Below are 113027 nucleotides of genomic sequence, written 5' to 3'. Positions count from 1 at the left end.
TTTGCAGGCCGATCCGGGGCTCTATGCCGCAGGTATCTCGGGTGCGCCGGTGACGCGCTGGGGCCTCTACGACACGCATTATACCGAGCGTTTCATGGGCGATCCCAACGTGGTGCCCGAAGCCTACGAAGCCGCGAGCGCGATCCCCGACGCCAGGAAGATCACCGATCCGCTGCTGCTGATCCACGGCATGGCCGACGACAACGTGGTGTTCGAGAATTCGTCCGAGCTGATCTCGGTCCTGCAGGAAGGCAACGTGCCGTTCGAGATGATGCTCTACCCCGGCTACACGCACCGCGTTTCCGGCGAAAACATCAGCCCGCACCTGTGGAACACGATCTTCCGCTTCCTCGAAAGCCATGAGGTAACGCCGCCGGAGTAAGACCCGCATGAACGGGAGGGCATCGGCCGACGCGCAGCTCGGGCTAGCCGCCGTATGGGCGATTGCGGTCGGTGGGATGGTCGGCGGCGGGATTTTCTCTACCCTTGGCGTCGTCATCTCTAGCGCCGGGCACTGGGCCGCGCTCAGCTTCGTGCTTGGCGGGTTGGTCGCCTATGCCACCGGCCACAGCCTTGCCGCGCTGACGGTGGAGAAGGACGAGGCCGGCGGCATCTACACCTTCTTGCGCGATCTCGGGTTCACCGGCCTCGCCCGCGGGTCGGCGTGGGTTTTGCTGGCTGGTTATGTGCTGACCTGCGCGGTCTATGCCTATACCTTCGGCGCATATCTGGGGCAGGCGATTGGCGGGCCATCGTGGCTTCCGCCGGCGATGGCATCTGCGGTGATCCTGGCGATGACCGGCATCAACCTGCGCGGTGCAGGGCAGGCGGCGGGGGTGGAAATCGCCATCGTGGTGGTGAAGCTCGCCATCCTCGCCGCGCTTGCCGCATTCGGTCTTGCGCAGTTCGAGGCGGAGAAGCTCTCCATCGCCCAGCAACCCGGCCTGATCGGTATTGTGATCGGCGCGGCGTCGGTGTTTATGGCTTACGAGGGGTTCGAACTGCTCGCCTACGACTACGACGAGATGAAGGACCGCAAGCGGGTGATGCGGCGGATCATGCCGCTCGCCATCGGCAGCGCGGCGCTAATCTATGTCCTCGTTGCGTTGGCGGTGCCGATGCTGACGGGCACGCAGGCGGTGATCGAGGATGGCGAGGTCGCGCTGTCGCGGGCCGGGCAGGCGGCGCTCGGCACGCCCGGTCTGATCGCGGTGACCATAGCGGCGGCGCTTTCCACCGCCAGCGCGATCAACGCAACGCTATTCAGTTCGGCGCGGCTGGCGCGCGAGGTGGCACAGGATGGTGGCTTGCCCGGCGCGCTGGGGCGCGAGAACTCGGAAGGGTCGCCGTCCTGGGCGGTGCTGCTACTGGCGGCAGGCGCGCTGGCGCTGGCGGTGATGGGCGGGCTGGACGGGCTGGTGAGCGGGGCCAGCGTCGTCTTTCTGCTCGTCTTCGGTACGCTCAACGCGCTCGCGGTGAAGGAGAATGTCGGCAAGCGGTGGATCACGCTGCCGGGCGCGGTGCTCGCCCTCGGGGCGTTGGCGGTGCTGGTGCTGCACATGCTCGAGGTGATTTGAGCCCACAATCGCTTGCGACGTGCGCCGCTCGGCCCCATGTGGCAGTGCAGCACGCACAGGAGTGATTGATGGGTTACAAGGTCGCCGTAGTCGGCGCGACAGGCAATGTCGGACGCGAGATGATGCAGGTGCTGGCGGAGCGCGAGTTTCCGATCGACGAGATCGTGGCGCTGGCCAGCTCGCGCAGCCATGGCACAGAGATCGAGTTCGGCGACACCGGCAAGATGCTCAAGTGCAAGAACCTCGAGCATTTCGACTTCACCGGGTGGGACATCGCGCTATTTTCCGCAGGCGGCTCCATCGCCAAGGAATATGCGCCCAAGGCGGCGGCGGCGGGCTGCGTGGTGATCGACAATTCCTCGCACTTCCGGATGGACCCCGACGTGCCGCTGATCGTGCCCGAGGTGAACCCCGACGCGATCGACGGCTATACTGCGAAGAACATCATCGCGAACCCCAATTGTTCGACCGCGCAGCTGGTCGTTGCACTCAAGCCCTTGCACGATGCCGCGGGGATCAAGCGGGTGGTCGTCTCGACCTATCAGTCGGTTTCCGGCGCGGGCAAGGAAGGCATGGACGAGCTGTTCCAGCAGAGCCGCGCGATCTTCGTCGGCGATCCTGTCGAGCCAGCCAAGTTCACCAAGCAGATCGCCTTCAACGTGATCCCGCATATCGATGTCTTCCTCGACGATGGATCGACCAAGGAAGAATGGAAGATGGTGGTCGAGACCAAGAAGATTCTCGACCCCAAGGTAAAGCTGACCGCCACCTGCGTGCGGGTGCCGGTGTTCGTCGGCCATGCCGAGGCCGTCACCATCGAATTCGAGCGCGAGCTAAGTGCGCAAGCAGCCCAGGACATCCTGCGCGAGGCGCCGGGCCTGATGCTGGTCGATAAGCGCGAGGACGAAGGTTACATCACCCCGGTGGAATGCGTGGGCGACGGCGCGACCTATATCAGCCGCGTGCGCGAAGATGCGACGGTCGAGAACGGCCTCAATCTGTGGTGCGTCTCCGACAACCTGCGCAAGGGTGCCGCGCTCAACGCGGTGCAGATCGCCGAACTGCTGGGCCGCCGCCACCTCAAGAAGGGCTAGGCAATGCTCGGCCCGGATCCCGAGCAGCAGCGCCGCATGGCCAGCGAGATGGACGCCTCGCTCGAACAGATCGAGCGTGAAACGTCCGCCTTCATGAAGCGGTTGGTTGTGCGCTGGGCGATCCGCTGGGCAGTCGCATTCGCGATCATCTTTGCGCTGACCCGCATGGTCGACTGGCTCGACTGGCTGTGGTGGATCGCGGTGCCGATCGCGGTGCTCACGCTGGGGGTGCCGTTGCTGTTCCGCCGCTTCCTGATGAAGCGACTGGCGGGGATGCGCGGGCAGATGGGCGGCATGAGCGGTATGGGCGGCGGCGAGACCATCGATGGATCGTGGCGCGATGCCGAACGTCCGGGGCAGGATCGTTCGCCATCCACCGCCGACGTGGTCATCATCGACCAGCGTGATCCGGAGGAGGATGGAAGCGGCGGTGGGCGCTTGTGAAGCGCGCGAGCCTCTGACACTGTTCGTCCCCAAGCAATGTGTCGGCTTGGGCTTCGGTTTGGGAGAGTGAGATGAAGGCTCGGTTCGGTTTCGCATTGGTTGGTCTGGCGGCCTTCGCCCTTGCGGCTTGTGGCGACGGCGTGGAAGAACCGCAGCCGAGCGAGCCGCCGACCGCCGAGGAGATCGCGGCGCAAACTCCCAACGCACCCGAAAACCGCCCTGTCACACTGCGCGCGGACGGCCTGCTGATCGCCGCACCCGAAGCGGGCGGATCGGCCGTCGAGCTGAGTTTCGGCGCACCCCAGGATGCGGTGGTCGAGCAGCTGACGATGGTCTTCGGCGGGCCGCAATTCGCGACCAACGAGGAATGCGGTGCCGGCCCCATCACCTTTGCCACCTTCGGCGATTTCGCCGCGCTGTTTCAGGATGAGAGCTTCGCCGGCTGGTCGGTCACCGGGCCGAGCGAGCGGGCCGATTTCACCGGTCCCGACGGCGTCACCATCGGCATGGCGGGCACCGACCTGCGCAAGCTGGCAACTTACGATGCCTTCGAAGACAGCACGCTGGGCGAGGAATTCATGCTCGGCGATGGCGAAATGGCTGTGTCCGGATTGGTCGAGGACAACCAGGTCGCCACCCTGTGGGGCGGCGTCTCCTGCAATTTCCGTTGATAGTTTCATGACGACCGAACATTTCCGTTCCTTCGACGGCACGAAACTGGCCATCCATCGCATGGGGGAAGGGCGGCCGTTCGTCCTGCTGCACGGCCTGTTTTCGAGCGCGGACATGAACTGGATCAGGTTCGGTCATGCCGCGCGGATTGCCGAGCAGGGCTTTGAAGTGTGCATGCTCGATTTCCGTGTCCACGGGCAGAGCGAGGCGCCGCGCGCTCCCGATGCCTACCCGTCCGGCGTGCTGGTCAAGGACGTCGCCGCACTGATCGAGCATCTCGGCCTGACCGACTACGATCTGGGTGGGTTTTCGCTTGGCGCGCGCACCGCGATCCATGGCGTCGCCTCGGGCACGCTGAAACCGCAGCGACTGATCCTTGGCGGAATGGGGATCGACGGGCTTTCGCAATGGGAGAAGCGCGCAGCGTTCTTCACCCGCGTGATCGACGAATTCGACGCCATCCCGAAAGGCGATCCGGCCTATTTCTCGATGCAGTTTCTCAAGTCGCAGAAGGTCGATCGCATTGCTGCACGGCTGTTGTTGGGCAGCATGGAAGATCTCGACCCGGCCCAGCTCGCCAGTATTACCTGCCCCACGCTGGTGGTGTGCGGCGATGAGGACCGCGACAACGGCTCCGCGCAGGAGCTGGCCGAAGGCCTGCCCGACGCGACCTATGTCGAGGTCCCCGGCACGCACATGAGCAGCGTGACGAAGCCCGCTCTGAGCGAGGCGATGGCCGATTGGCTGGGCCGTACCGTCGCCTGACTCGCGCGCTTGCTATTACCCCGCGTGGAGTTAGTTTCGCGGCCAATCGCAAACCCTACGACAGGATGCCGCTCATGAAGCTTTTCTCCGTCTCGCTCGCCGCGATCGCTGCGGCGACGCTCGCCACTCCGGCGCTGGCCGATCATCACGGCGGCAGTGAAACCGAAGCGGCGATGGCCGAATACCCGATGACGCCGCAGGGCGCGGCGGACTGGGTCGCGATGGTCGAGCAGACGCTGTTCGATTATTCGGTCGAGGCATCGCGCGTCTACTGGGTCAACGCGACCTATATCACGCCCGATACCGATGCGCTGGCAGCCAAGGTCGGCGCGCAAGGCACCGAGATGAGCGTGAATTATGCGCTCGACGCGGCGAAGTACGCGCAGGTCGACGGGCTCGACCCGGAAGTCGCCCGCAAGCTCGATATCCTGCGCAACGGAATCGTGTTGCCCGCGCCGACCGCCGATGGTGCGGCGACCGAACTGAACGAGATCGCGACCAGCCTCAACAGCCAGTACGGCAAGGGCAAGGGCATGCTCAACGGAGAGGAAATCAACGGCTCGGATATCGAGGCGGAGATGGGCAACCTCGAACGCACCCCCGCCGAGCTCGCAGAGATGTGGGCAAGCTGGCACACCAATGTCGGCGCGCCGATGAAGGACGATTATGCCCGCATGGTCGAGATCGCCAATGCCGGCGCCAAAGAGCTGGGCTTCGACAATGTCGGCACCATGTGGCGCTCGGGATACGACATGCCGCCGGAGGAATTTTCGGACGAGCTGGAGCGGATGTGGCAAGAAGTCGCGCCGCTCTACCAGTCGCTTCACACCTATGTCCGCGCCAAGCTGAACGAGAAGTACGGCGATGCCATCCAGCCCCCGACCGGGCCGATCCGCGCGGACCTGCTGGGCAATATGTGGGCGCAGGAATGGGGCAATATCTACCCGCTGGTCGCGCCCGAGGGTTCCGGCGATCTCGGCTACGACATCGGCGACCTGCTGACAGCGCAGGGCAAGGACCCGATGGACATGGTGAAAATCGGCGAGGGCTTCTATTCCTCGCTCGGCTTCGAGCCGCTGCCCGAAACCTTCTGGGAGCGTAGCCAGTTCACCAAGCCCGCCGACCGCGAAGTCGTCTGCCACGCGTCGGCCTGGGACGTCGACAACAAGGACGATATCCGCATCAAGATGTGCATCAAGGTGAATGCGGACGACTTCGTCACCATCCATCACGAGCTTGGCCACAACTATTACCAGCGCGCCTATAACGAACAACCCTATCTCTACCTCAACGGCGCGAATGATGGCTTCCACGAAGCGATCGGCGATTTCATCGCACTGTCGATCACCCCCGAGTATCTCGTCCAGATCGGCTTGCTCGATCGCGCGGACGTGCCGAGCGCGGACAAGGACATCGGTTTGCTGCTGCGTCAGGCGATGGACAAGGTCGCGTTCCTGCCGTTCGGCCTGCTGGTCGACAAATGGCGCTGGGGGGTCTTCGATGGCTCGATCACTCCGGCGGATTACAACACCGCATGGCATGATCTGAAGCGCGAATATCAGGGTATCACCCCGCCGGTGGATCGCCCCGATGACGCCTTCGATCCGGGCGCAAAATATCACATTCCGGGCAACACGCCCTACACGCGCTATTTCCTCGCGCGGATCCTCCAGTTCCAGTTCTACAAGGCGGCGTGCGATCAGGCGGGCTGGGAAGGCCCGCTGCATCGCTGCTCGTTCTACGGTAACGAAGAAGTCGGCAAGAACCTCGACGCGATGCTCGAAATGGGTGCCAGCAAGCCGTGGCCCGACGCGCTGGAAGCCTTCACCGGCAGCCGCGAGATGAGCGGCGAGGCGCTGGTCGAGTATTTCGCACCGCTCAAGGCATGGCTCGACGAGCAGAACGAGGGCAAGCCGAGCGGATGGTGATCGGAAATTCTGCCTGGCATCGAGCGGTTTCCAGCCTGTGATCACCGTCGGATGGCGTGAACTGGTCAATTTGCCTGATCTGGGCCTGAAAGGCGTGCCCGCGAAGATCGACAGCGGCGCGCGTACCTCTTCGCTGCACGGCATCGTGCTCGACGAGTTCAAGCGCGACGGCGAAAAGTTCGTCCGTTTCGAGGTGTTCTTTCCCGGCACCAAGGTGATGCAGGTGTGCGAGGCGGTGCATGTCGATGTGCGCGGGATCACCAGCTCGAATGGGGAGACGCAGCTGCGCTATGTCATCAAGACCCCGCTGCAGATCGGCGAGTTGAGCTTCCGGGCAGAGATCAGCCTTGCCGATCGTAGCGACATGAAGTTCCCGATGCTGATAGGAAGGAGCGCGCTCAGGCGACGCTTCCTCGTCGACTCGGGCAATTCCTGGCTCCAGTCCTCCGGTCGAGAACCGGTGAAAGGCCATAAACCATGAGTACCCCCATGAAGATCGCCATGCTGGCGCGTAATCCGAACCTCTATTCGCACAAGCGTCTGAAGGAAGCGGCAGAGGCGCGCGGCCACTCGCTCGATATTCTCAACACTACCCGGTGTACCGTGCATATCGCGAGCCACCGGCCCGAGGTCTATTATGACGGAGAACCGTGCATCGGCTATGATGCGGTCATCCCGCGCATCGGGGCTTCGGTCACCAATTACGGCCTCGCCATCCTGCGCCAGTTCGAAATGCGCGGCTGCTGGCCGCTGAACGAAAGCGTCGCCATCGGGCGCAGCCGGGACAAGCTGCGTTCGATGCAGATCTTTGCCAAGCACGGCCTCGGCCTGCCGCTGACCGCCTATGCCAACGACCCCAAGAAGGCGGAGGAAATCATCCGCGCGGTCAAGGGCCCGCCGGTGGTCATCAAGCTGCTGGAAGGCACGCAGGGCATCGGCGTGGTGCTGGCGGACTCGATGTCGAGCGCGAAGTCGGTGATCGAAGCGTTTCGCGGCGCCAACGTGAACATCCTGGTGCAGGAGTTCATCAAGGAAGCGGGCGGCACCGATATCCGCGCGCTGGTGGTCGGCGGCAAGGTGGTCGCGGCGATGAAGCGCACCGGCGCGCCGGACGATTTCCGGTCCAACCTGCATCGCGGCGGCAGCGCCCAGCTGATCAAGATCACCCCCGAGGAACGCAGCACTGCCGTGCGCGCGGCCAAGCGCATGGGGCTGAACGTGTGCGGGGTCGACATGCTGCGGTCCAATCACGGGCCGGTCATCATGGAGGTGAACTCCTCTCCCGGCCTCGAAGGAATCGAGGCCGCGACGGGCAAGGACATCGCGGGCCAGATCATCGAATTTATCGAAAAGAGCGCCAAGATCGGGGCGACGAAGACGAAGGGCGCGGGTTGAACGCCGCAGCTGCAAGGGGGAATCCAATGCGTAAATCGGCACCCACAGGCCTGCTGTTGGTTGGCTTGGCTTCCCCGGCGATGGCGCAGACGCCGCCATCGATGGTCGGCGCCCACGATCCGGCATCGATCGTCGCGGCGCTGAAGATGGGCGGTTACAAGGCCGAACTGGATACGGACGGTTCCGGCGATCCCATGATCAGCACCGAGTTCGCGCAGATGCCCTCCTACATCCATTTCTATGGCTGCAATGCCGAACATGTCGAGTGCACCTCGCTCATGTTCGCGACCGGATTCGACCGGGAGACGCAATGGGATGCGGCATCCGCGATCGAGGTGAGCAAGAATCTGCGCTTCGCGGCGATCTGGCTCGACGACGAGGGCGATCCGTTTATCTCGTGGGACGTGGTCACCGGACGCGAAGGTGTCCCGGTGGGCACCTTCTCCACCGCCGTCCGGATGTATGTCGATACGGTCGATAGCGTGGCCGACATCGCCTTTGCACAGCAACGCGGGGAATAGGGCGTGCGTCGACAGCGACGCGTTGGATGATGCGGGCGGGTTGGCCATTCTATCCCGGCGCGCGTGACGACCGGGGCCCCGGTCGGGCAGTGAGAGTCTTCTGTGCCCGATGGATCGCAGCGGGTTCGGCGCTTGTGCTGGCATCTCCCGTCAGCGCGACCTGGACGATCGTTGCGGTCGATCCGGAAACCCAGGAAGTGGGCAGCGCCGGTGCATCATGCACGGCCTTCGTCGCGGGTGTAGCGCGGTTGGTGCCAGGGCACGGGGCCGTTGTCGCGCAGGCGAGAAGCAACATGGAGGCGAAGGAAAAAGCGGCCGATATGATGGCCCTCGACCGGCCCATATCCGCGATCCTCGCGACCATCACCGATCCCGCGTTCGACACCATGGCGCAAGACCAGCAATACGGGCTCGCCGTGTTGCGCGATGAGGGAGAGGTGCCCGGTGCGGCTGCTTTCACCGGCAGCGAAACCCACGCGTCACGCGGGCAGATCGTAGGTCGGCGGTTTGCCGTGCAGGGCAACATTCTCGCCAATGATCGGGTCGTGCAGGCCAGCTACGATGCCTATCTGCACGCCGAAGCGGGGGGCTTGCCCTTGGCCGAACGGCTTATGCGCGCGCTCGAAGCAGGTGCCCACGCGGGCGGCGATCGACGATGCGGGCCGGAAAAGACGGCGCAGTCGGCGTATCTTGGCGTGGGTGTACCGTCCGACACGTTGCGTGAGCTGAGCCTCAAGCTCATTGTCGGTACAAACCGGGAGCGACGAGAACCCGGTGGTCGAGCTCCGCAGGCGCTACCAGGAAAGCTTGGAACTACGCTGACAGGACGGCTCAGGTCAGCTGCGCGAAGGCCATCAGCAGCCCGATGCCTGCGATCACGCTGGTGAAGATGCCGAGCGCGCGCGAGCGGATCCAGCCTGCCACTCCGATCGAGCCCAGCATCGCGGCGATGCCGAACATGAAGCTGATCGCAATGGTCACCTGGAGGCTCGCCAGCGGGGTTTCCCTGATCGTCGTCGGCGCGTTCGGATGCAGCGCGAAGCTGATCGAGACGGCGGAGGTCAGGCAGATGATGAACGCCACCGCCGCGAAGGCCGAGGCGCCGATGGCGATCCGCGCAAAGATGCCCGGCTTGGCCAGCGTCAGCAGCGTGACGAAAATGGTCGCCGAAAATCCGCCGAGGAACGAACACACGCCGATCATCATGTCGGCGAGCGCGAGCTGGTAGGCGGGATCGAGCTGGACCATCGTCTTTTCCGTCAGGCGCGACCTACCTGAAGGCAGGTTCGTTGAACGCGCGCAGCTTGCGTGAATGCAGGCGCTGGCCTTCCTTCCGCAGGTGGCGGCAGGCGGCGATGCCGATCTGCAGGTGCGCGGCGATCGCCTCTTCGTAGAACGTGTTCGCCTGCTTGGGCAGCTTGATCTCGCCATGCAGCGGCTTGTCGCTGACGCATAGCAGCGTGCCATAAGGCACCCGGAAGCGGTAGCCCTGGGCGGCGATGGTCGCGCTCTCCATGTCGATCCCGACCGCGCGGCTGAGCGAGAAGCGCTTGGCCGACAGGGCATAGCGCAATTCCCAGTTGCGGTCGTCGGTCGTCACCACCGTGCCGGTGCGCAGCCGCTGCTTGAGATCGCTGCCATGCCTGCCCGAGACTTCCTCGGCAGCGGCGGCGAGCGCCTGCTGCACTTCGGCAATCGCAGGCAGAGGGATCTCGGGCGGCAGCACCGGGTCGAGCACGTGGTCGTCGCGCAGGTAGGCATGGGCGAGCACGTAGTCGCCGATCTTCTGGCTGGCGCGCAGGCCGCCGCAATGGCCGATCATCAGCCACGCCTCGGGCCGCAGCACCGCAAGGTGATCGCAGATCGTTTTCGCATTGCTCGGCCCGACGCCGATATTGACCAGGGTTATCCCGCCGCCGTCCTTCCCGATCAGGTGGTATGCGGGCATCTGATGCCGTCGCCACGACGCGTCGGAGAGCTGATCCTTCGCATTCTCCGTCGGCTCGGTCAGGAAGAGCCCGCCCGGCCCTGCAAGCGCGCTGCACTCGTCCTCACCCAGCCGCTGGCCCGCCCAGTCCACGAATTCGTCGACATAGCGGTGGTAGTTGGTGAACAGGACGAAGCGCTGGAAATGCTCCGGGTCGGTGCCGGTATAATGCGCCAGCCGCGCGAGACTGAAGTCGGTGCGCAGACCGTCGAACAGCGAGAGCGGGATCATTGCATCCTCGTCCTCCAGTTCGATCCCGTCCGCCAGTTCGTCCCCGATATCGGCAAGATCGGTATGGGGGAAATGACGCGCGATTTCCTGCGGGCTCGTGCCCGAGAGCTTGGCCGTCGCCTCCCCGTCCAGCACGTAGGGGAAGGGGATTTCCTGGTCCGACGGCTGCACGTCGAGGTGGATCGCATAATCGCTCTCGATCAGCTCCAGCTGCGCGCGCAGGTAATCGCGGAATAGCGCGGGGCGCGTCACGGTGGTGGCATAGGTGCCAGCGCGGGCGAGGCGGCCGAAGGCGCGGCTGCGCGCGTCCTGCGGCTCGCTGCCGTCGTAATGCAGCAACAGGCGCGGATAGGTGTAGCGGCCCTCGCGTGCGCTGGCGGTGGGCAGGGCGCCGGTCTTGGCGAAGGCCACGATATCATCGCGCAGCGCGGTGATGGCGGTGTCGTATTGCGCTTCGAGCGCGTCGAGGGCTTGGTCGATGGTCAGCATGGCCGCGCGTCCTAGCGGCGTCGCATGATACCGCCAAGTGGCGATCGCGCTGAAGGGCATTCAGCGGCCGAACGAAAAAGGGCCGCTGCGCGTCGGGTGACGGCAGCGGCCCTTTGTTCCGGTATAAGCTGTTAGAGGCTTATTCGCTCTTGGGTTCGACCTCGTCCGAGCTCGTTTCCGGCTCGGTCGCTTCGATCAGCGACTCGGTGGTCGTCTGGTCTTCCGGGGTCGACACACCATCTTCCATCAGCTCGGCAGGGATTTCACCGGGTTCGAGCGTGGGGTCGATCTGGTTCTCGGCAGCCGCTTCTTCGATCTGCTTCTGGTCGTCTTCGAACATCTGGGCGAGGACGTCGACGCCCTGGCTCTGCAGTTCGGCTTCATCGTCCGAACGCGCGACGTTGGCCTTGACCGTCACGTGCACCTCGGGGTGCAGTGCCACGGTCACATCGTGCATGCCGATCACCTTGATCGGGCTGCCCATGATGACCTGCTTCTTGTCGACTTCGTGACCCTGGGCTTCGAGGCCCGCCACGATGTCACGCACGTTGACCGAACCGTACAGCTGGCCGGCGTTCGACGAGGCGCGGATCAGGACGATCTCTGCCCCTGCGATCTTCTCGCCAGCCTTCTCGGCTTCGCCACGACGTTCCGCGTTTTCCTTTTCGAGGCGTTCGCGGTTGGCTTCGAAGACCTTCTTGTTGGCAGAGTTGGCGCGCAGCGCCTTCTTCTGCGGCAGCAGGAAGTTGCGTGCGTAACCGTCTTTCACGGTCACAACGTCGCCGATGCTGCCCAGATTGCCGATACGTTCGAGGAGGATAATATCCATGGTGTCTCGCTCCTCTTACTTCACGACGTAGGGAAGAAGGCCGATGTGGCGCGCGCGCTTGATCGCCTTGGCGAGTTCACGCTGCTTCTTCGCGCTGACGGCGGTGATGCGGCTGGGCACGATCTTGCCACGTTCGGACATGAAGCCCTGCAGCAGACGCACATCCTTGTAGTCGATGACCGGAGCATTCTTGCCCGAAAACGGGCAGGTCTTGCGGCGGCGGAAAAACGGGCGGGCCATTAGTCGTCTCCCCGATCGGAGCGCTCGCGGCGCTTTTTGTTGTCGCGTTCGTTCTTGCGCATCATCGCGGACGGGCCTTCTTCCAGCTCGTCGACGCGGATCGTCATGTACCGAATGACGTCTTCGTTGATGCGGGTCTGCCGCTCCAGCTCGGCAACCATGCTGCCGGGGCCTTCGATGTTCAGCAGCACGAAGTGCGCCTTGCGGTTGCGGTCGATCTTGTAGGCGAGATTCTTGAGGCCCCAGGTCTCCGTCTTGGTGACCTTGCCTTCGTTCTTCTCGATGATCTCGGTGGCTTGCGCGGCCAGAGCGTCGACTTGCGACTGGCTCAAATCCTGGCGCGCAAGGAAAATGTGCTCGTAAAGAGCCATCCCTTGTCCTTTCACGTTGCTGCCGATCGCTGGCTTATCCCACGCGGATCGCGGGGCCCCTCCGGCTTTCTTGGTTTCCCCACTGCCAGCCGTCGCCGACAGCAGGGAAGCGGGCCACATAGCGGGATTGGCGGGTAATGCAAGGCTTCGCTTGCGAGCAATGCGGTGCCAAAGACGGTTCTGCCGCGTTGGCGTGGCATACGCACAAAGTGAAAAGGAATTGCAATGCCCGGTGGCCTCGCCGCTCTATTGGACGACGTATCGATTATCGCGCGCGCAGCGGCGGCTTCGGTCGACGATGTGGCGGCGGCTGCTGGCCGGGCGGGCACCAAGACCGCAGGCGTGGTGATCGACGATGCGGCCGTCACGCCCAGCTACGTCACCGGTTTCTCCCCGGCGCGCGAGCTGCCGATCATCTGGAAGATTGCGCTTGGCAGCATCAAGAACAAGCTGCTGATCCTGTTGCCCGGGGCCTTGCTGCTGAGCGAGTTCCTGCCTCAGGCGATCGTCTTCATCCTGATGCTGGGCGGCTGCTACCTTTCCTACGAAGGCGCGGAAAAGATCATCGAGAAGCTGACCGGCGCGAAGCACGGCGAGACGATCGAGGAGCCGATCAAGGACGAGAAGGCATTCGAGAAGAAGCGGGTCGATGGCGCTATCCGCACCGATCTGATCCTTTCGGCGGAGATCATGGCCATCACGCTGAACGAGGTGGCGGCGGAGACTCTCGTGACCCGGACATTCGTGCTGGCGCTGGTCGGCCTGGCGGTGACGGTCGGTATTTACGGCGCGGTGGCGCTGATCGTGAAGCTGGACGATATCGGCCTGCACCTGATGGAAAAGCCCGGCGATTTTGCGAAAAAGGTCGGCAAGCTGATGCTCAACGCGATGCCACATATCCTCACCATCCTGTCGGTCGTGGGAACGGCGGCGATGCTGTGGGTCGGTGGCGGGATCATCCTGCACGGCACGCACGAGCTGGGCTTCCACACGCTCTATGATGCGTCGCACGGGCTGGAGAATGCCGTGGAAAGCACGACCGGCGCGCTCGGCGGCATTCTTGGCTGGGTGACCTACGCAGCGGCCTCCGCGCTACTCGGGCTGGTGCTGGGCGCGGTGATCTTCCTCGTGCTGCACAAGGTCTTCGGCATGGGGCACGACGAAGAAGGTGGTGAGGGCGCGCACTAGGCGTCCGGCCCGGCCACCTTCGTCAGATCGGTCCCGCAGCGGCTGCACGTCTTGTTGGGCCACGGCAGCATAATGGCACCGCGAAAGAACAGGTTGCTGCGGCAGTTCGGGCAGTTGAAGCCGAGGATGCCGATATTGGCCATGAACAGGCCGAAGATGACGATCGCGAAGGCAATGCTCGAATGGCCGATCCATGCATCGACCGCAATGATGAACACCACGCCGATAGCAACTCCGACGAGCATCTTGAGCGCGTGGCGGCGGGCGGCTCGGTAGGCGGTCATGTAAGCTGCTCGTCGGTGAGATCGCGTCGACACTTCCAACACTCTGAGCGCGGCCACGGCCAGAAGAACCCGTACGCCCTGAAAACGCTGTAGCCGCAGTTCGGGCATACGTAGCTGTAGGTCCAAAGACCTAGACCGATCCATACGAGCGCGAACAATCCCCCAGCCCATTCGAAAGGAAGGAACCGGGTCGTGATGAGCATCCAAGGAATAAAGCAAACGAAAGCGAGAATGATGCGTTTCGCGTGTCTCTCGGCATTTTCGTAAACGCTCACCCCAGCCGCTCCTGCTCATATCTCGCAAACCTGCTTCAGGTATCGGCGCGAGTGCTCATGAAGGCAAGCTGGCTGCCTGTTCCCGCTAGCCATCCTGCGCCGCAGCCGCCCGGTCGAGCACGTCGAGCTGGGCCTTGTAGGTCGGGCAGTCGTAGTGCTGCTGGCCACTCATCCCCAGCGTCGTCCCGCCAAAATCCACCATGAAAGTATCGTCGCTCAGCCGTGCCTGCACCTTGTCGAGCACCCGGCAGCTCAGCCCGCCATAATAGGTCTGCGTGCGCGGGCTATCGATGACCGCCTGGTAGGCCGTCGTGTAGTGCGCGTGGGCTTGCTTGAAACGCTCGGGCAGGTCGACGAAGCCCTCTGCGGTGCAGGCATCCCAGTCGACCACACCGTCGATCGGCGGCCTGCCATAGGCGCACATCACCGATTTGATGGCGTCGGGGTCGGTGCCCGCAGCAAACAGCGCGTCGATATCCTGCTGGGAGAGTGCCGCTGCAATTGTGCGATGCGCGTACTCGCTGATCTCCAGCGAATAGGGCGTGAATGCGGAGCGGATCAGCGCATTCGACTCTTCGGCAGTGAAGTTTGCGTGGGCAGCTTCTTCGGTAAAGCCTTGGCCATCGGGCGAAATGACCATATCGGTGATGGTCTGCTGAGAGAGTTGTTCGAGCATGCGGGCCAGCGAAGAATCGGACACCGCGCGTTCGAAATGCTGGGTCTTTTGCCAGTTCTCCAGCGGCTCCTCGGCATTGCAGGCGGTCGTGGCGAGCAACAGTACCCCCGTCGCAGCCAGCGTTATCGCATGTCTCATCGTTTGCATCCCCCCAATTGCGGGGAGCCTAATGCGCCCCGCAGCACCCTGTCGATGAGGGCTGCGATGACAAATGCTGTCAGGTTTGCGCAGCTAACCGAGCCGGTCGAGCAGATCCTTTGCAAACACGCTCAGCGTATCGTCGCGCGCGCCCATCACGGCGATGCGGTCGCCGGGTTTCGCGTTCGCTACCAGCCAGTCGCCGCAGCCTTCGCGGGTGTTGATGCACATGGCTTTCCCGCCATTCTTGGCGATCAGGTCGACGATCCGCTCGCTACCTTCGGAGCGGTCGACCGTGCCGCCGAAATAGACCGGGTCGCACAGCAGGGTGACGTCTTCGGGACCGAGTTCGCGGGCGAAGGTCTCGGCCAGTTCGGCGCCCATCTGTTTGAGCGGGCCGTATCCGTGCGGCTGGAAGAACGCGAGCACGCGGCCCGGGTGGGACTTTAGCGTGCGCAGCGTGGCCGCCGCTTTCTCCGGGTTATGGCCGAAATCGTCGATCACCGTAACGCCCGAGGGGGAGGTGCCGACGATATCGAACCGCCGCGCCAGCCCCTTGAACTCGGCCAGCGCCGCGACCGCATCTGCCACCGGCACGCCCGCCGCATTCGCGCCCGCAATCGCGGCGAGCGCGTTCGAGAGATTGTGCCGCCCCGGCAGATTGAGCGTCAGCGCGTGCTGGCTATCGTCGCGCTTGTCGTGGACCATCGCCGCCTGCCGCGTCGGCCCCTCGGCCAGCGAACCCTCGACGATGCCGAGCGCGGCACAACCATTGGTCACGCCGAAGGTCAGCGGCGCATTGGCGTGGGCGACGAGGCGGAAGGCTTCCTCGTCGTCGGCATTCACCACGCCGCGCTCCGACGCTTCGAGGAAATCTCCGAACAGCTGACGCAGCTCGTCCATGCTCTTGTGATCGAGCGATACGTTCAGAAGGATGCCGACCGCAGGCTTGTACTGCGCGATGGAGCCATCGCTCTCGTCGACTTCGGAGACATACAGGTCCGCATCGCCGACCACCGCGCTGGCGAAGGGGCGGTCATCCGACACGAAGTTCTTCATCACCGCGCCGTTCATGATCGTCGGCTGCTTGCCCGCGTGGTGCAAAATCCAGCCGAGCATTCCGGTGACGGTCGATTTGCCGCTGGTCCCGGCCACCGCCACGCCGGTTTCGGCGGCGTTGAACAAAGCGGCGTTAAGGTCCGCGCGGGTCAGGCGAGGCAGGCCAAGCTCCTTGGCGCGCACGACTTCGGGCACGGTGTCCTCCACCGCGGCGCTGGCCACCAGCACCTGGCTTTCCGAGGTGATCCCGCTGCCGTCCTGCGGGAAGAGTTGAAAACCCTGGGCCTCCAGCGCGGCGAATTTCTCGGGAGTGCGGCCCTGGTCGAAACTTCGGTCCGACCCGGCCACTTCCGCGCCGCGCCCTTTGAGGATCGCCGCGAGCGGCTGCATTCCCGATCCGCCGATGCCGCAGAAGAACCAGGGGCGGGCTGTGAGGTCGGACGTGGGGTCGGGGAGGTCGGTCATCCGGCCTGCCTATTGTCATTGTACCAACTCGTCACCCCCGCGCAGGCGGGGGTCCCGCTTTTTCCCAGTCACCTTCGCTGAAGAGAGCGGGATCCCCGCCTGCGCGGGGATGACGGGGGTGCATTTGGCGGATACAACCGCGCAATGACACGCATCGCCATCTGCGCGCCCGCGACTGCAATCACGCCCGCTCATGCCGAGGCGATAGAGCGGCTCGTCACTGACGAATTCCCCGAGCACAGCGTCTATGTGCATCCCCAGTGCTTCGAAAGCTGGGGGCATTTCGCGGGCGACGATCTCACCCGCCTCACCGCGTTGGTCGAATGCGCCAATGACCCGAAATATGATGCGGTGTGGTTCGCCAAGGGGGGCTATGGCTCCAACCGGATCGCGCAGGCGGCGGTCGCGCGGATGAACGATGCGGCGCGCGAAAAGACCTATGTCGGCTTCTCCGACATGGGCTACATGCTCGCCGCGCTTTACCGTAACGGGATCGGACAGCCGGTCCATGGCCCCATGCCGGTCAGTGCGCGCAGCGAGCGCGGGCGTGAAGGCGTGCGCCGGGTGCTGCGCTGGCTCTCCGGCGATGGCAGCGGGCTGGAGCCGCATCTAGATGGCAAGACGCCGACGGTCGCGTTCAACCTCATCACGCTCGCCATGCTGGTCGATACGCCGCTGCTGCCCGATCTTTCGGGCCATGTCGTGATGGTCGAGGAGGTGAGCGAGCATCTCTATGCCGTCGACCGGCTGTTCTTCAGCCTTTCCAACACGTTGCCGCGCGTCGCGGGCCTGCGGCTAGGCGCGGTGACCAACGTGCCGGAGAACGACCGCGAATTCGGCCAGAGTGCGGAGGAAATCGCGCAATACTGGTGCGCGCGGGCGGGCATCCCCTACCTCGGCCGGGCCGAAATCGGGCACACGGTCAGCAACCGCATCGTCCCCTTCGGCCTTGCCAGCCCGGCGCGCGGTTCCTAGTCCCCGGCCCGACAAGGAGATTTTATGAGAGCTTTTATTTTCCCGGGGCAAGGGAGCCAGAAGGTCGGCATGGGTGCCGATCTTGCCGACGCCAGCGCCGCCGCGCGCGAAGCCTTTCAGGAGGTCGACGACGCGCTGAACCAGAAGCTGTCGACGATGATGCGCGAGGGGCCGGACTCCGAACTCACGCTCACCTCCAACGCCCAGCCCGCGATCATGGCCAATGCCATCGCCACGCTGCGGGTGCTGGAAACAGACTTCGGCGTGAAGCTGAAGGATGTAGGCAGCTGCGTCGCGGGCCATTCGCTGGGTGAGTACACCGCGCTGTGTGCGGTCAACGCCTACTCGCTGGCCGACACCGCCCGGCTGCTGCGCCTGCGCGGCATCGCGATGCAGGATGCCGTGCCGATCGGTGTGGGCGCGATGGCCGCGCTGCTGGGATCGGATATCGAGACCGCGCAGAAGGTCGCCGACGAGGCCGCCAACGGCCAGGTGTGCGAGATCGCGAACGACAATGATCCCTCGCAGGTCGTGCTCTCCGGCCATGCCGAAGCGATCGAGCGCGTGCTGAACATGGCCAAGGACCATGGCGTGAAGCGCGCGGTGCGGATCCAGGTGTCGGCGCCCTTCCACTGTTCGCTGATGAAGCCCGCCGCGCAGCGGATGGGCATTGCGCTGAAGGACAATGGCCCCTCGGCGATGGACCTGCCGCTTTATGCCAATGTCACGGCAGCCAAGGTCTCCGACTCGGCGGAGGAGCGCGACCTGCTGGTCGACCAGATCACCGGCCGCGTGCGCTGGCGCGAAAGCGTGCTCGCGATGCGCGCCGACGGGATCGAGCACTTCGTGGAACTGGGCGGCAAGGTGCTCGGCCCGATGGTGAGCCGGACGGACAAGGAAGCCAAGGTCGCCAGCTGCATCACCATGGAAGACCTCGAAGCGCTGGCGAAGGAGCTTTAGCGCACAGCGAACCCTCGCATTCCCGCTTGCCACGGGCCGCGGGAGGTGAGAGCCTTCCGGTCAGGGATGGAGGGCGAGCATGGGGCGGTTCGGCAATCTGGCTTCGGCGGCTTTCGCAGCGGCTTTCCTGTCCGCGTGTGCGACGCTTCCGGCGCCTCCTGACGACAGGTCGAGCGTCGCGATGTTCGAGAGCGATGCGCAGATCGACGCCTATACGCGCGCCCAAAAGCGCGAGGCCGAACGGGAGCGCAAGCGCCGCGAGCAATCCGGTTACGAAGACATGATCGTCGTCACGGGCTCGCGGATGGAAGCGGTCCCCATCACCAACGTCCAGGAACAGGGCGTCGACGAGGGCGGGATCGTCAAGGCCACGACCGACCACATCCTCGTCCTGCGCAAGGGGCGCTTGCACACGATCCGCCACGGCGGCGGTGCGCTGGAGGAAATCGATTCGATCGCGGTCTATCCGCCGGGCGACGACGACCCGGACGACACCTGGTACGACGAGATGCTGCTGTTCGGCGATGTCGTGGTCGTGATCGGCTATTCCTACGGCGAAAGCGGAACGGAAATCTCGCGCTTCTCGCTCTCGGAGGACGGCAGGCTCGCCTATCGCGATACGCATTACCTGCGCTCGGACGATTACTATTCCTCGCGCAATTACGCTTCGCGGCTCGTCGACGGGCACCTGCTGACCTACACGCCGACCGACTTCGGCACCGACTGGCGCGAGGAATTGCCGTATCTGGAGCGCAGGCAGGCGGACGGATCGCGCGTCCGGGTTGCCGGGCCAAGACCGCAGATCGGGATCGGCGACATCGCGCTGGCCAATCCCGATCCACGCTACGACATCCTGCACGCGATCACCTCCTGCGATCTTGCGCGCGAGGAGATGGCATGCACGACCCGCGCCGTCGTCGGCTCGTATTCGCGCAATTCCTATTTCAGCGCCGATGCCGCCTATGTCTGGACCGGAGGAGAATCGTGGAGCTACGCGGCGCGAGCTGCGGGCAAGGTCGATCACGCCGATACGCTCTACCGCATCCCCATGCGCGACAGCGAGCCGATGACCGCCGTTGCCGCGCGTGGCTCCCCGATAGACCAGTTCTCCTTCCTCGAAGACGCAGAGACCGGGAACCTGTTGGTGCTGCTGCGCGACGACGATCTGGGGGAGGGGATGTGGCAACCCGAGTTCAGCGATGGCGCGACATTTCTGGTCTCCATCCCGCTCGACGATTTCGGGGACGGTTCGGTCGAGGTGCCGCCGGGGGCATACCGCGCCTTGCCGACGCCCGAGGGGTGGCGCACGCAGAATCGCTATGTCGGGCGCTTCCTGCTCTATGGCGGCGGCTTTTACGGCGAGGAGGACGAGACGCCCGAGCTGTTCGTGGTGCCGCTCGACCGGCGCTGGGCGGAGCGGATTGCGCTGCCGCACAGGGTTTCGCGGATCGACCGGCTGGGCGAGGATGGCGTGGTAATCGGCCCCGGGCCGGACGATGCGCTCGGCTTTTCGACCATCGCGCTCGATGCGGAACGCCGTACCGCGACCGTGACAGACAGCTTCGCGCTCCCCTCTGCCGACGAGGGCGAGAACCGCAGCCATGCGTTCTTCTTCCGTCCGGATGCCGGGGATCCCGAAGGCTCCGATGGTGTCATGGCCTTGCCCGTCGCGCGCGAGCTGGACGGACTGGATCTCGAATTCCTCGGCTCCTCGTCCGAGATGTTCTTCCTGCGTCGGAATGCCGGCAAGCTCGCCCCGGCGGGAAGCCTTGCCGCCGTGCCGGACGAGCGCGTGATTTCCGCCGCGCAGGCGATGGAAGACGTGGAGGATTGCGAAGCCTTATGCATCGACTGGTATGGCAACGCGCGCCCGATCTTCATCGGCGATCGCATCTTCGCGCTGATGGGTTACGAGATCGTCGAGGGCCGGATGGTCGACGGAGAGATCGAGGAAGTCCGCCGGGTGGATTTCATGCCGCGCTAGCGCTTTTTGGCGCCGACCATTGACCATCGCTGCGCGGATCGCGAAGGCGTGATGGATATTGCACAGTTTGCGGAGAAGACCCCTTGTTCTCACTCGAAGGAAAAACCGCGCTCGTCACCGGCGCCAGCGGCGGGATCGGCTCGGCCATTGCGAAGGCGCTCGCCGCGCAGGGCGCCCGGTTGGCGCTCTCTGGCTCGAACGGCGACAAGCTGCGCGCCTTCCGCGACCAGCTCAACGACGAATACGCGCACGACAGCGGCGCGCATGTCGAGATCACCTGCGACCTTTCGAACGCCGAGAGCGTCGAGGAACTGGTGCCCGCCACGATCGACACGCTGGGCCAGCTCGACATCCTCGTGAACAATGCCGGCATCACGCGCGACAACCTTGCGATGCGGATGAAGGACGAGGAATGGGATCAGGTGATCCGCATCAATCTGGAAGCCGCCTTCCGCCTGATGCGCGCCGCCGCGCGCCCGATGATGAAGGCGCGTTCCGGGCGGATCATCTCGATCACCAGCGTCGTGGGCACCACCGGCAATCCGGGCCAGATAAACTACACCGCAGCCAAGGCGGGCCTGACCGGCATGTCCAAGAGCCTCGCTCAGGAACTCGCCAGCCGCGGCATCACGGTGAACTGCGTCGCGCCCGGTTTCATCCGGACCGCGATGACCGACGCGCTGGACGACAAGCAGAAGGCCGCCATCGAAGGCCGCATCCCGGCAGGCCGGATGGGCGAGGGCGACGAGATCGGTGCGGCGGTCGCCTATCTCGCCAGCGACGAGGCGGCGTACGTTACCGGGCAGACGCTCCACGTAAACGGCGGCATGGCGATGCTGAGCTAGGATTGCATCGGGGAAGGGCTAGCCACTGGAGGCTCAACGCCTTATCCCCGGGTTTTCCGGCAGACTCGCGCTTGATCCTTGCCCACGCGGGCAGGCGCGATAAGGAAACCGGATAAGATTCTCGCGCTGGGCGGACCCGAAGGGGGAGTTTCCGCTGCTATCGATGCGCAATTGAGACGAGAGAAGGACCGATGAAGGCCACCATCGAACGCGCGACGCTGCTCCGCTCCCTGTCCCACGTGCAGTCGGTCGTGGAGCGGCGCAACACCATCCCGATCCTCAGCAACGTGCTGATCGACGCCGACGAAGGCGGCGGCGTCAAGGTCATGGCGACCGACCTCGACCTGCAGGTGGTCGAAACCATGACCGCGGCGAGCGTCGAAAGCGGCGGGGCGATCACCGTTTCCGCGCACCTGCTGTTCGATATTGCCCGCAAGCTGCCCGACGGCAGCCAGGTGAGCCTCGAGACCGCCGATAACCGTATGGTTGTGAAGGCGGGTCGGAGCCGTTTCCAGTTGCCCACGCTGCCGCGCGACGACTTCCCGGTGATCGTCGAGGGTGAGCTTCCAACCAGTTTCGAGCTGCCTGCGCGCGAGTTGGCCGAACTGATCGACCGTACGCGGTTCGCCATCAGCACCGAAGAGACGCGCTATTACCTGAACGGCATCTTCCTGCACGTGTCCGACGAGCAGCGCCCGGTCCTGAAAGCCGCGGCGACCGACGGCCACCGGCTGGCGCGCTATACGATCGATCGGCCGGAAGGTGCGGCAGGCATGCCCGACGTCATCGTGCCGCGCAAAGCCGTGGCCGAACTGCGCAAGCTGCTCGAAGAGGCGCTCGATTCGAACGTCCAGATCGATCTTTCGGCCAGCAAGATCCGGTTCGCGCTTGGCGGCGAGGGCGGTGTGGTGCTGACCAGCAAGCTAATCGACGGCACCTTCCCCGATTACAGCCGCGTGATCCCGACGGGCAACGACAAGCTGCTCCGCCTCGATCCCAAGAGCTTTTACGAAGGCGTCGACCGCGTGGCGACCATCGCCACCGAGAAGACCCGCGCGGTCAAGATGGGCCTCGAGGCGGACAAGGTGACGCTGTCGGTCACCAGCCCCGACAACGGCACCGCCGCAGAAGAGATTGCGGCCGAGTACAAGTCCGACGGGTTCGAGATCGGCTTCAACGCCAATTACCTGAAGGACATTCTCAGCCAGATCGACAGCGATATGGTCGAACTGCACCTCGCCGATGCAGGCGCGCCTACGCTGATCCGCAAGGACGAAAACAGCCCGGCGCTGTATGTCCTGATGCCGATGCGGGTGTAGGGCAGCACGCAACGCAGCCAACCTGTCCGCGAGTGGGCGTCCGAGGTTGTCAGCCCAGAAACTCGCGGAGCATCCGCAGCGAATCCTTCGGGTGAGTCATCAGGAACAGATGGCCCGCACCTTCGAAGACTTCGAGGCGCGCGTCCGGGATCATACACGCGAGCAGCTGCCCGTTGGATAGCGGCACGATCGGGTCGCTTTCGCCCATCATCACCAGCACCGGCTTGTCCATGAAGGGCAGGGCGGGCAGGCTCGTCCAGCCGGCCAGCGCCATCAGCTGATAGAAATAGCCCGTGCTGCTGGGCGCGCTGATGTTACCGATCGAATTGCGCGCCAGCTTGCGTTCGTCGGCATTGTCCAGCGCGGTCAGATATTCGCGCATCAGCATCTCGTTGATCGCCGAAAAAGGATCGGCCATCTGCGCCAGCATCATGGGATCGCCCGGGATCATCATCATGCCGGGCGAAGTCGCCGCCAGCACCACCCGGCGCACATGCCCGGCATGCTGGAGCGCGAAATGCTGCGCCATTGCGCCGCCCCAGCTCATGCCCATGACGTCGACTTTTTCGAGGCCGAAGCGCTCGATCAGCGACAGTGCCGTCCAGCTCATGGTGAAAGGATTATAGGGCATCACCGGGTCGCGCGATTCGCCGGTCCCCGGCATGTCGAACATGATGAAGCCGCGTTCGGACAGCGCCTCGGCCAGCGGAGCGACCGCCTCGATGTTCGCGCCGATGCCGTTGAAGAACAGCACCGGCGGGTGTTCCGATGGCTTGTCGAGCCGCCAGCGCGCCACCCGCAGCTCCATTCCGTCAACCTTTTCAAAGGAGATTTCCGCGCTTAACGGGCCACCGTGCTTGCCGCTTCGGAGTTGCGGGCGCTCGGCCTGGTCGGCGGCGTTGCCGACCAGGCCCCAGCCGGGCGCCCACAGGTCGAGATCGGCGAAACGGATCATTTCTTGAAACCCCTTAAGTCGATGAAAAAGAAGCATTCTCTGGGATAAACCGGATGATCACCGATGCCCGTGCCGGGTCCATCGGCATCCCCGTTTCGAATAGCACGCAGGCCTGATGGCCTTTGGCGCAGCCGGGCACAAGGGGCGCGCCCGAGGTGTCGATTGGCGACATGTTATCAGCGCCCGCATTAACCCCATGCTAGGCATCTCGCTTCATCCTTTCACAGACGATCTTTGGCATACTGCGATCCATGACGGCGAGGGTTAAGGCCAGGGATGCGGAGCAAGTGGGCGCCGCAGGTGAGATCAAGGACGCGCCCGCGCGCGAGCGGCGGCGCGGCGCCATGCCTGCTCACCGCCGTGAGGACGATGCCGGAAAGGCCGCTCTCCAGTCGGATGATCCCGAAAATACGCCGGTTCTGCCTGTCCAGTGGCCGATGCTCGCCATCGTGCTGTTGCTCGCCTCGAGTGTGTCGGGCTTGATAACGCAAAGCTTGCCGAGCGTTCCCGCTATCAGCGCTTTCCTCCTCGCCGGCCTGCTTTTTTCGTTCTCCCGCGGAGTGGATGAGGACGATCCGGTCCGCCGCTTTGTCATCGTCGCGGGTCTTGGAGTTCTGCCGCATGTGCTGATCGGGTTCGGCTTCGCGCACTGGATGCAGCATGGCGGTCTGCCGCTGGCGTTCGGCATCGCTTCGATCATCGGCGTGGGCAGCATGTCCGCAGTGTTCCTCGCCGCGCGGCCTTTCCCGGTACTGTTCGCCAAGCTGGGCCTGTGGGCCCCGCTATCCGTGTATTGGGTCATGGGGGGCGACTACATGGTCGGGCTCGCATTTCTCATCGCGGTCGCTGCGGGGGTCGGCATCGCCGTCTATCAGGAGCACTTCGATCGCAGGGGCCTGCAGGCGGACGAGGCGCAGGAGCGACTGCGCAACCGCTCGATCGACATCATGCGCGATTACGAGGCCACGGGACAGGGATGGTTCTGGGAGACCGACCACAATGGCCGGATCGTCTACATTTCGGCCGAATTCGCCCAGCGCTATGGCTTCGACCACGATCAGCTGATCGGCAAGATCTTCACCAACGTGTTCGAGGTCGATCCCGAGGACCGCGAGGCCGAACGCACGATCAAGTTCCACTTCACCGCCCAGTCGCCATTCCACGAACTGCCGGTGCGCGGTGAAGCCGATGATGGCGAGGGCGCGGTATGGTGGGCGGTCAACGGACGTCCTATCTTCGACGGCTTCGACAATTTCTGCGGGTTCCGGGGATCGGGCACCGATCTGACCGAGCGTCGACGGAGCGCGGAGCGTGCCTCGCGCCTCGCGCTGTTCGATTCGCTCACCGGGCTCGCCAATCGCCATTCGCTTTCGCAGATCCTGTCGAAACTGCTGACCCACCCCACCGCTAGCAGGCGCGCGTGCACGATCCTGATGCTCGATCTCGACCGGTTCAAGCACGTCAACGATACCTTCGGCCATCCGACCGGCGATGCCCTGCTGAACCAGGTGGCGCGGCGGCTGGAAAAGGTCGTGGGGACGATCGGCACGGTCGGACGGATCGGGGGCGACGAGTTCCAGGTGGTCATCCCGAACCGCTGTGACGAAACGACCATCGAAAGTCTTGGGCGAGACATTATCCATGCCCTGTCGCAGCCCTATTCGATCGATGGCAAGCGCATCGTTATCGGCGTGTCTGTCGGGGTTGCGCTGGCGCCCGATCATGGCGGTACGAGCGAGCGGGTGATCCGTAGTGCGGACCTTGCCCTCTACGCCGCGAAGGATGCGGGGCGCGGGCGCTATCGCCTGTTCTCGGACGAGCTTCATGTGGCCGCGCGCGAGCGCAACCAGCTAGAAGAGGAACTGCGCCTGGCGATCGATTCAGGCAGCCTGCAACTGCACTATCAGCCGGTGGTCAACACCTCGACCGAACAGATTTCGGGCTTCGAGGCGCTGCTTCGCTGGAACCACCCCAAGCATGGCTGGATCAGCCCGGAAAAGTTCGTGCCGGTGGCAGAGGATGCGGGCCTGATCGTGGCAATCGGCGAATGGGCTATTCAGCAGGCTTGCGCGGATCTCGCCCGCTGGCCCGCGGATGTTCGCTGCGCGGTCAATGTCTCGCCCTTGCAATTCGCGGATGCCGGCCTGCCAGGCATGATCGCGCGGACCATCGCCAAGGCGGGGATCGAGCCATCGCGGCTGGAGCTGGAAATTACCGAGAGCGTCTTCCTCAATGATGATGCGGGCACGGATGCCACCTTCGCCGCGCTCAAGAGAGTGGGCGTCCGGCTGGCGCTCGACGATTTCGGTACCGGCTATTCCTCGCTCGGCTATCTGAAAAATGCGCCGTTCGACAAGATCAAGATCGATCAGGGGTTCGTCCGCGGGGCCACCATGCCGGGCAGCCGCAACGGCGCGATCATCGCAGCGATCAGCAGCCTCGCGAGCGCTCTGGGCATGGATACCACCGCCGAAGGTGTCGAAACGCTGGACGAGCTGGAGCTGGTGCGTCTGCACGGGTGCAGCCACATTCAGGGCTATATCTATTCCAGGCCGCTCTCGACCGAAGAGGCCGATGAACGGCTGGGCCAGGGCCTGGCGATCAGCGCAACCGGCCCGCGCCTGTCGCGCGATCCGCGTCAGGCGATGCTGCGCCGCGTGGTGCTGCAGCATGACGAGGACTTCTACAACGCCACGATCCGCAACATGTCGGCCAGCGGTGCCCTGATCGAAGGGCTGTGGAACGTGCCCGAGGGACACGATTCCGCATCGCGCTGAGCGAGCGGCTGGCAGTCGATGCCGAGGTGCGATGGTGCGAGGAAAACCGCATCGGCGTGCAATTCACGCAGGCGCTGCGGCGCGACCAGCGCGGCTTCTTCGACCTGCCCGAAACGAAGAGCGAGCGAGGCGGTCAGAGGGCGATAGCGAGAGAACCTTCGGCGGTTTCGTCCGCGCAGGCTTGAACGGGCCAGCACTGGTGATGGCGTCTGCGGACAATGCCGCTACCACACCGGATTTGTGCTGATCGCGATACAGTCGTTCAAACATGCTGACACTGCGGCAAGGTCGGTCTATTGCACCCGCACAATGACTGACCTTTCCAAGATACGCAATTTCAGCATCATCGCCCATATCGATCATGGCAAGTCCACGCTCGCCGACCGGCTGATCCAGCTCACCGGCGGGCTGACCGAGCGCGAGATGAGCGAGCAGCTGCTCGACAACATGGATATCGAGCGCGAGCGGGGCATCACCATCAAGGCGCAGACCGTGCGCCTCAACTATACCGCCAATGATGGCGAGACCTATCAGCTCAACCTGATGGACACGCCCGGCCACGTCGACTTCGCCTACGAGGTCTCCCGCAGCCTCGCCGCGTGCGAGGGCGCGTTGCTGGTGGTCGACGCGGCGCAGGGGGTGGAGGCGCAGACGCTCGCCAATGTCTACCAGTCGATCGAGCACGACCACGAAATCCTGCCCGTTATCAACAAGATAGACCTTCCCGCCGCCGAGCCCGAAAGGGTCGCCGAGGAGATCGAGGAGATCGTCGGCATCCAGGCCACCGGCACCTGGCAGAACGGCGGCGCGGTGCTCACCAGCGCGAAATCGGGCATCGGCGTCGAGGACGTTCTCGAAGCGATCGTCGCGCGCATCCCGCCGCCCACGGGCGACCGCGACGCAGCCCTGACCGCGAGCCTGGTCGATTCCTGGTACGACCCGTACCTCGGCGTCGTCATCCTCGTGCGCGTGATCGACGGCGTCCTAAAAAAGGGCCTCAACGTCAAATTCATGCAGGGCGGCACGCAGCACCTGATCGACCGGGTGGGCGCCTTCACCCCCAAGCGCGTCGACCTCGTTGAGATCGGCCCGGGCGAGATCGGTTTCATCACCGCGCAGATCAAGGAGGTGGAGCAGGCGCGCGTCGGCGACACCATCACCACGGTCAAGAACGGCGCCACCAAGGCGCTGCCCGGCTATCGCGAGCCGCAGCCGGTGGTGTTCTGCGGCCTGTTCCCCGTCGACGCCGCCGATTTCGACAAGCTGCGCGAGAGCATCGCGCGCCTGCGCCTCAACGATGCGAGCTTCACCTTCGAGACCGAAAGCTCCGCCGCGCTGGGCTTCGGCTTCCGCTGCGGCTTCCTCGGCCTGCTGCACCTCGAGATCATCCAGGAGCGCCTGAGCCGCGAATACGACCTCGACCTGATCACCACCGCGCCATCCGTGGTCTACCGCATCCACCTCGGCAAATCGAAGACCGAGGATGCGACGGTGATCGAGCTGCACAATCCGGCCGACTATCCCGACGTAAACCGGATCGAGATGATCGAGGAACCGTGGATCAAGGCGGTGATCTACACCCCCGACGAATATCTCGGCAGCATCCTCAAGCTGTGTCAGGACCGGCGCGGCATCCAGACCAACCTGACCTATGTCGGCGGGCGCGCGCAGGTGACTTACGAGCTGCCGCTGAACGAAGTGGTGTTCGATTTTTACGATCGCCTGAAGTCGATCAGCCGCGGATACGCCTCCTTCGATTACGAGCAGATCGGCCTGCGCGAAGGCGACCTCGTGAAGATGAACATCCTCGTCAATGCCGAGCCGGTCGACGCCCTGTCGCTAATCGTCCACCGCGGCGTGGCGGAAGAACGCGGCCGCGGCATGTGCGAGCGCCTGAAAGACCTGATCCCGCGCCACCTGTTCAAGATCCCGATCCAGGCCGCGATCGGCGGCAAGGTGATCGCCCGCGAAACCATCGCCGCGCTGCGCAAGGACGTGACCGCCAAGTGCTACGGCGGCGACATCAGCCGCAAGAAGAAGCTGCTGGAGAAGCAGAAGAAGGGGAAGGCCAGAATGAGAGAGTACGGCAACGTCTCGATCCCTCAGGAAGCCTTCATCGCAGCGCTCCGTATGGGGGAAGAGTGACCCTCATTCTGAGGATGCGGGAGCGCCCGCAGGGCGGCCTGCCCCGGCGAAGGCCGGGGGGAATGTGAGCATTCCGCAAGAGGCGTTTATCGCCGCGCTGCGGATGGGGGAGGAGTAGGCACCCGCCTGCCCGAACCGCTCACTCGCTGACCCACACAGCCCCCTGCCTGCAGCAATCCACGCCCGCATCAATCCACGCCGGCGCACCCGCCGGCCCCACGAAGGATAACGACACCCGCTATGGCAGGTTTTAAGATACCCACGTTCCAGGAACGCGCCGACCAGGCGCAGGCGCGCCGCGAGAAGGCGCTGAAGAAGCTGGCCGCGAAGAAGCCGATGGACCCCGAAGAGGTCGCCCGGCGCAAGGCCGCACAGGAAAAGCGCGACGCCGCCGCCGCCGAAAAGAGCGCCGCCCGCAAGGCCGCGATCGCTGAGGCCAAGGCAGAAAAGGAAGAAAAGCAGGCCGCCGCCAACGTGCCCGAGCCAACCGAGGCCGAGCGCAAAGCCGCCCGCGACGCCAAGTACGCTGCGCGCAAGAAGCGGAAGAAGGGGTAGGGGTAGAGGGGCGGTTAGTTCTCGTGGAGCTGCCCGGATGCGCGAGCGCCCCCCCCCCCTCCTGCTTTCCTTAGTCGCGTCGGGCCTTATCCTGGAAGACTGGGAAGTCGCCCGCGTCGCTATAATCCTCGATGGGCGCGCGGTTCTTTAGCGTCTCCATATCCGCATCGGTGATCTCGAAATCGACTGCTGCGTTGGAGCGCATGTGATCGGCCGTCTGCGTCTTGGGCAGCGGCAGCAGGCCGAGTTGCAGGCAATACCGGATGGCGAGCTGTGCGACGCTGGCGTCGTACTTTGCAGCCATCGCCTTCAGGTCGTCCTGGTCGAGAATCTTTCCGTGGCCGATAGGCGAATAGGCCTCGCACAGCACTCCCGCCTTGGTCGTATGCTCGATCAGCTTGAACGGCGTATTGCTGATATGGGCGAGGAACTGGTTGACTGTGGGCTTAACGCTGCTGTTTGCGAGGATGTTGTCGAGATCGGCCTCCTCGAAGTTCGAGACACCGATCGCGCGCAGCTTGCCCGCCGCCAACGCTTCTTCCAGCGCACGCCACGCCTCCAGATTGCCTTCGAAGAAATGGTCGCCCTCGCGGAAGTTCTCCCACGGCTGGGGGCTGTGGATGATCATCATGTCGATCATGTCGAGACCCATGGTTTTCAGCGATCCGTCGATCGCGTCGCGGGCTTCGCCATAGCTCTTGTACTCGGTCTGTAGCTTGGTGGTGACGAACAGCTCGTCGCGTGCGATGCCGGAGGCGCGGATGCCTTCGCCCACGCCGTTTTCATTTCCGTAGGCCTGGGCTGTGTCGATGTGGCGATAGCCGACGGAAATCGCCTCGCGCACCGCTTCGGCGGCCTTGTTATCGTCGATACGCCACGTGCCGTAGCCGATCTTGGGAATCATGATGCCGTTATTGAGGGTGTAGGTTTCTTGCAGAATCATTGAGGGGTCTTTCGTTTAATGGGGGGCGGGGTTAATCAGTCCGGCTTGCCGGTGATCGGCTCACCGGCGAGATATTCCTCGTCGGTGACCTTCTCCATCCAAACGACATTTTCGCCGTCGAGGGCTTCCTGGATCGCGATGTGGGTCATCGAACTGTCAGGTGTGGCACCATGCCAATGCTTGCGGTCGGGCGGGCACCACATGATGTCGCCTTCGTGGAATTCGTATTTCTCGCCGCCTTCCACCTTGGTCCAGCCCACGCCATCAGTGACGATCAGCGTCTGGCCAAGCGGGTGCTTGTGCCACGCGGTGCGGGCACCGGGTTCGAAGGTGACGATCGCACCGGTGAGACGCGAGGGGTCCTCGCGGCTGAAATTTCCACGGATCGTCGCCTTGCCGGTGAACAGGTCTTCCGGTCCCTCGACTACGTCCTGGTCGGCCTTGCGGGTGATTTCCATATCAGTATCTCCTGGCTGAGTGGTTAGTGCGCTTGCCGCTGTTGTGCCTGCCAATGCGATTGCAGCTGCGATCTTCCGGTTTGCCATGTTTCGGTCCTCTCAATGCGGATCTCCCGTCCACACTTGGCTCGCTCTGGAAATAATGGGCGTCGCTCACGGGGATAAGATGGCCGCGCGGCAATGAAGTGATGAAGCGCATTCAGCAATCGGCTATCGGGTGATGGATGCAGATCAGCAGAACGGACCTCGCGGACTTCGCCTATTTCATCGCTATCGCGCGCCATCGCAGCTTCCGGAGGGCGGCGCAGGAGATCGGTGTCACGCCATCCGCGCTCAGCCACGCGATGAGCGCGCTAGAAACGCGCCGCGACGTGCGATTGTTGAACAGAACCACTCGCAGTGTCACCCTCACGGCGGCGGGCGAGGATCTGTTGGCGGCGATCGACGGGCCGATGCGCGCCATCGGGGAAGCATCGCAATCGCTTGACCGATTGCGGGACCGTCCGGCAGGCCGGATCAGGATCAATGCGCTGGGTGATGCAGTGCCATTACTGATCGTGCCGGTGATGCCGGAATTCGTTTCTCGCTATCCTGAAATCGAGATCGACATCAGCGTCGATAATCGCCTGCTCGATATCACGGCGAGAGGTTTCGACGCGGGTATTCGCTATGGTGGCACCGTACCCGAAGACATGGTCGCTCGCCCCCTGTCCGGCCCAATACGCTGGTCGGCGGCGGCCGCGCCGCATTATCTCGATCGATATGGCAGGCCATTGCACCCAACCGAGCTTGAGGGCCACCAGTGTATCGGCATCCGGCTGGGCAACGACCAGATTTACAAATGGGAGTTCGAGCGCGGAAACGAAGCAATCTCCGTCGAGCCGCCGCACCCGTTGACCGTGGATGAGAGCAATGTGGGGATGGGGCTCGCGATCGCGGGCTGCGGAATTACCTATGGCGCGGAGCCGGTATTGCGAAGGCACGTCGACCGCGGTGAACTGGAGTTCGTACTGGAGGATTGGGCATCATTGGGCGAGGGATTTTACGCCTACTATGCGAGCCGTAGACAGGTCCCTACGGCGCTGCGGCTCTTGATTGACCTTATTCGCGAAATGAAACCGCTCCGGTCATACCAGGTCAGCGAAAGGTCCGGCTAGGGAAGGACGTTGGCGTCATATCCGCCAACCCTCATCCTCATCCTCATCCTCATCTGCCCCCGCATCGTACTTCGGGTGCTCCGGGTCTTCCCACCAGCGGTAGCCTGCGGCCTCGTCCTCGGCCTCGATCGCCTTGAAGGCGTCCCAGGCCGCGCGGGCGCGGGGGCTCAGGGCGTTTAGCCACTTGTCGCGCGCCGCGTTCAGCTTCGCGTCGATCGCATCGTACACGCGCTGCTCGCCGCCCTGCGCGCGCTCGCGCTCGTACTCCTCGCGCCATTGTTTCTTGAGCCGCTTCAGCTCCATCTGGCCGACCGCGTTGAGGCCTTTTGCGCGGCCTTCCGCAAAACGATCGGGCGCGCGGTTGCGCAGCATGAACATCAGCAGACGGTCGTTATAGGTGGTCCGCGTGCCGACCAGCTTGCCGTAGGAGTAGACGGGCACGTCGACGCCATTCAGGGCCCGGTCCATCGCGACATCCTCGATTCTTTGCACGCCGAGGTCGATCGCCGCCTGCCATGCTGCGCGAAAGCTCTCCGCGCCGGGCTGGCGGCGCAGGTAATAGGCGCCGGCCTGGCTCATGTTGACCGCCTTGCACGCGGCGTGGACGGAGCCCGTATCGGCGAGCGCGGCGATGAAGCGGCGCTGGCGCTCGGGCGTCCAGCCATCGTGGCGGTCGGTCTGGCGGGGGACGGGGACGAAGTCGGGCAGTTCGCCAGCGGGCACGGGCAGGCGCTCCTCGCGATTGTCGGCGCGGCGGGTCATGGCCGGAAACTCATGGTCGGATATTCATGGTCGGATGCTCATGGGGGGCAGTCGTCCGATGCGAAAAGGGGCGGGGTCTATGCCCGGAAACTGGCACTGTAGGACAGAGTTTGTTCGGCGGCGGGCGGGAATTGCGAAACTGGCGATGAGGGCGGCAATGAAAAGGCACGACCTTTCAGGTAGTTGCGGGCCTCCCGCAAAGTCCAGATCGTCACGCGCGCCCTAATCGAAGGCAGGCAGGTGACAAATTCGATTTGTTCTGCATAATCAATCGCGATTCGTTGCTCTGGCGGGGGCCGGAGGCGCGAGGCTTTAGGGGGGGTACTCAATGCTACGTCTGTTTGCCGCGGTGTCGGCACTTATCGCTGCGTGTTTCGCGCTCGGTGCGCCGGTTGCCGCACAGGATACGCGCCCGGTGGTCGGCATCGCGCAGATGGAAGATCTGACGGGCGGCAATCAGGACGAGAATTTCATCGCGATGCTCGAAACCGCGATCATCGGCAGCGGCAAGTTCCGGATTATCGAGCGCGCCCGGCTGGCGACGCTGCTGGAGGAACAGGGCCTTGCCAATGGCGGTGTCGTGACCACCAATCGGCCCGGCCAGACCGGCGGCTTCGAGGGGGTCGACTACCTGATTTACGGCACGATCTCGTCGATCTCGGCGACCAACAAGTCGAACCTGGGCGATACGCTCCTGCGCGGCATGCTCGGCGGGAACAACCGTTCGCGCTCCGAATGCTATAACACCAATGTTCGCATGGAAGCGGATATCCGCATTACCGACACGAACACTGGCGAGGTCCGCTACGCCACGCGCATCAGCGAAGAGCAGAAGTCCGCGACGGTCTGCGGCGGCGGCAGCCAGATCGATGCCGCCGCGCTGCTGCGTGCCTCGGCAGACAAGATCGCCACCGGCCTCGTCACCGCGATTTTCCCGATCCAGATCGCCGCGGTGCAGGGCGATGGCTCCATCATCCTCAACTTCGGCGAGGGCGCGCTGCGCCAGGACGATTACCTGATGGTCTACGGCGAGGCGAGCGAGATCCCCGATCCCTCGGGCACCGGCATGATCAAGATCGACGGGCAGAAGCTCGGCGCGATCCAGGTGACCGAAGTCCAGTCGGCCTTCTCGCGCGCGGTGGCGGTGACCGAATTTGCCAATGGCATCCCGGTCGGAGCGATCGCTCGTCCGGTGAGCGACGACGATATCGACGATCTGAAGCGCTCCAAGCGGCGGCGTCGCTAAGGTGCGGACATCGAGCGGAGGGGACGTGATGCGCAAGTCCATGTTCGCAGCTCTGGCGGCTGTCATCGGCCTGGTCGGGATGTCTGCCAGCGCCCGCGCGCAAGAGCAGGCGGCGGTGAATATCGGTACGGTCGATACGCCGATGTCGTGCTCGTATTTCCGCAATTACGAGGGCAGCCGGCTCGCCTATAGCGAATCCGAGTATGCGCGCTGGTGGGGCGCGGCGGCCGCGCGCCGCTATTACGCCGCGCACACCACGTGGCGCAGCTGGGTCGTGAAGGACTGCCAGTCGAACTTCCAGACCCTGCGCCACTCGCTCGAGGCGGCGCTGGCTTCCTCCGGCCGGATCACGACCGGGCCCGGCGGCTACACGCTCAACATCACGATTTCGGATATCGGCGAGACGGCGCCCGCGAACAATCGGCCGGTTCGCGGAGAGAATTCCTACCGCACCAGCTGGGGGACGGCGGTCGTGACCGCGTCCTACACCCTGCTCGACCGCAGCGGCGCGACCATCGATGGTGGCATGATCACCAAGCGGGTCGAGATGTCGCGCACGCTCGATACCAACCGGATCCGCGTAAACACCTACGAGCCGGGCGAGTCGGTCTACGATCTCGTTCAGAGTGCGGTTGCCAAGGCGATTGCGCGCGACGTGGTGTTCGCCATTGATCCGGTCATCGTCACTGCGGTCGAGGGCAATCTGATCGAGATCAATTACGGGCAGCCGCTGGTCGCACTGGGCGACCGGCTGGATGTGGACCGTTCTCGCGGGATCGGCAGCCTGCGTTACCGCGTGATTTCGGCGACCAATTACAGCGCCACTGCGGAAGTCGATGGCGACAGCGACACCTCGGATATCGACCCGGGCAACGAGGTCACCTTCGTCGAAGGCGACAGCGATGCAGCCAACGCCCGCCGATACCGCCGCGTCCCGCTGCCCTAGGGTCGGGACGAGGGGGCTCTGTTCCCTTCGATGATGGTGCAATCTCGGTTGCGCAGCGTCCGAAAGGAAAAGCGCTGTCCTGCATTGCGGCTGACGCGTTGGTACGCAGCCGGGGTTCCGGTTCGTTGAGGCGTGTGCCACCCGTTCATGACGGCTCCGGGGGCGGTTGCCACGGCGTTGCGGCAGCACCGATCGGCGCTCGTCGCGGGCTCGATACCGACCTGCTCTAGGCGACCTTGCGCTTCGTCGGGATAGCTGGGGAGACTTCGCTTTCGCCGGGTTTCCTGTCCGGCGTTTCCAGGTCGCGCGCGAGGACGACCCTGTCGCGGCCCCGGCTCTTGGCCGCATACAGCGCCTTGTCCGCGCGGTGGTACAGGTTGCGCCAGGCGGCGTCGTCTTCCAGCGTGCCCTCGGCCATGCCGATGCTGATGGTCACACGCCCGCCATGCGGCATTCGGGCCTCGCGGATTGCCGAGATCAGCTGGATGGCCGTGCCCGGAGGCAGTGCCTCGGCCGTGCCGAGCAGCGCGAACTCCTCGCCCCCGATGCGTGCTGCACTGATATTCTCTCCCGCAGAAGCCCCGATCAGACGGGCCACTTCCAGCAGCACGGTGTCGCCGCAATCGTGGCCATGCGTATCGTTGATGGTCTTGAAGCAGTCGATATCGATGATCAGCAGCCGCGCCTGCGCATCATGCGCACCCAGATCTTCGGCAAAGTCGAGCAGGGCGCGACGATTGAGCAGTCCGGTCAGCGGATCGGTCTGAGCGAGGGTCTGGCTCTTGCGCTTGAGCAGCAGGAGCTCGACCACCTGCTGGTGATGCGCGTTGATCATCCGCCACTGGAACAGCCCTGCGATGCACAGGCTGACGGCGGCAGCCATGTCGAGGGTCGTTCCGGCGATGAAGAGGAGGATCGAGACCGACACGATGTCGATGACCAGGTGCGTGGCTGCCGCTGCGCGAACGCTGGCCATGCAGTAGGCGGTGGCGAGCGCACCCATCACGAGGATGACGGGGAAATGCAGCTGTTCGCCTGCGTCGGCGTGGAGAAAGGCGGCAATCGCCCAGCTGGTGGAGATGAGTGCGCCGACCAGCGACGATTTCCAGCTTGCGAGAATGAACCGTTCGGCTCGCCAGGGCTTTTTCTCGAAATCGTACTCTTGGAAGAGTTTGCTCAATCCCGCGAGGCAATAGAGCGCCATCAGACCCGGGAGCCCCCAGCGAACGAACCAGCCAGCGCCATCCGGCGTGGCCAGCGCGGCAAAGGGACAGGTCGCCAGCAGGGCGATGAACAGCCAGCGCGCATGTTTCTGAACCGAGGTTGCGCTCGCTACGACAAAGTCGGACCGTACCTCTTGCGGCAGATCGGGGATCGCTGCGTTGCGCAAGAAGGTGCTGACCCTGCCCACAAGGGTCAGATAGCCTCGAAACTGCTAAACAGATCTTAAGCGAGGCGCGGGGCCGGGCCGCTTGCCCGAGTCTGCCGGGGGCCTGCCACGCCCGCTTAGCCGCCGCCCATCGCGCGGGTGACCGTATCGAACACCGCGGCAAGGTTGAGCCCGAGCGACTGGAAGGCAAGCAGTGCGGCGAGAGAGATGAGCGCCGCGATCAGCCCGTACTCGATGGCGGTCGCGCCATCCTCTTCACGCATCAATTCCTGGATCATGGCGGTCGCCTCCGCCGTCAGGTTAGGCACACGTGCTTTCCGGCAGGTAAATGCGGGCCGGATGCGCGCATGTCCGGCGCGCGCATCCGGCAATCGCATCGCTTTACGGGCGCGTCTGGCCCTGACCGTGGACGAGGTACTTGAAGCTGGTCAGCTGTTCGAGGCCGACCGGCCCGCGAGCATGCATCTTGCCGGTCGCGATGCCGATTTCCGCACCCATCCCGAACTCGCCGCCATCGGCGAACTGGGTCGAGGCGTTGTGCATCAGGATTGCGGAGTCGATGCTGGTCATGAACTTGCGCGCCGCGTCCTCATCCTCGGTGATGATCGCGTCGGTGTGGTGGCTCGAATAGGTGTCCACCCAGTCGATCGCCTCGTCGAGGCCGTCGACCACCTTCACGCTGGCGATGGGATCGAGATATTCGGTGCCCCAGTCTTCGTCGGTCGCGGGCTTGATGCTGGGCGCGAGGGCGACGGCGGTCTCGTCACCGCGCAGCTCGCATTCATCGCCGAAGATGGCGGCGATCTTGGGGATCGCCTGATCGGCAACCGCCTTGTCGACCACGATGCTCTCGGTCGCTCCGCAGACGCCGGTGCGGCGCAGCTTGGCATTGCGGATGACTTCGGCCGCCTTGTCGAGGTCGGCCTTGGCGTGGACGTAGGTGTGGCAGTTGCCATCGAGGTGGAGGAGCGTGGGCACCGAGGCCTGGTCACGCACCAGCTCGACGAGCCCACGCCCGCCGCGCGGGATGACGAGGTCGACGAACTCGTCCGCCTTGAGCAGCTCGGCCACCGCAGCCCGGTCGGTCGTGCCGACGGTCTGCACGGCGTGTTCGGGCAGGCCGGCGGCTTTCAGGCCTTCCTGCATGCAGCGCACGATCACGCGGGTCGAGTTGCGGCTTTCGCTGCCACCGCGCAGGATCACCGCGTTGCCGCTCTTGAGGCACAGCGCGGAGGCGTCCGCGCCGACATTGGGGCGCGATTCGTAGATCATGCCGATCACGCCGATGGGTACCGCGACACGTTCGATCTTGAGGCCATTGGGCCGGTCGAAGCTGGCGAGCTGGCGGCCCACAGGGTCGGGCAGCTGCGCAATCTGTTCGAGCGCGCTCGCCATGCCCTCGATCCGGTCGGGCGTCAGCTTGAGCCGGTCGACGAAGCTCTCGGGCTTCTTGCCCGCGACGCTCTCGACGTCCTTGGCGTTGGCTTCGAGCAGCTCGTCCTGATTGTCGCGCAGCGCCTTGGCGGCGGCGGTGAGGGCGGTGTTCTTGGCTTCGGTGCTGGCGGTCAGCAGGCCCTTGGCGGCCGCGCGCGCGTTGCTCCCGAGTTCGTGGATATGGATTGCGGGGTCGAGGGTCTGGTCGTTCATGGTGGTCCTCTTCGGATCATTCTTATGCGGTGTTCTAGTGATTAGACGGGCAAGGTGCGCCCCGGGTTCCGAGCGCGCGCTACCTCAGCTCGACGGCGCGCTTGTAGGCCGCCTCCAGCGTCTCTTCGAACTTGCGCGAGACGGCGCCGTCGCCGTTCAGCGCGTCGAGCCCGGCGGCGGTGGTGCCGCCCTTGCTGGTGACCGAATTGCGCAGGTCTTCCAATGTCTGCCCGTCCTGGTCGATCGCCATCGCGATGGTCCCTTCGAGCGTGCCGAGCACTAGCGCGCGGGCCTGTTCGTGCGAAAAGCCGATGCCCTCGGCCGCCGCGACATAGGCGCGGGCAAGTTCGAAGACGTAGCCGGGGCCCGAACCCGCGACCGCAGTCACCCGGTCGAGCTGGTCCTCGTCGTCGACTTCGACGACGGTGCCGGTCCGCTCCATCATCGCGTGCGCATGCTTGCGCTGGTCGTCGGTGACGCCGGGGCCCGCGACGAGGCCGTTGGTCGCCTTGCCGACGAAGGCGGGGAGGTTCGGCATGATCCGGATGACCGGGGCATCGCCGATGGCCTTTGAGATGCGCGCGACGGAAGCGCCTGCCGCCATCGACACGACATAGCCGTTGTCGGAGAGGACGGGGGCATAGTCGGGCAGGATGTCATCGATCATCTGCGGCTTGATCGCGACGATGATGACGTCGAAGCGTTTCTCGCCCAGCGCGTCCTTGTCCTTGACGAGGGAAACACCTTCAGGCGCGCTCTCCAGAAAAGGATCGACAATCGTAAAGCTCTCGTCGCCGCGCTTCCAGTATTCGAGAAGGGCTCCGCCCATCTTTCCGCATCCGATAAGTAGTATGTTCTGAAAGATAATATCTCTCCGTTTGCTATCAGAAGCAGGTGGCGCGATTTTAGTCTCCGCGCGTAAACCCCGCATTTCGATTGTGTTTGTTCTTTTATAACACGCCCGTGCAATTTTTTCCAGTGGGTTGTGCGATGCAGCACCTGTGCCTATGTCCGCGCCACTCCTCTGGCCATGAACATGGATGATACATGCCGCAATCGCATACCGTCGTCGTCAAGATCGGCTCCACCCTGGTTGCGAACAGTGAACGCCTAACGCCCCGTTTCGGGTTCATCCAGCGTCTGCTGGAAGATGTTGCCAAGCTGCGCGAGCGCGGCAGCAATGTTATCCTGTGCAGCTCGGGCGCGGTCGCGCTGGGTCTCAAGATCGTGGGCGAGCGCCCCGAAACCGCTGGCGTGAGCGACAAGCAGGCCGCCGCCGCCTGCGGAATGCCGATCCTCACCAACGCCTACAAGCAGATCGGGCACGAATTCGATTTCGAAATCGCGCAGGTCCTGCTGACGCTGGGCGATTTCGAGGATCACCGCCGCTTCCTCAATACGCGCAACACCGTGTTCCGCCTGCTGGAGGCGGGGGTGATGCCGATCGTGAACGAGAACGACTCGATCACGACCGAGGAAATCCGCGTCGGTGACAACGACCGGCTGGCCGCCAAGGTGGCGCAGATGGTCGATGCGAAGGATTTCATCATCCTGACCGAAGTCGACGGCCTGTTCGATCGCCACCCGGACGAGGAAGGCGCCGAGTTCATTCCCGAAGTGACCGATGTCGCGCCCTTCATGGAAGCGACCAAGGGCAAGAGCACGCTGGGCACCGGCGGGATGACGACCAAGCTGATGGCCGCCAACATCGCGCAGGAGGCGGGTGTGACCACCTATATTGCCCATGGCGAATACGACAATCCACTCAGCTCGGTGCTCGACGGGGAGCGTCGCGCGACCAAGTTCATCGCCCACGACACGCCCACCTCGGGGTGGGAACGCTGGATCGCCAACCGCCTGCAGATGGCGGGCAGCATCGGCGTTTCGGACGAACTGGCCGAGGAGCTCGCCGATGGCGACCGGGCGATCCGGCGCGAGGACATCCTTTCGATCGACGGCGATTTCAGCCGCGGCGACGTGCTGCATATCTACGACCAGCAGGGTCAGGAGCGCGCGCGCGGGCTGAGCGACTTCACGTCGGAAGAATTGCGCGTGCTGGCGGTAAACCCGCATCTCGATGCCGAACAGCTGCTGGGCTACACCACCAAGGGCGAGGTCATCCGTTCCAAGAATCTCGTCAGCCTCGAAGGGCGGCATCTGCTATGGGAAGCCCCCGAAGGCAGCGAGATTTCGGGTCACGGCGAACGGCCGAGCGCCTGAATCGCGCCTCGGGGAAAAGCGGCCGCCGCATCGTGGGGCAGACCGGTCGATCCTTCACTTGGCGTTCACCGCGCGGCTGGCTATAGACTGCGCGCATGAACTCCCAGCATCAGCCTGTCGCCGCGCGTCGTCGCCCCGTCATTACCGCCGCCCTGCTCGGCACCGCACTCGCGCTGTCGGCATGCGCCGGTGGCAGCGCCGGACCGACCGATACGGCCTATGTCGCACGCGATGTGGAAACGCTCTACGCCAGCGCCAAGGATCGCCTCGATCGCGGCCAGACGACCGTCGCCGCCGCGCTGTTCGACGAGGTGGAGCGCCAGCATCCCTATTCGCCCTGGGCCCGCCGGGCGCAGCTGATGAGCGCGTTCAGCTATTACGTCGCGCGCGACTACACCAAGTCGATTCAGAGCGCGCAGCGCTTCCTCTCGATCCATCCGGGCAACAAGGACGCGCCTTACGCCTATTACCTGATCGCGCTGAGCTATTACGAGCAGATCAGCGACGTTCAGCGCGACCAGAAGACGACCGAGCAGGCGCTTGCAGCGCTGCAGGAAGTCGAACGCCGTTTCCCGCAGTCCGAATATGCGTCGGACGCGCGGCTCAAGATCGACCTCGTGAAGGATCACCTTGCGGGCAAGGAAATGGAAATCGGTCGCTTTTACGAGCGTTCGGGCCGCTGGACCGCCGCGCAGATCCGTTTCCAGAACGTCGTCGAGAAGTACCAGACCACCAGCCACGCGCCCGAAGCGCTCTATCGGCTGACCGAGACGAGCCTTGCGCTTGGCATCCCGACCGAAGCCAAGAAGTACGCCGCCGTGCTCGGCGCGAACTATCCGGGCAGCGAATGGTACGAAAAGGCGTTCGAACTGGTGCAGGACCACGCGCCCAATGCGCAGGTCGCGGTCGGGCAATAGGCCGCCGCGTTGCCTCGCTTCGCCGGTGGGCACTTCATATTAACGGTGGGTTCCCGGCTGGGGTGCCGGTGACGCGGGCACCCGCGCGCGCTAATCTGCGCCCGCAATGCTGACTCAACTCGCCGTCCGCAACGTCGTGCTGATCGAAGCGCTCGATCTCGATTTCGGGCGCGGCCTCGGCGTGCTCACCGGCGAGACGGGGGCGGGCAAGTCGATCCTGCTCGATGCGCTGGGCCTCGTCCTCGGCAACCGGGCCGATGTCGGCCTCGTGCGCAGCGGCGCCAAGCAGGCGAGCGTCACCGCGACTTTCGAATTCGCGCAGCTTCCCGCTGCGCTGGCCGAAGTGCTCGACGACGCCGGGATCGAGATCGAGCCGGGCGAGCCGCTGATCATCCGGCGGCAGGTGAATGCGTCGGATACCGGTGCAGGCTCGAAGGCCTTCGTCAACGACCAGTCGGCCAGTGTGGGCCTGCTGCGCAATCTGGCGCCGATCCTCGTCGAGCTGCACGGGCAGCATGACGACCGGGGGCTGGTGAACCCGCGCGGACACCGCCAGCTGCTCGATCGCTTCGCCGATGCAGACACCGCCAAGGTGGCGCGGGGCTGGCGCGAATGGCAGCGCGCGTCCGAAGCGCTGCAAGAGGCGCGCGAGGCGATCGACGCGGCCAGTGCGGAGCAGGACCTGCTGCTGGCGCATCTCGCCGAACTGACCGACATTGAACCGCAGGCGGGCGAGGAAGCACGCCTCGCCGAAGCGCGCGCGTCGATGCAGAAGGGCGAGCGGCTGTCGGGCGACCTCGAGGAACTTCGCCATATCTGGGATGGCTCCGACTCGCCGCTGAGCGAACTGCGCACCGCCGCACGGCGGCTCGACCGGATCGCGGGCGAGCACAAGCTGCTGGCCGAAGCGCTCGGCGCGCTCGACCGCGCGATCCTCGAGGCGGCGGAAGCCGAGGAAAAACTGGAGGAAGCGGCCGAGGCACTGGTTCACGATCCCGCCGCGCTCGACGCCGCGGAAACGCGGCTGTTCGATCTGCGCGCGCTCGCCCGCAAGCACCGCTGCGAGGTCGACGAACTGCCCGGCAAGATGCGCGAGCTGCGCACCAAGCTCGACGCGATCGAGGGCGGCGAGGCCCAGCTCGATGCGCTCAGGCTGGCCGAGCGCGAGGCGTTCGACGCCTACGAAGGCGCGGCAAGCCGGTTGCGCAAGGCGCGCAAGGCCGCGGCCAAGACGCTCGACAAGGCGGTCGCAGGGGAGCTCGCTCCGCTCAAGCTCGATTCCGCCCGTTTCCAGACCGACGTGCAGCCGCTGCCGCAGGAGAAATGGGGCCCGTCGGGCATGGACGCGGTCGAATTCCTGATCGCGACCAACCCGGGCGCCGACTTCGCTCCGCTCAACAAGATCGCCAGCGGCGGCGAATTGTCGCGCTTCATCCTCGCGCTCAAGGTCGCTCTCGCCGAAAAGGGCGGCGCTGCGACGATGATCTTCGACGAGATCGATCGCGGCGTCGGCGGCGCGGTCGCCTCCGCCATCGGCGAACGGCTCGCGCGCCTCGCCAGCGACGGGCAGGTGCTGGTGGTGACGCACTCGCCCCAAGTCGCCGCGCGCGGCCGGGTGCACTACAAGATCGCAAAGGCGAGCAGCGGCCCCAAGGCGGGCAGCGTGACGAAGACGTCCGTGGTGTTGCTGGATGCCGATGGCCGTCAGGAAGAGATCGCGCGGATGCTCTCCGGCGCGGAGGTTACGCCCGAAGCGCGCGCGCAGGCGGATCGGTTGCTGGAGGGGGTGTAGCGATCCGCAACCACCCCCCGACCCCCTCCTTCAAGAAGGAGGGAGAGAATACGTCTCAAGCCCCCTCCTCCCCGGAGGGGGGGTGGGGGTGGTGGGCCTTTACGTGGGTGGTTACGCGAGCGGGCGCGCGAAATGCGCAACAACCCGACCGAGCCGGAGAAGCGCCTGTGGTACGCGCTGCGAAAAAGCCAATTGGCGCACCTGAAGTTTCGCAGACAGGCGGTAAAGGGTAACCGGATTCTCGACTTCTACTGTCCGGCAGCGAAATTGGCAGTCGAGGTCGATGGTGGCACGCATGACCGGAAAGCAGATGTCGAACGCGACGCCGAGGTTCAGCGGGCGCAGGGCATCAGAATTCTGCGCTTCACAAACGGGGAAGTGATGCGCGACGTGAACGGTGTCCTGAGAGCAATCATCGAAGCCGTGAGGTAGAACGAACCACCGCCCCTCCTTGAAAAGGAAGGGGAGAAGGTGTCACTCTCCCCCAAGCTCATCCCGCAAGAACCGCTCGATCTCCCGATACCCCTCGCGTAGCGCCTCCGCATTTCCCTCGGGCGATCCGCCGAGGCGTGAGAGGTTCTCGAACATTGCATCGGTCTCGCTCACCGGCGCGCCGTAGCCGTAGTGGCCGGCGTCGGTGTAGGCGAGCAGGGTCACATCCTCCTTGCCCTCGGCTTCGGCGCGTTGTTCGATCTTGCGGCCCATCGCGCAGGATGCCCACACGTTATCCGCCTCGCCGCAGATCATCAGCACGGGCACGCGCACATCCTCGATCGGCAGCAGCGCTTCGGGTTGTTCGTCCTGCAGCGCGAGCAGTTCCTTGCCGATTGCTTCGGGATCGCCGCCGAACATCTGCACGCCGCTGGTGTCGAGATGGACCAGATTTTCGCCGCGCCATGTCCATGGCGACCCGAACTGCCGCCACGGCTCGTCCCAGCTGAAGCCGGGCCACACCGCATTGCCGGGCATGCCGAGCACGATGGCCTTCAGCGAACGGTCACGCATCGCGATCAGCTGCGTCGCCTCGCTGCCGCGCGACCAGCCCATCATCGCGGTGCGCGACGGGTCGACCTCGGGCCGCGCGCGCAGCCAGGCAAGGCCGCGCTGGAAGGTTTCGAGCGGAATGCCCTCCAGCCGCTCGGGCTGGCCCGGCGCGCGCCAGTAGCTCTGGTGCAGCACCGAATAGCCATCCTTCTGGAGGGCCAGCGCCAGCCGCGTCATGTCGCTGCCGAGCCCGCCCTCGCTGCCGCCGATCAGGAGGATGCCGGGGCCGTTATTGGCGCCCTTTGCCGGATAGAAATTGCCGAGCACGTCGCCCGCGTCGATCCGCTCGCCGACCTGCGCCTCGGGCTCGACCATTTCGAGCGGCACGAGGCTCGCCCATGGTTTCCAGATCCAGATCGCGGCCACCGCCGCCGCCAGCAACAACAGCAGCATAAGGCAACCGCAGCCGATTTTCTTGCCCAGGCCCATGTCCCAATTCCCCCCAATGTCCCCGATCGCGACCATACTTGTGTTTCGGGGCCGAGAAAATGGCTTCCGTAATCTCGCCGCTGTGCCCTATCGAGACGCGCGATGGATGGCTCAAAAAGCCTCCAATCGGTTGTGGCCGCGCTGGCAGTTGTGGAAATTGGAATCGATGCGAAGTCCGAAAAGCCCTGATCACGAAAGCTACAAAAAGGCGGAAAAAAAGCAGGAGGAGTTACGTCCGCTTGCTCACAAGCTGGCAAAGCTAAACGCAGACATTGTTTTCCATCGGCATCGGTATGACGATTTGGATGACCCCATCATAACTGATGAGGAATTTGATGCTCTTAAGATGGAGGCGCAGGCGCTCGAAAATCAGCTCGTCGTTGATGAGGAAGATCTATTTAGCGTCAGGCAAATCGTTGGCGCCCCATCAACAAAGTCGCTCGAGAAAGTTCTACATCCCGTCCGGATGATGAGCCTCGACAATGCCTTCAACGGCGAGGAAGTGGGCGAGTGGGTCGCGCGGGTGCGGCGTTTCCTCGACATGGAAGCAGACGCGCCGGTGTGGTTCACCGCCGAGGACAAGATCGACGGCCTGTCCTGCTCGCTGCGCTACGAGAAGGGCGAGCTGGTACGCGCGGCGACGCGCGGCGACGGACAGGTGGGCGAGGATGTGACCGCCAATGTCGCGCATATCGAGGATATTCCCAAGCAGCTGAAGGGCGACGCACCGGACGTGTTCGAAATTCGCGGCGAGGTCTATATGGAGCGCGCCGCCTTCGCCGATCTCAACGCGCGGCTGATGGATGAAGCGCGCGCGGCGGCGGACGAGAAAGGCGCGCCGTTCGAGGCGGACAAGGTCCGCCAGTTCGCCAACCCGCGCAACGCGGCGGCGGGATCGCTGCGGCAGAAGGACGCGAAGGTCACTGCCAGCCGCCCTTTGCGCTTCTGGGCGCATGGCTGGGGCGAGGCTTCGGAGCTGCCGGGCGAGACGCAATGCGAGGTGATCCGCGCCATCGAAGCCTTCGGCCTGCCGGTCTCGCCGCAGTTTACGCGCGTCGAAGGGCTCGAGGCACTGCTCGCGCATTACGAGACGATTGCGTCCGCACGGCCCGACCTGCCCTATGAGATCGACGGCGTCGTCTACAAGGTAGACCGGATCGACTGGCAGGAGCGGCTCGGCTTCGTCGCCAAGGCCCCGCGCTGGGCGCTGGCGCACAAGTTCCCCGCCGAGCGCGCCGAAACCACGCTGGAGGCGATCGACATCCAGGTCGGGCGCACGGGCAAGCTGACGCCGGTGGGCCGCCTCGCGCCGGTGCTGGTCGGCGGGGTAACCGTCACCAACGTCACGCTCCACAACCGTGACGAGATTGCGCGGCTGGGCGTGCGCCCGGGCGACCGGGTCTGCGTGCAGCGCGCGGGCGACGTCATTCCGCAGGTAGTCGAAAACCTCACCCGAGATGTGGAACGCCCGCGTTTCGAATTCCCCGATCATTGCCCCGAATGCGGTAGCGAGGCGGTGGCGGAGGAAGGCGAGGTCGATGTGCGCTGCACCGGCGGGCTGATCTGCCCCGCGCAGGCGACCGAGCGACTGGAGCATTTCGTGAGCCGCGGCGCGCTCGATATCGAAGGGCTGGGCGAGAAGACGATCGCGCAGTTCCACGCCCTCGGCTGGCTCGAAAGTCCGGCCGACATCTTCCGGTTGAAGACCCGCCGCGAGGATATCCTCGCGCTGGAGGGCTGGCAGGACAAGTCGGTGGACAACCTGTTGGCGGCGGTGGAGGAAAAGCGCACGCCCGACGCGGCGCGGCTGCTGTTCGGGCTGGGCATCCGCCATGTCGGCGCGGTGACCGCGCGCGACCTGATGAAGGGGCTGGGCGATCTTCGAAAGCTGCCCGGGAAGGCCGCCGAATTCCATCGCTACCGTATCGAAAATCCGCGTGGCGAGGACGAGAAGGTCAGCCCGTTCAACACGCGTATGCTCGACGCCGTGCGGCGGATCTACGAGGTCCGGACGGACGGCATCGGAACGGCGGTGGGCCACGCGCTCGCCGACTTTTTCCACGAAGATCACAACCGGCAGGTGTGGGACGACCTGATCGGTGCCGAACCCGGCAAGGGAGAAGTCGACCCGCCTCTCTATAAGGTCCAGACGGTCGAGAGCCCGGTGGCGGGCAAGACCGTGGTGTTCACCGGCAAGCTCGAAACCATGAGTCGCGACGAAGCCAAGGCGCAGGCCGAACGGCTGGGTGCCAAGGCGGCGGGCAGCGTGTCCGCCAAGACCGACCTGCTGGTCGCCGGGCCGGGCGCGGGCTCCAAGCTCAAGAAGGCCGAAGAACTGGGCATCGAGGTGATCGACGAAGCGGGCTGGGCTCAGATTGTCGCCGCGGCGGGTTGAGTGCGTCAGCGGAGTCCTGATGAAATTTCAGCGCGTCGCACTATGTTCGACCCGTGCGTAACCTGCTGATTCTCTTGTTCTGTATTCTCACGGCTGGGAGCCTTGCCACCTGTCACCTGACAGAGGCGACGGGCGACACCAGCGGCGCGCCCTCTTTCGAGGAGCGGATCGAGCAGGCGGCGGAGGATCTCAGCCTCGAACGGTCGGCAGAGGAAGAATGGCTCGACGACCGGCTGTTCGCGCTGGGCAGCGATCTGGAAGGCAAGGTCGGCATTGCGGTTTACGATCCGGCGCGCGGGCGCATGGTTCACTTCAACGGCACCGATCTGTTTCCGCAGCAGAGCGTCAGCAAGCTGTGGGTCGCGCTCGCCGCGCTCGACCAAGCGGATCGCGGCACGCTCGACCTTTCCGAGACGGGCACGGTTCGTATCCCTGATCTCGCGGTCTTTCATAGCCCGATCCGTAACAGCGTGGTCGCCAATGGCAGCTTCAGCGCGACCTATCGCGATTTTCTGGAGCGTGCGCTGACGCAGAGCGACAACACCGCGAACGACATGGTGCTGCGCCGCGTCGGCGGGCCCGATGCGGTGCGCCAGGTGCTGGTGAGGAAAGGCTTTTCGGATATCCGCTTCGGTCCCGGCGAGCGGCCCATGCAGTCGGCCATCGCGGGGATGGAATGGCAGCAGAGCTGGGCGCTGGGCAAGACCTTCTTCGAAGTGCGCAAGGGCGTGCCGCACGATGTCCGGCAGCAGGCGTTCGACGCCTATGTCGACGATCCGGTCGATGGCGCGACCCCGGTGGCAATCGCCTCCGCGCTCGCGCGCTTGCAGGAAGGCGAATTGCTGTCGGACGCGGGCACGGCGCAGTATCTTGCGTGGCTGCGCGAGGTGAAGAGCGGACCCAACCGGCTTAAAGGCGGCCTGCCCGAAGGGTGGAGCATCGCGCACAAGACCGGCACGGGCCAGGTGCTCGACATCGTGCCGTTGGGCGACCCGGCGGACCAGGCCGGTTATAACGATGTCGGCATTCTCACCGCGCCCGATGGCAGCATCTATACGGTGGCGGTCATGATCGGGCGCACACAGGCCCCCGTGCCCGAACGCATGGAGATGATGCACGGCGTCGTGCGGGCCATCGCGGGCTATCATGAAATGGTGACGGGAGCTGGGCCGGGCGAGAACGCTGCGCTCCAGGAGTCCATCTAGCGAGAAATTTTCGCTGCGCTGTCGAAAGGGGCAGACCGGCGGCGTCTTCGCATTAGAGTATCGCCACAGGGGCGATGCCGATCGGAGACGAGCGATGCAATACATGCTGCTGATTCATGAAGACGAGAGCTCCTATGCGGGCGAAAACGGCGCGGCGACGCTGGAAGCCACGCTGGCGGGCCACATGAAGCTTATGGAAGAACTGGGCGCGGCGGGTGTCGCATTCAGCGGCAACCGGCTGCGGGAGGCCGCGACTGCCACCACCATCCGCTACGAAAATGGGGGCGAGGGCACGCTGCATGACGGCCCCTTTGCCGAAACGCACGAGGAACTGGGCGGCTACTACATCGTCGAGGCGGCGGACCATGACGAGGCGGTGCGCTGGGCGCGGAAGATCCCGATCCCGGGCAAGGGCGCCATCGAAATCCGGCCCGTGTGGGAAGACTAGGCGCTGCCCGGGCTGGCGGACAAACTGGCGCAGGCGCGGCCGAGGGTCATCGCGGCCCTCGCCGCGCAATTGCGCGACCTCGACCTTGCCGAAGACGCATTCTCTGCCGCCTGCGAAGCGGCGTTGCGCGAACGCGCGCCGATCCGCGATCCGGCGGCGTGGCTCTATGTCACCGCGCGGCGGCGCGCGCTCGACACGCTGCGCAAGGCCGAGCGGGAGACGCGGGCGCTCGCCAGCCAGCCGGAAGTCGATTGCATGGGCGACGTCATTTCCTTTCCCGAGGCGATACCCGATGACCGGCTGCGCCTGCTCTTCACCTGTTGCCACCCCGCAATTGCGAGCGAGGCGCGCATTGCGCTGGCGCTGCGGGTGATCTGCGGGGTCTCCGTCGCACGGATCGCGCGCGCGTTTCTGACGACCAAGCCTGCGATGTATCAGAGGATCACGCGCGCCAAGGTAAAGATAACACAGGCGAAAATTCCTTTCGAGACGCCGCCGTCCCGCGAATGGCAATTCCGGGTCGGTGCCGTATTGGAAACGCTCGAGACCGCGCTCAGCATTGTCTATCGCAACGCCTCGGGCCTGGCGGAGGAGACATCCGAGACGGCAGGCCTTGCGCCCGAGGTGGAGCGGTTGGCGCTGCTGCTGACGGAACTGATGCCTCGCGAAGCCGAGGCGCACGGCCTGCTGGCGCTCACCAGTCTCGTGCGGTCGCGCGAGGGTGCGCGGGTCGCGGCGGACGGGGCGATGATCCCGCTATCGCTGCAGGACACGGCGCTATGGGATGCCGCACGGATCGAGGCGGGCCGCGCCGCGCTCGCGATGGCCACGCGGCTGCGCCAACCGGGGCCTTTGCAGACGCTCGCGGCCATTCACCTGACCCACGCAAGAGGGCGCGGCGAAGACTGGACCGATTGGCAGGCGATCGTCCGGCTCTACGACATGCTGCTCGCGATGCGGCCGACCCCGGTGGTCGCGATCAATCGCGCGGTGGCATTGGCGCGCGGCCGTGATCCGGCAGCGGGTCTGGCTGCGCTCGACGCGCTGGATGCGCAGCGGCTGGTCGATTTCCTGCCCTTTCGCGTCGCGCGAGCCGATCTGCTGGCGCGTGCGGGACGGACGGGTGAGGCGCGCGAGGAGTACGATACGGCGCTCGCGCTCGATCCCGAACCGGCAGAGGCGCTGTTCCTCGCCCGGCAGCGCAATGCGCTAAGCGGCTAAGCGGGGGCGGTGCCCGGCTCGGCCTGTGCCTCGGCCTCGCGTTCAGCCTCGCGCGCCGCCTTGCGGGTGCGCGCGGTGACCTTGCGGAATTCCTCGCGGTAGCGCGGATGCTCGGTGCCCATCCACCGGTCCCACCAGGTGAAGTAGAGGCCGAAATTGGTGTTCCCCGAGCTGTGGTGGAGGTCGTGGTGCGTGGTCGTGTTCCACCAGCCGGTCCAGCGATTGTCGACCCAGCCCGCCGGGTAGAGCTCCACCCCGAGATGGCCGATGACGTTGCGGAAGATCATGTGCCAGAGGAACAGGAAGATCGCGAGCCCGGTCATCGCAAAACCCATCGTGCTGGTGGCCAGCATGAAGATCGGGATGAACAGCGCCTCTGTCACCGCCTCCCAGCTCGAGAAGCTGTAGGCCGTCCATGGCGTGGGCGTGCGCGACTTGTGGTGATGCAGGTGCGTGGCGCGGAACAGCCGCTTGTGATGCAGCGCGCGGTGCATCCAGTAGAAATAGGCGTCGTGCGCCACGACCATCAGCGCGAATTGCCACGCGACGGTGAGCAGCGTGAAGGTTTCCAGCTTCAGCTTGACCAGCCCGACCTCGCGCAAGGCCAGCGTCAGGAAGGTGGTGAGCGCGAAGACCACCGAAGTGCGCAGTGAGGACGCGATCTCGCGCGTGTAATCCTTGCGCGTCGCGCGGCGGTTCTGGATCCGTTTGCGCTGCGCCCAGCTGCGGAACACCAGCAGCGCGATGGTGAACAGACCCGCTGCGACCAGATAGCGCTGCAGATCGAATACGACGACGCGGATCATCCGGTCGGCAAAGACATCGAAAGCGGTCGGCAGGTCGATCATGGCTTACTGACACTAATGCAAGCAGGCGCCTCAGTCATCAGGCTTTTCAAGAGGTCAGGGCTGCGCGCCGCCCTCGGGAATCCACTTCATCACGCCCCCTGCCAGCGGCGTCCACCGCCCCATCTCGATCCCCGCCGCCGCCAGCGCATCGCCGACCCACTGGTTGCATGTGTTGCCAAGCGTGTAGTGGCCGGTCGCATCATAGACCTGCGCTTGCGGATCGAAGCCATCGTAGCTGATCCGCTCGCGCGGGTCGTCGACCGGCGGCAAGCCTTTCTCCACCTCGGCGACCAGCCGTGCATATTCCTCCTCGCGCAGGATCACCCAGCGGTGGTTCGGCCCGCCCGCGGGCCGGTAGTAATGCGCGACGCGCATCACCGCCGGGCCGCCCTGCGTCGCGATCCGCAGCGCGCTGGCGGGCTTCAATTCGCCCCAGGTCGGCACATCGAGATACATCTCGCGGTCGCCCCAGCCGACCGAGACATGGGTCGGTATCCTCCCGCCCGCCATTGGCCCGCCCGGCATCGGCTGCCCGGCGGAAGGGAACGTCTCGCGCCAGTCCTTTACCGGGGTGGCGATGGGCATGACGATGCCCGTATGGAAACCATTGGTCTCGACCATGATCGGGATGCCGGTTTCGGCCTCCACCCAGTCCGCGTTGCGCGGGATGCTGGAGCCGATCCACGCCGCGAGGAAGAAGCCTGCGGCGAGGAGGACGAGCGCGCCGAGCAGGCCGCCGATCGTCCAGCCCAGCGCCCGCAGCGCTCTCACCATGCGGGCGCCCGCAGGCACAGGATCGACCAGTCACCGTCGTCGATCCGCCGTTCGAGCCGCAGGCCCATGCGCTGGTAGGCGCGGATGACGCGCGGGGCCTGCGTGTCGAGCAGCCCGGCAAGGATCACGCGCCCGCCCGGTTGCAGCGCGAGCGCAAAATCCTGCGCCAGCTCGACCAGCGGACCTGCCAAGATGTTGGCGATCAGCAGGTCGAAGGGCGCACGCGATTTGAGCGCGGGGTGGTCCATGCCCGGCGCAGTGACATAGCGCAGCGCACCGGATCGCTGGCCCATCGTTACGCCATTATCGCGCGCATTCTCGCGCACGATCTCGTCGCACACCGGGTCGATATCGCTCGCGATCATGTTCGCGGAAGGGAACAGCTTGAGCGCACCGATGGCGAGCAGCCCGGTGCCCGTGCCGATATCCGCGACCTGCCGGGGGCGCACGCCGCGCGAGTTGAGCCAGCCCAGCATCACGAGGCACCCGGCGGTCGTCTGGTGCTGGCCGGTGCCGAAGGCGCGGCTTGCGGGAATGACAAGGTCGATGGCCTCGGGGTCTGCCGGATATTCGGGGGTGCGGATATGGAACGGGCCCGCGCAGACCGGCTCGACCGCCTGCTGACTGAGCGTGACCCAGTCCTGCGGTTCGACCTTCTCCAGCTCGAAATCGGGCGCATTTCCGCCGAACATCGCGTCGAGTTGCTTACGCAGCGCCCTGTCGGGCTTGCGCGGATACCACGCCTCGATCCGCCACAGGCCGGCATTGATCGGATCATAGCGATCCGCCTCGACCTCGTGCGCGCTCATGACCAGATCGCTGTCCCACGCGTCCTCCACGCTCGCGGCGAGCGCCGCCTCGGCAGCGGTGCGGTCGACCAGCGCGGTGAGCTTCCAGCTGATTCCGGCGTCTTCGGCAGTGATGTCAGCCGACATGGGCCATGGTGTCCTCGGTTGGGTGTTCGGGGGAAGAAATCGGCTCGAGCGTGCGCGAATCGAACAGCGCGCTCCGGCGGCGATCGCCCGAGAGGATATCCTTGAGCATCCTCACGAAAAACCGGCGCATGAGCGTGTGCATCGCCATGCGGCGCACCTGCCCGGTGCAGTGCGGGTCGTCATCGACAAACAGGTGCCCGATGGGCTCCCCCAGCAGTCGCTCGCGGTCGTCCGCTTCGCAGTTGCCGACAAGCGTCGTCACATAGGGCAGCTTGCCGTTCTTGTATGAGTTGAACAGCGGCGTCCCGCAGCATCGCGCGAACCAGCGCATGGTCGGCTTGTCGGTCAGGTGCAGGCAGCGCAATTCGCCCCGACCTTGCGCGATCCGCATCCGCGCGCAGCGGCTCTGGTAAAGCAGCGTGCCCGCGTCATCGCCTGTCACCCTGTCCTCAGCCTGAAAGCGCCGGGCGAAGGTCTGGCAGTCGGTGCAGTGGCAGACGACGAAATCGCCCTCGCGCGGGCCCGCCTTCTCGATCACCCCTTTAACCGCGCCGCAGCGGCAGGAGAAGGGCAGGTCAGCGGACATAGCTCGCGCCGTTCGCATCGATCGTCGTCCCGGTCATCGAAGGCGGCGCGTCGAGTGCGCACCACACCGCGATATCCGCGATCTCCTCCGGCTCGGCCACGCGGCCGAGCGGAATGTCCGCCAGCAAGCCCGGCCCGCCGCGCGACTCGAGGTAGTCGCCCGCCATCGAGGTGTCGGTGAAGCCGGGCGTGACCGCGAAGCTGTAGATCCCTTGCGCGGCGTAGGCGCGCGCGATGGTCTTGTGCAGCGCCAGCATCCCGCCCTTGGCCGCCGCGTAGTGCCAGTGCGCGGGCGAATCGCCCCGGTGCCCGGCGCGGCTGGCGATGTGGACGATCCGTCCGCTGCGCCCGGTTTCCTGCCAGTGACGCACCGCAAAGCGACTCAGCTGCGCGGCGGCGGTCAGGTTTATCCGCAGCGTTTCCTCCCACGCGTCGAGCCATTCGATGTCGGAGGTGTCGAGCGGAATTCCGGCGAACAATCCGGCATTGTTGACCAGCACATCGATCTCGCCGTCGGCCTGCCGCATGGCCTCTTCCCACAGTATCGAAGGCGCCGAAGGCTCGGTAAAATCGGCGGCAATCTCGCCTTCCTCGATACCTTGCGTCGAGTGGCCGATCACCCGCACGCAGCGCGCCTCGAGCTGTTCGCGAATGGCGGAGCCGATCCCGCGGCTCGATCCTGTGACGAGAATGGATGTCATCGGTTCGCGCGTTACGCCCTTAGACGCGAGCAACCAAGCCCCTGCCTGTCGACGGCGCGCTGTTCGGGAGTGCGTGCAGGGGGGGGCTTTGCGCCCGTGCCTGGGCCTTCATCCTTTGGACTGCCTTGAACCTCGTCACGCTTCCGCTAAGTGGAGGCGCAACGCATTCCAGCATCCCGGCCAGATTGGACCCGCTAGCCCTCATGTCGAACAGACCCCTCTCCCCGCACCTTCAGATCTGGAAATGGGGCCCGCACATGCTGACCTCCATCCTGCACCGCGTCACCGGCGACGGTCTGGCGCTCGTCGGGCTCGGCGTGCTGCTGTGGTGGCTGGGCGCGATGGCGAGCGGGCCGGAGGCGTACGAGACCTTTACCGGGCTCATGACCACGCCGATCGGCTATGTCGTGCTGATCGGCCTGACCTGGGCCTTCTTCAACCACATGATGAGCGGCCTGCGCCACTTCGTGCTCGATATCGGCGCCGGTTACGAGCTCACCGTCAACAAGACCTGGGCGATCGCCAGCCCGATTCTCGGCGTTTTGCTGACCATCGCCTTCTGGGCGATCATCTTTCTGAAATAAGGCTTCTGACCATGGGTAACGGAACCTCCATCGGCCGCGTACGCGGCCTCGGCTCGGCCCACGAGGGCGCGCATCACTGGCTGATCCAGCGGTTTACCGCGATCGGCAATCTGGTGCTCGTCCTGTGGCTGCTGGTCAGCTTCTTGCTGCTGCCTGCCTACGACTACGGCACGGTCGCCGGCTGGCTTGCCAATCCGATCAGCGCGGCGGCGATGATCCTGCTGATCCTTAGCACCTTCTGGCACGCACGCCTGGGCCTGCAGGTGCTGGTCGAGGACTATATCCACCAGGGTGGCAGCCGCTTTGCGCTGACCGCCCTTCTCAATCTGGTTGCGGTGGCAGGCGGCGTGTTCGCCGTGTTCTGCATCGCCAGCATCGCTTTTGCAGGAGCCGCCTGATGGCGACCGACACCGACACGACTCAGCCCAAGAGCGGCAGCGAAGCCTATCCGATCATCGACCATACGTTCGACGTCGTCGTCGTCGGCGCGGGCGGTTCGGGCCTGCGCGCCACGATGGGTGCCGCCGAAGCGGGCTTCAAGACCGCCAACATCTCCAAGGTGTTCCCGACTCGCAGCCACACCGTGGCGGCGCAGGGCGGCATCGCCGCGTCGCTCGGCAACAACACGCCCGACCACTGGACCTGGCACATGTACGACACCGTGAAGGGGTCGGACTGGCTGGGCGATCAGGACGCGATCGAATATCTCGCGCGTGAAGCCCCGCAGGCGGTGTACGAGCTGGAGCACGCGGGCGTGCCGTTCAGCCGCAACAAGGACGGCACGATCTACCAGCGCCCGTTCGGCGGCCACATGCAGAACATGGGCGAAGGCCCGCCAGTACAACGTACTTGCGCCGCGGCGGACCGTACGGGGCACGCGATGCTCCATGCGCTCTATCAGCAGAGCCTGAAGTACGACGCGGACTTCTTCATCGAATATTTCGCGATCGACCTGATCATGGCGGGTGAAGGTGCCAATCGCCGCTGCGTGGGCGTGATCGCCATGTGCCTCGACGATGGCACGATCCACCGCTTCAAGGCGCACGCGGTCGTTCTAGCGACCGGCGGCTATGGTCGCTGCTACTACACCGCGACATCGGCACACACCTGCACCGGCGACGGTGGCGGCATGGTGCTGCGCGCCGGCCTGCCGCTGCAGGACATGGAGTTCGTGCAGTTCCACCCGACCGGCATCTACGGCGCGGGCGTGCTGATTACCGAAGGCGCGCGCGGCGAGGGCGGTTACCTGACCAACTCCGAGGGTGAGCGGTTCATGGAACGCTATGCGCCTTCCGCGAAGGACCTCGCCAGCCGCGACGTCGTCAGCCGCTCGATGGCGCTGGAAATGCGCGAAGGCCGGGGCGTGGGCAAGGATGGCGACCACATCTACCTGCACCTCGACCATATCGACCCGGCCGTGCTCGCCGAGCGCCTGCCCGGCATCACCGAGAGCGGCAAGATTTTCGCCGGGGTCGACCTGACGCGCGAGCCGCTGCCGGTGACGCCGACGGTCCACTACAACATGGGCGGCATCCCGACGAACTATCACGGCGAAGTCGTGACCATCGGGCCCGACGGCAATCCCGACCACGTGGTGCCCGGGCTCTATGCCGCGGGCGAGGCGGGCTGCGTCTCGGTCCACGGGGCGAACCGCCTCGGCTCGAACTCGCTGATCGACCTCGTGGTGTTCGGCCGCGCGATCGGGCACCGTCTGGCCGAAACGATGAAGCCGGGCGCGAATCACGATGCGCTTCCCGCCGACAGCGCGGACCTGGCGCTGACCCGGCTCGACCATTTCCGTCACGCCAATGGCAGCCTGCCGACCGCGCGGATTCGCGAGGACATGCAGAAGACCATGCAGAAGCATGCCGCCGTGTTCCGCGACACCGAGACGCTGGCAGCGGGCAAGAAGCACCTCGCCGAGGTCAACGCGAGCATGCAGGACATTCACGTGTCCGACCGCTCGCTGATCTGGAACAGCGACCTCGTCGAAACGCTGGAACTCGATAACCTGATGGCTCAGGCGAGCGTCACCATGACCAGCGCCGACAACCGCAAGGAAAGCCGCGGCGCCCACGCGCACGAGGATTTCCCCGACCGCAACGATGCCGAGTGGATGAAGCACACGGTAACCTGGTTCGACGGCTGGGGCGGCGGCGCCAAGGGTTCGGGCAAGGGCGACATGAAAATCGATTACCGCCCGGTCCACGAATACACGCTGACCGACGATATCAAGTATATCGAGCCGAAGAAGCGGGTGTATTGATCGAAGACCCGGACCCGCATGATGCTTCGCGTCGCGATCATCGGCGGGTACGGGAATTTCGGAGGCTATGTTGCCCGTGCGCTCGCGCCCGATCCGGGCATCGCGCTGGTTATCTGCGGGCGTGATCTGCGCAAGGCGAGCACCTTTGCCGATGGCCTCAACGCGGCAAACCCCGCCATCGGGCGAGTCGTCGACATAGGCGGCGATCCGGCGACCATGCTGGGCGACATCGGCCCCGATCTGGTCATCAACATGGTTGGCCCGTACCACACCCAGAGCTACGCCGTCGCCGAAGCGGCCATCGCGGCGGGCGCTGATTATTGCGATATAGCCGATGCGCGCGAGTTCGTGTGCGGGATCGGCGCCCTCGACGAGGCGGCGAAGACGGCCGGAGTCACGGTGCTGGCGGGGGCAAGCTCGGTCCCCGCACTCACAGCCGCCTTTCTGGACGAGGCGGCCAAGGCCATGCAGGTCCGCCACGTGTATTACGGTATCAGCGGGGCAGAGCAGGCCAACCGTGGCGCAGGCACGGTTGCCGCAGTCACCAGCTATGTCGGGCAGCGCTTCACGCGGCTGAAGGACGGGGCGATGCGTCCGGTCACCGGCTGGAGCGGGCTGCACGCCGTGCGCTACCCCGAACTCGGGCGGCGCTGGTTCGCGCATGGCAATGTGCCCGACCTCGGCCTGTTTCCCGATCGCTATCCCACGCTGCGCAGCCACGCCTTCTATGCCGGGCACGAGATCAACGTGCTGCATTTCGGGACGTGGATTTCGGGCAAGCTGGTGCGCATCGGCCTGCTTCCCCGGCTGGACCGCTATGCGGGCCTTCTGGTGCGCTTCGCCGCCCTGTTCAACTGGCTGGGCAAGGGCCGCAGCGGCTTTCACATGGTGATCGAGGGTGAGGGCACGGATGGCACGCCGATGACCAGACGCCACTGGATCATCGCGCGGCAGGGCCATGGGCCGATCATTCCCTGCATTCCGGTCATCCTGATCGCCCGAATGATGGCCGAGGGACGCGTCTTCGCGCCGGGCGCGCGGCCATGCCTCGATATCATCACGCTCGACGCCTATCGTGCCGAATTCGCAGGCCTCGACATCACGGCGATCGACGAATGAGCAAGCATACGCCCCATAAAACACAGAGCGACCTCGCGACATTCGCGCCGTACTCCTACCGCGACGATCCGGCGGTGCCCGATTTCGACGACAGCCGGGCGGTGTTCGTGTTCGACCATCATTGCGTACTGTGCGGCACGGGCGTGGGCTTCATCATGAAGCACGATTCCGCCCGCGCGATTGCCTTCACATCTGCGCAGCAAGGCTTGGGCGAGGCGCTGTGCCGCCATTACGGGATCGACTGGGACGAGACCTATCTCTTCGTCCGCAATGGCCGACCCCACATCAAATTCGACGGATATTTCGAGGTCGCGCGGGCGATGGGTGGTCTGTGGAAGGGGCTTGCGATCTTCCGGGCCATCCCGAATTTCATCCTCGATCCGGTTTACGATCTGGTGGCGAACAACCGCTACAAATGGTTCGGCAGGACCGAGCAGGCCTGCCAGGTTCTGACCGAAGATCAGCGCGCCCGAATGCTCTAGGTTCTGGTCTGTTCAGGTCGAAGCGGATAGCGCAGGCTGCATGACGCTCCGTTTCGCTTCCGCCAGCCTTATCGCCAGCTTGATCGCAAGTCTCGCCGCGCTCTCTGCCGCGCCTGCTGCTGCCGGGTCACCGCCCGCCGAGCTCGGCATCCCCGATTTCTACACGCAGTACCGCGATGCGAGCGGCATTCCGGTGGTCTCGTCGAATAAGGTTTCCGAAGACGCGCTGGTCGCGTCCGAAGCGATGATCGAAGATATGCTGAAGCACCGCCCGGACCTGCGCGCATGGCTGGTCGAGAACGATTATCGCGTCGCGATCATGGCCGAAGACGAGGCGTTGCTCGACCTGCCCGAGAATGCGCACTGGACCAAGCCTGCGCCGGGCGACCCGCGGCTGACCCGGTGCGAGAAGAAGCATTATGAGGAGCGGATCGGTCGGCTGACCGACCGCGCCTATTGGGATGCGCGGGCGCGCGGGATCGGCGGGCCGCGCACCGTCAGTTCGGAAGAGGATGTGCTGGGCTGGCAATCGAGCCGCTATTACGGCGAAACCATCCTCGTCCACGAATTCGCGCACAACATCCTGTTCGCGATTCAGGGCGCGGACCCGGCGCTCTATGACCGGATCGAGGCGGCCTACGCAAATGCGCTGGCCACGGGCCTGTGGCGCAACGAATATGCGATGACCACGATTCAGGAATACTGGGCCGAAAGCACGCAGATCTGGTTCGAATCGGGGCGGTTGGTGGTGGTCGACGGCGTGCGTGTGCTCAACCGCGACGATCTGGCGGCCTACGACCCCGCGATCTTCGCGGCGCTGGAGCAGGCCTATGGCGACGTGCACAGATTGCGCGGTGACCCGTTCTGGCGGCACCCGGCGCGGATCCCGCCGGGGCCGATTCCGGAGAATACCGCCGAAGTCTGCTAGCGCCTACGCGGCAGCGGGTTCGCCCGCGAAGGCCTCTGCCGCGAGCGTCAGGCTGCGCTTGCGCGCCTCGTGGTCGTGGATCGAACCCGCAATGATGAGTTCGTCCGCCTGCGTGCGCTCGACGAAAGCGTTCATCTGATCGCGGACCTGTGCGGGCGTGCCGATCGCGGTGGCCGACAGCACTCCGTCGAGCATGGCGGCAGCCTGCGGCGGCAGGCTTTCGCGATAGCCCTCCACCGGCGGCGGGAGCTTGCCCGGCTTGCCGGTGCGCAGCCGCACGAAGCTCTGTTGCATCGAACTGGCGAGCAGCTGCGCCTCTTCCTCGGTATCCGCCGCAAACACATTGTAACCGCAGATCGCATAAGGTTCGCTCAGCACGTCGGAGGGCTCGAAGCGGTCGCGATAGATCTTCAGCGCATCGTCGAGTGCCTGCGGCGCGAAATGGCTGGCGAAGGCATAGGGCAGGCCGAGCATGGCCGCGACCTGCGCACCGAACAGGCTCGATCCCAGAATGTAGAGCTGCACGTTCGCCCCCGCGCCCGGCGTGGCACTGATCCCGGTGCGCCCGTCGTTTGCGAAGTAGCTCTGCAGTTCGACCACATCGCGCGGGAAGGCATCGGGATTGCTGTCCAGATTGCGGCGCAGTGCGGCGGCCACCCGCTGATCGCTGCCCGGCGCACGCCCGAGGCCGAGGTCGATCCGCCCCGGAAACAGCGCATCGAGCGTGCCGAACTGCTCGGCGATCACCAGCGGCGCATGGTTGGGCAACATTATGCCCCCCGCGCCGACGCGAATACGCGAGGTGGCGGCGGCGACATGGCCGATGACCACGCTGGTCGCCGCGCTGGCAATGCCTTCCATCCCGTGATGCTCGGCGCACCAGTAACGCTCGAAACGCAGCGATTCGGCGTGGCGGGCGATATCGGCGGCGTTGGACAGCGCATCGCGCACGGTGCCGCCTTCGGTCACGTGGGCGAGGTCGAGCAGGGAGAGTTTGGTCATGCAAGGTCAGATGGGTGGTGGGTCGCGGGAATGAAAGGCTTGGGTCCGCAGGTGCGTTCACGGGCGGGGCCCCCCTCCATCGTTCATCGGCCGTCCATGTTTACATCTGTAGTCAATGCGTCTACAGGCGTAATCGATCGAGGGAGGTTGAGATCATGACCGAGCCGAATGGCGAACGAAACGAGCGCATTACCGAGGCCGAACATGCGATCATGGAGGTGATCTGGGATCGCCATCCGGTGAGCGCTTCGGAGGTTTGCGACGATGTCTGCGAATCGCGCGGCTGGTCGATGCCGACCGTCAAGACGCTCCTCTCGCGCCTTGTCAGCAAGGGCGCGCTGGCGACCGAACCTGCCGGGCGCAAGTTCCTCTATTCCCCGCTGATCGAACGCGCGGACTATGTCGGCGGCGAATCGCGCCGCCTGGTAGATCGGTTGTTCGGCGGACGGGCAGTATCCCTGTTCGCGCATCTCGCCGAAAACGAGGCGCTGACCGACGAGGATCTCGGCGAGATCGAGCGTCTCCTGAAGGAGATGCGCAAATGACCGCCGAATTCCAGAGCTTCGCCTTCGAGACCTTGCTGTGGACCGGCGCCCTGATTGCGCTGGTGCTGATCCTGCGGCGCCCGGTCACCCGTCATTTCGGCCCCGGGGCCGCCTATGCCCTCTGGCTCCTGCCGTTTGCGCGCCTGCTGCTGCCGCCGCTGGTGCTTCCCGCATGGCTCGCCCCGGCACCCGCATCCGAGCCGCTGCCGGTGGCCACTTACCAGCCGATGGCCGAAGTGGGTGCCGAGCCGCTGATGGTCCGCCCGCTGATGCAGGCCACGATCTCGATCGACTGGACCGCCATCGCATTCGCGGTGTGGCTGGCGGGCGCGTGCGCATTCATCGCCGTGCGGTTCGCACGCTATTTCGCCATGCGGCGCGAATTGCTGGCGCAGGGCGTCGAGGTCGGTCGGTGCGGCAATGTTCGGCTGGTGGAAACGCCGGTCGCCGGTTCGCCGATCGCTTTCGGTGTGTTCGACAAGGTCGTCGCGCTGCCCGAGGGGTTCCTCGACCACACCGAGCCGACCCAGCGCGATCTCGCGCTGGAGCACGAGCTTGCCCACCACCGGGCGCGCGATCTGCTCGCCAATTTCGCAATCCAGCCGCTGTTCGCGATCCACTGGTTCAATCCGCTGTGCTGGGTCGGCTGGCGCGCCATGCGCTGCGACCAGGAAGCCGCCTGCGATGCCCGTGTGGTCTCGGACTGCGACCGCGAACTGCGGGGCACCTACGCTGCCGTCATTGCCGCCTTCGCGACGGGTGCCAACACCTCCGCTCGCGGGGCACTGGCCGCGCCGATGGCGTGCCCCGTGCTCGGCGACAAATCCATCATCCATCGTTTGAGGAGCCTGACTATGTCGGACATTTCCCCCCGGCGGCGCATTGCTGCGCGTGCCCTGATGATCGGCGCTCTCGTGGCATTGCCGGCGACCGCCTCGATTTCGCAGGCGGAAGCGATCGCCCCCGCTGCCGCGCCCAATCCGCCTGCGCCACCCAGCCCACAAGCGGTGCCCAATCCGCCCGCCGCGCCCGACGCACCGCTCGCGCCGAGCGCCCCGGAGGCACCCGAACCACCCGAAACGGTCGACTTGCTGATCGAAGATGGCGACGGCGGCAAGGAAAACCGCACGGTCCGCATCGAACGCCGGGTAACGACCGATGCCGACGGGCAAACGCGCAAGGAAAGCCGCTATTTCATCGATGGTCGCGAGGCGACGGTCGAGGAACGGGGCGAGCTTGAGGAACATCTCGAAACCGTGCGCGAGGCCCGTCGCGATGCGGAAGAGGCGCTCAGGGAGACCCTGATTCTCCGCGAGCAGCTGGGCGAAGGCAGCGATCTGCGCAAGCAAATGGAAACTCTGCGTGTCGAACTTCGCGACTCTTCCAGGTTCTCGAAGGAAATGCAGCTCGCCATCGCGAAAGGCAGGGCGAACCTGCCCATGATCATGGCCGATTGCGACGGGGATGGGGCCACGGTTCGGGAACAGACCGGCTCCAATGGCAAGAGGGTCGTGGTGTTGTGCGAGATGGCCGTGGCCGAAAACGCACGCAAGGCGGGCATGGAAAACGCGCGCAGTGCGATCATGCAGGCGCGTGGCGCGATCGAGCGTAATCGCAACCTGTCCGAGCGCGAGCGGACCAAGGCGCTGCGCTCGCTCGACAAGGCACTGCGCGAGCTCGAACGCGAGCGTTAACGGGGTAAGGGCTCACAAGCCCCCAAAGAGGGCGGCGCATCCCCCAATGCGCCGCCCTCGATCCTGTGTGCAGCACTGAAGAATTGGCGCAGCACGCCGGGCCGCGCGTGTCTCGGTATCGAGCGTCAGACCACCTCGGCGATCAGCCCCATCGCCTTGGCTTCGCTGGCGGTTATGTGCCAGTCGTGAGGGGCCTTTTCGCGCAACTCCTGAATACTGACGTTCGAGCCTTCGGAGATGGCGCGATAGTCATCGTCTTCCTGCTCGATCTCGCGCTGGATCTCGCGCTGGGCATGCTCCAGCTGGCTGGCGACGCTGCGGAGCGATCCGCCCGCCAGCTCCATCGGCTGGGCGCGCTTGTTCTCGGTCACGAGCAACTTGGTGGCGCGCGTGAGGTAGCGATGGCTGACCGGGAAGGCGGCCATGAACAGGACGCCTGCCGAATAGACCGCCGTCTTGCCGAGAAAGATGATCTCGCGCCGTCCGCGATCGCGCAGCAGGCGGATATCGTCGGCCATGCTGCGCGCGATTTCGGGATCGCCTTCCATCGTGGTGAGCGCGATGACGATCGGCCCGCCGGGCGTCTGTTCGGCCAGCCGTTCGGTGAACTCGGAATACATCTTCGCGTCCATCGCGCCGTACAGGCGGATACCCGGATTGGCGAGCGACTGCGATGCGGGCTGCGTCGATGGGTGGCGCGGATCGGCGGGAATGATCTCGACTTCCTGCGGGCGACGCGGCTGCTGCGGCGCGGAATCATCGTCCGCAGCTTCGGCGGGCGCAGAAGGCCGCTTTTCGGAGTCATCTGCTTGCCCGGCTTCGCCCGCCTTCGGCAGCACGGCCGCGACCGCAGGCGCCGCGACGGCTGCCGCTGCAGCCCATTCGCGGCCCCCGTCCTTTTCCTGTTCGACCATCGGCTCATCACCCCCGCCCAGCGGCAAGGCGGGCTTCGTGCCGTCTTCTTCGTCCTCTTCGTCGAAGAAGTGGTTCTTGATCGCCATCGCGCCAGCTGCGGTGCCCGCGGCGGCGGCACCCAGGCCTGCGACCTTCAGCGCGGTCCCTTGCCAGTCGTCGAGATCGAACCAGTCGTCGTCCTCTTCTTCCACGCCGCGCTTGCCGGCGTCGGCTGAGGCAGCCGGGGCCGGGGTGGGGGCGGGTGGATTTGCGACCGGGGCATCTGTTGTCGCTTCGGTCCGCGGCTGTTCGACCTTTGCCTCGCGCTCCTCCTCCTCGTCATCCCAGGTCAGCGTCGCGGGTTCGTCGTCGCTCGTCGCTTCTTCGGCCTGCGAAACGGGAGCGGCTGCGGGCTCGAACTCGGGCTCGCCGGGCGCATCCGATGGCGCGGCGGAGGCGGGCTGGTAATCATAGTCCTCGCGCGCGAGCGGCGTCGCGGCGGCAGGTTCGGGCCATTTCTCCGACTTGTCGTCCGCATTGCGCGCCGGGGCACTGACGGGGGCAAACTCCGGCTCGGTCTGCGCCCCTTGGGGGCTGCGATAGACGGCGGGCTCGGGCAGGTCCGAATTGCTCGACGCCCGGTTGCGGGCCGTGGCGCGCGAGGCGGCTGCCGGGGTCGCCTGATCGGCCTGTGCGCGCTTGCCCTGATAGACCGCCGGGCCGTCGCCTTCGCCGTTGCTGTCGTTACCGGCACCGCGCAGCTCGCCGAACAGCGCGGTCGCCATACCGGGGATGTCGCGGCGCTTCTGCCCATCGCGGACGATTTCCTGCAGGCGCTGGAAGAGCGTGAAGAGGTTGCGGATGAAGTCCATGGCTTAGTGCTGTCCAGCCCCCCGGTTGATCGCCGCTAGAAGGATTCGGGCGCGAAATATCGGTCGCACACCGTATCGTTGCCGCTCCCGATGCCGAGCCGCAACGCTTCCATGCGCTGTTCGCTGGTACCGTGCGTGAAGTTTTCAGGCGAGGCCCTGCCGCCCATGCGTTCCGAAATGGCATCGTCCCCGATTGCGGATGCGGCGCGCATGCCCTCTTCGATATCGCCCGGTTCGATCTGATCGCGGTTTCGGCCCGCCCACACCCCGGCGTAGCAATCCGCCTGCAGTTCCATGCGCACCTGCAACTGGTTCGCGCGGCGCGGGTTCTGCTGCTGCGCGCTGCGCACCTGATTGGCGAGGCCGGTCAGGTTCTGGATGTGATGGCCATATTCATGCGCGACGACATAGACGCGGGCGAAGTCGCCGCCTGCGCCAAGCTCGCGCTTCATCGTGTCGTAGAAGCTGGTGTCGATGTAGATGCCGCCATCGCGCGGACAGTAGAACGGCCCCACCGCAGAGGTCGCGCTGCCGCAACCTTCGGTCTGGATGCTGTTGACGAACAGCTTGAGGAAAGGTTCGCGGAACGGAACATTCGCGCGTTCGAACACCGGCTCCCATGTCTCGTTGAGCGATTGCAATGCATTGCACGCCTCGGTCGCATAGGCGTTCTCGGTGCATAATTCCTGTTCGCTCATGCCGGCCCGTTCGCCCTCGACCTGTGCGCCGCCGGTGGCGTTGCCGACACTGTCGACCACCGCGATCGTCTGGCCCAGATCGGTCCCGAACAAGAGCGAGACGATGCCTGCGATGATGATCGTGCCGCAGCCAAGCTGGCCCGCCCCGCCGCCGGGGAAGCGGCTGCCTCCGCCACCACGGACGTCGATCTTGTCGGTGTCGAACGGATTCAGGCGCATCTGGCGGCTCCCCTTGTTATGTCCCCGGCGTGCTGCGCAAGGAAAAGCCTTGCAATGCGCGCCAACCGGCGGAACCACGGCGCACAGGTGGCGAATGGCTCCACACGGCTTGGTTAATCCTCGAAAGGCTAGCGATGTTCCTCGATGGTAAGAAGGCTTTAATTACCGGCTCCACTTCCGGCATCGGACTCGCGGTTGCGCGCGCCCTGCATGCCGAAGGCGCCGCAATCGTTCTCAACGGCTTCGGCGACGCGGAGGAGATCGCGAAGCTGCAGGAGGAACTGGGCGGCGCGGCGTTCTTCGACAGCGACCTGACCGACGTCGCAGCGATCGAATCGATGATGGGCGAGGTCGAGGGAGTCGATATCCTCGTCAACAATGCGGGGATGCAGCATGTGGCCCCGGTCGACGAGTTCCCGGTCGACAAGTGGGACAAGATCATCGCGCTCAACCTGTCGGCGGCATTCCATACGATTCGCCTCGCGGTGCCGCACATGAAGAAGCAGGGCTGGGGCCGGATCATCAACACTGCCAGCGCGCACTCGCTGGTCGCCTCGCCCTACAAGGCGGCCTATGTCGCGGCCAAGCACGGGATTGCGGGCCTGACCAAGACAGTCGCGTTGGAAGTCGCGGAAACCGGCGTGACCGTGAATTGTATCAGCCCGGGCTATGTCTGGACCCCGCTGGTCGAAAACCAGATCCCCGACACGATGAAGGCGCGCGGGATGAGCCGTGACGAGGTGATCGACCAAGTATTGCTCGCAAAGCAGCCGACCAAGAAATTCGTGCAGCCGGAGGACATTGGCGAAATGGCGGTATTCCTTTGTCGGGATTCGATGGCCAATATGAATGGCGCGAACTGGAGCGTGGATGGCGGCTGGACCGCAGAATAAGGATCGAACAGCGTGCAGCGACTGACCAGACTGACGGGAACCATCGGCGCGGCCTTGCTGCTGAGTGCCTGTGCGACCACCCCGTCGCCGCCGCCCTCACCTTCGCTCGACACGATCGAGGCGGAGCTTGCGATGGACATCGCAACGCTGGCCGACGACGATTTCGGCGGGCGTTTCCCCGGCAGCGAAGGCGAAGCCAAGACGCAAGCCTGGCTCGCGCAGCGCTTTGGGCAGATCGGGCTCGAGCCCGGGGCCGCAGATGGCGACTGGACGCAGGATTTCGCGCTGGTTCGTCGCTCTCCCGCGACCGAACCCGGGCGCGTGGCGGCCTCCGCAACGCGCGGGGAGCGCCGCGTCGCCTTCTCGCAGCCGATGCTGGGCGCCTTTTCCGCGCAGGACGAGGCGAACTTCAGCGATGTACCGCTGGTCGGGGTGGACCCCGATCTCGAAGAACTGGTGCCTGGATCGCTGGTCAACCGCGCGCTGGTATTGCCCGCTTCCGCGATCGCCAAACGGGCGAACCAGCTGGAGGCAGCGGAACCGACGGTCCTCGTCATCACGACGGAGGATCAGAAAACCTACGACCAATCTTCGCGCTTCTTCTCACGCTCGCGTTGGCGGCTCGAGAACGACCGTGAGGGAATGGCGCTGATCATGATTTCGCCCGAAGACAGCGCGGCGTTGATGGAGACGATCGGTCGCAATGCGGATCGTGCGCCCGACGGGCACGGCGTCGTCGCCTACGACACGATGCTCGACGCGCGGATATCGCAGCAGTCGGAGCGTATCGAAACCGCCAACTTCATCGCCCGCCTGCCCGGCACGGTGGACGGCGCGGGCGCGGTGCTGGTGCTCGCCCATTGGGATCACCTCGGCGATGAATGCGGCCCGCCCGATGCGGCCGACCGGCTGTGCAACGGGGCAGTCGACAATGCGAGCGGGATCGCGGTGATGGCGCAGGCCGTGGAGCTTGCGGCCGCCGACGGTCCGTTCGACCGGGATGTCATCGTGCTCGGAACGAGTGCCGAGGAAATGGGCCTGCTGGGCGCCGAGGCATTCGTTGCCGATCCCGCCGTTCCGCTGCCGACCATCGTGGCCGGCCTGAACATCGATACCGTCGCCATCGCCCCGCGGGGCGAGCCGGTCGTCATCCTCGGCGCGGGTGAGACGCCGCTCGATTACGGAATCACCGAAGTCGCGCGCACCCTCGGGCGCGAGGTCGTGCCCTCCGATCTGCAAGCGGCGTTCCTGCGGCGACAGGATGGCTGGGTGTTCCTGCGCGAAGGCGTGCCGACCGTCATGGCAGGTGGCACGCTGGCGGACGAGGAGGTGTTCCAGGCCTTCCTGCAGGGCCCCTATCACGGTGCCGACGACGAGGTCGGCGAAGGGCTGGAACTGGGCGGAGCGGCCGAGGATGCGGTGCTGCATGCCGCGCTGATCCGCTATTTCGCCAGTTTGCGCACCTATCCGGGTGGCGGGAATTAAAGAGCCGCGCGGCAGCGGGCCTGGCCGGTAATCTATCTTCGAATTGCCGATCTGGTAGACATTGCGCGCGGACGATTAAGGGTGTGCGCATGACAGCGGGGGAGAGGATGATGCCGAAAAGGCAGGCCGGGTTGGGCAAACTGTGGATGTCGGCGGCGCTGGCGGCTCTCGTGGTGGCTCCAGCCGCCGCGCAGGAATCGGCGGTAAAGACGGAGGCGGCGCAGGCAGAAACTTCCGCCGCTCAGCAGCTTGGCCGCCAGATGTATCGGTACGATCAGGCCGCGTGGCATGCGACGGACGAAATTGCGAAAAGCGTCGATCTGAGTTCGCCCGGCGAATTGCGCGGCTATCTGGTCGAACCGCTCGACAACGGCAATCTGTCGACCGTTTTCTATGGCGAGGACGACGGGGAATATTTCGAGTTCGCGCGCTATGAAATGGCGGGATCGAAGGTTGTCGGCGGAGGAGTGCTTGAGGCGGATCGCAGAACCGCGCTGTCGCCGATGCTGCAATCGATGGCATCCGCCAAATCCGCCGCCATCGACGAGCTGATGCGCCGCGAATGGGGGTTCTGCTCCAACAGCGCGCCCAATACGCTGATCCTGCCGCCCGACCGCAACGGACGGATCGCGGTCTATTTCCTGACCTCGACCACACAGAACGGTGTCTATCCCTTCGGCGGCCATTACCGAATTGACATCGCACCGGACGGGTCCGTTGCCGATGGGCGCGAATTCACCAAGAGCTGTCTCAACATGAGGCTCGACGCAGGGCCGGATGGTGCGCAGCCGGTGGGGCTCGGCGTGTCCCATCTGCTCGACGAGGAGCCGACCGAAATCCACTATTTCCAGAGCCATTACGTGCCCGTGCAGCTGTTCGTACTGATCGATGGCAATGCCTGGGTGATCGAAAACGGCGCGCTGATCGAGAAAGTCGAGGATTTCGGGGAATAGCGCCGCGCGAGTGGCCCTGCAGACGCAATGTGCAACCTCTACAACATCCGCAGCTCGCAGACCGAACTCGCCGACTTCTTCGACGCGGTTTCGCAGGATTTCGGGTCGAATACCGCGCAGGAGGTCTACCCGGGCTATCCCGCTCCGGTCGTGGTGGAAGGCCCGAATACCAAGCGATTGCGGCCGATGGTATGGGGTTTTCCGCTCCAGCGGACCGGCGCGAAGGGCCAGCCGCTCAAGCCCAAGCCGGTCAACAACACGCGTACCGACAAGCTGAAGAGCTTCTTCTGGCGCTATTCGTTCGAAGAGCGGCGCTGCCTGATCCCGGTCACGCGATTTGCCGAGGCCGAAGGGCCCAAGGGCGCGATGACCCGCACGTGGTTTGCAATGCCCGACGCCCCGCTATTCGCCACCGCTGGAATCTGGCGGCAGACCGACGAATGGGGCGAGGCGTTCAGCATGATCATGACCGAAGCGAACGGCGAGGTCGCGCCGATCCACAACCGCATGCCTGTTGTCCTGCCACGTGATGCCTGGTCCACATGGCTCGGCGCGACGCCGCAGGAGGCGTTCAGGCTGTGCGTACCTTATGCGGGCAGGCTGGCGGTCGACCGCAGCGAAGAACCGTGGTTCAAGCCGCGCGGCAGCTAGTTCGCTGCCACAAGCCGGACCGGGCCGACTTCGTAGGACAGGCCGCGTTCGGTCGCGCCGCGAAGCACTTCGACGAGGTCTTGCCCGCTCGCTCCATCCACCATCTGCAAACTGGCCTGCGCACCACCGGGGCCGTTCCCCGTCCCGACGACGCGATAGACGTCGTCGCGCTTGGCCAGTTCGAGGGTGAAGTCGATCACCGCATCGGTGGGCCCGTCCACATCGATCTGGGTGCCCCTGTCGCCCTCATCCTCGGCAGAGGAACAGGCGCCCAGCGCGAGAGCGGCCACGGCTGCGAGGGGAAAGATCGGTCTGAACATGACCGGTAAGATGCCAAAAATTGCCCTTTTGAGCAAGGCACGCTTGTCAAATAGGCGCGCTGGCCCTAGTTAGACCCCATCCCGACATCGCTGGCACCATGTTGGGCCGGGCCGCAAGGCACCGGCGCCAAACCGCATGACCATCTGATACGGAGAAGAAAACGGAGACTTATGGCGGATATCGCGCGACTGACACAGATTATCGAACCCGAGGCGAAGGCTCTGGGATTCGAGCTCGTGCGCGTGAAGATGATGCCGTCCGAAGCCGGTGACGGCACGCAGGCGCTCCAGATCATGGCGGAAGACCCGGCCACCGGGCAGCTGGTGATCGAACAATGCGCCGCGCTGAGCCGCGCGGTCTCCGCGAAGATCGATGCTCTGGAAGAGCAGGGCGATGTGCTGATCGAAGGGGCCTATCATCTCGAAGTCAGCTCGCCAGGGATCGACCGGCCGCTGACCCGTGCGAAGGATTTTTCCGACTGGGCGGGGCACGAGGCGAAGATTTCCATGGCCAAGGGCTATGAGGGCCAGCGTACCTTCAAGGGCACGCTCGAAGGTCTGCATCCGGATAACGGCATCGATTTCGTCCACATCAAGGATGCCAAGGGCGCGACTCATTTTCTCCCCTTGGAAGAAATTCATTCGGCGAAGCTCGTCCTGACCGACGAATTGATTGCCGCGACCAAACCGCTCGACACCACGGGTGCCGACGAAGTACTAGAAGACCAACAAGAAAAGGCTGACGACTGATGGCCACTGCCATTTCCGCAAACCGTGCGGAGCTCCTCGCGATCGCGAACTCGGTCGCTTCGGAAAAGATGATCGACAAGTCGATCGTGATCGAAGCGATGGAAGAGGCGATCCAGAAATCCGCCCGTAACCGTTACGGTGCGGAGAACGACATTCGCGCCAAGCTTGACCCGCAGACGGGCGATCTGCGCCTGTGGCGCGTCGTCGAAGTGGTCGAGGAAGTCGAAGACTACTTCAAGCAGGTCAATCTGGAGCAGGCGCAGAAGCTGCAGGACGGCGCCTCCATCGGCGACTTCATCGTCGATCCGCTGCCCCCGGTCGATCTGGGCCGCATCGATGCGCAGTCGGCCAAGCAGGTGATCTTCCAGAAGGTCCGCGATGCCGAGCGCGAGCGTCAGTACGAAGAGTTCAAGGATCGCGCGGGCGAAATCATCACCGGCGTCATCAAGTCGGTCGAATTCGGCCACGTGATCGTCAACCTCGGCCGGGCCGAGGGCGTCATTCGCCGCGACCAGCAGATCCCGCGCGAAGCCGCGCGTGTCGGCGAGCGTATCCGCGCGCTGATCAGCAAGGTCGAACGCAACAATCGCGGGCCCCAGATCTTCCTGACCCGCGCGCATCCCGATTTCATGCGCAAGCTGTTCGCGCAGGAAGTGCCCGAGATCTACGATGGCATCATCGAGATCAAGGCCGCCGCCCGCGACCCGGGCAGCCGCGCCAAGATCGGCGTCATCTCGCACGACTCGAGCATCGATCCGGTCGGCGCCTGCGTCGGCATGAAGGGCAGCCGCGTGCAGGCCGTCGTGCAGGAACTGCAGGGCGAGAAGATCGACATCATTCCGTGGAGCGAGGAAGAAGCGACCTTCATCGTCAACGCGCTCCAGCCCGCCACCGTCAGCCGCGTGGTGCTGGATGAAGACGAGAGCCGCATCGAAGTCGTGGTCCCCGACGACCAGCTTTCGCTGGCGATCGGCCGTCGCGGCCAGAACGTGCGCCTCGCCAGCCAGCTGACCGGCAACCAGATCGACATCATGACCGAGGAAGAAGCCTCGGAAAAGCAGGGCAAGGAATTCGCCGCCCGCTCGAAGATGTTCGAGGAAGAGCTCGACGTCGACGAAACGCTCTCGCAGCTGCTCGTCGCCGAAGGCTTCGCCGAACTGGAAGAAGTCGCCTATGTCCAGCTGGACGAACTGGCGATGATCGAAGGTTTCGACGACGAACTGGCCGAAGAACTCCAGAGCCGTGCTCAGGAAGCGCTCGATCGTCAGGAAGCGGCGCACCGCGAAGCCCGGCGCGAACTGGGCGTCGAGGATGACCTCGCCGAACTGCCGCACATGACCGAGGCAATGCTGGTTACGCTGGGCAAGGCCGGTCTCAAGACGCTCGACGATGTGGCCGATCTGGCGACCGACGAGCTGATCGCCAAGAAGCGCGAAGCTCCGCGCCGCCGCAACAATGCCAACGCCGACGGCCCGCCGATGCGGCGCGACCGCCCGATGCGCGAGCAGGACAAGGGCGGCGTGCTGGGCGAGTACGGCCTGAGCGAGGAACAGGGCAACGAGATCATCATGGCTGCCCGCGCACACTGGTTCGAGGACGAGGAGCCCGCTCCCGCCGCGACCGAGACTCAGGAGGCCGCCGATGCGGACTCCACAAAATGAGAGCCTGACGCCGACAATCGAGCGCGGACGTGCCGGCGAGAAATCGCCGGAGCGTCGCTGCATCCTGACCGGGCGCCATGGTGAGCGGGCCGAGCTGATCCGGCTCGCCATCTCGCCGCCGGGGCTCGACGGCAGGTCCGAAGTCCTGCCCGATCCGCGCGCGCGTGCGCCGGGTCGCGGCGCCTGGCTGGGCGTCACCCGCGCCGAGCTGGAGGCCGCGATGGACAAGGGCCAGCTCAAGAGTGCGCTGGCGCGCGCGTTCAAATCCGCGCCGCCTTATGTGCCCGAGGATCTGGCCGCGCAGATCGAAACCGGCCTTCTGCGCACCCTGACCGACCGGTTGGGGCTCGAAATGCGCAGCGGAAAGCTTATCTTGGGTTCGGAACGGATCGCGGAACATGCCCGTGGCGGCGTTCTTGCCGCGCTTTATCATGCCAGCGACGCGAGCGATGGCGGCTCCGCCAAGCTCGACCAGGCATGGCGCGTGGGAATGGATCGCGAAGGCAGCGGCGAGGGCGGAACGCGCTTGCCACTGGACCGCGCGGCGCTGTCTGTGGCATTGGGCCGCGACAATGTCGTCCATCTGGCGCTCGTCGACCATGCGGCGGCGAAGCGGGTCGATCAGGCCCTGACGCGCCTGCTGCATTACCGGAATGCCTCTGCGGATATCCGCGAGGGCGCGAGCGCGGCGGAGGCCACCTAGACGGGGGTCTTGCGGTTTCGCGACGATGTGATTTGAAGGAAGAAACGAGTTTTATGAGCGACGACAAGAACGAGACCCGGACCCGCAAACCGCTTGGCATTAAGCGGAGCGTGGAACCGGGCGAGGTCAAGCAGACCTTCAGCCACGGCCGCACCAACAAGGTGGCGGTCGAGGTGAAGCGTCGTCGCAAGATACTCAAGCCCGGCGAAACCGCTACCGCCCCTGCGGAAGAGGCGAAGGCGCCCGAGCCTGCACCGGCTCCTGCGCCCGCCCCTGCACCTGCGCCTGCGCCCGCAGCCAAGAAGCCTGCGCCCAAGAAGGCCGCGCCTGCCGGGGAAACCCCGCAGGAACGTGTCGCGCGGCTCCAGCGCGAGGCCGAGGAAGACCGGCTGCGCCAGGCAGAAGAAGCGCGCAAGCGCGACGATGAAAAGGCCAAGCAGGCCGCCGAGGAAGAGAAAAAGCGCGCCGAGGAAAATGCCAAGGCCAAGGAAGAAGCTGCCAAGCAGGCCGAGGTAGAGGCCAAGGCCGAACCGAAGGCCGAGGCGCAAGCGCCTGCCGACGAGCCCGCTGCCGAGCCGAGCGCCGGCGAAGGCAAGGACGATGGCAAGACCGCGCGCCCCGCCGCGCGCAAGTTCACGCCCGTCGCCCGGCCCGAGCCCAAGAAGCCCGAGAAAAAGGCGAAGAAGGAAGACAAGCCTTCGAAGACCGCCGAACGCCCCGACAAGCGGCGCTCAGGCAAGCTGACCGTCACCAAGGCGCTGAACGAGGACGAAGGCCGTCGCGCCCGCAGCCTCGCCGCGCTCAAGCGTGCGCGCGAGAAGGAACGCCGCATGCAGGGCGGCGGTTCGTCCAAGCCGCGCGAGAAGCAGGTGCGCGACGTTGTCGTCCCCGAAGCGATCACCGTGCAGGAACTCGCCAACCGCATGGCCGAAAAGGGCGCGGACCTGGTGAAGGAACTGTTCAGCCTCGGCATGGCGGTCACCGTCAACCAGACGATCGACCAGGATACCGCAGAGCTGCTGGTCGAACAGTTCGGCCACAACATCCAGAAGGTTTCCGAAGCCGATATCGACATCAAGGCCGAAGAGGATGTCGATCCGGAGGAAACGTTGCAGCCGCGCCCGCCGGTTGTCACCATCATGGGCCATGTCGATCACGGCAAGACCAGCCTGCTCGATGCGCTGCGCGGCACCAATGTGACGCGGGGCGAGGCCGGTGGCATCACCCAGCACATCGGCAGCTATCAGGTGAAGACGAAGGACGGTAACAAGATCACCTTCCTCGACACGCCGGGCCACGCCGCCTTTACCGAAATGCGTGCGCGCGGTGCCAACGTCACCGACATCGTCGTGCTGGTGGTCGCCGCCGACGATGGCATCATGCCGCAGACGATCGAGGCGATCAGCCACGCCAAGGCCGCCGGTACGCCGATCATCGTCGCCATCAACAAGATGGATAAGGAAGACGCCAACCCCCAGAAGGTGCGCGAGCGCCTGCTGGAACAGGAAGTCATCGTCGAGGCGATGTCGGGCGATGTGCAGGACGTTGAGATCTCGGCGCTCAAGGGCACCGGGCTCGACGAACTGCTCGACAAGATCGCGCTGCAGGCCGAACTGATGGAGCTGAAGGCGAACCCGGACCGGGCCGCCGAAGCCACCGTTATCGAAGCGCAGCTCGACAAGGGCCGTGGCCCCGTCGCTTCGGTGCTCGTCACGCGCGGCACCCTAAAGAAGGGTGATGCGCTGGTTGCCGGCACGATGAGTGGACGTGTCCGCGCGATCATCAACGATCAGGGCAAGCAGATCAAGGAAGCCGGCCCTTCGATGCCGGTCGAGGTCCTCGGCCTCGGCGGGGTGCCCAATGCGGGCGACCAGCTGGCCGTGGTCGAGAACGAACAGCGCGCCCGCGAGGTCGCCGAATATCGTCAGGACAAGGCGAACGAGCAGCGCACTGCGCTCGCTCCGACCAATTTCGATGCGATGTTCTCCAGCCTGGCCAACAAGGCGATCGAATTCCCCCTGCTGGTCCGTGCGGACGTTCAGGGTTCGGTCGAGGCGATCAAGACCGCGCTCACCAACCTCTCAAACGACCTTATCAAGGTCCGCATCCTGCATTCGGGCGTCGGCGCGATTACCGAGAACGACGTAACGCTGGCTGCTGCCGGCAACGCGCCGATCATCGGTTTCAATGTGCGTCCGAACGCTAAGGCACGTCAGCAGGTGGCGCGCGATAAGGTGCGGTTGATGTACTACGACGTCATTTACCACCTGACCGAGGAAATCGCGAAGGAGATGGCGGGCGAGCTGGGTCCGGAGCGGATCGAGAACGTCGTCGGCCGTGCCGCGGTCAAGGAAGTCTTCAAGTCCGGCAAGAAGGACAAGGCGGCCGGTCTGCTGGTGGAGGAAGGCACGATCCGCAAGGGTCTGTTTGCCCGCCTCACCCGCGACGATGTCATCGTATCCTCGACCACCATCGCCTCGCTGCGGCGCTTCAAGGACGATGTGGACGAAGTCCGCGCAGGCCTCGAATGCGGCGTGGTTCTGGAAGACACCAACGACATCAAGGCGGGCGACCAGCTCGAAGTCTTCGAAGTCGAGGAGCGTGAACGGACGCTTTGATGGACTTGGTAGTCGGCGTCTTTGCGGCAATCATCCTCGCCGGGATCTATTACGAGACCCGGCGAGGGTCCGATGCGCTGCATCGGATCGCGAAGGCACTCGAACGGCGAGAACCTGACGAAAAGTGACCGAGTATAGCAAGCAAGTCTTCGGCTCACCGCATGCCGATTTGATGGGAGCACGGTTCGATCACTTCGACAAGGAGCGCGAGGAGCTTACCCTGCGGTTCGTCGCGCCCGAAAGCTTCGTCACTCCGCGTGGCAGCGTGCAGGGCGGCCTCGTGGCCGGCTTTCTGGACGAGGTCATGGGCTGGGCGCATGTCTGGGCGACCGACCATGTGGAAGCCCCTCTCAATCTCGAAATCTCTATGAGCCTGCTGAAGCCCGTGCCCGCCGGTCCTCTGGTCGGCAAGGGGCGCGTGGTACGGCGCGGGCGCAAGGTGATCTTCCTCGAAGGGGAGCTTCGCGACGAGGCCGGCACGCTCCTCGCCCGTGCCACCAGCACTGCCATCCCAACGCCGCGTCCGACAGGAGAGACCTGATGGCCCGCCAGCAATTTTCCGCCGAACAGCAATCGGTCCGCGTCCTCAAGGTGGGCGAGCGGGTGCGGCATATCCTGTCCGAACTGCTCACCCGGGGCGAAGTACACGACGAAACGCTGTCCGCGCATTCGGTCAGCGTCACGGAAGTGAAGATGACACCCGATCTCAAGCAGGCGAGCGTTTACGTCAAACCGCTGCTGGGCGAGGACGAGGATGTCGTGGTCAAGGCGCTGCGCACCAACACCGCGTTCTTCCAGCGCGAGGTCGCCAAGCGCCTCGGCCTCAAATTCGCACCCAAGCTGCAGTTCCGCCCCGACGAGAGCTTCGAGGAGGCGGAGCGGATCGAAAAGCTCCTCAATGATCCCAAGGTCGCGCGCGATCTCGATGGGGATGAGGAAGAGTAGCACTCTCGAATTCACCCCTCCCGCCTGCGGGAGGGGAGTCGAGGCCTACTCCGGGTTGGCCACTGCCTCGCTCGAAGGCATGGCAGCGGGCGCTTCCATTCCGGCAGGTGCCGCCATCTCGGGCATCGCGTAGGACACCGGCGCATCGGGCCCGAGCGGGATGCCGAGGTAGAACCAGCCCACGATCAGCGCGGTGCCGAAGATCAGCAGCCAGATCGAATAGGGCAGCATCATCGCGGTCAGGCTGCCGAGGCCGAAATCGGGCTGCCAGCGCTGCGCGAACACCAGGATCAGCGGGAAGTACACCATCAGCGGGGTGATGATGTTGGTCGCGCTGTCGCCCACGCGGTAGGCCGCCGTCGCGCCTTCGGGGCTGATCCCGAGCAGCATGAGCATCGGCACGAGGATCGGCGCGAGCAGGGCCCACTTGGCGCTGGCCGAGCCGACGAACAGGTTGAGCAGGCCGGTGAACAGCACCATCAGCCCGATCACCGCGGGCAGCGGCAGGCCGGTCGATTCGATCGCGCCTGCGCCATGCACGGCGGAGATCAGGCCGAGATTGGACCAGTTGAACATCGCCACGAAATGCGCGGCGGCGAAAGCGAGGACGAGGTAATAGCCCATGTCCTTCATGCTTTCGGCCATCATGTTGACGAGGTCGCGGTGGTTCTCGATCGTCCCCACCACGCGGCCATAGGCCCAGCCGGTGGCGAGGAAGAGGATGAAGAACGCCGCGACCAGCGAACTGTAGAGCGGGCCGAGTTCGGTATGGATCGAACAATCGGCGAGGCGCGTGCCGTCTTCGGCCACACAGGCCGCCTCGTCGATCAGCGGCGTGCCCGGCGCGAAGACCATGGTGGCCCACAACGCGATCACCAGCAGCGCGGCGATGCCCGCATGGCGCAGGCCCTTCGATGCCAGAGCACCATCGTGCTCGCTGGGGGCGGGGCTGGTGTCGTCGTCGGCCGCACCGGCGGATGCCCCGCCGGTCCATGGGCCCAGCCGCGGTTCGATGATCTTGTCGGTTACGAACCAGATGATCGGCAGGAAGACGAAGGTCATCGCGCTGATGAAGTACCAGTTGCCCGCGATGTTGGCGGTCCAGTCCGGGTCGAGCATGCTCGCGCCGACCGCTTCCTCGGTAATGCCGAAAAGCAGCGCATCGAGCTGCCCGGGGGAGATATTGGCGGAGAAGCCGCCCGAAACGCCGGCGAATGCTGCCGCGATGCCCGCCAGCGGGTGGCGCCCGGCGGCGGCGAAAAGGATGCCTGCCAGCGGAATCAGCACGACATAGCCTGCGTCGGCGGCATGGTTGCCGAGCATCGCGACCAGCGCGACGACGGGGGTCAGCAGCGCCTTGGGCGCGGCCTTCACCGCCTTGGACATGCCCGCCGCAAAGAAGCCCGAACGCTCCGCCACACCGGCCCCCAGCATCACCACCAGCACGTATCCGAGCGGGTGGAAGTGCGTGAACGTCTCGGGCATTTCGACCCACAGGCGCTGGATATTCTCGGGGCTGAGGAGGCTGACCGCCTGGATCACGCTGGGCATTCCGCTCGCATCGTCCACCTCGGTCGGGTGGAGCGCGGACACGCCGGTCAGCGCGCAGATCACCGAAACGATCACCAGCGCGATGATCAGGTAGAAGAAGATGAAGACCGGGTCGGGCAGGCGGTTGCCGGTCCGTTCGACCCAACCCAGAAAGCCCTTTTGCGTCGGTGCCTGTGCGGCGCTTGCCATTCGATTGCTCCCCTCAATCTTGTGTTCGGCAGAAGGGCTAGCATCGCCGCGTCATCCTGTCGCGGGGCTTAATCTCTTGGACAGAGGCCCTTGCACCCGCCAGAAGACGCGCGATGGCCAAGCTGTATTTCTACTTCGCGAGCATGAATGCGGGCAAGAGCGCGCTGCTGCTGCAGACCGCGTTCAATTATCGCGAGCGGGGCATGGACGTCTCGCTGTGGACCGCAGGGGTCGACGATCGCGCAGAGCAGCGCGGGATCGACAGCCGGATCGGCCTGCGCAGCGCGGCGCATTCCTTCGACGAACAGACCGATATTGCGGCGCGCGTGCTCGCGCTGCAGGCGGAAGACGGGCCGATCGGCTGTGTGCTGGTGGACGAGGCGCAGTTCCTCTCACCCGAACAGGTCTGGCATCTCGCACGGCTGACCGACCGGCACGATATTCCCGTGATCTGCTACGGCTTGCGGACCGATTTCCAAGGGCGGCTGTTCCCCGGATCGGCGGAGTTGCTGGGCATTGCCGACAAGCTCGTGGAGATGAAGGCCGTGTGCCATTGCGGGCGCAAGGCGACGATGAACCAGCGGGTCGACGGCGACGGACAGCCGGTAACATCGGGCGCGCAGACCGAGATCGGCGGGAACGAGCGCTATGTTGCGGTGTGTCGGCGGCACTTCGTGAGGGCCGAGGCATGAGCACCGCCAAACCCGCACCCCATGGCTGGCTGATCCTCGACAAGCCGCGCGGGATGGGTTCGACGCAAGGCGTCGCGGCGGTCAAGCGCAACCTGCGCGAAGGCGGCTATCCCAAGGTGAAGATCGGCCATGGCGGCACGCTCGACCCGCTGGCCGAAGGCGTGCTGCCCATCGCGCTGGGCGAGGCGACCAAGCTGGCGGGCCGCATGCTCGATGCGACCAAGACTTATGTGTTCACGATCCGGTTCGGCGAGGAAACCGACACGCTCGACACCGAGGGCGAGGTAATCGCGCGCAGCGACCGCTTCCCGCCGCTGGCGGCCGTCGCGGGCGTGCTGGACCACTTCACCGGCCCGATCGAACAGGTGCCGCCTGCGTATTCGGCGCTGAAGGTCGACGGAAAGCGCGCCTACGACCGGGCGCGGGCGGGGGAGGATGTGGAGCTGGCGACGCGCGCGGTGACGATTTACTGTCTCTCATTCTACCGTCATGCTGAACTTGTTTCAGCAACCAGCTTGCCAACTGAATCGTCGAAGCAAGATGATGACTGGACCCCGAAACAAGTTCGGGGTGACGATCAGCAACTCGAATCCACCTTCCAGACCACCACCGGCCGCCCGGACCCCTACGATCCTTCCGCGCCGCTCGAACTGGCCGAAAGCGTCACGCTGGAGGCTACGGTCAGCAAGGGGACTTACATCCGGTCTCTGGCACGCGACATCGCACGTGCCCTTGGCACGCGCGGTCACGTCACCTACCTCAGGCGTACGCAAGCCGGGCCGTTCCGCGAGGAACAGGCGATTTCGCTGGACAATCTCAACGAAATCGCTAACGGCGCGCCATTGCAAGACCTCCTCCTGCCGCTAGAGGCGGGGCTGGACGACATCCCGGCCCTCTCCCTCGATCCGGAGCAAGCGCAGGCGGCCCGCCAGGGCCGGGTCTTGACCGGACTGCCCCACACCGACGGGCTCTATTTCGCGAAATCGGGTAGCGTCCCGGTGGCGCTGGTGGAGATCGAAGGCGGTACGATGAAAATCGTGCGGGGTTTCAACTTTCCCGATGTCGCGGAGTAGAATGAATGACGGTAACTGCCGAGCGCAAGCAAGAGATCATCAAGGACAACGCCCAGGCTGAAAACGACACGGGCAGTCCCGAAGTGCAGGTCGCGATCCTGACCGAGCGGATCAAGAACCTGACCGAGCACTTCAAGGCGAACCACAAGGACAATCATAGTCGCCGTGGTCTCCTGATGATGGTCAACAAGCGCCGCAACCTGCTCGCCTATCTCAAGAAGATCGATGTCGAGCGGTACAACGCGCTGATCCAGAAACTGGGTCTTCGTAAATAAGGTTTCTCGAAGGGCGGCCACGGGTCGCCCTTTGTTTATTCGCGAGCATCGCAAGGAAAAATGTGAAACCGGTTGCCGGTTTTGCGATGCGACCGACCAATCCGCGACCGTGCAATCCGGCATGGCGCGGACAACCGGGGCATAAGACAAGCCCCGCACCGGACCGGGACGGTATCCCCGGCAGTAGGCCCCGCGCCCGCAATATGGCGGTGCGGGTTCAGAAGGATTATACATGTTCGACAAGAAAACCGTATCGATCGAGTGGGGCGGAAAGACCCTCACCCTCGAAACAGGCCAGATCGCCCGTCAAGCCGACGGCGCCGTGCTGGCCACCTATGGCGAAACCGTGGTGCTGTGCGCCGTGACCGCCGCCAAGAGCGTGAAAGAAGGGCAGGACTTCTTCCCCCTTACCGTTCACTACCAGGAAAAATTCTCCGCTGCGGGCCGTATCCCGGGCGGCTTCTTCAAACGCGAAGGCCGCGCGACGGAGAAGGAAACGCTCACCTCGCGCCTGATCGACCGCCCCGTGCGGCCGCTCTTCCCCGAAGGTTTCTACAACGAAATCAACGTTATCTGCCAGGTCCTGTCGTATGATGGCGAGACCGAGCCCGATATCGTCGCGATGATCGCGGCGTCGGCTGCGCTGACCATCAGCGGCGTCCCCTTCATGGGCCCGATCGGCGCCGCCCGCGTCGGCTTCCGCAATGGCGAATACGAACTCAACCCGTCGCTCTCGTCCGCACTCGACGAAGAAGGTCGCCTCGACCTCGTCGTCGCCGCGACCAATGACGCGGTGATGATGGTCGAATCCGAAGCCAAGGAGCTGACCGAAGAGGAAATGCTCGGCGCGGTGATGTTCGCGCACGAGGAATCCAAGAAGGTCATCGGCGCGATCATCGATCTGGCCGAGCAGGCCGCCAAGGACCCGTGGGAACTCGCCTCGAGCGACGACAACGCGTCGATGAAGGACGCCATCCGCGCGATGATCGGTGACGACATCGCGAAGGCCTACAAGCTGACCGATAAGTCCGCCCGTTCGGACGCGCTCAACGCAGCGCGCGAGAAGGTGAAGGCGCACTATTCCTCGGAAGAGTTCGACGGTCAGCAGAAGATGACCGCCAACAAGCTGACCAAGAAGCTGGAAGCGGAAATCGTTCGCGGTGCGATCCTCAAGGACGGCCAGCGCATCGATGGGCGCAAACTCGATCAGGTTCGCCCGATCGAGGCGATGGTCGGCCTGCTGCCCCGCACGCATGGTTCGGCGCTGTTCACACGCGGTGAGACGCAGGCGATCTGCACCACCACGCTGGGCACCAAGGATGCCGAGCAGATGATCGATGGGCTCGAAGGCCTGTCGTACAACAACTTCATGCTGCACTATAACTTCCCGCCCTATTCGGTCGGCGAAGTGGGCCGCTTCGGCTTCACCAGCCGTCGCGAGACCGGCCACGGCAAGCTGGCATGGCGCGCGCTGCACCCCGTGCTGCCCGATCATGAAGATTTCCCCTACACGATCCGCATCCTCTCGGACATCACCGAAAGCAACGGTTCCTCCTCGATGGCGACCGTGTGCGGTGGCTGTCTGTCGATGATGGACGCCGGCGTTCCGATCGAGCGTCCGGTGTCGGGTATCGCGATGGGCCTGATCCTCGAAGGCGACGAATTCGCCGTGTTGTCCGACATCCTTGGTGACGAAGATCACCTCGGCGACATGGACTTCAAGGTCGCGGGTTCGGAAGCGGGCATCACCTCGCTCCAGATGGACATCAAGGTTGCCGGCATCACGCAGGAAATCATGACCAAGGCGCTCGAGCAGGCGAAGGCCGGCCGCGCGCACATCCTGGGTGAGATGACCAAGGCTTTGGGCTCTGCACGTTCGGGCGTGTCCAAGCACGCGCCGCGCATCGAGACGATGCAGATCGACAAGTCGAAGATCCGCGACGTGATCGGCACGGGCGGCAAGGTGATCCGCGAGATCGTCGCCGAAACCGGCGCGAAGGTCGACATCGACGACGAAGGCGTGATCAAGATTTCGTCGAGCAATGCCGACGAGATCGAGGCTGCACGCAAGTGGATCGAAGGCATCGTCGAAGAGGCGGAAGTCGGCAAGATCTACACCGGCAAGGTCGTCAACATCGTCGATTTCGGTGCGTTCGTGAACTTCATGGGTGGCAAGGACGGCCTCGTCCACGTCTCCGAAATGAAGAACGAGCGGGTCGAGAAGCCGACCGATGTCGTCTCCGAAGGCCAGGAAGTGAAGGTCAAGGTCCTCGAGATCGACCAGCGCGGCAAGGTCCGCCTGTCGATGCGCGTCGTCGACCAGGAAACCGGCGAAGAGCTGGAAGACACGCGTCCGCCGCGTGAACCGCGCGGTGACAAGCCGCGTGGTGACCGTGGTGGCGATCGCCGTGGCGGTCGTGGCCCGCGTGGCGGCGGCGGTGGCCGTGGCCCGCGTGGTGGCGGCGACGGCGGCGGCAACAACGACGGGAGCAATGGTGGCCCCGCGCACATGCCCGACTTCCTGAAGGACTAAGTCCCTCAAAGGATAAATACACGAAGGGCCGCAGGAGCAATGCTTCTGCGGCCCTTTGCATGTCCGGACGCATCATCTCATCGGCGGGTTCAACCCATTTCGAGGATCGGCTTGAACACCTTGCCGTCGTGCAGATCGGCCACCGCTTCGTTGATCTTGTCGAAGGGGTAGCGCTTCACCAGCCGGTCGAAGGGGAAGTGCCCCTTGCGATACAGGTCGACCAGCGTCGGGATGAACTGCTTCACCTTGGAATCGCCCTCCACGCAGCCGACGATCTTGCGACCCGACAGGATCTGCTCGTTGGCATCGAACGAATATTCGGTGCCCGCTGGCGGCGCGCCGACGACCACCATCGTCCCGCGCTGGGCGAGCGATTCCCACGCACCGCGCGCTGCGGTGGCATTGCCGCTGCATTCGATCGCGTAGTCCGCGCCTGCCCCGGTGATCTTGCGTACCTCTTCGGCAACATCGGTCTCTTTGGTCACGTGGATCGTGTCGGTCGCGCCCAGTTCCTTCGCCAGCTTCAGCCGATCCTCGTTCGTGTCGACCGCGACGATCGGTGAACACCCGGAGACCTTTGCGCCCATCACGGCCGCCATGCCGACACTGCCGACGCCCGAGACCAGCAGGCTCGATCCCGCCTTGGGCTGGGCGGTGCGCATCACCGCACCCGCGCCGGTCTGGATGCCGCAGCCCAGCGGGCCGAGGAGCGAAATGTCCACCTCGCCCTCGATCTTCACGACATTGCGTTCGTGCGCGATGGAGTATGTGGCGAAGCTCGATTGCTGGAAGAACGCGGCGTTGGGGCCGTCTTCGAACACCGGCGCATCGTCGCCCTGCCGCCTGTTCATGAAGTTGAGCGGATTGAACTCGGAACAATAGGCGGGGTCGCCTTCCTGACAGGGGCGGCAATGGCCGCAGGAGCCGTAGGACAGGACGACCTGATCGCCCGGCGCAATGTCGGTCACGTGCGATCCGGTCGCGACGACCTTGCCCGCGCCTTCATGGCCGAGCACGACGGGGAAATTGGTCGGCAGATCGCCTGCCTGCACCGCCAGATCGGTGTGGCACACGCCGGTGGCGACCAGTTCGATCAGCACCTCGTGCGGGCCGGGATCGGCGATCGCGCGCTCTTCGATGGCGAAGTCGCCTCCGGCTTCGGGGACGACGGCGATACGGGCGGTGGTGGGCATGGGGATTCTCCTTCGGGGGTTACCGGGGTAACTTTTCCCGGAGGGGCGGCGTTCCAGACTTTCCCCGTCGCTGTGCTGCGTTTATCGCAATGCCCATGCTGCCACGCGAAACGATAGCCACCGCCCAGATCCCCGACGGGAAGGAGCTGACGCTGGTCAGCCACGGGCGCGATTTCATCATCATGCTCGGGCGCGACGAGCTGATGGGCACGCGGATGCAATTTTCCGAAGAGCAGCTTGCTGTGCTGACGCTGGCGGAGCTGGACGCGCCGCGCCCACGCGTGCTCATCGGCGGGTTCGGGATGGGCTTCACCTATCGCGCCGCGCTCGCTCATCTGCCCGCAGGCGGCAGCGTCACGGTGGCCGAACTGGTGCCCGAAATCCTCGAATGGGCGCGCGGGCCGCTTGCGCACCTGAGCGCCGAGAGCCTCGACGATCCGCGCGGGGAGGTGATCCTGTGCAATGTCGAGGCGCTGATCGATGACGCCAATGACGGCACTACCGCCAAATACGACGCGATCCTGCTCGATGTCGACAACGGCCCGGACGGGATCGTCGTCGACAGCAATTTCCGGCTCTACACGCGCACCGGCATTGCCAAGGCGAAGGATGCGCTCAATCCCGGTGGGATCATGGCGGTGTGGTCGGCCGCGCCAGACCACAAGTTTACCACGCGGCTGAAGGATGGCGGGTTCGATGTGGAGGTGCGCGAAGTGCGCGCGCGGCCGAACAACAAGGGGCCGCGCCACACGATCTGGTTTGCAAAGAAGCGCTAGGCCGCAGGCTTCAATCGCATCGCGCCCAGATAGTCGCGCTTGCCGAGCTCCACGCCCTTCATCCTCAAGATGTCGTATGCGGTCGCGCTATGGAAATAGAGGTTGGGGTTGGAGAAGCTGAGCAGGAAATCCTGCACGGTGAAATCGAGCCGGAACCTGTCGCCGACAGTGAAGAGCATGTCGTTCCCGGCGACCTCCTCCAGCGCGCTTTCATCAATGCCCTCGCAGGTCTTCCGGGCGGTCGCGATCATCTCGCGCAGGCTCGCAAAATCCTCGGGGTAGGGGTTCATGTCCGGCGAGAAATGGCCCTTGCCCGCACCTTCGAGTGCAAGGTGCGAATGCGTCCAGCAGCTTTTGAACTGGTAGGCAAGCGGCAGCATGTCCTCGGCCAGGCGGGTCTCCAGCAGTTCCTTCTCACCCGCCTTGCCGTCCGCGACGAAGCCTTCCGCCTTGTCGAGCAGGCCGTCGACCGCGCCGAGCACCTGGAGCCAGTTGGGGATGATCGCCTGATGCAGTGAAAGGGCCATGTCTCTCTCTCCCTCTAGAAGCGAAACAGCCCGGCAATCCGCAAGGGACGACCGGGCTGTGCGCTTGGTTCTATATTTTTAGGTCTTGGCTCTTGCCGATCAGCGTACCCGCGGACCGCCATAGGGCAGCGGCGGCGGAGGACGGCGCGAACCGCGCGGCAGCTGCGCCTGATAGGCGCGCCCGCAATGTTCGACGCAATAGGGGAAGCCGGGGTTCACCGCCTCGCCGCAGAAGTGGAAATCGGGTTCGCCCGGATGGCCCATCGGCCAGCGGCAGACCTTGTCGCTCAGATCGAGCAGGCTGGTCTTGTCAGCAATCGAGGGATCGGGCTTCGCGGGCACCAGACGGCGCGGCGGTGCGGGCGGGATCGGCGGCTGCTGATCGCCCGGGCCCTGCCGCAAGAAGCCACCGGGGCCGACCGAGACGACTCGCGGACTGCTCGATTTCGCTGCCTCAGGTTCGGGCGCGTCCTGCCCCTGCGGGGTGGCGGGGCCCTGCGCAGCCTCAGGCTTGGGTTCGGGCTTCTCTGCCGGTGCCGGAGCGGGTGTGGGTGCCGGAGTCGGAGTCGGAGCCGGTGCGGGGGCGGGCTCGGCCGCCTTGGGTTTCGGCGCGGGCTTGGCCTTGGGGGCGGCGGGTTTCGTCTTGTCCGCCGCCTTAACCGGGGACGGGCGCGATTTCAGCCCCAGCCGGTGGGCCTTGCCGATCACGGCATTGCGCGAGACTTCGCCCAGTTCCTTGGCGATCTCGGTCGCGGTAGAGCCGCCTTCCCACATACGCTTGAGGGTCGCGGTGCGCTCTTCGGTCCAACTCATCGAAAATCCATCTGCTAAGTGCGTGCACGCATAGTTAGGTATTCGCGCGCCGGGTTGCCACCCGTATCCCTAGCGCTTAGGCGGCGGGGCATGAGCGATCAAGCGCCGCCCGCAGATCGGGCACTTTCCCAGAGCAACGCCGTGCCCTCCACGCTGCCCGAATGGGGCAGCCCGCGCATCCACGGGATCAACCGGATCGGGTTGTGGAGCCTCTATCGCAAGGAGGTGCGCCGCTTCTTCAAGGTGCAGACGCAAACGGTGTGGGCACCGGCCTTCACCACGCTGCTGTTCCTCGTGATCTTCTCGGTCGCGCTGGGGCGGGGCGGGCGCGAGATTCTGGGCGTGCCGTTCGAGAGCTTTTTGGCGCCCGGCCTGATCGTGATGGCGATGATGCAGAACAGCTTCGCCAATTCCAGCTTCAGTTTCCTGTCGGGCAAGATCCAGGGGACGATCATCGACCTGCTGATGCCGCCGCTGAGCCACGGAGAGCTGCTGGCGGGCATCGTCGGCGCGGCGGTGACGCGCGCAGTGCTGGTCGGCGGCGCGGTGGCGCTGGCGATCTGGCTCTATCCCGGCGCGAAGCTGACGATCGCGCATCCGTGGGCGATCGTCTGGTTCGGCCTGATGGGGGCGCTGATGCTAGGCTTCTTCGGGCTGGCGACGTCGGTGTGGGCCGAAAAGTTCGATCACAACGCGGCGGTGACGAATTTCATCGTCGCACCGCTCAGCCTGCTGTCGGGCACGTTCTACACGATCGACCGGCTGCAAGAGCCGTTCTACACGATCAGCCACTTCAACCCGTTCTTCTATGTGATCTCGGGCTTCCGCTATGGCTTTATCGGGCAGAGCGACATTGCCGGGCACATGGAAGCGGGCGCTCAGCCCGTCATCTGGGCGGCGGCGGGGCTGCTGGGCCTCAATATCGCACTGGCGCTGGGCGTGTTCGCGATTCTCAGGTCGGGCTGGAAGATCCGGCAGTAGCGGCAATGTGGCTGGCGCGGGTTTGCGGCCGACTGGAAGGTCCGCTCAGTGCGTCATCCCGCGCCGCATGGCATAGCGGCCGTCGGCGAACCCATCGAACATCTCTGCGATGTTCGGATGATCGACCGGCCCGCCTGGCCCGTCGCCAAGCAGGTTCTGCTGGCTGACATAGGCGACGTAATAGGCATCGTCGCTCTCGGCGAAGAGGTGGTAGAACGGCTGGTCGCGCTCTGGCCGGACCTGTTCGGGAATGGCTTCGTACCATTCTTCGCTGTTGGCGAAGGTGGGATCGATGTCGAATACCACGCCGCGAAAATCGAACATCTTGTGGCGAACGACGTCGCCCACGCCAAAGCGCGCCTGGCGCGTCAGCGGGACTTCGATCTGGCGACCGGCCTGGTGCGAAAAGAACTGCGAAACCTGCATTGGGGCCAAGATAGATGCGCAAAGCCCCATGCACAATGGGCGGTCGATCGCGCGCAGCGATATCGCATGCAAATCGGGGGCTTGGCAGCGCCGTCACATTAGGCTAGCTGCGCCGCTCCCGGCCTTCCGGCGTGGCTGTTTGCCGCGCCGCATCAAGCCCCTTTTTTTGCGGAGAGGTGGCAGAGAGGTCGAATGCGCTGCACTCGAAATGCAGTGTACTGGCAACAGTACCGTGGGTTCGAATCCCACCCTCTCCGCCATTCGCTTTCTTTCCGATTACTTGGAGAATCGTGCTCGCTATATCTCATTGGGATGTGGCGAACGTCCTCGATTTCATCATCCGACCCTTTGGCGAGAGGTGGTTGTCGGATTCTTTCGATGGGCGGACCGATTCGCGCTCGCGATTGCGGTGAACGGGGCGGTGCGCGCTGTTTTTGCCTGCGTGTCAGACCGACCAATCGGGGCAAATACGGACTCGCGCATTCCCCCCGTTTGAGTGTCCGGATTCGCGAGGATTCGGGTAGCCCGGCAATATGGGCCAACCGGATGCGCTAGGCGCTGCGGCCGATGATCTTCCAGTATCGCGTCGGCAGGAGGCGCTGGATCTTCTCCGCCAGCCGGGCATCCTTGCCGACCAGGACACGGGCGCTGCGCCGGTCGACCGCGGTGGCGATGATTTTTGCAGCCTCTTGCGGGTCCATGGTCAACTTTGCTTCCATCGCCGCAATCTGCTGCGCACGGATGCCTTCGTCGACGCCTTCGGGCACCCGCGCATTCCGGGCGATCGATGTCTTCACGCCGCCCGGGAATACGGTGGTGACGCCGATCTTCGGGCGCGAGGCAAGCTCGTGCGTCAAACCTTCGCTGAACCCGCGAAGCGCGAACTTGCTGGCCGAGTAGGCGGCCTGGCCGGGCGGGGCGACGATCCCGAAAATGCTCGACACGTTGACGATCCACCCGCCTGCGCCCGCTTCCAGCGGCGCAAGCAAGGCCCGCACCAGGTGCACTGCCGCATTGAAATTGATCTGCATGCAGGAATCAAAGTCGGTTTCTTTCACCGCATCGAACCGACCGCCGAGCGCGATTCCGGCATTGTTGACGAGCAGCGCCAGGTGCTCGCCGTAGGCAACGTCGAGCGAGGTGGCGAGATCGCGGACCGCCTGCGGTTGCGCCAAATCGACGACGTAGGTCATGACGTCGCATCCGTGGCGCTCTCGCAGCGCATCGGCGTGCACATTCAGCCCGGCTGCGTCTATGTCGACCAAGGCGAGCCCATAGCCGCGCGCCGCGAACAGCGAGGCAAGCTCATGCCCGATCCCGCTGGCAGCGCCGGTTATGACGGCGACCGATTTCGAAGGCGCCGTCACTGCGATGCTCCTGCCGTCTCGCTTCGGCAATCGCGGAACTCGATTTCGGCCTTCTCGATCGGGCTGAAATGGAAATCCAGCGTGTCGCGTGCGACATCGGTGCGGACCTGCCATCCGCCGCGCGATCCCTGCATCGGCAAAATGTCCGCTGCCCGCCTGACGTAGCCTGCGTCGAGCGCGATCATGGGCTTGCGTTCGCCCGCTTGCGCACTTTCCGGCACCACGAACGCGGCGTCGTTATGCCGTGCCGACTCATTCACCAGCCGACAGAAATTCCGCGCGGTGAGGTCGCATTTCAAGGTCCACGAGGCGTTCACATAACCGAACGCGAGGGCCATGTTCGGCAGGCCGGAGATCAGCATCCCGCGGTAAATCGTGCGCTGCGTCATATCGATCGGCTGGCCGTCGACGGTCAGCCGCGCGCCGCCAAACAGCTCCATCTTGAGGCCCGTCGCGGTGACTGCGATATCGCATTCGAGCAGCTGCCCTGAGCGAAGGCGAATGCCGCTGCTTTCGAACCGGTCGATCTGTCCGGTCACGACCTCGGCCTTGCCCGCCTCTATCGCCTCGAACAGGTCGCCATCGGGGACGAGGCAAATCCGCTGGTCCCACGGATCGTAATCGGGCGTGAAATGCTGCTCGACGATCCGCGCGTCGGAGATTCGCTCGCCGACGCCTTTGAGGATGGCGTGCTTCACCTTCTCGGGCTTTTTGCGCGCGAGGCCGTAGGTCGCCATCGAATAGGCCACGTTCTTCCACCGCACCAACCGGCCCGCGACGGAGCTTGGGAGGAAGCGATGGAGCCGGTTGGCAATTTTGTCCTTCGGATCGCGCGAGACGACATAGGTCGGGCTACGCTGCAGCATCACCACCTTGGCGCCGCGCGCGACGAGGGCGGGTACCAGCGTGATCGCGGTCGCGCCGCTGCCGATCACGATGATGGTCTTGCCTTCGACCTGCTGATCCTCCGGCCAGAATTGCGGGTGGATGAGGGGGCCTGCGAAATCTTCGGCCCCGGGCAGTGGGGGCGAATGGGCTTCGCTGTAGCTGTAATAGCCGCTGCCCCAGTAGAGATAGCGCGCGCGCACGACCCGTTCCTTGCCCGCTGCATCTATCGTCACGTTCCAGCGGCCTGCCGTGCTGTCCCAATCGGCGGCAACGACCCGCTGGCCGAAACGGATATGCTTGTCGATCCCGAACTCGCGCGCGGTGTCTTCCAGATAATCGCGGATCGAGGGTCCATCGACGATGGCGTTCTCGCCCCGCCACGGCCGGAACGGCAGGCCAAGGGTGTGCATATCGCTGTCGGAGCGGATGCCTGGATAGCGGAACAGGTCCCACGTTCCGCCGATGCGCTCGCGCGCCTCTGCGATGATGAAGCTGTGGCCGGGGCAGCGCTTCATGAGGTGATAGGCCACATCGATGCCGGAGATACCGGCACCGACGACTAATACGTCGATCTCCTGCTCTTGCGAGCGCGGGCTGCTGCGCATCAGTCGGACTCCTGCGATGTCTGGCAATATCGGGTAGCGAGTGCGCGCCATGGGCCGGGGCTGGCGCTTGTGGAAATGGCGGTATCCACCGCCAGCTTGGCGCTCTTGCAGCGATCGGTGTCGTTGCGGAAACGCTCGTCGGAGACGAACTGCTCGACCAGCGTCTCCAGTGAAGAGGTGTAGCGCATCATGCGCGTGCCGTTGGTCGCCTCGGTATCGAACACCATCGTTCCGGGCGCATTGGCGGTCCATGCATGCCATCGCGATGACGCCTCGTTGGGGCCCTTCGATGGATCGCCGGTGTGCGCGAAGTTGCCCCAGTAGGCCATCATCCTTTCGGACAGCGACAGCCGGTCGTCCTCGTTGCCATCGGTGAAGAAGAAGTCGAAGGGGTCGGTGTAGGGGCTTTCGAAATCGCCGAAAACGAAGCCGATTTCCATCGCGTGCGATGCGCCGACAAGTGTGGCGAGATCGCTGACGAAGGCGTTGCCTTCCTCGTCCCAGTCGAAACGGTAGGCGAAAACCGGCGCCGCACCGGCCTTGGTGCGCAGATCGGCGGGGCCCGCGACTGCGCGGTCGAACCAGGTGGCACTGGGGTACGCACCGTGCGCCAGATAGGCATCGGTATCCTTCGCGAAGAACGCCACCCCGCCGATCGAGCGGGTGAAGTGATCGTCGAACATGCCGGCGGCCCGCACCTCGTCGCGGTTGGTGCCGAAGATCACGGGCACATCGTGCAAGCCGTCTTGGCGCGCGAGCAGGGCGGGCAGGCCCTCGCTTGGCACCACGATCCCGTCGGCGGCAATGTCGATCGGGTCGATGCTGTCGCCGAGCCCGCCTTCGTCGGGGCGCAAATCCTGATAGGCCTGGAAGAGGTCGGCTGCGGCAATGGTGCGCAAAGTGGCTGCGGTTTGCCTGGCTTCGGGAATGGCGAGCTGGGCCAGCACCTCGCGCGATGCGACGCCGCGTCGGTCGGCTTCGTTGTCGGGGCCGAACTCGGCCTCCCGCATGGTGTGCGAGGCAAAGCCGCCGCTTTGCATAATGGCCCCGGTAAACAAACCCTCGCTCTGGGGCGATGCCAGCAGGGCACCGACATTGAATGCGCCCGCGGACTCTCCGAAGATCGTCACCCGTTCCGGGTCCCCGCCGAACGCCGCGATATTGCCCTGCGTCCAGCGCAGGGCCGCGATGAGATCGAGCAGGCCGAAATTCGCCGAGCCGTCTTCCGGTTCGTCAGCGCTGTCGCGCAGCGCCGAATGCGCGAACCAGCCCATCGGACCGAGCCGGTAATTGGGTGCCACCACCACGACGTTCTGCGAGAGAGCGAGGCGCGAGGGATCGAGCTGACCGCCGAAACCCCAGACATTTGCCCCGCCATGGATCCAGACCATCACCGGCAGATCGTCGACAGGCCCGGGCGGTGCCCAGACGTTCAGAAACAGGCAGTCTTCCGATCCCGCCAGTTCGCCCCCTTCGAAGCCCGGTTCGATCTCGGAGGCATATTGCAGGCAGCGGCGCGTACCATCCAGCGCCTCGTAGCGCCCCTCCCACGCCGCAGGCTCACGCGGGGCGCGCCAGCGCAGATCGCCGGTGGGCGGGGCCGCATAGGGAATGCCCAGCCACGCCTGCGCCCCTTGCGGTGTCGTGCTTCCGATCAGCTCGCCCTGCGAAATCCTTGTCACGGTAGCCGCGTCGGCCACGGGAAGCGCGGGCTCTGCCTCGGCCGAACAGGCTGCCAACGTCAAACCGAAGGCGAGAAGCAGCGTGCCTCGGCATTTGCGGGAAAGAGCTGTCTTGAAGCTGCGGGTCATAAAAGCATCCAATTGGATAGTTTTTCACGGGGCGTGAGAATTCCCCGGCGATGTGCCACGCCGCCGGGATCAGTTATCGGGTACGAAAATCTTCAGGACGGCGTCGATATGCTCGTCGATCACGGCCTCGTCGGTCATATCGACGTCGTAAAGGACCTTCATCTGCTGCGAGAGCACGAAGGGCATCTGGCACACCGACACGATGATATAGAGCAGCGCCACCGGCGAGATATCGGGCAACAGCCCGGCGTCCATGTATTTGCGCAGATGGGTCAGCGCAATTTCGTGGCGGGGCCGGATGAAGGTCTCGCTCATCCATTCCAGCCGCTCCCCTCCCGTCACCGATTCCGAGATCGTGATGAGCGCATGATTGAGGTTGGCCGCGCTGTAACGCGCATAGCTGCGCAGGTAACGTCGCAGCAATTCGGTCGGGGATCTGCCGGCGGTATCTTCGACAAGGGTCAGCTCCGCCTCTTCCGCGACTTCGTCGTACATCCGCCGAACGACCTCCCGCCACAGCTCTTCCTTGGTCCCGAAGTGATAGCGGATGGCAGCGTGCGTGGTATCCGCCGTGGCGGCGATGGCGCGGGTATTGGCGCCTTCGAAACCCTGCTTGGCAAAGGCTTCGTAAGCGGCATCGAGAATGCGCTCGCGCGTTTCCTCCGCCCGTGTCTGGACCAGTTCGCGCTTGCCCGCCGGTTTCTTGTCAGCAGGTTTCGCCAAGGTCGCATCCTTCTGGATGGTTGCAGGATCGGCCCGCTTCGTCATGCGGGGAAAGACAGGCCAGACCAGTGTGCCGGGGCGTCGAGATGGGCGGCCTTATCCGTTTCGGTGCGGCTGCTTGCAGCGACATAAAATGCGTATCGGATGTTTTCAATCCGCCAGCTTTTCGAAGCCACATCGTAATAGGCAAGGTCTCTGGGTGACAGCGTGAAAGAGACCGTCGCGCTCTCTCCCGGCTCGATCGTGATCCGCTCGAAACCCCGCAGCAGCTTGACCGGGCGATCGACTGCGGAGCCGGGGAAGCCGACATAGCATTGGGCAACCTCATCGGCGCGAAGCGAGCCGGTATTGGTGACTTTCGCTTCGACCACGATTTCGTCGCTCGTAAGCTTCACCTGGGCAGCGCCATATTCGAACTGCGTGTAGCTGAGCCCGAAGCCGAACGGATAGGCCGCCTCGATCCCCTCCGCGTCCAGCTTGGTATAGCCGTGCAGCGGGCCATATTCGATTTCGAGCGCGGCTGGGTCGAAGAAGGGCAGGTCGTCCTCGTGCTTTGGAACGGTGAAGGGCAGCTTGCCGCTCGGCACGCGGTCGCCGAACAGAACGCGGGCAATCGCAGTGCCGCCCTCCATGCCCGAATACCATGTCATCGCGATTGCGCCGACATCCATGTGCCACGCGTTCTTCATGATCGCGCTGCCCCCGACGAGTGCGACCGCGACCTTGGAATGACGCGCCGCGATCTTGCCGATCAGCGCCTCGTCTTCCGGCCTGAGCCGCAGGTGATGGCGATCGCCGCCGCTGGTCGAGCGTGAATTGGGGTCGTCGCTATCCAGCGCTTCGTCGCCGGGGATGAACTCGCCTTCTTCCTTCCAGGTGAAGCCTTTGACGCACAGCACGGCGTCCGCTGCCTCAGCGACCGCGACCGCACGGTCGTGATCCGAGCCATCGTCGAACAGGATCTCGATATCGGCACCGACCAGCTTCCGCAGGCCTTCCAGAATCGTCACCGAGTAGGGCGGGGTGACCCTGCTCGATCCCTTGTCGCCAAGGTTCTCGACATCGGCGAGGCGGCCGATGACCGCCAGGGTGGAAAGCTGCCTGCGATCGAAGGGCAGGATACCCTCGTTCTTGAGCAGCACGATGCTCTTCTCGGCTGCTTCGAGGGCGAGCGCGACATGCTCTTCGCACGCCAAATCGTCGCGTGAATATTCGCGCGGATCAGGCTCGCGGGCGAAGCGCATCTGGGTGCGCAGGATGCGGCGCACCGCCTGATCGATCGCTTGCTGCGATACTTCGCCGGTGTTCACCGCCGCGACCAGCTTCTTGCCGAACTTCACGCCTTCGGGATTCTCGATGTCGAGCCCGGCTTCAGCCGCGTCGACCCCATGCACGCCGAGCACCCAGTCGGAATGGACGAAGCCGTTGAAGCCCCAGTCCCCTTTCAGGATATCGGTCAGCAGGTGCCGGTTGTGGGCGCAGTATTCGCCGTTCACCTTGTTGTAGGCGCTCATCACCGAGCCGCAGCCTGCATCGAGCGTGCGCTTGAAGTGCGGCAGGTAGACCTCGCGCAGGGTTCGCTCGTCGATCGAAACATCGATCTTGAAGCGCGTGTTCTCCACGCTGTTGACCGCAAAGTGCTTAACCGTGGCGATCACGTTATGCGCCTGCACGCCGCGGCACAGCGCCGCGCCGAATTCGCCCAGCTGGAAGGGATCTTCGCCATAGGTTTCCTGCGCGCGGCCCCAACCGGGATGGCGCAGCAAGTTGATGCAGATGGTGCCCGACAGCGTCACGCCAAGCGCGCGCGCCTCCACACCGATCGCCTTGCCGATCCGTTCTTCCAGATCGACATCGAATGTCGCCGCGCGTGCCATCGGCACGGGGAAGCAGGTGGTGGCTTCCTTGTGACGCTTGCCGCGCGGACCGTCCGAGAAATAGAGCGGTTCGATCCCCAGCCGCTCGCACCCGCTGCCCGCCGCGTAGGCGCGCTGGCCGAACTGCCGGTTGTCGACCTGCGTGAAGTAGTAATGAAATCCGTGACCGGACATCATGTAGACCTTCTCTTCGAGCGTCAGCTCTTCCAGCAGGCCGTCGATCTCGGCCTCGATCGCCGGATCGGGCTGCGCGGTATTGAAGTCGTCGAAAGGCATGCGGAGTCAGTTTCCCTGATTGCGTTGTTGGCGGCCCGCGATGTCGCGCACGATCTGGGCGTGCAGGACGCGGTCCAGCGGAAATTTGAGGACGAGGGGAAGGCAGATCAGCCCGGTCGCCAGCGGGGCGAGCGAAACCAGCACCTTGATCCCGAACAGCGCGGTGGCGGTCTGCGGGTGGTTGGCGACATAGCCAAACGCATCCAGAAGCAGCCCGGCGATCAGCGTGGCGAAACCCAGCGAGAGCTTCTGCGCGAAGGAGACTGCGCCGAAGATGACGGCATCCACCCTGATGCCGGTCTTCCATTCCCCGAATTCGACGGTGTCCGGAATGATCGCCCAGATGCTGAAGTAATGCGCGGCTCCACCGATTGCGCCAAGCACGAATAGCGGCGTGACCACTGCAACTTGCTGCATCGGGTTGATGAACAGCAGGAACGTACTGCTGATCGAGATCAGCGTCCCCGCGAGCCAGATGCGGCGCTTGCCGAATCTCTGCGCGAGCACGCCCCACAGGGGCACGAAAAGCATCAGGGACAGCGCCACGCTGACAAGCACCAGCCCCGTCTTGTCCTCCGCGCCGAGGTTGTACTTGAGGTAGTAGAGGATGCCCTTGTTGGCGATCGTCATCCCCGACATCCCGATCACGATGATGGCAAAGGCATAGAGAAAGGCGGAATTGCCGCGCAGGCCTGCCAGCGTCTCTCTCAGCGAGGGACGAGGGGTCTCCGCCTCCGGGCGCGCGGGCTCGCGTACGACCGTGCCGCACAGCAGGATGGCCACCATGCCGAGCCCCGCATAGATCATGGCAATCCGTTCGAACCCCAGTGCCAGGTCGCCCGCGCCCAAGGCATCGGCCCCTGCGCGGGTCAGGCCGGCGACCACCACCCCAGCGGCGGTGGCGAAGACCATCCGGTGGACCGCCAGCCGGCTGCGTTCGTCGGAATCGCTGGTCATGGTAGCGGAGAGCGAGCTGTAGGGTACGCTGACGACGGTGTAGCAGGTGCGAAACAGCAGCTGCGAACCGAAGGCATAGGCGGCCATCATCCCCACGCCCGCAGTGGGCACGTTGAACAGCAGCCAGAAGGACACGCCGAGCGGGATGGCGCCGAGCAGCAGGTAGGGTCGAAATTTGCCGAGCCTGCTGTTGGTCCGTCCGATCAGGTATCCGGCCACGGGATCGGTTACCGCATCCCACAGCATCGCGCCGAAAATGATCGAGCCCGAAGCGATGTTCGATAGGCCGATGACATCAGTATAGAAGAACATCGCGAAAAGATTCGTCGTGTTCCAGAATATATTGATGCCGAAGTCGCCGACGCCAAAACCAAGGCGCCTTAAGAAGCCGAGGCGTAAAGAAGGCCTTTTCCCAGCGGCATATACTGCCCGATCCATATCTCTCCCTTCGGGCGATTCGTGCCTCTGTTAATGGGGCCGACGCTCCGGAAAACCTTACGAGACTGGCCGGAAAGCCATATCTCCGAAATTTTTTACATGACGACTGGCGCGCCATCGCTGCTGGAGCTATAGGCACAAAACCATCCAGTTGGAAGGAAAAAGTAAAAAGGGCTCGCAAGTCGGCTGATTTCGCAAAGAAAGTCAGGGGTTTGCAGGGAGAGGTGACGAAAGCGATGGCTGGTATTGGCCGATCTGAACACGAGTCGCATGGCTCAAAGCGGGCGCCGCGCTGGGCTGTCTGGGCCGTGCGTATTGTCGGCGGCCTGGTCGTGCTCGCCGCTCTTTTCGCGACCATCGGCTTTTTCTGGCTGCGCTCCGACCTGCTCGAGCGGATGGATCCTCCTGCGCCGAGCGGTGAGCAGGTGTCGCTTGCATCATTTGCCGAAAATCCGCCCGGTTCCGGTTCGGCCCCGGAGCTGACCCACACGCTGGGCCCGATCGACGCCGCGACCCTTCTGAAGCCTGCTGCCAGCGTGCGACCGTGGACGCGGTGGTGGTGGCCGGGTGCCGACGTGAACCCGGAGCAGGCCTGCAAGCAGGTGCGGGCGCTCAAGGCACAGGGTTTTGCCGGGGTGGAGATCCAGCCCTTCACCGCCGACCTCGCCACGGTCGAGGATGCGCAGTGGCGCGACCGCATTCGCGACACGCAATCGCCCGAGTATCTCCGCACGCTGCGCGAGGTGCTCGCTTGTGCAGGGGATGCCGGCCTGCAGGTCGATCTCACGCATCTCAGCGGATGGCCGGCAGGCGGCCCGCAGGTCGCGGCGAGCGAGGGGCTGAAGGAGCTTGCCTTCTCGGAAATGCAAGTGGACGGCGGTGAAGAGATCGACGTCGAGGTGCCGCTGCCGTCGCCCGGCTTCAACGATTATCTGCTGGCCTTCGGCGAACGCGAGTTCGGCGAGGACCTGAGCAATTTCCTGCCGGAACTGGCGCAGCTGAAAGCTGTGGTCGCCGCGCCGGTGGTGGAGGGCAAGCGCGCCTTCAACGTACTCGACGTCACCGACACCATCGCGCTCGACCCCGCCAAGGTGGTGAACCTGACGGGCAAGGTTGCGGGCGGGCGGCTATCGTGGGCCGCGCCGGAAGGGCGTTGGCAGATCGTCTTCGTCTTCGTGATGCCATCGGGCGAGGCCCCCACGCTCACCGCGACGGGCACGCCGGGCTTTGTGATCGACCATGCGGATGCGGCAACGCTGCGCGCGCACTACGATTGGGCCTTCGGGTCGCGCGCAGGCCTCGCCCCTTTCTACGGCAAGGCGCTGCGCGGCATCTTCAACGACAGCCTCGAATTCAAGGTGGATCAGCTGGCCGCAAGCGACATTCTGCCCGAATTCGCAAAGCGGCGCGGCTATGAGCTGGCCCCATACCTGCCCGCGGTCTTTCAGGATTTTCAGGACAATTACTTTATCCGCGAAGTGGGGCGGCGCACCGCTGCCCCGGCCTTCCAGCTGACCGACGACGACGAGCGTATCCGCTACGATTACGCGCTGACCATGTCGGACCTGATACGCGAGCGGTTCGTCGAGACCAGTCGCGAATGGGCCAATGCACGCGGGATGCTCTCGCGCGGGCAGAGCTACGGCACAGATGTCGATACGATCCGCGCCCTCGGCGCGAACGACATTCCGGAGACCGAGCAGCTTTATGGCGGCGGCAGCCCGCTGTTTCTCAAGCTCGCGGGTGCGGCAGGCTTGCTGTACGACCGCCCCATCGTTTCGGCGGAATCCTTCGTCTGGGCGCAAAGGGCCAACGCGGTCACTCCGGCGCAGCTCAAGGCGGCGGCTGACAAGGCCTATCTGGCAGGCGTCAACGCCTTGGTGTGGCACGGCATCCCTTACGAATATACGCAAGGGCGCGGCGGAGAGCGGCTGTCGCGCGAGTTCGGCTTGGCCGGCTGGTATCCGTTCACCGACGAGGCGGGCGGCTTCATCTTCTCGGGCAATTACGGGCGCAAAAGCGCGATCTGGTCTGCCGAACCTGCGCTGACCGCTTATATGGCGCGGGTCCAGAATCTGTTGCAGGCGGGCAAGGCGCAGGCCGATGTGCTGGTCTATTACCCGTTCCTCGGCTTCCCGCTGGAGATCGAGGATTCGGCACCGGCACGCGACGAATTCCTGTTCGCAGGCGCGATGACGCCCGATGGACTGTTCGACCCGTCCGAACCGCTCTCGCTGCCCTTCGCCACCTTCCCCGACAAGACGACCGACCCGCGACTCGAGTGGATCGAGCAGGTGCTTCCGGCTCTGCGCGCGCTGGACCGGGTGGGCGTTACCTGGACCTGGGCGAACGACGACGCGCTGCAATCGGTCGAGCTGATCGATGGTAATGCGCCGGTGATTGTGGCCGATGCGCCCTATATGCAGGCGCAGACCGCAAAGGCCCTGCGCGCGGCGGCGCGGGATGGGCGCAAGGTCATCGTCTATGGTCAGCCGCCCCAGCGCCAGCCGGGCTTCAAGGATTTCGAGCGCAATGACCGGATCGTGGCGGCCGCCATGCGTGCGGTGGCGCAGGAGCGCTCGGCATCCTCGCAGGGTGAGCTGCTGGAACAGCTTGCGCCTTCGATCAGCCTCGTTTCGGAAGGTGGTGTCCGCCGGATATCGCGCGATCTGGGGCAAGGCCGCACCGCGCATTTTCTCGCTAACCAGTCGACCACGCCGCAAGTCGCGAAGCTGCGCATTCGTGGAGCCGCAGGTGAGACGCTGACCCTCTTCGACCCGATGGGAGGGAAGATATGGCCGGTCGCTGCGGACGCGAAGGGCGTCGTTGCGCTGAAACTGGGGCGGCTGGAATCGGTCTTCGTGATCCGGGGCGCCGCGCCTTTCGCCAAGGCTTCGCGCTGCGTCGCGGGCAAACGGCAATGGACCACCCGCAAGCCGATGCAATGGCGGGTGCAGGCGGGCGATGCCTCGATACAGGTCGCGGGGTCGCTGACGGACCTGCGGCAGAGCGAAGCCTTCGCCGCGACCGCCGGGCCGATTCTCTATCGCACCACGACAACGCTTCCCGCTGCGTCGGCGGAGCGCTGCGCAGTGCTCGATCTGCAGCGGATCGAAGGGACCGCGCGGGTAAGCGTCAACGGCAAACCCGTCTCGCGCGCAGTCCTGCCGCCCTTCCGGGTCGACCTGACCGGCAAGCTGCGGCGCGGCTCCAACACCATCGAGATCGAACTTGCCCCGCCGCTGCGCAACGCCATGGCGGCAAAGCAGGAGGCGGACGGGCTGATCGAGGATGCCGATGAGCTCTCGGTTCCGGTCGGCATCATCGGGCAACCGCGCCTGCTGATCGGCGCGCGAGATGGCCCGGCCACGCGGGGTTCGAAGGACTGAACTGCGGGCAGGGCTGATGAGCCCAGCCTGAAAACAGGAATACCGGTTCGCAAAGGCCGGATTTGGGAGAGAGACATGAAGATCAAATCAGCATTCTACGTTTCGGCGGCGACCGTCGCATTGCTCGCGCAGCCCGCCTTCGCGCAGACCGAACCGCTTGATGAAGAGGTCGTGGAAGACACCACGATCGTGGTCACCGGCACTTCGATCCGGGGCGTGGCGCCCGTCGGCACCAACGTGCTGAGCGTGGACCAGGAAAGCATCACCGCCAGCGGTGCGACGGACACCAACGATATTCTTGCCTCTGTCCCGCAGGTTTCCTCCGCATTCAACACCGTGCCCACCGTTCCGTCGCTGGGCGCGGCCATCACGTCCGTCACGCCCGCGTTGCGCAAGATCGGCGGCAGCAGTTCGGGCGGCACGACGCTTGTGCTGCTCAACGGTCACCGCGGGCCCGGCGTGGGCGTATTGGGAACGCCGTTCGACCCCGGCACCATCCCCGTGGCCGCGATCGAGCGGGTCGAGGTCGTGCTCGATGGCGGGTCATCGGTCTATGGCTCGGATGCCGTGGGCGGGGTCATCAACTTCATTACCCGGCGCGCCTTCGACGGGGTGGAGGTGTCCGGCGGCTACGGCGTTGCCGATGACTACCAGCAATATGATGCCAACCTGATCGCCGGCAAAAGCTGGGATAGCGGGTCTGCCTACATCGCCTATTCGCACTCGTGGAACGACGCGCTGTTCGGGCGCGACCGCGACTATGTGCAGCAGATCAGCGCCAATACCGGCGGCTGCGCGCCGGGCACCGTCTCGATCGATCGCGGCGGGGTGGTGACGACCTATGCGCTGCCGGACCGGACACCGGGCACGATCTCGCAATGCGACAACACCGACAACGGGGCATTCCTGCCCGAAGAGACGCTGCATTCGGTGCTCGGCAATCTCGATCTCGATCTGAGCCCCGACGTCGCGTTCGATCTGGAGGTGCTCTATTCCAAGCGCACGACGCGCCAGACCTATGATCTGAACGGCGCTGGCGGGAACGGTGCCTTCGCGCAGTCGGGCATCATCACCGCGACCAATCCCTATTATCAGCCGATCGCGCCGGACCCGTTCTTCCAGACGGTCAACTTCTCCTACGCAGGCGTTTTCAACGACAAGGGCCAAGTCGATCTGGACCTGTTCAACATCGCGCCCAGCTTCGCCTTCGATCTGGGCAGCGGGTTCGAAATGCGTGCGCTGCTCAGCTATGGCCAAACGCGTACCGAGTCCAACTCGCCGTCGATCAATGCCGTCGCCCAGGAAGCCGCACTTGCAGGCACTACGTTCGATACCGCGCTCAATCCCTATAATCCGGGATCGAGCGATCCGGCCGTTCTCGCCAGCATCTACCAGAATTTCTACGGACTGGCGGACCGCAGGCAGGCCATTGGACGGTTGATCGTGGACGGGCCGCTCTTTGCGCTACCCGGTGGCGATCTGCGCGTTGCGGCGGGCCTCGAGGGCACGCAGCAGCATATCGATGCGCGGTTCGGCAACGTGGCCGTCGGGGCGGAAAATACCGCGCCCGGCGCTGTGGGCGAGCGCGACATAATGTCGGTCTTCGGCGAACTTGTCGCGCCCATCTTCGGGGGCGCCAACGGCAGCCCGGGGATGCGGGAACTCACCCTGTCGGCCTCCGTCCGGCATGATGATTACAGCGATTTCGGGAGCACGACGAACCCCAAGGTGGGTTTTGCCTATAGTCCGCTGGACGGTCTGAAATTCCGGGGCAGCTACGGCACATCGTTCAACGCGCCCAGCCTTGGCGACACGACCGGTGCGCCCGATTCACGCGCGCAGATCATCCAGTTCAGTCCGTTTCGCGATCCCGCTGACCCGGAAATCCCCAACCTCCTGCGGCCGACGGTGATCCTTGCCGGGGGCAATCCCGACCTCGGCCCGCAGAATGCGGAAACCTGGTCGGTGGGCACTGAGGTCGAGCTGGGTGCGCTGCGTGCTTCGGCGACCTACTACAACATCGATTTCAAGGATCAGATCGCGATCGTTCCGTTCACCACACCCGCGATCTTCACCGGCCTGTATTCCTCTTTCGTGACCCGCAATCCCACGCTCGCGCAGTTGACCGCTGCGGTCGGCGACCTGCCGCTCGACGGCGCGTCGTCGCTTGCCTCGCTTTACGCGGGTCCTTTCGGCGGGCCTTATGTGCTGTTCGATGCACGTCGCCAGAATCTGGGCCGGGTCAAGGTCGACGGGATCGATTTCGCCGCGAATTTCGAACACACGCTCGGCGATGTCGGCATCGATCTGGGCGTGACCGGCACCTATCTGCTTAACCGCAAGGTCGCCGCGCTCGCGGCTGATGAGCTGGTCGATGCGGTGGATCAGGAAAGCCGCCTGAACCTGCTCGCCTATGTCGGGCTGGGAACGCCGACGCTGCAGGGGCGGGTCGAACTCAATTACAACAGCGGGATCGAGCTGGCGCTGCCGCTGACCGCCAACGGCGTGACGCAGACCGATGTGGACGGCTTTGCCACTGTCGATCTGTTCGCCGCTTACACGCTCGGCTCGTTCGGGGGTGGGCGCGATGCGCGCCTGACGCTCAATATCGACAACATCTTCGATGCCGATCCGCCGTTCTACAATGCGGACCCGGGCTACACCAACGGCTCAACCCGTGGGCGGCTGGTGCAGATCGGGCTGAGCTTCGGCTTCTGAATCCGGTGATACTCTAACAGGGCAGGTCGTCATGAAAATCGCAAACCACAAATGGAAGCTGACCGTGGCCGGGCTGGCCGCGCTTGTTTTGGCGGCCTGCTCCGCTCCCCTTCCGGGCTTCGAGCGGGTCGAGCGCCCGCACTTTGGCAGCGCCATCCCCTTGCTGCCCGGCGATGACGCGGGTGAAGCGGAGAAATGGTATCGGACCGACGACAATCTGATCGTCCGCAATGTCCGCCAGTCGGAGCTGATCGCTTTCCTGCCCGAACCGGACAAGGCGACGGGTGCTGCGGTGGTCATCCTGCCCGGCGGGGCGTTCCAGATCCTGTCGATGTCCACCGAAGGGACCGAGGTGGCCGAGCTGCTCGCCGACCGGGGGATCGCGGCCTTCGTGCTGAAGTACCGGCTGAACGAAACGCCCGGCAATGATCTGCTGTTCGCGGCGAAGATGATGGGAATGATGTCCAAGATCAGCGATGGCGGACCGATCGAAGTGAGCGAGCCCATGGCGACGGCCGATGCACTGGAAGCCCTGCGCCTGCTCGATGCCGAGGCTGACAGGTGGTCGCTGGACCGCGACCGGATAGGGATGATCGGCTTTTCGGCGGGCGCCATGACCGCGCTGAACGTGGTCGAGGAAGACAAGCCCTGGGGGCCGGACTTCGTGGGCTACATCTACGGCCCGACGGACGCCGCCCTGACTGCGGATACGCTGCCCCCGATGCTGGTCGCCATCGCGCGTGACGACGCGCTGATTCACGATCGCTCGTTTTCGCTTGTCGATCGCTGGCGGCATCGCGGAGGGCAAGCCGAACTGCGTGTATACGAAGACGGCGGCCACGGGTTCGGGCTTGGCAAACAGGGGACGGACAGCGCGCGCTTCGAGGAAGACCTGCTTCGATGGCTTGCTGGACAAGTGGCGACCACCGACTAACCGATGCGAGGATAGGTCCGCAGTGTGCCAAGCGGCCCTGAGAATTGACGAGGAAACCCCAAGAAACCTTTTGTTTTCGCACTGAATACTCGAGGTATCCATCAGGGCATCGTCACGCCTTCGGGCGAGCCGCCGCAGCCGCGGGGTTTTAGCCCGGGCCCGGACCTGGCTCGGCAGGGTCGAACCCTCCCCCCAGCGCCACAAACAGCGTAGCACGGTTCTGCAGCCACGCACGTTCGGTCGTCAGCAATTGCTGGCGCGCGCTGAACAGGTTGCGTTCGGCATCGAGCACTTCGAGATAGTCGGCCACGCCCTCGCGATAGCGCAGGCGCGCAATGTGGGCGATCTGCTCCTGCGATTCGACCGCGCGTTCCAGCGTTGCGACCTGCTCTGCGAGGTAGCGTCGCCCGGCGAGGGCATCCGACACTTCGCGGAAGGCGGTCTGCACGGTCTTGTCGTAGTTCGCGACCTGCTCCACCTCCAGCGCCTGCGCGAGATCGAGATCGGCCTCGCGCCCGCCCCAGTCGAAGATCGGCAGGGAGATGGAGGGGCCGAAACTCCAGCCGAGCCCGTCGGACGAGAACAGACCATCGAGGCTGTTTGAGGAAAAGCCCGCATTCCCGGTGAGCGAGATGGTCGGGAAAAACGCTGCCCGGGCCGCGCCGATATTGGCGCGCGCCGCGCGCAGTTCTTCTTCTGCGGCGATGATGTCGGGCCGGACCAGCAGCAGGTCGGACGGCATGCCCGCAGCAAGGCGCGGTTCGCTGCCTTGGGCTGCCAGTGTCAGCCCGTCGCGCAAACCTTCGGGCATGTTTCCGCCGACCAGCACGGCAAGCTGGTTGCGCAAACGGGCCAGCGCCAGCTTCTCGCTCGACAGTTGCTGCTCGGCCTGCGTCAGCAGCGTTTCCGCCTGACGAAATGGCAAGGCGGAGGTCACGCCGTTATCCAGCCGGAGCCTGGCGATCCGCAGCCCCTCTTCGCGGCTCTTCGCGGTCGCTTCGGCCAGCGCGATCTGTTCCTGCGTCTCGACGATCTCGTAATAGGTCGTCGCGGTATCGGCGATCAGCGAGAGGTAGAACGCCCGCTGCGCCGCAACGGTGGACAGATACTGCGCGCGCGCCTGATCGCTCAAGCTGGCGATACGGCCCCAGAAATCGAGTTCGAAAGCGCTGACGCCTACGCCGACCTCGAACCGGTTAGAGGTGATCGAATCCGGTGCGCCTTCGACATCGCCCGCATCCAGCGCCGGATTGACGCCCAGCGGCTGACGCGACCGGGTGGCGCTGCCATTGGCGACCACCGTCGGCAGGCGGCGACTGTCCTGAATCCGATAGCGCGCACGGGCCTGTTCGATCCGCGCCGTCGCGGCGAGCAGGTCGCGGTTGCTTTCCAGTGCGGTGCCGATCAGTTGCACGAGGCGCGGGTCGGTGAACCAGTCCCGATAGGACAGCTGCGAGGCGACCACCTCTCCATCGGGCCGGTAGTCCGGATCGTACGCGGGCGCGGTGGCCGCCGGGGGGCGGGTATGCTCGGGTGCCATGCTCGCGCATCCGGCCAGCGCGCTGGTAGATACTGCAAGGGCGATCAGGGTTCTGACGGGACGGTTCATCACGCGGGTTTCCCTTCGCTGTCCGCTATGGGTTTTGCGGTATCGGGCTCATCCAGATGCCCGGCGGCATGCGGCTGCTTGCGGCTGATATTCCGGCGGACCAGCAGGTAGAGCATCGGGATCAGGAAAATGCCGAGCAAGGTGGCCGCGATCATCCCGCCCATCACCCCGGTGCCGACCGCGATGCGGCTGGCCGCACCCGCACCGCTTGCAAGCGCCAGCGGGACCATGCCCATGGTGAAGGCGAGCGAAGTCATGATGATCGGGCGCAGGCGCAGCTTTGCAGCGGCTTTCACGGCGTCGATCCGCCTCAGCCCGCGTTCTTCCTCCTCGATCGCAAATTCGACGATCAGGATCGCGTTCTTCGCGGCGAGGCCGATGATGGTGATCAGGCCGACGTTGAAATAGACATCCGCCGAAAGGCCGCGCAGCATCGAAAACAGCACCGCACCCAGCACACCCATCGGAACGATCAGCAGCACCGCGAGCGGCACCGCCCAGCTTTCGTAGAGCGCAGCCAGCACGAGGAACACGACCACCACCGACAGGCCGAGCAGCAGACCGATCTGGCCGCCGGCCTGCTTTTCCTCGTAGGAAATGCCGGTCCATTCGTAACCGATGCCCTGGGGCAACTGGTCGGCCATCTCTTCCATCGCGGTCAGCGCAGCGCCCGATGATTTGCCGGGCGCGGCCATGCCCGACAGGGTCATTGCGGGATAGCCATTATAGCGCGACAGGCTGGCCGGCGAAGCGGACCAGTCTGCACTGGCGAAGGCGCTGAACGGCACCAGTTCGCCTTGTGCGTTGGGAATACGCAGCGCCAGCACGTCTTCGGGTGTCATACGATAGGGTGCGTCTGCCTGCACAAGCACCTGCAGCACGCGGCCATCGCGGTTGAAGTCGTTCGCGTAGGCCGAGCCGAAGGTGATCGAGAGCGCGGCATTCACGTCGTTCAGCGACAGGCCGAGCGCACGCGCCTGCACCCGATCAATATCGATCTCGACCTCGGGGCTCGGACCTTGGTCCTCGGGCCGCAGGTTCGCGACGGCAGGGCTTTGCGAAGCCATGCCCAGCATCTGGTCGCGCGCGGCGGTCAGCGCCTCGCGGCCAAGGCCGGCGCGATCCTGTAGCTTGAGCGTGAAACCGCTCGCCTGGCCCAATGACTGGATGGCGGGCGGTTGGATCACGAAGGCGAGTGCGCCGTCGATCTGGCTGAACCGTGCCGTCGCATCTTCCAGGATTTCTCCCGCGCTGCTGCCTTCCCCGGTCCGTTCCTTCCACGGCTTGAACGGAGAGAACATCAGCGCATTGTTCTGACCCTGGCCGAAGAAACTGAATCCGCGCACGACCACCAGGTTTTCCACTTCTTCGCGGCCCATCCAGTAACCGGTGACCTCATCGAGCGATTCATCGAGGCGTTCGGTGGTGGCACCCGGGGGGGCCTGCACTGCGGTGATCAGGTATCCCTGGTCTTCGGTCGGCAGGAAAGCCGTGGGCAGGCGCATGAACAACAGCACCGTGACGAGCCCGAGCGCGAGGAAGACCGCGAACGCTCTCCATGGACGCGAAAGGATGCGATCATTGGCGCGTCCGTACTTGTCCTGCATCCGCGCGAACCAGCGGTTGAAGCGGCCGAAGAAGCGTGCGGACCTGCCGCGTGCGCGCGCCAGACGACCGCGCCAGCCGGGCTGCGCTTCGGCCTCTTCGTCCACCCCGATCTCTGCCGAAGCATCATGCCCCTTTTCGATCGGCTTGAGGAAGGTCGCGCACAGAGCGGGCGTCAGCGACAGGGCAAGGAACGCGGAGAAGAAGATCGCAATCGCGAGCGTGACCGAGAACTGGCGATAGATTCCGCCTGTCGACCCGGGGAAGAACGCCATCGGGATGAACACCGCGATCAGCACCAGGGTGATCCCGATGATCGCTCCGCTGATCTGACCCATCGCCTTGCGCGTCGCCTCCACCGGCGGGAGCCCTTCCTCGCGCATGATCCGCTCGACATTCTCGATCACCACGATGGCGTCGTCGACGAGGATGCCGATGGCCAGCACCATGCCGAACAGCGAGAGCACGTTGATCGAGAAACCGAACAACCACAGGCCAAGGCATGCGCCGGCCAGTGCGATCGGCACCACCAGCGTGGGGATCAGCGTCGCGCGCCAGTTCTGCAGGAACAGGAACATGACGAGGAAGACGAGGAACATGGCCTCGATTAGCGTCTTGACCACTTCCTCCACCGACGCTTCGACAAAGGGTGTCGTGTCGTAGGGAATGGACCAGGCGACATCGCCCGGCAGACCCGGTGCGATTTCTTCCAGTCGCTCCTTCACGCCCTCCGCTGCGGCAAGCGCATTGGCACCGGTCGCGAGCTGGACCGCCATTCCCGCCATCGGTTGGCCGTTGAGCGAGGTGGATGTGGCGTAGCTCTGCGCGCCGATCTCGACCCGGGCGACTTCGCCCAGGCGCACCACGGCGGCGCCGTTGCTGGCGCGCAGGATGATGTTCTCGAATTCCTCGACGGTGCTGAAGCGGCCTTCGGTCGAGATCGTTGCCGTGATTTCCTGCCCGTCCGCCACCGGCTGCGCGCCGATCGATCCGCCTGCGGTCTGCGCATTCTGTTCGCGGATCGAGGCGAGAACCGCGCTGGGCGACAGGTTATAGGAAGCGAGCGCATCGGGATCGAGCCAGATGCGCATCGCATATTGCGAACCGAACAGCTGCACGTCGCCCACGCCAGGCACGCGGCGCAATTCGTCGACGACCTGGTTCGAGGCGATATTGCCGAGGTCGGTCGTGTCGTAGGCGCCGCCTTCGGACGTCAGCGCCACGATCAGGAGGAATCCCGCATTGGCCTGCCGCACGGTGATCCCCTGTCGGCGCACCTCTTCGGGCAGCCGGGCTTCGACCGTACTGAGCCGGTTCTGCACCTCGGTCTGCGCGATATCGATATCGGTGCCCGCTTCGAACGTCAGCGTGATGCTCGCCGTGCCGTTCGAGAGGCTGGACGAGGACATGTAGAGGAAACCCTCGACCCCGTTGAGCTGCTGCTCGATCACCTGGGTGACGTTTTCCTCAAGCGTTTCGGCGTCGGCACCGGGATAGACCACGCTGATGGTCAGCGAGGGCGGGGCGACTTCGGGATATTGTTCGATGGGCAGGGCACGCAGGGCGAGGAAACCCGCCAGCAGAATGCCGAGCGAAACGACCCAGGCGAAGATCGGCCTGTCGATGAAGAAACGTGGCATGGTTTACTCGCCCCCGCTCGTGCGTTCGGGCTGCTTGGCAGACGGCTTGGAAGAAGGCTGGGCGGCAGGTTTGCGCCCGGTCGGCGTGTTGGCGATCTGGACCGGCGCACCGGGGCGGATCTTCTGCAGGTTGCTGACGATCACCTTGTCGCCCGCTTTGAGGCCGCTTTCGACGATCCAGTTGCCATCGACCATTGCGCCGAGCTTGATCGGCCGGATGGCCGCCATTCCCTTGCCATCGACGACATAGACCGTCCCGCCATCCTTCGTCAGCGTGACCGCGCGCTGCGGCACGGTCAGCCCGTTATCGATCTGGCCTGCGTAAATCTGCGCGCGGACGAATTCGCCGGGCAGCAGCAGACGATCGGGATTGGGGAATTCGGCGCGCAGCTCGACCGTGCCGGTCTGCTGGTCGACCGAGAAGGCGAGGAAGTCGATATACCCGGGCACGGGGTATGCGGTGCCGTCGGAGAAGGTCAGCCGCACTTCGATTTGGTCGTTGTCGTCGAGGTCCACCTCGCCGCCCGCGATCGCGCGGCGCAGTTTCAGGACCTCGCTCGCGGCTTGTGCGAAGCTGACATAGACAGGCGAAATCTGTTCGATGCGCGTCATCAGCGTGCCTTCGCCCTGGCTGACGAGCGCACCCTCGGTCACCTGCGCACGGCCTGCGCGGCCGGAGATCGGCGCCCGTACGGTGGTGTAGCCGAGCTGGAGCGACGACGCGTCGAGCTGGGCGCGAATCTGTGCCACATTCGCTTCGGCCTCGCGTGCGGCGGCAAGGGCGGCGTCGTATTCCTGGCCGCTGATGGCGTTCTCATCCACCAGCGGGCGATAGCGATTGACCACGGCACGTGCGTTGGCGGCAGTCGCCTGAGCGCGCGTCAGTGCCGCCTTGGTCTGCGCATAGCTCGCCCGCAATTCGCGCGGATCGATCCGGAACAGCGGCTGGCCTGCCCGGATATCGGTCCCTTCCTCGTAGAGTCGCTCCTGCACGATCCCCGTCACGCGGGCGCGCACCTCTGCGGTGCGCACCGGCTCCACCCGCCCGGGCAGCTCAATGACGTTGGGAATGGTCTGAGAGGCGACGGTGATCGCCTTGACCGGGAGCGCCTGGGGCGCAGGCGGCTCTTCGCTGGAAGAGCAGGCGGTGAGCAGGAGGCAGGCAGCCAGGCCAGCGAGGATCGGCTTCATGGGGGACGGCTTTCAGTCAGCTATTGTGCAGGTGCGAAGGTGTAATAGTAATTACACCCTTGCCCCGCAACCCACATTGATAGAGATTCTCAAATATGACCCGGCTGCCCGAATTTTGTCGTCTCGACCGTCGCAAGAGGGCGATCATCGACGCTGCGCGGGCCTTGTTCGTGGAGCAGGGATACGAACGCACCACTCTCAAGGACATAGTCGATCGTGCGGGTGGCTCGCTTGCGACCGTTTACAAGGTGTTCGGCAACAAGGACGGGCTGTTCGAAGCCGTGGTTTTCGAAAAGGCCGCTTCGGGAGAGGCGATCATCCAGCAGTCGGCCGCGGCGGGAGGGAGCCCTTCGCAGGTCATCCACCGCATCGGCGAGGGATTGCGCCTCCACTTCCTCGACCGGGACCTGGTCGCGCTGGTACGGATCGTCATCGCGCGCAGCATCGAGGATGCGAATTTCGCCCGGATTTTTCTGGAACGGACCGCAACGCGCACCCGTCAAGCGCTCGCACGGCTCTTCGTGCAGTGGGAGAGCGAGGGAATCTCGACGAGCGGATCGCCCGAACTGCTCGCCGATATGCTCATGGACCTCTTCGTGAGCGATCTGCACCTCGATGCCATCGGTCACGGCGCCGGGCTGGACCATTCGCCCGAGCGCCTGCGCGCCCGGATCGACTTCTTCCTCAGGGGCGCAGGCCTGAGCGATCAGACCGGGGGCGCAGCCTGCGCTCCCGAATAGAACAGCCGAACGGGGCTGCGCTGGAGATTGCCTCGGGCCGACCTCCAAGGTCCGGATACCTCGTCCCAGCTCGATAGCTGAGCAGGGACTTATGCGCCCTCAGGGCGTCCAGTGTTTGCGGAAGGTTGCGCGCGGATCGTTTTTTACCCGCAGATTCTCATCGAAAATCATCGTAGCACGCTTGGGCGCAGAGTAAGGCTCCCATCGCGGCACGCGCTCGTTGTTCGGATCGCCGTTCGCCGCGAAGGCCGCCCAGCTCGATGCGATCGCGGCGGCGAGATCGTTCGCCTCCTTGCTCGATCCGTTGAGCACCCCGCGCGTGTTGTAGAGACTGGGCGCGACACCGATCCCGTGGACAGCGCCGAAACGCCCGTCCGCCGCCGGACTCGGCTGGGTCCAGAGATAGGCCCATACCGGCGCGCCCGCCTGCTTCGCCTTCAGCTCGGCCTGCGCGAACGCACCCTTGCGGAAGGTGAGGTCGGACTCGAGGCGACCGATGCGCCCGAAGAGCAATTCGTGGTTGGCCGGGCGGTATGGGCGCGGGGGGTGCGCGCCTCCGACCTGACCGCCTTGCCATATTACTCGGAAAACTGAGACGAGAGGGATGAGGATAATGACGATCCGCAAACTTTGGGTGGGCCTTGCCACCGCCGCCGCACTCGGGCTGTCGGCCTGCGCGACCACTGACGCTGCCGCCCCTCCTGCGCAGGCCGAAACCGCACCCGTTCTCAGGACGCAGTACGGTCCGGAGGTCGGCTCGCGCGAGGGCGAGAGCGATACGGTCAACGTCTTCCGCGGCATCCGCTACGCAGCATCGACCGAAGGACGGCGCTTCCAGCGCGCGGCGGACCCGCAGCCATGGTCGCAACCGCTTGCCGCAACCGAGTTCGGCAGCGAATGCCCGCAGCGCCCGTCCCCCGATGTGCCCGTCTTCGCATCTTGGGCCAACACGGTCGGCACCAGCGAGGATTGCCTGTTCCTCAACGTCTGGACCCGCGGGCTGGGCGACGGGAAGAAGCGCCCGATCATGGTCTGGCTGCACGGTGGCGGCTACGTCACCGGCTCGGGTTCGAGCAACGGGTACGACGGGTCGCGGCTGGCGGAGCGGGGCGATGTGGTCGTCGTCACGCTCAACCACCGGCTCAATGCGCTCGGCTATTCCTATCTCGGCGGGCTGACCGACGATCCGAAATATGCCGACAGCGGCAATCTCGGCAGTCTCGATATCGTCAGGGCGCTCGAATGGGTACGCGATCACGCACAGGCGATCGGCGGCGACGCAGGCAATGTAACGATCTTCGGCGAATCCGGCGGGGCGGCCAAGGTTTCCACCCTGATGGCGATGGAGGATGCGCGCGGCCTGTTCCAGCGCGCCATCGCGCAGTCGGGGTCGATGTCGCTCACCGGGTTCACGCCGCGCGTCGGTACGCCTCTGGCGAAGGACCTGATGACCACCGCCGGCGTTTCGCGCATCGAGGAACTTGCGGCCATGCCGATCGACGATCTCATTGCGGCGATGATGAAGTCGCGCAGCCGGGGAGCGTATTATCGCCCCGTGGTCGACGGCCGCTCGCTCACGCGTCAGCCTTATTCGCCAGATGCCAACCCCGTGTCTGCCGATATCCCGCTGCTGGTCGGCACGAACAACAACGAGATGCGCCTGCAGGGCGGGCTCGGCAATCCGGGGAATTTTGCGCTGACATGGGAGCAGTTGCCCGTCAAGCTGAAGGCCTTTACCGGCGATGCCGATGTCGATGAGGTGATCGCAGGCATGCGCGCGGCGCATCCGGACTACGATCCCAGCGACGTGTTCTTCCAGGTCGCGACCTTCCGCAATTATCGCGGCACCGCGCTTTTGCAGGCGGAGCGCAAGAGCCAGCAGTCCGCTCCGGTCTACATGTATCGTCTCGACTGGAAGACCTCGGTCGAAGGCGGGCGGCTGGAAACGCCGCATGCGCTCGATATCGCCTTCGTGTTCGACAATGTCGCGCGCTCGACCAGCTATACCGGGCCCGAGACGGACGAGACCCAGCGGATGGCGGCCCTGATGGCCGATGCCTGGATCGCGTTCGCGCGCACCGGTGATCCGAATACCCCGGCGCTGCCGCAATGGCCGACCTATGACTTGCAGAACCGTGCGACGATGCTCTTCGATCTCGATCCGAAGGTCGTGAACGATCCCGATGGGGAGGAGCGAGAACTGCTCCAGCGGCTCCTGCCCGAGGGACGCGGCTTGTGAAACTGCCGGGCCTCCTGCTCGCCACGCTCGCCCTGTCCGCCTGCGCGACCGTCGATACAGCCGGCTTAAATCCGGTAGTGCAGACGAGTTCGGGCAAGCTGGAAGGCTCGGTCGAGGGCAATGCGGCGGTCTTCCGCGGCGTGCCTTACGCGAAGCCGCCCGTCGGCGAGCGGCGCTGGCGCGCGCGCCAGCCGATCGAATGGGACGGGGTGAAGGCGGCCAAGAGCTTCGGCCCGGCCTGCCTCCAGCCGGTAAACGATGATGGATCGCCCAATTTCGGCGGCTATGCAGGCCGGGTCTCGGAAGATTGCCTGACGCGCAATATCTGGGCGCCCAAGGATGCGCGCGATGCGCCGGTGATGGCCTGGCTGTTCGGCGGCGGCGGAGTGGTCGGCGCGGGCAGCCTGCCGACCTATCACGGCGATGCCTTTGCGCGCGACGGAGTGGTGCTGGTCACAATCAACTACCGCCTCGGCGGATTGGGCGGCTGGGCACACCCGGCCTTGAGCGCGGAGAAGGCGATGGCCCGAACGCGAACTATGCGCTGATGGATGCCATCGCAGCGCTACGCTGGGTAAAGGAGAATGCGGCAAGTTTCGGCGGCGATCCGGACAATGTCACGCTGTTCGGCGAGAGCGCCGGGGCGACGATGACCGCCAATCTGGTCACCTCTCCCCTGGCCGAGGGGCTGTTCGAGAAGGCCATTTTCCAGTCGACCGGATCGCTGCCGACGCCGGGTACTCCGCTGGCGGTGGCGGAAGCGCACGGCGAGGCGTCGGCGAAGGCTCTCGGCCTGCCGAACGCGACGGCGGCGCAAGTGCGCGCGCTACCGGCAGAGCGTTTCCTCTCCGATCGCGCTGCCGCCTTCGGCCTGCGCACGATCATCGACGGGGTGGTGAAGTCCGCTTCGATCATGGAGACGTTCGAAGCGGGGGAGGAGCACGATGTGCTGCTGATGCTCGGCACCAATTCGGACGAAGGGCGGCTCGTCGGGAGGCAGCGGATCGCCGACTTGGCCGAAGATGGCGCGCCGGTGTCCAGTACTACTTCGACTACGTGCCGCAAGCCTTGCGAGAGCGCGATCCGAACGGCGCTCCGCACGGTGGCGAGCTGCCCTTCGTGTTCGACACGCTGGTGACCTATCAGCTGCTGCCGCAGGGACCGACCGAAGAGGACATGCGTGTCGCCTCGCTGGTGCATTCCTGCTGGGTCGCGTTTGCGAAGACGGCTACCAGCGCCACACGGCTCGATTGTGGTGGTGACTTCACCTGGCCAGCGCGCGGTGAGGCGAACGATCACGCTGTCGCCTGGCTGGCGGCAGAGCCGGGGCGCACGGGGCGGGACGAGGACTGAAGGCGGGGCCCGCGACTACGCGGCGGCCCGCGCCTCGCCCATCTGCATGATCTCGATTTCGTGGCCTTGCGGTGTGGTCACGAACGCGATCCGTGCGGGCCCGAAGTTCACGGTTTCGCCTCTCTGCTTCGCTCCGGCGGCGATCGCGCG

At 64.8% G+C, this 113027-nt stretch carries 107 protein-coding genes and 1 tRNA gene (2 of these 108 running past the window's edge); 66 read left to right on the top strand and 42 right to left on the bottom strand.

What is annotated here, in order from left to right; all coding sequences use genetic code 11:
- The 11 genes from AAG612_RS14985 to AAG612_RS14935 all read left to right on the top strand — a co-directional run.
- On the top strand, positions 1-382 hold the 3' end of the coding sequence (locus AAG612_RS14985; protein WP_342511530.1) for a S9 family peptidase. The gene continues 1859 nt to the left of window position 1, outside the view; only the last 382 of its 2241 coding nucleotides appear in the window; its start codon lies beyond the left edge, outside the window; it ends in the stop codon at positions 380-382.
- A 7-nt stretch (positions 383-389) separates the two neighbouring features.
- Positions 390-1577 (top strand): APC family permease, encoded by a 1188-nt coding sequence (locus tag AAG612_RS14980; protein WP_342511529.1) that lies wholly within the window; start codon positions 390-392, stop codon positions 1575-1577.
- Positions 1578-1645: 68 nt separating this feature from the next.
- Entirely contained in the window at positions 1646-2671 is a 1026-nt protein-coding gene (locus tag AAG612_RS14975; protein ID WP_342511527.1) for an aspartate-semialdehyde dehydrogenase, read from the top strand.
- A gap of 3 nt (positions 2672-2674) precedes the next feature.
- Positions 2675-3115 (top strand): hypothetical protein, encoded by a 441-nt coding sequence (locus AAG612_RS14970; protein WP_342511525.1) that lies wholly within the window; start codon positions 2675-2677, stop codon positions 3113-3115.
- Positions 3116-3186: 71 nt separating this feature from the next.
- Positions 3187-3786 (top strand): hypothetical protein, encoded by a 600-nt coding sequence (locus AAG612_RS14965; protein ID WP_342511523.1) that lies wholly within the window; start codon positions 3187-3189, stop codon positions 3784-3786.
- Positions 3787-3793: 7 nt separating this feature from the next.
- Positions 3794-4552, top strand: coding sequence for an alpha/beta fold hydrolase (locus tag AAG612_RS14960; protein ID WP_342511521.1), 759 nt, complete (start codon positions 3794-3796; stop codon positions 4550-4552).
- Between the two features lie 74 nt (positions 4553-4626).
- Positions 4627-6480 carry a M2 family metallopeptidase gene (locus AAG612_RS14955; RefSeq protein WP_342511520.1) on the top strand — a complete coding sequence of 618 codons (1854 nt, stop codon included), beginning with the start codon at positions 4627-4629 and terminating at the stop codon, positions 6478-6480.
- A 37-nt stretch (positions 6481-6517) separates the two neighbouring features.
- On the top strand, positions 6518-6961 hold the full coding sequence (locus AAG612_RS14950; RefSeq protein WP_342511518.1) for an ATP-dependent zinc protease family protein: 444 nt from the start codon (positions 6518-6520) through the stop codon (positions 6959-6961).
- An 8-nt stretch (positions 6962-6969) separates the two neighbouring features.
- Positions 6970-7875, top strand: coding sequence for a 30S ribosomal protein S6--L-glutamate ligase (gene rimK / locus AAG612_RS14945; RefSeq protein ID WP_342511623.1), 906 nt, complete (start codon positions 6970-6972; stop codon positions 7873-7875).
- Positions 7876-7901: 26 nt separating this feature from the next.
- The gene (locus tag AAG612_RS14940; protein WP_342511516.1) at positions 7902-8396 is read left to right on the top strand and encodes a YbjN domain-containing protein; all 495 of its coding nucleotides are present in this window, start codon (positions 7902-7904) and stop codon (positions 8394-8396) included.
- A 26-nt stretch (positions 8397-8422) separates the two neighbouring features.
- Entirely contained in the window at positions 8423-9283 is an 861-nt protein-coding gene (locus AAG612_RS14935) for a DUF1028 domain-containing protein (RefSeq protein WP_342511514.1), read from the top strand.
- Here AAG612_RS14935 and AAG612_RS14930 read toward each other — a convergent pair.
- The 5 genes from AAG612_RS14930 to rpsF form a co-directional block, all read right to left on the bottom strand.
- Positions 9228-9644, bottom strand: a complete 417-nt coding sequence (locus AAG612_RS14930) for a hypothetical protein (protein WP_342511512.1) — start codon at positions 9642-9644, stop codon at positions 9228-9230. The two genes, AAG612_RS14935 and AAG612_RS14930, sit on opposite strands and share 56 nt — an antisense overlap.
- A 22-nt stretch (positions 9645-9666) precedes the next feature.
- Complete coding sequence (locus AAG612_RS14925) at positions 9667-11103, bottom strand: AMP nucleosidase (RefSeq protein ID WP_342511510.1); 1437 nt, start codon at positions 11101-11103, stop codon at positions 9667-9669.
- A gap of 139 nt (positions 11104-11242) precedes the next feature.
- Positions 11243-11932, bottom strand: a complete 690-nt coding sequence (rplI, locus tag AAG612_RS14920; RefSeq protein WP_342511508.1) for a 50S ribosomal protein L9 — start codon at positions 11930-11932, stop codon at positions 11243-11245.
- A 15-nt stretch (positions 11933-11947) separates the two neighbouring features.
- A complete protein-coding gene (gene rpsR, locus AAG612_RS14915; RefSeq protein ID WP_010240048.1) occupies positions 11948-12172 on the bottom strand; it encodes a 30S ribosomal protein S18 in 225 nt (74 codons plus the stop codon).
- Positions 12172-12543, bottom strand: coding sequence for a 30S ribosomal protein S6 (rpsF, locus tag AAG612_RS14910; protein WP_342511503.1), 372 nt, complete (start codon positions 12541-12543; stop codon positions 12172-12174). Before rpsF ends, rpsR begins: the two co-directional genes overlap by 1 nt.
- A 225-nt stretch (positions 12544-12768) precedes the next feature.
- Between rpsF and AAG612_RS14905 the strand changes: the two genes are divergently transcribed.
- Positions 12769-13731, top strand: a complete 963-nt coding sequence (locus AAG612_RS14905; RefSeq protein ID WP_342511501.1) for a DUF808 domain-containing protein — start codon at positions 12769-12771, stop codon at positions 13729-13731.
- Here the strand turns inward: AAG612_RS14905 and AAG612_RS14900 are convergent.
- The 3 genes from AAG612_RS14900 to AAG612_RS14890 all read right to left on the bottom strand — a co-directional run bounded on the left by AAG612_RS14900 (position 13728) and on the right by AAG612_RS14890 (position 16628).
- Positions 13728-14015 (bottom strand): hypothetical protein, encoded by a 288-nt coding sequence (locus AAG612_RS14900; protein ID WP_342511499.1) that lies wholly within the window; start codon positions 14013-14015, stop codon positions 13728-13730. The genes AAG612_RS14905 and AAG612_RS14900 overlap by 4 nt on opposite strands.
- Positions 14016-14375: 360 nt before the next feature.
- Positions 14376-15104: a hypothetical protein gene (locus AAG612_RS14895; RefSeq protein ID WP_342511497.1), complete on the bottom strand. Its 729-nt coding sequence runs from the start codon at positions 15102-15104 to the stop codon at positions 14376-14378.
- A gap of 93 nt (positions 15105-15197) precedes the next feature.
- Complete coding sequence (locus AAG612_RS14890) at positions 15198-16628, bottom strand: glutamate ligase domain-containing protein (protein WP_342511495.1); 1431 nt, start codon at positions 16626-16628, stop codon at positions 15198-15200.
- A gap of 144 nt (positions 16629-16772) precedes the next feature.
- Here AAG612_RS14890 and AAG612_RS14885 point away from each other — a divergent pair, with 144 nt between their 5' ends.
- The 5 genes from AAG612_RS14885 to dnaN all read left to right on the top strand — a co-directional run bounded on the left by AAG612_RS14885 (position 16773) and on the right by dnaN (position 22711).
- Positions 16773-17603 carry an LD-carboxypeptidase gene (locus AAG612_RS14885; protein ID WP_342511493.1) on the top strand — a complete coding sequence of 277 codons (831 nt, stop codon included), beginning with the start codon at positions 16773-16775 and terminating at the stop codon, positions 17601-17603.
- A 24-nt stretch (positions 17604-17627) separates the two neighbouring features.
- Complete coding sequence (fabD, locus tag AAG612_RS14880; RefSeq protein WP_342511491.1) at positions 17628-18563, top strand: ACP S-malonyltransferase; 936 nt, start codon at positions 17628-17630, stop codon at positions 18561-18563.
- Positions 18564-18642: 79 nt separating this feature from the next.
- Positions 18643-20547, top strand: coding sequence for a beta-propeller domain-containing protein (locus tag AAG612_RS14875; RefSeq protein WP_342511489.1), 1905 nt, complete (start codon positions 18643-18645; stop codon positions 20545-20547).
- 83 nt (positions 20548-20630) lie between these two features.
- Complete coding sequence (gene fabG / locus AAG612_RS14870; protein ID WP_342511487.1) at positions 20631-21392, top strand: 3-oxoacyl-[acyl-carrier-protein] reductase; 762 nt, start codon at positions 20631-20633, stop codon at positions 21390-21392.
- Positions 21393-21583: 191 nt separating this feature from the next.
- Positions 21584-22711: a DNA polymerase III subunit beta gene (dnaN, locus tag AAG612_RS14865; RefSeq protein WP_342511486.1), complete on the top strand. Its 1128-nt coding sequence runs from the start codon at positions 21584-21586 to the stop codon at positions 22709-22711.
- A 49-nt stretch (positions 22712-22760) separates the two neighbouring features.
- Here dnaN and AAG612_RS14860 read toward each other — a convergent pair whose 3' ends face one another.
- On the bottom strand, positions 22761-23666 hold the full coding sequence (locus AAG612_RS14860) for an alpha/beta fold hydrolase (RefSeq protein ID WP_342511484.1): 906 nt from the start codon (positions 23664-23666) through the stop codon (positions 22761-22763).
- Positions 23667-23953: 287 nt separating this feature from the next.
- On the opposite strand from AAG612_RS14860, the gene AAG612_RS14855 reads away from it, so the two are divergent.
- The 4 genes from AAG612_RS14855 (at position 23954) to AAG612_RS14840 (ending at position 29143) form a co-directional block, all read left to right on the top strand.
- Positions 23954-26443, top strand: a complete 2490-nt coding sequence (locus AAG612_RS14855; protein WP_342511483.1) for a putative bifunctional diguanylate cyclase/phosphodiesterase — start codon at positions 23954-23956, stop codon at positions 26441-26443.
- Positions 26404-26628: a hypothetical protein gene (locus tag AAG612_RS14850; RefSeq protein WP_342511481.1), complete on the top strand. Its 225-nt coding sequence runs from the start codon at positions 26404-26406 to the stop codon at positions 26626-26628. Before AAG612_RS14855 ends, AAG612_RS14850 begins: the two co-directional genes overlap by 40 nt.
- Positions 26629-26752: 124 nt before the next feature.
- Positions 26753-28588 carry a translation elongation factor 4 gene (lepA, locus tag AAG612_RS14845; RefSeq protein ID WP_342511479.1) on the top strand — a complete coding sequence of 612 codons (1836 nt, stop codon included), beginning with the start codon at positions 26753-26755 and terminating at the stop codon, positions 28586-28588.
- A 240-nt stretch (positions 28589-28828) separates the two neighbouring features.
- On the top strand, positions 28829-29143 hold the full coding sequence (locus AAG612_RS14840) for a DUF6481 family protein (RefSeq protein ID WP_342511477.1): 315 nt from the start codon (positions 28829-28831) through the stop codon (positions 29141-29143).
- Positions 29144-29213: 70 nt separating this feature from the next.
- On the opposite strand, the gene AAG612_RS14835 is transcribed toward AAG612_RS14840, so the two are convergent.
- Both AAG612_RS14835 and AAG612_RS14830 read right to left on the bottom strand, forming a co-directional pair.
- Positions 29214-30086 carry an aldo/keto reductase gene (locus tag AAG612_RS14835; RefSeq protein ID WP_342511475.1) on the bottom strand — a complete coding sequence of 291 codons (873 nt, stop codon included), beginning with the start codon at positions 30084-30086 and terminating at the stop codon, positions 29214-29216.
- Positions 30087-30121: 35 nt separating this feature from the next.
- On the bottom strand, positions 30122-30544 hold the full coding sequence (locus tag AAG612_RS14830; protein WP_342511473.1) for a (R)-mandelonitrile lyase: 423 nt from the start codon (positions 30542-30544) through the stop codon (positions 30122-30124).
- 224 nt (positions 30545-30768) lie between these two features.
- Between AAG612_RS14830 and AAG612_RS14825 the strand changes: the two genes are divergently transcribed.
- Positions 30769-31701, top strand: a complete 933-nt coding sequence (locus AAG612_RS14825; RefSeq protein WP_342511471.1) for a LysR family transcriptional regulator — start codon at positions 30769-30771, stop codon at positions 31699-31701.
- Positions 31702-31716: 15 nt separating this feature from the next.
- On the opposite strand, the gene AAG612_RS14820 is transcribed toward AAG612_RS14825, so the two are convergent.
- On the bottom strand, positions 31717-32463 hold the full coding sequence (locus AAG612_RS14820) for a hypothetical protein (protein ID WP_342511469.1): 747 nt from the start codon (positions 32461-32463) through the stop codon (positions 31717-31719).
- Between the two features lie 328 nt (positions 32464-32791).
- Here AAG612_RS14820 and AAG612_RS14815 point away from each other — a divergent pair, with 328 nt between their 5' ends.
- Positions 32792-33709: a CsgG/HfaB family protein gene (locus AAG612_RS14815; protein ID WP_342511467.1), complete on the top strand. Its 918-nt coding sequence runs from the start codon at positions 32792-32794 to the stop codon at positions 33707-33709.
- 28 nt (positions 33710-33737) lie between these two features.
- Entirely contained in the window at positions 33738-34655 is a 918-nt protein-coding gene (locus AAG612_RS14810) for a hypothetical protein (RefSeq protein WP_342511465.1), read from the top strand.
- Between the two features lie 226 nt (positions 34656-34881).
- Here AAG612_RS14810 and AAG612_RS14805 read toward each other — a convergent pair whose 3' ends face one another.
- The 4 genes from AAG612_RS14805 to AAG612_RS14790 all read right to left on the bottom strand — a co-directional run bounded on the left by AAG612_RS14805 (position 34882) and on the right by AAG612_RS14790 (position 38623).
- A complete protein-coding gene (locus AAG612_RS14805; RefSeq protein ID WP_342511463.1) occupies positions 34882-36045 on the bottom strand; it encodes a GGDEF domain-containing protein in 1164 nt (387 codons plus the stop codon).
- A 116-nt stretch (positions 36046-36161) separates the two neighbouring features.
- Positions 36162-36323, bottom strand: a complete 162-nt coding sequence (locus AAG612_RS14800) for a Flp family type IVb pilin (RefSeq protein ID WP_342511461.1) — start codon at positions 36321-36323, stop codon at positions 36162-36164.
- A gap of 103 nt (positions 36324-36426) precedes the next feature.
- Positions 36427-37692, bottom strand: a complete 1266-nt coding sequence (locus AAG612_RS14795) for a glutamate-5-semialdehyde dehydrogenase (RefSeq protein WP_342511459.1) — start codon at positions 37690-37692, stop codon at positions 36427-36429.
- A gap of 79 nt (positions 37693-37771) precedes the next feature.
- Complete coding sequence (locus AAG612_RS14790; RefSeq protein ID WP_342511457.1) at positions 37772-38623, bottom strand: pyrroline-5-carboxylate reductase family protein; 852 nt, start codon at positions 38621-38623, stop codon at positions 37772-37774.
- Between the two features lie 116 nt (positions 38624-38739).
- On the opposite strand from AAG612_RS14790, the gene proB reads away from it, so the two are divergent.
- From proB to AAG612_RS14770, 4 genes are all read left to right on the top strand, one after another.
- Positions 38740-39912 (top strand): glutamate 5-kinase, encoded by a 1173-nt coding sequence (proB, locus tag AAG612_RS14785; protein WP_342511455.1) that lies wholly within the window; start codon positions 38740-38742, stop codon positions 39910-39912.
- Between the two features lie 95 nt (positions 39913-40007).
- Positions 40008-40829 (top strand): outer membrane protein assembly factor BamD, encoded by an 822-nt coding sequence (locus AAG612_RS14780; RefSeq protein ID WP_342511453.1) that lies wholly within the window; start codon positions 40008-40010, stop codon positions 40827-40829.
- A 106-nt stretch (positions 40830-40935) separates the two neighbouring features.
- Positions 40936-42621 carry a DNA repair protein RecN gene (gene recN / locus AAG612_RS14775; protein ID WP_342511451.1) on the top strand — a complete coding sequence of 562 codons (1686 nt, stop codon included), beginning with the start codon at positions 40936-40938 and terminating at the stop codon, positions 42619-42621.
- A 48-nt stretch (positions 42622-42669) separates the two neighbouring features.
- Positions 42670-43053 (top strand): endonuclease domain-containing protein, encoded by a 384-nt coding sequence (locus tag AAG612_RS14770; protein ID WP_342511622.1) that lies wholly within the window; start codon positions 42670-42672, stop codon positions 43051-43053.
- 42 nt (positions 43054-43095) lie between these two features.
- Here the strand turns inward: AAG612_RS14770 and AAG612_RS14765 are convergent, their stop codons facing one another.
- Positions 43096-44094 (bottom strand): acyl-CoA thioester hydrolase/BAAT C-terminal domain-containing protein, encoded by a 999-nt coding sequence (locus AAG612_RS14765; protein ID WP_342511449.1) that lies wholly within the window; start codon positions 44092-44094, stop codon positions 43096-43098.
- A 106-nt stretch (positions 44095-44200) separates the two neighbouring features.
- Between AAG612_RS14765 and ligA the strand changes: the two genes are divergently transcribed.
- The 4 genes from ligA to AAG612_RS14745 all read left to right on the top strand — a co-directional run bounded on the left by ligA (position 44201) and on the right by AAG612_RS14745 (position 49363).
- The gene (gene ligA, locus AAG612_RS14760; protein WP_425341868.1) at positions 44201-46489 is read left to right on the top strand and encodes an NAD-dependent DNA ligase LigA; all 2289 of its coding nucleotides are present in this window, start codon (positions 44201-44203) and stop codon (positions 46487-46489) included.
- Positions 46490-46542: 53 nt separating this feature from the next.
- A complete protein-coding gene (locus tag AAG612_RS14755) occupies positions 46543-47694 on the top strand; it encodes a serine hydrolase (RefSeq protein ID WP_342511444.1) in 1152 nt (383 codons plus the stop codon).
- Between the two features lie 94 nt (positions 47695-47788).
- The gene (locus tag AAG612_RS14750; RefSeq protein WP_342511442.1) at positions 47789-48142 is read left to right on the top strand and encodes a YciI family protein; all 354 of its coding nucleotides are present in this window, start codon (positions 47789-47791) and stop codon (positions 48140-48142) included.
- A gap of 3 nt (positions 48143-48145) precedes the next feature.
- Positions 48146-49363 (top strand): RNA polymerase sigma factor, encoded by a 1218-nt coding sequence (locus AAG612_RS14745; protein ID WP_342511620.1) that lies wholly within the window; start codon positions 48146-48148, stop codon positions 49361-49363.
- On the opposite strand, the gene AAG612_RS14740 is transcribed toward AAG612_RS14745, so the two are convergent.
- The 5 genes from AAG612_RS14740 to AAG612_RS14720 are packed head-to-tail and all read right to left on the bottom strand — an operon-like array spanning position 49360 to position 53206.
- Positions 49360-50211 (bottom strand): sterol desaturase family protein, encoded by an 852-nt coding sequence (locus AAG612_RS14740; protein WP_342511440.1) that lies wholly within the window; start codon positions 50209-50211, stop codon positions 49360-49362. The two genes, AAG612_RS14745 and AAG612_RS14740, sit on opposite strands and share 4 nt — an antisense overlap.
- Positions 50212-50265: 54 nt before the next feature.
- On the bottom strand, positions 50266-50985 hold the full coding sequence (locus AAG612_RS14735; protein ID WP_342511438.1) for a DUF2459 domain-containing protein: 720 nt from the start codon (positions 50983-50985) through the stop codon (positions 50266-50268).
- On the bottom strand, positions 50979-51920 hold the full coding sequence (locus AAG612_RS14730; protein WP_342511436.1) for a 50S ribosomal protein L11 methyltransferase: 942 nt from the start codon (positions 51918-51920) through the stop codon (positions 50979-50981). The genes AAG612_RS14735 and AAG612_RS14730 overlap by 7 nt, the downstream gene beginning before the upstream one ends.
- Complete coding sequence (locus AAG612_RS14725) at positions 51910-52506, bottom strand: DUF6151 family protein (RefSeq protein WP_342511434.1); 597 nt, start codon at positions 52504-52506, stop codon at positions 51910-51912. Before AAG612_RS14725 ends, AAG612_RS14730 begins: the two co-directional genes overlap by 11 nt.
- Complete coding sequence (locus AAG612_RS14720) at positions 52496-53206, bottom strand: SDR family NAD(P)-dependent oxidoreductase (protein WP_342511432.1); 711 nt, start codon at positions 53204-53206, stop codon at positions 52496-52498. Before AAG612_RS14720 ends, AAG612_RS14725 begins: the two co-directional genes overlap by 11 nt.
- A gap of 203 nt (positions 53207-53409) precedes the next feature.
- On the opposite strand from AAG612_RS14720, the gene sdhC reads away from it, so the two are divergent.
- From sdhC to AAG612_RS14690, 6 genes are read left to right on the top strand one after another with little or no spacing between them, the layout of a single operon-like run.
- Complete coding sequence (gene sdhC, locus AAG612_RS14715) at positions 53410-53790, top strand: succinate dehydrogenase, cytochrome b556 subunit (RefSeq protein ID WP_342511430.1); 381 nt, start codon at positions 53410-53412, stop codon at positions 53788-53790.
- An 11-nt stretch (positions 53791-53801) separates the two neighbouring features.
- The gene (gene sdhD / locus AAG612_RS14710) at positions 53802-54188 is read left to right on the top strand and encodes a succinate dehydrogenase, hydrophobic membrane anchor protein (protein ID WP_342511428.1); all 387 of its coding nucleotides are present in this window, start codon (positions 53802-53804) and stop codon (positions 54186-54188) included.
- Positions 54188-56056, top strand: a complete 1869-nt coding sequence (gene sdhA / locus AAG612_RS14705; protein ID WP_342511425.1) for a succinate dehydrogenase flavoprotein subunit — start codon at positions 54188-54190, stop codon at positions 56054-56056. The genes sdhD and sdhA overlap by 1 nt, the downstream gene beginning before the upstream one ends.
- An 18-nt stretch (positions 56057-56074) precedes the next feature.
- Positions 56075-57175: a saccharopine dehydrogenase family protein gene (locus AAG612_RS14700; RefSeq protein WP_342511423.1), complete on the top strand. Its 1101-nt coding sequence runs from the start codon at positions 56075-56077 to the stop codon at positions 57173-57175.
- Entirely contained in the window at positions 57172-57657 is a 486-nt protein-coding gene (locus tag AAG612_RS14695; RefSeq protein WP_342511421.1) for a thiol-disulfide oxidoreductase DCC family protein, read from the top strand. Before AAG612_RS14700 ends, AAG612_RS14695 begins: the two co-directional genes overlap by 4 nt.
- Before the next feature lie 40 nt (positions 57658-57697).
- On the top strand, positions 57698-58585 hold the full coding sequence (locus tag AAG612_RS14690) for a glycoside hydrolase (protein ID WP_342511419.1): 888 nt from the start codon (positions 57698-57700) through the stop codon (positions 58583-58585).
- Positions 58586-58588: 3 nt separating this feature from the next.
- On the opposite strand, the gene AAG612_RS14685 is transcribed toward AAG612_RS14690, so the two are convergent.
- Positions 58589-59587: an LLM class flavin-dependent oxidoreductase gene (locus AAG612_RS14685; RefSeq protein WP_342511417.1), complete on the bottom strand. Its 999-nt coding sequence runs from the start codon at positions 59585-59587 to the stop codon at positions 58589-58591.
- Positions 59588-59742: 155 nt separating this feature from the next.
- Between AAG612_RS14685 and AAG612_RS14680 the strand changes: the two genes are divergently transcribed.
- Together AAG612_RS14680 and AAG612_RS14675 are read left to right on the top strand one after the other, a co-directional pair.
- The gene (locus tag AAG612_RS14680) at positions 59743-60132 is read left to right on the top strand and encodes a BlaI/MecI/CopY family transcriptional regulator (RefSeq protein WP_342511415.1); all 390 of its coding nucleotides are present in this window, start codon (positions 59743-59745) and stop codon (positions 60130-60132) included.
- Positions 60129-61826 carry a M56 family metallopeptidase gene (locus AAG612_RS14675; protein WP_342511413.1) on the top strand — a complete coding sequence of 566 codons (1698 nt, stop codon included), beginning with the start codon at positions 60129-60131 and terminating at the stop codon, positions 61824-61826. The genes AAG612_RS14680 and AAG612_RS14675 overlap by 4 nt, the downstream gene beginning before the upstream one ends.
- 125 nt (positions 61827-61951) lie before the next feature.
- On the opposite strand, the gene AAG612_RS14670 is transcribed toward AAG612_RS14675, so the two are convergent.
- Both AAG612_RS14670 and ypfJ read right to left on the bottom strand, forming a co-directional pair.
- A complete protein-coding gene (locus AAG612_RS14670; protein ID WP_342511411.1) occupies positions 61952-63592 on the bottom strand; it encodes an ATP-dependent Clp protease proteolytic subunit in 1641 nt (546 codons plus the stop codon).
- A gap of 35 nt (positions 63593-63627) precedes the next feature.
- Positions 63628-64509 (bottom strand): KPN_02809 family neutral zinc metallopeptidase, encoded by an 882-nt coding sequence (ypfJ, locus tag AAG612_RS14665; RefSeq protein ID WP_342511409.1) that lies wholly within the window; start codon positions 64507-64509, stop codon positions 63628-63630.
- Between the two features lie 134 nt (positions 64510-64643).
- Between ypfJ and AAG612_RS14660 the strand changes: the two genes are divergently transcribed.
- From AAG612_RS14660 to AAG612_RS14645, 4 genes are all read left to right on the top strand, one after another.
- Entirely contained in the window at positions 64644-65402 is a 759-nt protein-coding gene (locus tag AAG612_RS14660; protein ID WP_342511407.1) for a 3-hydroxybutyrate dehydrogenase, read from the top strand.
- 12 nt (positions 65403-65414) lie between these two features.
- Positions 65415-66887 carry a M28 family peptidase gene (locus tag AAG612_RS14655; RefSeq protein WP_342511406.1) on the top strand — a complete coding sequence of 491 codons (1473 nt, stop codon included), beginning with the start codon at positions 65415-65417 and terminating at the stop codon, positions 66885-66887.
- A 110-nt stretch (positions 66888-66997) separates the two neighbouring features.
- A complete protein-coding gene (locus AAG612_RS14650; RefSeq protein WP_342511403.1) occupies positions 66998-67840 on the top strand; it encodes a hypothetical protein in 843 nt (280 codons plus the stop codon).
- A gap of 27 nt (positions 67841-67867) precedes the next feature.
- A complete protein-coding gene (locus tag AAG612_RS14645; protein WP_342511402.1) occupies positions 67868-68491 on the top strand; it encodes an SOS response-associated peptidase in 624 nt (207 codons plus the stop codon).
- On the opposite strand, the gene AAG612_RS14640 is transcribed toward AAG612_RS14645, so the two are convergent.
- Complete coding sequence (locus AAG612_RS14640; RefSeq protein ID WP_342511400.1) at positions 68488-68811, bottom strand: hypothetical protein; 324 nt, start codon at positions 68809-68811, stop codon at positions 68488-68490. The genes AAG612_RS14645 and AAG612_RS14640 overlap by 4 nt on opposite strands.
- A gap of 171 nt (positions 68812-68982) precedes the next feature.
- On the opposite strand from AAG612_RS14640, the gene rimP reads away from it, so the two are divergent.
- From rimP to rbfA, 7 genes are read left to right on the top strand one after another with little or no spacing between them, the layout of a single operon-like run.
- Complete coding sequence (rimP, locus tag AAG612_RS14635) at positions 68983-69561, top strand: ribosome maturation protein RimP (protein WP_342511397.1); 579 nt, start codon at positions 68983-68985, stop codon at positions 69559-69561.
- Entirely contained in the window at positions 69561-71222 is a 1662-nt protein-coding gene (gene nusA, locus AAG612_RS14630; protein WP_342511395.1) for a transcription termination factor NusA, read from the top strand. The genes rimP and nusA overlap by 1 nt, the downstream gene beginning before the upstream one ends.
- Positions 71203-71925, top strand: coding sequence for a DUF448 domain-containing protein (locus AAG612_RS14625; RefSeq protein WP_342511393.1), 723 nt, complete (start codon positions 71203-71205; stop codon positions 71923-71925). The genes nusA and AAG612_RS14625 overlap by 20 nt, the downstream gene beginning before the upstream one ends.
- A gap of 53 nt (positions 71926-71978) precedes the next feature.
- Entirely contained in the window at positions 71979-74543 is a 2565-nt protein-coding gene (infB, locus tag AAG612_RS14620; protein WP_342511391.1) for a translation initiation factor IF-2, read from the top strand.
- On the top strand, positions 74543-74671 hold the full coding sequence (locus tag AAG612_RS14615) for a hypothetical protein (protein WP_342511389.1): 129 nt from the start codon (positions 74543-74545) through the stop codon (positions 74669-74671). Before infB ends, AAG612_RS14615 begins: the two co-directional genes overlap by 1 nt.
- Before the next feature lie 44 nt (positions 74672-74715).
- On the top strand, positions 74716-75084 hold the full coding sequence (locus AAG612_RS14610) for a PaaI family thioesterase (RefSeq protein ID WP_342511387.1): 369 nt from the start codon (positions 74716-74718) through the stop codon (positions 75082-75084).
- Positions 75084-75488 carry a 30S ribosome-binding factor RbfA gene (gene rbfA / locus AAG612_RS14605; protein ID WP_342511385.1) on the top strand — a complete coding sequence of 135 codons (405 nt, stop codon included), beginning with the start codon at positions 75084-75086 and terminating at the stop codon, positions 75486-75488. The genes AAG612_RS14610 and rbfA overlap by 1 nt, the downstream gene beginning before the upstream one ends.
- Positions 75489-75533: 45 nt before the next feature.
- On the opposite strand, the gene AAG612_RS14600 is transcribed toward rbfA, so the two are convergent.
- Positions 75534-77228: an AbgT family transporter gene (locus tag AAG612_RS14600; protein WP_342511383.1), complete on the bottom strand. Its 1695-nt coding sequence runs from the start codon at positions 77226-77228 to the stop codon at positions 75534-75536.
- A gap of 113 nt (positions 77229-77341) precedes the next feature.
- Here AAG612_RS14600 and AAG612_RS14595 point away from each other — a divergent pair, with 113 nt between their 5' ends.
- From AAG612_RS14595 to pnp, 4 genes are all read left to right on the top strand, one after another.
- Positions 77342-77920 carry a thymidine kinase gene (locus AAG612_RS14595; RefSeq protein WP_342511381.1) on the top strand — a complete coding sequence of 193 codons (579 nt, stop codon included), beginning with the start codon at positions 77342-77344 and terminating at the stop codon, positions 77918-77920.
- The gene (gene truB / locus AAG612_RS14590; RefSeq protein ID WP_342511379.1) at positions 77917-78993 is read left to right on the top strand and encodes a tRNA pseudouridine(55) synthase TruB; all 1077 of its coding nucleotides are present in this window, start codon (positions 77917-77919) and stop codon (positions 78991-78993) included. Before AAG612_RS14595 ends, truB begins: the two co-directional genes overlap by 4 nt.
- A 5-nt stretch (positions 78994-78998) precedes the next feature.
- Positions 78999-79268 carry a 30S ribosomal protein S15 gene (gene rpsO / locus AAG612_RS14585; RefSeq protein WP_342511377.1) on the top strand — a complete coding sequence of 90 codons (270 nt, stop codon included), beginning with the start codon at positions 78999-79001 and terminating at the stop codon, positions 79266-79268.
- 232 nt (positions 79269-79500) lie between these two features.
- Positions 79501-81801, top strand: coding sequence for a polyribonucleotide nucleotidyltransferase (gene pnp, locus AAG612_RS14580; protein ID WP_342511375.1), 2301 nt, complete (start codon positions 79501-79503; stop codon positions 81799-81801).
- An 89-nt stretch (positions 81802-81890) separates the two neighbouring features.
- Here pnp and AAG612_RS14575 read toward each other — a convergent pair whose 3' ends face one another.
- The gene (locus AAG612_RS14575) at positions 81891-82994 is read right to left on the bottom strand and encodes an NAD(P)-dependent alcohol dehydrogenase (protein ID WP_342511373.1); all 1104 of its coding nucleotides are present in this window, start codon (positions 82992-82994) and stop codon (positions 81891-81893) included.
- Between the two features lie 95 nt (positions 82995-83089).
- Here AAG612_RS14575 and AAG612_RS14570 point away from each other — a divergent pair, with 95 nt between their 5' ends.
- On the top strand, positions 83090-83770 hold the full coding sequence (locus tag AAG612_RS14570; protein ID WP_342511371.1) for a spermine/spermidine synthase domain-containing protein: 681 nt from the start codon (positions 83090-83092) through the stop codon (positions 83768-83770).
- Here AAG612_RS14570 and AAG612_RS14565 read toward each other — a convergent pair.
- Positions 83767-84297: a DUF1993 domain-containing protein gene (locus AAG612_RS14565; protein WP_342511369.1), complete on the bottom strand. Its 531-nt coding sequence runs from the start codon at positions 84295-84297 to the stop codon at positions 83767-83769. The genes AAG612_RS14570 and AAG612_RS14565 overlap by 4 nt on opposite strands.
- 99 nt (positions 84298-84396) lie before the next feature.
- A complete protein-coding gene (locus tag AAG612_RS14560; protein WP_342511367.1) occupies positions 84397-85110 on the bottom strand; it encodes a GcrA family cell cycle regulator in 714 nt (237 codons plus the stop codon).
- Between the two features lie 90 nt (positions 85111-85200).
- On the opposite strand from AAG612_RS14560, the gene AAG612_RS14555 reads away from it, so the two are divergent.
- Positions 85201-86091, top strand: a complete 891-nt coding sequence (locus tag AAG612_RS14555) for an ABC transporter permease (RefSeq protein ID WP_342511365.1) — start codon at positions 85201-85203, stop codon at positions 86089-86091.
- Positions 86092-86136: 45 nt separating this feature from the next.
- Here the strand turns inward: AAG612_RS14555 and hspQ are convergent, their stop codons facing one another.
- Positions 86137-86517 (bottom strand): heat shock protein HspQ, encoded by a 381-nt coding sequence (gene hspQ, locus AAG612_RS14550; protein ID WP_342511363.1) that lies wholly within the window; start codon positions 86515-86517, stop codon positions 86137-86139.
- Positions 86518-86687: 170 nt separating this feature from the next.
- Here hspQ and AAG612_RS14545 point away from each other — a divergent pair.
- Positions 86688-86777: transfer RNA gene (locus AAG612_RS14545), tRNA-Ser, on the top strand.
- A gap of 291 nt (positions 86778-87068) precedes the next feature.
- On the opposite strand, the gene AAG612_RS14540 is transcribed toward AAG612_RS14545, so the two are convergent.
- The 6 genes from AAG612_RS14540 to AAG612_RS14515 form a co-directional block, all read right to left on the bottom strand.
- Positions 87069-87884: an SDR family NAD(P)-dependent oxidoreductase gene (locus tag AAG612_RS14540; protein ID WP_342511361.1), complete on the bottom strand. Its 816-nt coding sequence runs from the start codon at positions 87882-87884 to the stop codon at positions 87069-87071.
- Positions 87881-89377, bottom strand: a complete 1497-nt coding sequence (locus AAG612_RS14535; protein ID WP_342511359.1) for a flavin-containing monooxygenase — start codon at positions 89375-89377, stop codon at positions 87881-87883. The genes AAG612_RS14540 and AAG612_RS14535 overlap by 4 nt, the downstream gene beginning before the upstream one ends.
- A complete protein-coding gene (locus AAG612_RS14530; protein ID WP_342511357.1) occupies positions 89377-91188 on the bottom strand; it encodes a carboxylesterase/lipase family protein in 1812 nt (603 codons plus the stop codon). Before AAG612_RS14530 ends, AAG612_RS14535 begins: the two co-directional genes overlap by 1 nt.
- A gap of 69 nt (positions 91189-91257) precedes the next feature.
- A complete protein-coding gene (locus AAG612_RS14525) occupies positions 91258-91911 on the bottom strand; it encodes a TetR/AcrR family transcriptional regulator (RefSeq protein WP_342511355.1) in 654 nt (217 codons plus the stop codon).
- Between the two features lie 41 nt (positions 91912-91952).
- The gene (locus AAG612_RS14520) at positions 91953-94064 is read right to left on the bottom strand and encodes a beta-glucosidase family protein (RefSeq protein WP_342511353.1); all 2112 of its coding nucleotides are present in this window, start codon (positions 94062-94064) and stop codon (positions 91953-91955) included.
- A 6-nt stretch (positions 94065-94070) separates the two neighbouring features.
- Entirely contained in the window at positions 94071-95459 is a 1389-nt protein-coding gene (locus tag AAG612_RS14515; protein ID WP_342511351.1) for an MFS transporter, read from the bottom strand.
- Positions 95460-95767: 308 nt separating this feature from the next.
- Here AAG612_RS14515 and AAG612_RS14510 point away from each other — a divergent pair, with 308 nt between their 5' ends.
- From AAG612_RS14510 to AAG612_RS14500, 3 genes are all read left to right on the top strand, one after another.
- A complete protein-coding gene (locus tag AAG612_RS14510; RefSeq protein WP_342511349.1) occupies positions 95768-98848 on the top strand; it encodes a glycosyl hydrolase in 3081 nt (1026 codons plus the stop codon).
- 75 nt (positions 98849-98923) lie between these two features.
- The gene (locus tag AAG612_RS14505; RefSeq protein WP_342511348.1) at positions 98924-101566 is read left to right on the top strand and encodes a TonB-dependent receptor domain-containing protein; all 2643 of its coding nucleotides are present in this window, start codon (positions 98924-98926) and stop codon (positions 101564-101566) included.
- Between the two features lie 31 nt (positions 101567-101597).
- On the top strand, positions 101598-102500 hold the full coding sequence (locus tag AAG612_RS14500; RefSeq protein WP_342511347.1) for an alpha/beta hydrolase: 903 nt from the start codon (positions 101598-101600) through the stop codon (positions 102498-102500).
- A gap of 148 nt (positions 102501-102648) precedes the next feature.
- Here the strand turns inward: AAG612_RS14500 and AAG612_RS14495 are convergent, their stop codons facing one another.
- Genes AAG612_RS14495 through AAG612_RS14485 form a run of 3 tightly spaced genes read right to left on the bottom strand, consistent with a single transcriptional unit; the run spans position 102649 to position 108545 of the window.
- Positions 102649-104109 (bottom strand): efflux transporter outer membrane subunit, encoded by a 1461-nt coding sequence (locus tag AAG612_RS14495; protein ID WP_342511345.1) that lies wholly within the window; start codon positions 104107-104109, stop codon positions 102649-102651.
- Complete coding sequence (locus AAG612_RS14490) at positions 104109-107354, bottom strand: multidrug efflux RND transporter permease subunit (protein ID WP_342511344.1); 3246 nt, start codon at positions 107352-107354, stop codon at positions 104109-104111. The genes AAG612_RS14495 and AAG612_RS14490 overlap by 1 nt, the downstream gene beginning before the upstream one ends.
- A gap of 3 nt (positions 107355-107357) precedes the next feature.
- Complete coding sequence (locus AAG612_RS14485) at positions 107358-108545, bottom strand: efflux RND transporter periplasmic adaptor subunit (protein WP_342511342.1); 1188 nt, start codon at positions 108543-108545, stop codon at positions 107358-107360.
- A gap of 95 nt (positions 108546-108640) precedes the next feature.
- On the opposite strand from AAG612_RS14485, the gene AAG612_RS14480 reads away from it, so the two are divergent.
- A complete protein-coding gene (locus AAG612_RS14480; RefSeq protein ID WP_342511340.1) occupies positions 108641-109285 on the top strand; it encodes a TetR/AcrR family transcriptional regulator in 645 nt (214 codons plus the stop codon).
- A 99-nt stretch (positions 109286-109384) separates the two neighbouring features.
- On the opposite strand, the gene AAG612_RS14475 is transcribed toward AAG612_RS14480, so the two are convergent.
- Positions 109385-109798 (bottom strand): carboxylesterase family protein, encoded by a 414-nt coding sequence (locus AAG612_RS14475; RefSeq protein WP_342511336.1) that lies wholly within the window; start codon positions 109796-109798, stop codon positions 109385-109387.
- A 100-nt stretch (positions 109799-109898) separates the two neighbouring features.
- On the opposite strand from AAG612_RS14475, the gene AAG612_RS14470 reads away from it, so the two are divergent.
- From AAG612_RS14470 to AAG612_RS14455, 4 genes are read left to right on the top strand one after another with little or no spacing between them, the layout of a single operon-like run.
- A complete protein-coding gene (locus AAG612_RS14470) occupies positions 109899-111524 on the top strand; it encodes a carboxylesterase/lipase family protein (protein WP_342511333.1) in 1626 nt (541 codons plus the stop codon).
- Positions 111521-112072 (top strand): carboxylesterase family protein, encoded by a 552-nt coding sequence (locus tag AAG612_RS14465; protein WP_342511331.1) that lies wholly within the window; start codon positions 111521-111523, stop codon positions 112070-112072. The genes AAG612_RS14470 and AAG612_RS14465 overlap by 4 nt, the downstream gene beginning before the upstream one ends.
- A complete protein-coding gene (locus AAG612_RS14460; protein ID WP_342511329.1) occupies positions 112072-112662 on the top strand; it encodes a carboxylesterase family protein in 591 nt (196 codons plus the stop codon). The genes AAG612_RS14465 and AAG612_RS14460 overlap by 1 nt, the downstream gene beginning before the upstream one ends.
- Complete coding sequence (locus AAG612_RS14455) at positions 112644-112877, top strand: hypothetical protein (protein ID WP_342511327.1); 234 nt, start codon at positions 112644-112646, stop codon at positions 112875-112877. Before AAG612_RS14460 ends, AAG612_RS14455 begins: the two co-directional genes overlap by 19 nt.
- A gap of 15 nt (positions 112878-112892) precedes the next feature.
- Here AAG612_RS14455 and AAG612_RS14450 read toward each other — a convergent pair whose 3' ends face one another.
- A protein-coding gene (locus tag AAG612_RS14450; RefSeq protein ID WP_342511325.1) for a VOC family protein crosses the window boundary here: on the bottom strand, positions 112893-113027 show its 3' end. The gene runs 267 nt beyond the window's last position; the window shows 135 of its 402 coding nt (coding positions 268-402); its start codon lies off the right edge, out of view; it ends in the stop codon at positions 112893-112895.

This window comes from Citromicrobium bathyomarinum, assembly GCF_038594605.1.
In the GTDB taxonomy this organism is placed as follows: Bacteria; Pseudomonadota; Alphaproteobacteria; order Sphingomonadales; family Sphingomonadaceae; genus Alteriqipengyuania; species Alteriqipengyuania bathyomarina_B.
The sequence above is the reverse complement of the archived record's forward strand: the minus strand, read 5'-3'. Positions and strand labels throughout refer to the sequence as shown.

What these genes read in the sequence shown, in the direction of transcription:
- truB (WP_342511379.1), top strand. Translation starts at nt 77,917, where the DNA reads ATGAGCACCGCCAAACCCGCACCCCATGGCTGGCTGATCCTCGACAAG.
- sdhD (WP_342511428.1), top strand. Translation starts at nt 53,802, where the DNA reads ATGGGTAACGGAACCTCCATCGGCCGCGTACGCGGCCTCGGCTCGGCC.
- AAG612_RS14810 (WP_342511465.1), top strand. Translation starts at nt 33,738, where the DNA reads ATGCGCAAGTCCATGTTCGCAGCTCTGGCGGCTGTCATCGGCCTGGTC.
- AAG612_RS14535 (WP_342511359.1), bottom strand. Translation starts at nt 89,377, where the DNA reads ATGCGCAGCAGCCCGCGCTCGCAAGAGCAGGAGATCGACGTATTAGTC.
- AAG612_RS14835 (WP_342511475.1), bottom strand. Translation starts at nt 30,086, where the DNA reads ATGATTCTGCAAGAAACCTACACCCTCAATAACGGCATCATGATTCCC.
- AAG612_RS14720 (WP_342511432.1), bottom strand. Translation starts at nt 53,206, where the DNA reads ATGACATCCATTCTCGTCACAGGATCGAGCCGCGGGATCGGCTCCGCC.
- AAG612_RS14965 (WP_342511523.1), top strand. Translation starts at nt 3,187, where the DNA reads ATGAAGGCTCGGTTCGGTTTCGCATTGGTTGGTCTGGCGGCCTTCGCC.
- AAG612_RS14485 (WP_342511342.1), bottom strand. Translation starts at nt 108,545, where the DNA reads ATGAAGCCGATCCTCGCTGGCCTGGCTGCCTGCCTCCTGCTCACCGCC.
- AAG612_RS14975 (WP_342511527.1), top strand. Translation starts at nt 1,646, where the DNA reads ATGGGTTACAAGGTCGCCGTAGTCGGCGCGACAGGCAATGTCGGACGC.
- AAG612_RS14940 (WP_342511516.1), top strand. Translation starts at nt 7,902, where the DNA reads ATGCGTAAATCGGCACCCACAGGCCTGCTGTTGGTTGGCTTGGCTTCC.
- AAG612_RS14825 (WP_342511471.1), top strand. Translation starts at nt 30,769, where the DNA reads ATGCAGATCAGCAGAACGGACCTCGCGGACTTCGCCTATTTCATCGCT.
- AAG612_RS14650 (WP_342511403.1), top strand. Translation starts at nt 66,998, where the DNA reads ATGCCGAAAAGGCAGGCCGGGTTGGGCAAACTGTGGATGTCGGCGGCG.
- proB (WP_342511455.1), top strand. Translation starts at nt 38,740, where the DNA reads ATGCCGCAATCGCATACCGTCGTCGTCAAGATCGGCTCCACCCTGGTT.
- AAG612_RS14575 (WP_342511373.1), bottom strand. Translation starts at nt 82,994, where the DNA reads ATGCCCACCACCGCCCGTATCGCCGTCGTCCCCGAAGCCGGAGGCGAC.
- AAG612_RS14735 (WP_342511438.1), bottom strand. Translation starts at nt 50,985, where the DNA reads ATGGTGAGAGCGCTGCGGGCGCTGGGCTGGACGATCGGCGGCCTGCTC.
- AAG612_RS14800 (WP_342511461.1), bottom strand. Translation starts at nt 36,323, where the DNA reads ATGATCCAGGAATTGATGCGTGAAGAGGATGGCGCGACCGCCATCGAG.
- AAG612_RS14675 (WP_342511413.1), top strand. Translation starts at nt 60,129, where the DNA reads ATGACCGCCGAATTCCAGAGCTTCGCCTTCGAGACCTTGCTGTGGACC.
- AAG612_RS14565 (WP_342511369.1), bottom strand. Translation starts at nt 84,297, where the DNA reads ATGGCCCTTTCACTGCATCAGGCGATCATCCCCAACTGGCTCCAGGTG.
- AAG612_RS14815 (WP_342511467.1), top strand. Translation starts at nt 32,792, where the DNA reads ATGCTACGTCTGTTTGCCGCGGTGTCGGCACTTATCGCTGCGTGTTTC.
- AAG612_RS14595 (WP_342511381.1), top strand. Translation starts at nt 77,342, where the DNA reads ATGGCCAAGCTGTATTTCTACTTCGCGAGCATGAATGCGGGCAAGAGC.
- lepA (WP_342511479.1), top strand. Translation starts at nt 26,753, where the DNA reads ATGACTGACCTTTCCAAGATACGCAATTTCAGCATCATCGCCCATATC.
- AAG612_RS14790 (WP_342511457.1), bottom strand. Translation starts at nt 38,623, where the DNA reads ATGCGGGGTTTACGCGCGGAGACTAAAATCGCGCCACCTGCTTCTGAT.
- AAG612_RS14725 (WP_342511434.1), bottom strand. Translation starts at nt 52,506, where the DNA reads ATGTCCGCTGACCTGCCCTTCTCCTGCCGCTGCGGCGCGGTTAAAGGG.
- rbfA (WP_342511385.1), top strand. Translation starts at nt 75,084, where the DNA reads ATGGCCCGCCAGCAATTTTCCGCCGAACAGCAATCGGTCCGCGTCCTC.
- AAG612_RS14625 (WP_342511393.1), top strand. Translation starts at nt 71,203, where the DNA reads ATGCGGACTCCACAAAATGAGAGCCTGACGCCGACAATCGAGCGCGGA.
- AAG612_RS14690 (WP_342511419.1), top strand. Translation starts at nt 57,698, where the DNA reads ATGACGCTCCGTTTCGCTTCCGCCAGCCTTATCGCCAGCTTGATCGCA.
- sdhA (WP_342511425.1), top strand. Translation starts at nt 54,188, where the DNA reads ATGGCGACCGACACCGACACGACTCAGCCCAAGAGCGGCAGCGAAGCC.
- AAG612_RS14480 (WP_342511340.1), top strand. Translation starts at nt 108,641, where the DNA reads ATGACCCGGCTGCCCGAATTTTGTCGTCTCGACCGTCGCAAGAGGGCG.
- dnaN (WP_342511486.1), top strand. Translation starts at nt 21,584, where the DNA reads ATGAAGGCCACCATCGAACGCGCGACGCTGCTCCGCTCCCTGTCCCAC.
- AAG612_RS14490 (WP_342511344.1), bottom strand. Translation starts at nt 107,354, where the DNA reads ATGCCACGTTTCTTCATCGACAGGCCGATCTTCGCCTGGGTCGTTTCG.
- rpsO (WP_342511377.1), top strand. Translation starts at nt 78,999, where the DNA reads ATGACGGTAACTGCCGAGCGCAAGCAAGAGATCATCAAGGACAACGCC.
- AAG612_RS14640 (WP_342511400.1), bottom strand. Translation starts at nt 68,811, where the DNA reads ATGTTCAGACCGATCTTTCCCCTCGCAGCCGTGGCCGCTCTCGCGCTG.
- rpsR (WP_010240048.1), bottom strand. Translation starts at nt 12,172, where the DNA reads ATGGCCCGCCCGTTTTTCCGCCGCCGCAAGACCTGCCCGTTTTCGGGC.
- AAG612_RS14820 (WP_342511469.1), bottom strand. Translation starts at nt 32,463, where the DNA reads ATGACCCGCCGCGCCGACAATCGCGAGGAGCGCCTGCCCGTGCCCGCT.
- AAG612_RS14685 (WP_342511417.1), bottom strand. Translation starts at nt 59,587, where the DNA reads ATGACCAAACTCTCCCTGCTCGACCTCGCCCACGTGACCGAAGGCGGC.
- AAG612_RS14840 (WP_342511477.1), top strand. Translation starts at nt 28,829, where the DNA reads ATGGCAGGTTTTAAGATACCCACGTTCCAGGAACGCGCCGACCAGGCG.
- AAG612_RS14740 (WP_342511440.1), bottom strand. Translation starts at nt 50,211, where the DNA reads ATGATCGACCTGCCGACCGCTTTCGATGTCTTTGCCGACCGGATGATC.
- AAG612_RS14495 (WP_342511345.1), bottom strand. Translation starts at nt 104,109, where the DNA reads ATGAACCGTCCCGTCAGAACCCTGATCGCCCTTGCAGTATCTACCAGC.
- AAG612_RS14780 (WP_342511453.1), top strand. Translation starts at nt 40,008, where the DNA reads ATGAACTCCCAGCATCAGCCTGTCGCCGCGCGTCGTCGCCCCGTCATT.
- sdhC (WP_342511430.1), top strand. Translation starts at nt 53,410, where the DNA reads ATGTCGAACAGACCCCTCTCCCCGCACCTTCAGATCTGGAAATGGGGC.
- AAG612_RS14935 (WP_342511514.1), top strand. Translation starts at nt 8,423, where the DNA reads ATGATGCGGGCGGGTTGGCCATTCTATCCCGGCGCGCGTGACGACCGG.
- AAG612_RS14670 (WP_342511411.1), bottom strand. Translation starts at nt 63,592, where the DNA reads ATGGACTTCATCCGCAACCTCTTCACGCTCTTCCAGCGCCTGCAGGAA.
- rpsF (WP_342511503.1), bottom strand. Translation starts at nt 12,543, where the DNA reads ATGGCTCTTTACGAGCACATTTTCCTTGCGCGCCAGGATTTGAGCCAG.
- rimP (WP_342511397.1), top strand. Translation starts at nt 68,983, where the DNA reads ATGGCGGATATCGCGCGACTGACACAGATTATCGAACCCGAGGCGAAG.
- AAG612_RS14695 (WP_342511421.1), top strand. Translation starts at nt 57,172, where the DNA reads ATGAGCAAGCATACGCCCCATAAAACACAGAGCGACCTCGCGACATTC.
- hspQ (WP_342511363.1), bottom strand. Translation starts at nt 86,517, where the DNA reads ATGCAGGTTTCGCAGTTCTTTTCGCACCAGGCCGGTCGCCAGATCGAA.
- rimK (WP_342511623.1), top strand. Translation starts at nt 6,970, where the DNA reads ATGAAGATCGCCATGCTGGCGCGTAATCCGAACCTCTATTCGCACAAG.
- AAG612_RS14460 (WP_342511329.1), top strand. Translation starts at nt 112,072, where the DNA reads ATGGATGCCATCGCAGCGCTACGCTGGGTAAAGGAGAATGCGGCAAGT.
- AAG612_RS14830 (WP_342511473.1), bottom strand. Translation starts at nt 30,544, where the DNA reads ATGGAAATCACCCGCAAGGCCGACCAGGACGTAGTCGAGGGACCGGAA.
- AAG612_RS14900 (WP_342511499.1), bottom strand. Translation starts at nt 14,015, where the DNA reads ATGACCGCCTACCGAGCCGCCCGCCGCCACGCGCTCAAGATGCTCGTC.
- ypfJ (WP_342511409.1), bottom strand. Translation starts at nt 64,509, where the DNA reads ATGCGCCTGAATCCGTTCGACACCGACAAGATCGACGTCCGTGGTGGC.
- ligA (WP_425341868.1), top strand. Translation starts at nt 44,201, where the DNA reads ATGGCTCAAAAAGCCTCCAATCGGTTGTGGCCGCGCTGGCAGTTGTGG.
- rplI (WP_342511508.1), bottom strand. Translation starts at nt 11,932, where the DNA reads ATGGATATTATCCTCCTCGAACGTATCGGCAATCTGGGCAGCATCGGC.
- AAG612_RS14875 (WP_342511489.1), top strand. Translation starts at nt 18,643, where the DNA reads ATGGGGCGGTTCGGCAATCTGGCTTCGGCGGCTTTCGCAGCGGCTTTC.
- AAG612_RS14500 (WP_342511347.1), top strand. Translation starts at nt 101,598, where the DNA reads ATGAAAATCGCAAACCACAAATGGAAGCTGACCGTGGCCGGGCTGGCC.
- AAG612_RS14610 (WP_342511387.1), top strand. Translation starts at nt 74,716, where the DNA reads ATGGGAGCACGGTTCGATCACTTCGACAAGGAGCGCGAGGAGCTTACC.
- AAG612_RS14520 (WP_342511353.1), bottom strand. Translation starts at nt 94,064, where the DNA reads ATGCCTTTCGACGACTTCAATACCGCGCAGCCCGATCCGGCGATCGAG.
- AAG612_RS14560 (WP_342511367.1), bottom strand. Translation starts at nt 85,110, where the DNA reads ATGAGTTGGACCGAAGAGCGCACCGCGACCCTCAAGCGTATGTGGGAA.
- AAG612_RS14925 (WP_342511510.1), bottom strand. Translation starts at nt 11,103, where the DNA reads ATGCTGACCATCGACCAAGCCCTCGACGCGCTCGAAGCGCAATACGAC.
- AAG612_RS14750 (WP_342511442.1), top strand. Translation starts at nt 47,789, where the DNA reads ATGCAATACATGCTGCTGATTCATGAAGACGAGAGCTCCTATGCGGGC.
- AAG612_RS14795 (WP_342511459.1), bottom strand. Translation starts at nt 37,692, where the DNA reads ATGAACGACCAGACCCTCGACCCCGCAATCCATATCCACGAACTCGGG.
- infB (WP_342511391.1), top strand. Translation starts at nt 71,979, where the DNA reads ATGAGCGACGACAAGAACGAGACCCGGACCCGCAAACCGCTTGGCATT.
- AAG612_RS14970 (WP_342511525.1), top strand. Translation starts at nt 2,675, where the DNA reads ATGCTCGGCCCGGATCCCGAGCAGCAGCGCCGCATGGCCAGCGAGATG.
- AAG612_RS14680 (WP_342511415.1), top strand. Translation starts at nt 59,743, where the DNA reads ATGACCGAGCCGAATGGCGAACGAAACGAGCGCATTACCGAGGCCGAA.
- AAG612_RS14700 (WP_342511423.1), top strand. Translation starts at nt 56,075, where the DNA reads ATGATGCTTCGCGTCGCGATCATCGGCGGGTACGGGAATTTCGGAGGC.
- AAG612_RS14515 (WP_342511351.1), bottom strand. Translation starts at nt 95,459, where the DNA reads ATGGATCGGGCAGTATATGCCGCTGGGAAAAGGCCTTCTTTACGCCTC.
- AAG612_RS14505 (WP_342511348.1), top strand. Translation starts at nt 98,924, where the DNA reads ATGAAGATCAAATCAGCATTCTACGTTTCGGCGGCGACCGTCGCATTG.
- nusA (WP_342511395.1), top strand. Translation starts at nt 69,561, where the DNA reads ATGGCCACTGCCATTTCCGCAAACCGTGCGGAGCTCCTCGCGATCGCG.
- AAG612_RS14895 (WP_342511497.1), bottom strand. Translation starts at nt 15,104, where the DNA reads ATGAGACATGCGATAACGCTGGCTGCGACGGGGGTACTGTTGCTCGCC.
- fabD (WP_342511491.1), top strand. Translation starts at nt 17,628, where the DNA reads ATGAGAGCTTTTATTTTCCCGGGGCAAGGGAGCCAGAAGGTCGGCATG.
- recN (WP_342511451.1), top strand. Translation starts at nt 40,936, where the DNA reads ATGCTGACTCAACTCGCCGTCCGCAACGTCGTGCTGATCGAAGCGCTC.
- AAG612_RS14980 (WP_342511529.1), top strand. Translation starts at nt 390, where the DNA reads ATGAACGGGAGGGCATCGGCCGACGCGCAGCTCGGGCTAGCCGCCGTA.
- AAG612_RS14660 (WP_342511407.1), top strand. Translation starts at nt 64,644, where the DNA reads ATGTTCCTCGATGGTAAGAAGGCTTTAATTACCGGCTCCACTTCCGGC.
- AAG612_RS14555 (WP_342511365.1), top strand. Translation starts at nt 85,201, where the DNA reads ATGAGCGATCAAGCGCCGCCCGCAGATCGGGCACTTTCCCAGAGCAAC.
- AAG612_RS14645 (WP_342511402.1), top strand. Translation starts at nt 67,868, where the DNA reads ATGTGCAACCTCTACAACATCCGCAGCTCGCAGACCGAACTCGCCGAC.
- AAG612_RS14600 (WP_342511383.1), bottom strand. Translation starts at nt 77,228, where the DNA reads ATGGCAAGCGCCGCACAGGCACCGACGCAAAAGGGCTTTCTGGGTTGG.
- AAG612_RS14960 (WP_342511521.1), top strand. Translation starts at nt 3,794, where the DNA reads ATGACGACCGAACATTTCCGTTCCTTCGACGGCACGAAACTGGCCATC.
- AAG612_RS14905 (WP_342511501.1), top strand. Translation starts at nt 12,769, where the DNA reads ATGCCCGGTGGCCTCGCCGCTCTATTGGACGACGTATCGATTATCGCG.
- AAG612_RS14530 (WP_342511357.1), bottom strand. Translation starts at nt 91,188, where the DNA reads ATGACCCGCAGCTTCAAGACAGCTCTTTCCCGCAAATGCCGAGGCACG.
- AAG612_RS14860 (WP_342511484.1), bottom strand. Translation starts at nt 23,666, where the DNA reads ATGATCCGTTTCGCCGATCTCGACCTGTGGGCGCCCGGCTGGGGCCTG.
- AAG612_RS14885 (WP_342511493.1), top strand. Translation starts at nt 16,773, where the DNA reads ATGACACGCATCGCCATCTGCGCGCCCGCGACTGCAATCACGCCCGCT.
- AAG612_RS14730 (WP_342511436.1), bottom strand. Translation starts at nt 51,920, where the DNA reads ATGTCGGCTGACATCACTGCCGAAGACGCCGGAATCAGCTGGAAGCTC.
- AAG612_RS14570 (WP_342511371.1), top strand. Translation starts at nt 83,090, where the DNA reads ATGCTGCCACGCGAAACGATAGCCACCGCCCAGATCCCCGACGGGAAG.
- AAG612_RS14615 (WP_342511389.1), top strand. Translation starts at nt 74,543, where the DNA reads ATGGACTTGGTAGTCGGCGTCTTTGCGGCAATCATCCTCGCCGGGATC.
- pnp (WP_342511375.1), top strand. Translation starts at nt 79,501, where the DNA reads ATGTTCGACAAGAAAACCGTATCGATCGAGTGGGGCGGAAAGACCCTC.
- AAG612_RS14890 (WP_342511495.1), bottom strand. Translation starts at nt 16,628, where the DNA reads ATGACCGACCTCCCCGACCCCACGTCCGACCTCACAGCCCGCCCCTGG.
- AAG612_RS14930 (WP_342511512.1), bottom strand. Translation starts at nt 9,644, where the DNA reads ATGGTCCAGCTCGATCCCGCCTACCAGCTCGCGCTCGCCGACATGATG.
- AAG612_RS14765 (WP_342511449.1), bottom strand. Translation starts at nt 44,094, where the DNA reads ATGGGCCTGGGCAAGAAAATCGGCTGCGGTTGCCTTATGCTGCTGTTG.
- AAG612_RS14955 (WP_342511520.1), top strand. Translation starts at nt 4,627, where the DNA reads ATGAAGCTTTTCTCCGTCTCGCTCGCCGCGATCGCTGCGGCGACGCTC.
- AAG612_RS14470 (WP_342511333.1), top strand. Translation starts at nt 109,899, where the DNA reads ATGACGATCCGCAAACTTTGGGTGGGCCTTGCCACCGCCGCCGCACTC.